Source organism: Ruegeria sp. BG11, assembly GCF_056538565.1.
The window spans coordinates 114,964-230,306 of the sequence record NZ_JBQFTH010000004.1 but is presented as its reverse complement, the minus strand read 5'-3'; the positions used below and the strand labels follow the sequence as shown (position 1 = coordinate 230,306).

The 115,343-nt window shown below is 58.6% G+C and carries 97 protein-coding genes (1 of these 97 running past the window's edge); 57 read left to right on the top strand and 40 right to left on the bottom strand.

Annotated elements, in window-relative coordinates:
- From choW to ACR0JF_RS08710, 3 genes are all read left to right on the top strand, one after another.
- Positions 1 to 666 carry the 3' portion of a choline ABC transporter permease subunit gene (gene choW, locus ACR0JF_RS08720; RefSeq protein ID WP_170378502.1) on the top strand. Its footprint begins 165 nt before the window's first position, so 666 of the gene's 831 nt are visible here — the last part of the coding sequence; its start codon lies off the left edge, out of view; it ends in the stop codon at positions 664 to 666.
- 3 nt (positions 667 to 669) lie between these two features.
- Entirely contained in the window at positions 670 to 1,695 is a 1,026-nt protein-coding gene (choV, locus tag ACR0JF_RS08715) for a choline ABC transporter ATP-binding protein (protein WP_170659033.1), read from the top strand.
- A 127-nt stretch (positions 1,696 to 1,822) separates the two neighbouring features.
- Positions 1,823 to 3,178, top strand: a complete 1,356-nt coding sequence (locus ACR0JF_RS08710) for an MmgE/PrpD family protein (protein ID WP_170659034.1) — start codon at positions 1,823 to 1,825, stop codon at positions 3,176 to 3,178.
- Positions 3,179 to 3,182: 4 nt separating this feature from the next.
- Here the strand turns inward: ACR0JF_RS08710 and ACR0JF_RS08705 are convergent, their stop codons facing one another.
- The 9 genes from ACR0JF_RS08705 to ACR0JF_RS08665 form a co-directional block, all read right to left on the bottom strand.
- Positions 3,183 to 3,920: an aspartate racemase/maleate isomerase family protein gene (locus tag ACR0JF_RS08705; protein ID WP_170659035.1), complete on the bottom strand. Its 738-nt coding sequence runs from the start codon at positions 3,918 to 3,920 to the stop codon at positions 3,183 to 3,185.
- Positions 3,917 to 4,984, bottom strand: a complete 1,068-nt coding sequence (locus ACR0JF_RS08700) for an aminotransferase class I/II-fold pyridoxal phosphate-dependent enzyme (RefSeq protein ID WP_170659036.1) — start codon at positions 4,982 to 4,984, stop codon at positions 3,917 to 3,919. The genes ACR0JF_RS08705 and ACR0JF_RS08700 overlap by 4 nt, the downstream gene beginning before the upstream one ends.
- Complete coding sequence (locus ACR0JF_RS08695; RefSeq protein ID WP_170659037.1) at positions 4,981 to 6,621, bottom strand: hydantoinase B/oxoprolinase family protein; 1,641 nt, start codon at positions 6,619 to 6,621, stop codon at positions 4,981 to 4,983. The genes ACR0JF_RS08700 and ACR0JF_RS08695 overlap by 4 nt, the downstream gene beginning before the upstream one ends.
- Entirely contained in the window at positions 6,618 to 8,714 is a 2,097-nt protein-coding gene (locus tag ACR0JF_RS08690) for a hydantoinase/oxoprolinase family protein (RefSeq protein ID WP_170659422.1), read from the bottom strand. The genes ACR0JF_RS08695 and ACR0JF_RS08690 overlap by 4 nt, the downstream gene beginning before the upstream one ends.
- Before the next feature lie 221 nt (positions 8,715 to 8,935).
- On the bottom strand, positions 8,936 to 9,340 hold the full coding sequence (locus ACR0JF_RS08685; protein WP_170659038.1) for a hypothetical protein: 405 nt from the start codon (positions 9,338 to 9,340) through the stop codon (positions 8,936 to 8,938).
- A gap of 11 nt (positions 9,341 to 9,351) precedes the next feature.
- Positions 9,352 to 10,053 carry a hypothetical protein gene (locus ACR0JF_RS08680; protein WP_170659039.1) on the bottom strand — a complete coding sequence of 234 codons (702 nt, stop codon included), beginning with the start codon at positions 10,051 to 10,053 and terminating at the stop codon, positions 9,352 to 9,354.
- Entirely contained in the window at positions 10,023 to 11,576 is a 1,554-nt protein-coding gene (locus ACR0JF_RS08675) for a caspase family protein (protein ID WP_170659040.1), read from the bottom strand. Before ACR0JF_RS08675 ends, ACR0JF_RS08680 begins: the two co-directional genes overlap by 31 nt.
- Before the next feature lie 50 nt (positions 11,577 to 11,626).
- Entirely contained in the window at positions 11,627 to 12,139 is a 513-nt protein-coding gene (locus ACR0JF_RS08670; RefSeq protein ID WP_170659041.1) for an RES family NAD+ phosphorylase, read from the bottom strand.
- Positions 12,139 to 12,489, bottom strand: a complete 351-nt coding sequence (locus ACR0JF_RS08665; protein ID WP_170378480.1) for an MbcA/ParS/Xre antitoxin family protein — start codon at positions 12,487 to 12,489, stop codon at positions 12,139 to 12,141. The genes ACR0JF_RS08670 and ACR0JF_RS08665 overlap by 1 nt, the downstream gene beginning before the upstream one ends.
- A gap of 231 nt (positions 12,490 to 12,720) precedes the next feature.
- On the opposite strand from ACR0JF_RS08665, the gene ACR0JF_RS08660 reads away from it, so the two are divergent.
- From ACR0JF_RS08660 to ACR0JF_RS08640, 5 genes are read left to right on the top strand one after another with little or no spacing between them, the layout of a single operon-like run.
- Positions 12,721 to 13,155 carry a hypothetical protein gene (locus tag ACR0JF_RS08660; RefSeq protein WP_170659042.1) on the top strand — a complete coding sequence of 145 codons (435 nt, stop codon included), beginning with the start codon at positions 12,721 to 12,723 and terminating at the stop codon, positions 13,153 to 13,155.
- Positions 13,152 to 13,820: a MotA/TolQ/ExbB proton channel family protein gene (locus ACR0JF_RS08655; protein WP_170747459.1), complete on the top strand. Its 669-nt coding sequence runs from the start codon at positions 13,152 to 13,154 to the stop codon at positions 13,818 to 13,820. The genes ACR0JF_RS08660 and ACR0JF_RS08655 overlap by 4 nt, the downstream gene beginning before the upstream one ends.
- A 31-nt stretch (positions 13,821 to 13,851) precedes the next feature.
- A complete protein-coding gene (locus ACR0JF_RS08650; RefSeq protein WP_170659044.1) occupies positions 13,852 to 14,178 on the top strand; it encodes a biopolymer transporter ExbD in 327 nt (108 codons plus the stop codon).
- Between the two features lie 4 nt (positions 14,179 to 14,182).
- Complete coding sequence (locus ACR0JF_RS08645) at positions 14,183 to 14,560, top strand: ExbD/TolR family protein (protein ID WP_170659045.1); 378 nt, start codon at positions 14,183 to 14,185, stop codon at positions 14,558 to 14,560.
- On the top strand, positions 14,557 to 15,669 hold the full coding sequence (locus ACR0JF_RS08640) for a TonB family protein (RefSeq protein WP_170659046.1): 1,113 nt from the start codon (positions 14,557 to 14,559) through the stop codon (positions 15,667 to 15,669). The genes ACR0JF_RS08645 and ACR0JF_RS08640 overlap by 4 nt, the downstream gene beginning before the upstream one ends.
- 2 nt (positions 15,670 to 15,671) lie before the next feature.
- Here ACR0JF_RS08640 and ACR0JF_RS08635 read toward each other — a convergent pair whose 3' ends face one another.
- A complete protein-coding gene (locus ACR0JF_RS08635; RefSeq protein WP_170659047.1) occupies positions 15,672 to 17,855 on the bottom strand; it encodes a Tex family protein in 2,184 nt (727 codons plus the stop codon).
- A 155-nt stretch (positions 17,856 to 18,010) separates the two neighbouring features.
- Entirely contained in the window at positions 18,011 to 19,147 is a 1,137-nt protein-coding gene (locus tag ACR0JF_RS08630; RefSeq protein ID WP_170659048.1) for a metal ABC transporter solute-binding protein, Zn/Mn family, read from the bottom strand.
- A gap of 57 nt (positions 19,148 to 19,204) precedes the next feature.
- Here ACR0JF_RS08630 and ACR0JF_RS08625 point away from each other — a divergent pair, with 57 nt between their 5' ends.
- The 3 genes from ACR0JF_RS08625 to ACR0JF_RS08615 are packed head-to-tail and all read left to right on the top strand — an operon-like array spanning position 19,205 to position 21,254.
- Positions 19,205 to 19,717 carry a transcriptional repressor gene (locus ACR0JF_RS08625; RefSeq protein ID WP_170639726.1) on the top strand — a complete coding sequence of 171 codons (513 nt, stop codon included), beginning with the start codon at positions 19,205 to 19,207 and terminating at the stop codon, positions 19,715 to 19,717.
- Between the two features lie 2 nt (positions 19,718 to 19,719).
- Complete coding sequence (locus ACR0JF_RS08620) at positions 19,720 to 20,460, top strand: metal ABC transporter ATP-binding protein (protein WP_170526947.1); 741 nt, start codon at positions 19,720 to 19,722, stop codon at positions 20,458 to 20,460.
- Complete coding sequence (locus tag ACR0JF_RS08615; RefSeq protein WP_170643304.1) at positions 20,460 to 21,254, top strand: iron chelate uptake ABC transporter family permease subunit; 795 nt, start codon at positions 20,460 to 20,462, stop codon at positions 21,252 to 21,254. The genes ACR0JF_RS08620 and ACR0JF_RS08615 overlap by 1 nt, the downstream gene beginning before the upstream one ends.
- 6 nt (positions 21,255 to 21,260) lie before the next feature.
- On the opposite strand, the gene ACR0JF_RS08610 is transcribed toward ACR0JF_RS08615, so the two are convergent.
- Positions 21,261 to 21,911, bottom strand: coding sequence for a beta-barrel domain-containing protein (locus tag ACR0JF_RS08610; protein WP_170659049.1), 651 nt, complete (start codon positions 21,909 to 21,911; stop codon positions 21,261 to 21,263).
- 92 nt (positions 21,912 to 22,003) lie between these two features.
- Between ACR0JF_RS08610 and ACR0JF_RS08605 the strand changes: the two genes are divergently transcribed.
- Positions 22,004 to 23,149, top strand: a complete 1,146-nt coding sequence (locus ACR0JF_RS08605; protein ID WP_170659050.1) for a PA14 domain-containing protein — start codon at positions 22,004 to 22,006, stop codon at positions 23,147 to 23,149.
- A gap of 606 nt (positions 23,150 to 23,755) precedes the next feature.
- Here the strand turns inward: ACR0JF_RS08605 and ACR0JF_RS08600 are convergent.
- The 5 genes from ACR0JF_RS08600 to ACR0JF_RS08580 are packed head-to-tail and all read right to left on the bottom strand — an operon-like array spanning position 23,756 to position 26,991.
- Positions 23,756 to 25,108: a DUF4384 domain-containing protein gene (locus tag ACR0JF_RS08600; protein WP_170659051.1), complete on the bottom strand. Its 1,353-nt coding sequence runs from the start codon at positions 25,106 to 25,108 to the stop codon at positions 23,756 to 23,758.
- Positions 25,105 to 25,515, bottom strand: a complete 411-nt coding sequence (locus ACR0JF_RS08595; RefSeq protein WP_170659052.1) for an ExbD/TolR family protein — start codon at positions 25,513 to 25,515, stop codon at positions 25,105 to 25,107. Before ACR0JF_RS08595 ends, ACR0JF_RS08600 begins: the two co-directional genes overlap by 4 nt.
- Positions 25,512 to 25,940 (bottom strand): ExbD/TolR family protein, encoded by a 429-nt coding sequence (locus ACR0JF_RS08590; protein ID WP_170378449.1) that lies wholly within the window; start codon positions 25,938 to 25,940, stop codon positions 25,512 to 25,514. Before ACR0JF_RS08590 ends, ACR0JF_RS08595 begins: the two co-directional genes overlap by 4 nt.
- Positions 25,941 to 25,950: 10 nt before the next feature.
- Positions 25,951 to 26,571 (bottom strand): MotA/TolQ/ExbB proton channel family protein, encoded by a 621-nt coding sequence (locus ACR0JF_RS08585; RefSeq protein WP_170659053.1) that lies wholly within the window; start codon positions 26,569 to 26,571, stop codon positions 25,951 to 25,953.
- Between the two features lie 3 nt (positions 26,572 to 26,574).
- Complete coding sequence (locus ACR0JF_RS08580) at positions 26,575 to 26,991, bottom strand: hypothetical protein (protein WP_170659054.1); 417 nt, start codon at positions 26,989 to 26,991, stop codon at positions 26,575 to 26,577.
- 368 nt (positions 26,992 to 27,359) lie between these two features.
- Between ACR0JF_RS08580 and tssA the strand changes: the two genes are divergently transcribed.
- The 22 genes from tssA (at position 27,360) to ACR0JF_RS08470 (ending at position 58,726) form a co-directional block, all read left to right on the top strand.
- Positions 27,360 to 28,406 carry a type VI secretion system protein TssA gene (tssA, locus tag ACR0JF_RS08575; protein ID WP_170659055.1) on the top strand — a complete coding sequence of 349 codons (1,047 nt, stop codon included), beginning with the start codon at positions 27,360 to 27,362 and terminating at the stop codon, positions 28,404 to 28,406.
- A 67-nt stretch (positions 28,407 to 28,473) separates the two neighbouring features.
- Positions 28,474 to 28,989, top strand: coding sequence for a type VI secretion system contractile sheath small subunit (gene tssB, locus ACR0JF_RS08570; RefSeq protein ID WP_170747460.1), 516 nt, complete (start codon positions 28,474 to 28,476; stop codon positions 28,987 to 28,989).
- 3 nt (positions 28,990 to 28,992) lie between these two features.
- Positions 28,993 to 30,489 (top strand): type VI secretion system contractile sheath large subunit, encoded by a 1,497-nt coding sequence (gene tssC, locus ACR0JF_RS08565; protein ID WP_170378432.1) that lies wholly within the window; start codon positions 28,993 to 28,995, stop codon positions 30,487 to 30,489.
- Between the two features lie 96 nt (positions 30,490 to 30,585).
- Positions 30,586 to 31,080: an Hcp family type VI secretion system effector gene (locus tag ACR0JF_RS08560; RefSeq protein ID WP_170378430.1), complete on the top strand. Its 495-nt coding sequence runs from the start codon at positions 30,586 to 30,588 to the stop codon at positions 31,078 to 31,080.
- 81 nt (positions 31,081 to 31,161) lie between these two features.
- A complete protein-coding gene (locus ACR0JF_RS08555; RefSeq protein WP_170659057.1) occupies positions 31,162 to 31,983 on the top strand; it encodes a type VI secretion system accessory protein TagJ in 822 nt (273 codons plus the stop codon).
- Positions 31,976 to 32,470 carry a type VI secretion system baseplate subunit TssE gene (gene tssE / locus ACR0JF_RS08550; protein WP_170659058.1) on the top strand — a complete coding sequence of 165 codons (495 nt, stop codon included), beginning with the start codon at positions 31,976 to 31,978 and terminating at the stop codon, positions 32,468 to 32,470. The genes ACR0JF_RS08555 and tssE overlap by 8 nt, the downstream gene beginning before the upstream one ends.
- Before the next feature lie 5 nt (positions 32,471 to 32,475).
- On the top strand, positions 32,476 to 34,353 hold the full coding sequence (tssF, locus tag ACR0JF_RS08545; RefSeq protein ID WP_170659059.1) for a type VI secretion system baseplate subunit TssF: 1,878 nt from the start codon (positions 32,476 to 32,478) through the stop codon (positions 34,351 to 34,353).
- A complete protein-coding gene (tssG, locus tag ACR0JF_RS08540; RefSeq protein ID WP_170659060.1) occupies positions 34,317 to 35,387 on the top strand; it encodes a type VI secretion system baseplate subunit TssG in 1,071 nt (356 codons plus the stop codon). The genes tssF and tssG overlap by 37 nt, the downstream gene beginning before the upstream one ends.
- 2 nt (positions 35,388 to 35,389) lie before the next feature.
- A complete protein-coding gene (gene tssH, locus ACR0JF_RS08535) occupies positions 35,390 to 38,107 on the top strand; it encodes a type VI secretion system ATPase TssH (RefSeq protein ID WP_170659061.1) in 2,718 nt (905 codons plus the stop codon).
- Positions 38,108 to 38,148: 41 nt separating this feature from the next.
- Positions 38,149 to 39,705 (top strand): hypothetical protein, encoded by a 1,557-nt coding sequence (locus ACR0JF_RS08530; RefSeq protein ID WP_170378418.1) that lies wholly within the window; start codon positions 38,149 to 38,151, stop codon positions 39,703 to 39,705.
- Positions 39,706 to 39,789: 84 nt separating this feature from the next.
- Complete coding sequence (locus tag ACR0JF_RS08525; protein WP_170549437.1) at positions 39,790 to 41,007, top strand: hypothetical protein; 1,218 nt, start codon at positions 39,790 to 39,792, stop codon at positions 41,005 to 41,007.
- 57 nt (positions 41,008 to 41,064) lie between these two features.
- Entirely contained in the window at positions 41,065 to 41,922 is an 858-nt protein-coding gene (locus ACR0JF_RS08520; protein WP_170639832.1) for an ion transporter, read from the top strand.
- Positions 41,915 to 46,330 (top strand): type VI secretion system contractile sheath small subunit, encoded by a 4,416-nt coding sequence (gene tssB / locus ACR0JF_RS08515; protein WP_170659062.1) that lies wholly within the window; start codon positions 41,915 to 41,917, stop codon positions 46,328 to 46,330. Before ACR0JF_RS08520 ends, tssB (ACR0JF_RS08515) begins: the two co-directional genes overlap by 8 nt.
- 34 nt (positions 46,331 to 46,364) lie before the next feature.
- Positions 46,365 to 48,467: a type VI secretion system tip protein TssI/VgrG gene (locus tag ACR0JF_RS08510; RefSeq protein WP_170659063.1), complete on the top strand. Its 2,103-nt coding sequence runs from the start codon at positions 46,365 to 46,367 to the stop codon at positions 48,465 to 48,467.
- A 12-nt stretch (positions 48,468 to 48,479) separates the two neighbouring features.
- A complete protein-coding gene (locus ACR0JF_RS08505; protein WP_170659064.1) occupies positions 48,480 to 49,091 on the top strand; it encodes a DUF6931 family protein in 612 nt (203 codons plus the stop codon).
- Positions 49,092 to 49,093: 2 nt separating this feature from the next.
- On the top strand, positions 49,094 to 49,399 hold the full coding sequence (locus tag ACR0JF_RS08500; RefSeq protein WP_170467447.1) for a PAAR domain-containing protein: 306 nt from the start codon (positions 49,094 to 49,096) through the stop codon (positions 49,397 to 49,399).
- Between the two features lie 10 nt (positions 49,400 to 49,409).
- Positions 49,410 to 50,837 carry a type VI secretion system-associated FHA domain protein TagH gene (gene tagH, locus ACR0JF_RS08495; RefSeq protein ID WP_170659065.1) on the top strand — a complete coding sequence of 476 codons (1,428 nt, stop codon included), beginning with the start codon at positions 49,410 to 49,412 and terminating at the stop codon, positions 50,835 to 50,837.
- 39 nt (positions 50,838 to 50,876) lie between these two features.
- Entirely contained in the window at positions 50,877 to 52,217 is a 1,341-nt protein-coding gene (tssK, locus tag ACR0JF_RS08490; RefSeq protein WP_170378397.1) for a type VI secretion system baseplate subunit TssK, read from the top strand.
- A 98-nt stretch (positions 52,218 to 52,315) separates the two neighbouring features.
- Positions 52,316 to 53,752, top strand: a complete 1,437-nt coding sequence (icmH, locus tag ACR0JF_RS08485; RefSeq protein WP_170659066.1) for a type IVB secretion system protein IcmH/DotU — start codon at positions 52,316 to 52,318, stop codon at positions 53,750 to 53,752.
- Complete coding sequence (tssM, locus tag ACR0JF_RS08480) at positions 53,752 to 57,321, top strand: type VI secretion system membrane subunit TssM (RefSeq protein ID WP_170659067.1); 3,570 nt, start codon at positions 53,752 to 53,754, stop codon at positions 57,319 to 57,321. The genes icmH and tssM overlap by 1 nt, the downstream gene beginning before the upstream one ends.
- Positions 57,321 to 58,007: a type VI secretion system-associated protein TagF gene (gene tagF / locus ACR0JF_RS08475; protein WP_170659068.1), complete on the top strand. Its 687-nt coding sequence runs from the start codon at positions 57,321 to 57,323 to the stop codon at positions 58,005 to 58,007. The genes tssM and tagF overlap by 1 nt, the downstream gene beginning before the upstream one ends.
- A complete protein-coding gene (locus ACR0JF_RS08470; RefSeq protein WP_170659069.1) occupies positions 58,004 to 58,726 on the top strand; it encodes a protein phosphatase 2C domain-containing protein in 723 nt (240 codons plus the stop codon). Before tagF ends, ACR0JF_RS08470 begins: the two co-directional genes overlap by 4 nt.
- A gap of 33 nt (positions 58,727 to 58,759) precedes the next feature.
- Here ACR0JF_RS08470 and ACR0JF_RS08465 read toward each other — a convergent pair whose 3' ends face one another.
- Positions 58,760 to 60,952: a serine/threonine-protein kinase gene (locus ACR0JF_RS08465; protein WP_170659070.1), complete on the bottom strand. Its 2,193-nt coding sequence runs from the start codon at positions 60,950 to 60,952 to the stop codon at positions 58,760 to 58,762.
- Positions 60,953 to 60,985: 33 nt separating this feature from the next.
- The gene (locus tag ACR0JF_RS08460; RefSeq protein WP_170659071.1) at positions 60,986 to 61,558 is read right to left on the bottom strand and encodes an OmpA family protein; all 573 of its coding nucleotides are present in this window, start codon (positions 61,556 to 61,558) and stop codon (positions 60,986 to 60,988) included.
- A gap of 168 nt (positions 61,559 to 61,726) precedes the next feature.
- Between ACR0JF_RS08460 and ACR0JF_RS08455 the strand changes: the two genes are divergently transcribed.
- From ACR0JF_RS08455 to ACR0JF_RS08440, 4 genes are all read left to right on the top strand, one after another.
- Positions 61,727 to 62,566: a M15 family metallopeptidase gene (locus tag ACR0JF_RS08455; RefSeq protein WP_170659072.1), complete on the top strand. Its 840-nt coding sequence runs from the start codon at positions 61,727 to 61,729 to the stop codon at positions 62,564 to 62,566.
- A 191-nt stretch (positions 62,567 to 62,757) separates the two neighbouring features.
- A complete protein-coding gene (locus tag ACR0JF_RS08450; RefSeq protein ID WP_170659073.1) occupies positions 62,758 to 64,473 on the top strand; it encodes a ShlB/FhaC/HecB family hemolysin secretion/activation protein in 1,716 nt (571 codons plus the stop codon).
- Positions 64,418 to 68,059 (top strand): two-partner secretion domain-containing protein, encoded by a 3,642-nt coding sequence (locus ACR0JF_RS08445; RefSeq protein WP_170659074.1) that lies wholly within the window; start codon positions 64,418 to 64,420, stop codon positions 68,057 to 68,059. The genes ACR0JF_RS08450 and ACR0JF_RS08445 overlap by 56 nt, the downstream gene beginning before the upstream one ends.
- Positions 68,060 to 68,080: 21 nt before the next feature.
- The gene (locus ACR0JF_RS08440; RefSeq protein WP_170659075.1) at positions 68,081 to 70,012 is read left to right on the top strand and encodes a caspase family protein; all 1,932 of its coding nucleotides are present in this window, start codon (positions 68,081 to 68,083) and stop codon (positions 70,010 to 70,012) included.
- A 2-nt stretch (positions 70,013 to 70,014) separates the two neighbouring features.
- On the opposite strand, the gene ACR0JF_RS08435 is transcribed toward ACR0JF_RS08440, so the two are convergent.
- A complete protein-coding gene (locus tag ACR0JF_RS08435) occupies positions 70,015 to 71,070 on the bottom strand; it encodes an OmpA family protein (protein WP_170659076.1) in 1,056 nt (351 codons plus the stop codon).
- A 121-nt stretch (positions 71,071 to 71,191) separates the two neighbouring features.
- Between ACR0JF_RS08435 and ACR0JF_RS08430 the strand changes: the two genes are divergently transcribed.
- On the top strand, positions 71,192 to 72,697 hold the full coding sequence (locus ACR0JF_RS08430) for a caspase family protein (RefSeq protein ID WP_170659077.1): 1,506 nt from the start codon (positions 71,192 to 71,194) through the stop codon (positions 72,695 to 72,697).
- A gap of 139 nt (positions 72,698 to 72,836) precedes the next feature.
- The gene (locus ACR0JF_RS08425; RefSeq protein ID WP_170659078.1) at positions 72,837 to 73,916 is read left to right on the top strand and encodes a helix-turn-helix domain-containing protein; all 1,080 of its coding nucleotides are present in this window, start codon (positions 72,837 to 72,839) and stop codon (positions 73,914 to 73,916) included.
- Here the strand turns inward: ACR0JF_RS08425 and ACR0JF_RS08420 are convergent.
- A complete protein-coding gene (locus ACR0JF_RS08420) occupies positions 73,889 to 74,779 on the bottom strand; it encodes a LysR family transcriptional regulator (RefSeq protein ID WP_170747461.1) in 891 nt (296 codons plus the stop codon). The genes ACR0JF_RS08425 and ACR0JF_RS08420 overlap by 28 nt on opposite strands.
- Before the next feature lie 103 nt (positions 74,780 to 74,882).
- Between ACR0JF_RS08420 and ACR0JF_RS08415 the strand changes: the two genes are divergently transcribed.
- Complete coding sequence (locus ACR0JF_RS08415; RefSeq protein WP_170659080.1) at positions 74,883 to 75,743, top strand: phytanoyl-CoA dioxygenase family protein; 861 nt, start codon at positions 74,883 to 74,885, stop codon at positions 75,741 to 75,743.
- Positions 75,744 to 75,752: 9 nt separating this feature from the next.
- Here ACR0JF_RS08415 and ACR0JF_RS08410 read toward each other — a convergent pair whose 3' ends face one another.
- Entirely contained in the window at positions 75,753 to 77,057 is a 1,305-nt protein-coding gene (locus tag ACR0JF_RS08410) for a UDP-glucose dehydrogenase family protein (protein ID WP_170659423.1), read from the bottom strand.
- 158 nt (positions 77,058 to 77,215) lie between these two features.
- On the opposite strand from ACR0JF_RS08410, the gene gmd reads away from it, so the two are divergent.
- Together gmd and fcl are read left to right on the top strand one after the other, a co-directional pair.
- On the top strand, positions 77,216 to 78,340 hold the full coding sequence (gene gmd, locus ACR0JF_RS08405; RefSeq protein WP_170659081.1) for a GDP-mannose 4,6-dehydratase: 1,125 nt from the start codon (positions 77,216 to 77,218) through the stop codon (positions 78,338 to 78,340).
- Between the two features lie 10 nt (positions 78,341 to 78,350).
- Positions 78,351 to 79,328, top strand: a complete 978-nt coding sequence (gene fcl, locus ACR0JF_RS08400; RefSeq protein ID WP_170659082.1) for a GDP-L-fucose synthase — start codon at positions 78,351 to 78,353, stop codon at positions 79,326 to 79,328.
- Between the two features lie 35 nt (positions 79,329 to 79,363).
- Here fcl and ACR0JF_RS08395 read toward each other — a convergent pair whose 3' ends face one another.
- The 4 genes from ACR0JF_RS08395 to ACR0JF_RS08380 all read right to left on the bottom strand — a co-directional run bounded on the left by ACR0JF_RS08395 (position 79,364) and on the right by ACR0JF_RS08380 (position 84,590).
- Entirely contained in the window at positions 79,364 to 80,434 is a 1,071-nt protein-coding gene (locus ACR0JF_RS08395) for a DUF2793 domain-containing protein (protein ID WP_170659083.1), read from the bottom strand.
- A gap of 150 nt (positions 80,435 to 80,584) precedes the next feature.
- Positions 80,585 to 82,015, bottom strand: a complete 1,431-nt coding sequence (locus ACR0JF_RS08390; RefSeq protein WP_170659084.1) for a mannose-1-phosphate guanylyltransferase/mannose-6-phosphate isomerase — start codon at positions 82,013 to 82,015, stop codon at positions 80,585 to 80,587.
- A gap of 40 nt (positions 82,016 to 82,055) precedes the next feature.
- Complete coding sequence (galU, locus tag ACR0JF_RS08385) at positions 82,056 to 82,949, bottom strand: UTP--glucose-1-phosphate uridylyltransferase GalU (protein ID WP_170659085.1); 894 nt, start codon at positions 82,947 to 82,949, stop codon at positions 82,056 to 82,058.
- 405 nt (positions 82,950 to 83,354) lie between these two features.
- Positions 83,355 to 84,590, bottom strand: a complete 1,236-nt coding sequence (locus tag ACR0JF_RS08380) for a lytic murein transglycosylase (RefSeq protein WP_170659086.1) — start codon at positions 84,588 to 84,590, stop codon at positions 83,355 to 83,357.
- A 153-nt stretch (positions 84,591 to 84,743) separates the two neighbouring features.
- Here ACR0JF_RS08380 and ACR0JF_RS08375 point away from each other — a divergent pair, with 153 nt between their 5' ends.
- From ACR0JF_RS08375 to ACR0JF_RS08360, 4 genes are read left to right on the top strand one after another with little or no spacing between them, the layout of a single operon-like run.
- A complete protein-coding gene (locus tag ACR0JF_RS08375; protein WP_170659087.1) occupies positions 84,744 to 85,706 on the top strand; it encodes a cytochrome ubiquinol oxidase subunit II family protein in 963 nt (320 codons plus the stop codon).
- The gene (locus ACR0JF_RS08370) at positions 85,703 to 87,790 is read left to right on the top strand and encodes a cbb3-type cytochrome c oxidase subunit I (RefSeq protein WP_170659088.1); all 2,088 of its coding nucleotides are present in this window, start codon (positions 85,703 to 85,705) and stop codon (positions 87,788 to 87,790) included. Before ACR0JF_RS08375 ends, ACR0JF_RS08370 begins: the two co-directional genes overlap by 4 nt.
- Positions 87,787 to 88,419, top strand: a complete 633-nt coding sequence (locus tag ACR0JF_RS08365) for a cytochrome c oxidase subunit 3 (RefSeq protein ID WP_170659089.1) — start codon at positions 87,787 to 87,789, stop codon at positions 88,417 to 88,419. The genes ACR0JF_RS08370 and ACR0JF_RS08365 overlap by 4 nt, the downstream gene beginning before the upstream one ends.
- Positions 88,412 to 88,738, top strand: a complete 327-nt coding sequence (locus tag ACR0JF_RS08360) for a cytochrome o ubiquinol oxidase subunit IV (RefSeq protein ID WP_419741360.1) — start codon at positions 88,412 to 88,414, stop codon at positions 88,736 to 88,738. Before ACR0JF_RS08365 ends, ACR0JF_RS08360 begins: the two co-directional genes overlap by 8 nt.
- 8 nt (positions 88,739 to 88,746) lie before the next feature.
- Here the strand turns inward: ACR0JF_RS08360 and crcB are convergent, their stop codons facing one another.
- Positions 88,747 to 89,109, bottom strand: a complete 363-nt coding sequence (crcB, locus tag ACR0JF_RS08355) for a fluoride efflux transporter CrcB (RefSeq protein WP_170659090.1) — start codon at positions 89,107 to 89,109, stop codon at positions 88,747 to 88,749.
- A complete protein-coding gene (locus tag ACR0JF_RS08350) occupies positions 89,106 to 89,474 on the bottom strand; it encodes a FluC/FEX family fluoride channel (RefSeq protein ID WP_170659091.1) in 369 nt (122 codons plus the stop codon). The genes crcB and ACR0JF_RS08350 overlap by 4 nt, the downstream gene beginning before the upstream one ends.
- A 265-nt stretch (positions 89,475 to 89,739) precedes the next feature.
- Between ACR0JF_RS08350 and ACR0JF_RS08345 the strand changes: the two genes are divergently transcribed.
- Entirely contained in the window at positions 89,740 to 91,320 is a 1,581-nt protein-coding gene (locus ACR0JF_RS08345; RefSeq protein ID WP_170659092.1) for an FMN-binding glutamate synthase family protein, read from the top strand.
- Between the two features lie 3 nt (positions 91,321 to 91,323).
- Here the strand turns inward: ACR0JF_RS08345 and ACR0JF_RS08340 are convergent, their stop codons facing one another.
- Genes ACR0JF_RS08340 through ACR0JF_RS08325 form a run of 4 tightly spaced genes read right to left on the bottom strand, consistent with a single transcriptional unit; the run spans position 91,324 to position 95,239 of the window.
- Positions 91,324 to 91,980, bottom strand: coding sequence for an ABC-type transport auxiliary lipoprotein family protein (locus ACR0JF_RS08340; protein ID WP_170378328.1), 657 nt, complete (start codon positions 91,978 to 91,980; stop codon positions 91,324 to 91,326).
- Entirely contained in the window at positions 91,977 to 93,293 is a 1,317-nt protein-coding gene (locus ACR0JF_RS08335; protein WP_170378326.1) for an MlaD family protein, read from the bottom strand. The genes ACR0JF_RS08340 and ACR0JF_RS08335 overlap by 4 nt, the downstream gene beginning before the upstream one ends.
- 13 nt (positions 93,294 to 93,306) lie before the next feature.
- The gene (locus ACR0JF_RS08330) at positions 93,307 to 94,113 is read right to left on the bottom strand and encodes an ABC transporter ATP-binding protein (RefSeq protein WP_170659093.1); all 807 of its coding nucleotides are present in this window, start codon (positions 94,111 to 94,113) and stop codon (positions 93,307 to 93,309) included.
- A gap of 1 nt (position 94,114) precedes the next feature.
- Positions 94,115 to 95,239 (bottom strand): ABC transporter permease, encoded by a 1,125-nt coding sequence (locus ACR0JF_RS08325; protein ID WP_170659094.1) that lies wholly within the window; start codon positions 95,237 to 95,239, stop codon positions 94,115 to 94,117.
- A 252-nt stretch (positions 95,240 to 95,491) separates the two neighbouring features.
- Between ACR0JF_RS08325 and ACR0JF_RS08320 the strand changes: the two genes are divergently transcribed.
- The 3 genes from ACR0JF_RS08320 to ACR0JF_RS08310 all read left to right on the top strand — a co-directional run bounded on the left by ACR0JF_RS08320 (position 95,492) and on the right by ACR0JF_RS08310 (position 100,006).
- A complete protein-coding gene (locus ACR0JF_RS08320) occupies positions 95,492 to 97,357 on the top strand; it encodes a PAS-domain containing protein (protein WP_170659424.1) in 1,866 nt (621 codons plus the stop codon).
- Positions 97,357 to 98,058 (top strand): response regulator transcription factor, encoded by a 702-nt coding sequence (locus tag ACR0JF_RS08315; RefSeq protein ID WP_170659095.1) that lies wholly within the window; start codon positions 97,357 to 97,359, stop codon positions 98,056 to 98,058. Before ACR0JF_RS08320 ends, ACR0JF_RS08315 begins: the two co-directional genes overlap by 1 nt.
- 181 nt (positions 98,059 to 98,239) lie before the next feature.
- Entirely contained in the window at positions 98,240 to 100,006 is a 1,767-nt protein-coding gene (locus ACR0JF_RS08310) for an ABC transporter ATP-binding protein (RefSeq protein WP_170659425.1), read from the top strand.
- 60 nt (positions 100,007 to 100,066) lie between these two features.
- Here the strand turns inward: ACR0JF_RS08310 and ACR0JF_RS08305 are convergent, their stop codons facing one another.
- The 3 genes from ACR0JF_RS08305 to ACR0JF_RS08295 are packed head-to-tail and all read right to left on the bottom strand — an operon-like array spanning position 100,067 to position 102,269.
- Entirely contained in the window at positions 100,067 to 100,846 is a 780-nt protein-coding gene (locus ACR0JF_RS08305) for an HlyD family type I secretion periplasmic adaptor subunit (RefSeq protein WP_480669134.1), read from the bottom strand.
- A complete protein-coding gene (locus ACR0JF_RS08300) occupies positions 100,847 to 101,377 on the bottom strand; it encodes a hypothetical protein (RefSeq protein ID WP_480669132.1) in 531 nt (176 codons plus the stop codon). It abuts the gene before it with no gap.
- Positions 101,361 to 102,269 (bottom strand): ATP-binding cassette domain-containing protein, encoded by a 909-nt coding sequence (locus tag ACR0JF_RS08295; protein WP_170659096.1) that lies wholly within the window; start codon positions 102,267 to 102,269, stop codon positions 101,361 to 101,363. The genes ACR0JF_RS08300 and ACR0JF_RS08295 overlap by 17 nt, the downstream gene beginning before the upstream one ends.
- A gap of 47 nt (positions 102,270 to 102,316) precedes the next feature.
- Here ACR0JF_RS08295 and ACR0JF_RS08290 point away from each other — a divergent pair, with 47 nt between their 5' ends.
- The 6 genes from ACR0JF_RS08290 (at position 102,317) to ACR0JF_RS08265 (ending at position 107,076) form a co-directional block, all read left to right on the top strand.
- Entirely contained in the window at positions 102,317 to 103,261 is a 945-nt protein-coding gene (locus ACR0JF_RS08290) for a M10 family metallopeptidase C-terminal domain-containing protein (RefSeq protein ID WP_170659097.1), read from the top strand.
- Positions 103,262 to 103,501: 240 nt separating this feature from the next.
- On the top strand, positions 103,502 to 104,092 hold the full coding sequence (locus ACR0JF_RS08285; protein WP_480669130.1) for a TetR/AcrR family transcriptional regulator: 591 nt from the start codon (positions 103,502 to 103,504) through the stop codon (positions 104,090 to 104,092).
- Positions 104,089 to 104,352, top strand: coding sequence for a hypothetical protein (locus tag ACR0JF_RS08280; protein WP_170659099.1), 264 nt, complete (start codon positions 104,089 to 104,091; stop codon positions 104,350 to 104,352). Before ACR0JF_RS08285 ends, ACR0JF_RS08280 begins: the two co-directional genes overlap by 4 nt.
- 9 nt (positions 104,353 to 104,361) lie before the next feature.
- Positions 104,362 to 105,513 carry an SRPBCC family protein gene (locus tag ACR0JF_RS08275; RefSeq protein WP_170659100.1) on the top strand — a complete coding sequence of 384 codons (1,152 nt, stop codon included), beginning with the start codon at positions 104,362 to 104,364 and terminating at the stop codon, positions 105,511 to 105,513.
- 18 nt (positions 105,514 to 105,531) lie between these two features.
- Entirely contained in the window at positions 105,532 to 106,005 is a 474-nt protein-coding gene (locus tag ACR0JF_RS08270; RefSeq protein ID WP_170659101.1) for a hypothetical protein, read from the top strand.
- Positions 106,006 to 106,017: 12 nt separating this feature from the next.
- Positions 106,018 to 107,076 carry a ferredoxin--NADP reductase gene (locus ACR0JF_RS08265; protein ID WP_170659102.1) on the top strand — a complete coding sequence of 353 codons (1,059 nt, stop codon included), beginning with the start codon at positions 106,018 to 106,020 and terminating at the stop codon, positions 107,074 to 107,076.
- A 396-nt stretch (positions 107,077 to 107,472) separates the two neighbouring features.
- On the opposite strand, the gene guaD is transcribed toward ACR0JF_RS08265, so the two are convergent.
- The 5 genes from guaD to xdhA form a co-directional block, all read right to left on the bottom strand.
- Positions 107,473 to 108,801: a guanine deaminase gene (guaD, locus tag ACR0JF_RS08260; RefSeq protein ID WP_170659103.1), complete on the bottom strand. Its 1,329-nt coding sequence runs from the start codon at positions 108,799 to 108,801 to the stop codon at positions 107,473 to 107,475.
- Positions 108,802 to 108,864: 63 nt separating this feature from the next.
- Positions 108,865 to 110,466 carry a permease family protein gene (locus ACR0JF_RS08255; protein WP_170659104.1) on the bottom strand — a complete coding sequence of 534 codons (1,602 nt, stop codon included), beginning with the start codon at positions 110,464 to 110,466 and terminating at the stop codon, positions 108,865 to 108,867.
- A 43-nt stretch (positions 110,467 to 110,509) separates the two neighbouring features.
- Positions 110,510 to 111,388 (bottom strand): xanthine dehydrogenase accessory protein XdhC, encoded by an 879-nt coding sequence (gene xdhC / locus ACR0JF_RS08250; RefSeq protein WP_170659105.1) that lies wholly within the window; start codon positions 111,386 to 111,388, stop codon positions 110,510 to 110,512.
- A gap of 3 nt (positions 111,389 to 111,391) precedes the next feature.
- Entirely contained in the window at positions 111,392 to 113,710 is a 2,319-nt protein-coding gene (gene xdhB, locus ACR0JF_RS08245; RefSeq protein ID WP_170659106.1) for a xanthine dehydrogenase molybdopterin binding subunit, read from the bottom strand.
- 15 nt (positions 113,711 to 113,725) lie between these two features.
- A complete protein-coding gene (gene xdhA, locus ACR0JF_RS08240; RefSeq protein ID WP_170659107.1) occupies positions 113,726 to 115,189 on the bottom strand; it encodes a xanthine dehydrogenase small subunit in 1,464 nt (487 codons plus the stop codon).
- Positions 115,190 to 115,343 lie beyond the last annotated feature (154 nt).

Sequence of the window (115,343 nt, the reverse complement as noted above, 5' to 3'; positions counted from 1 at the left end):
GTTGTGGGCGTCTTCGTAGGCATCACGTGGCTGTTGCAGCGGAATTGGAAAGTTTGCCTGTTTGTGGCGCTGGGGTTCCTGTTCATTCTCAATCAGGGATATTGGGAAGAAACGACGGAAAGCCTGACTCTGGTTCTATCCTCCTGTCTGGTCTGTATGGCGATTGGCGTGCCTATTGGCATCGCGGCGGCGCATAGGCCCAAGCTTTACGTGGCGATGCGGCCGGTGCTGGACCTGATGCAAACCCTGCCGACCTTCGTCTACCTGATCCCCGCGATCGTATTCTTTGGTATCGGCATGGTGCCGGGCCTGATCGCTACCGTGATCTTCGTGTTGCCCGCTCCGATCCGCCTGACCCATCTGGGTGTGTCCTCGACGCCGACCCCGCTGCTTGAGGCGGCAGAGGCCTTTGGCGCGACCAAATCCCAAACTCTGTGGAAGGTCGAGCTGCCTTACGCGCTGCCGCAGATTATGACCGGCCTGAACCAGACCATCATGCTGTCGCTGTCGATGGTTGTGATCGCCGCTCTGGTCGGTGCTGATGGCTTGGGTGTTCCAGTCGTACGGGCGCTCAATCAGGTTAACACAGCCCTTGGTTTCGAATCCGGCTTTGTCATCGTTGTTGTGGCGATCATCCTCGATCGCGTCCTTAGAGTGGAGCATTGATCCATGACCGCAGTTGAATTTGACAATGTTTCAATCGCGTTCGGCAACGACCCCAAAAGTGCGTTGCCCTTCATGGACGAAGGCAAAGACCGCGCAACCGTGAAAGAGGCCTGTGGTCAGGTGCTGGGCGTCCACAATTGCTCGCTGACCGTGCATGAGGGCGAAACGCTGGTTCTGATGGGGCTGTCCGGTTCGGGCAAATCCACTTTGTTGCGGGCGGTGAACGGGCTGAACCCGGTGATCCGCGGCGCGGTGCGGGTTTCGGACGGATCGGAGATGGTGGATGTCACCAACGCCGACGCCCGCACCCTGCGCCGAATGCGTCAGAACCATATTGCGATGGTGTTCCAGCAATTCGGACTGCTGCCGTGGCGCACGGTTCGTGAAAACGTTTGGCTAGGGCTGGAGCTGTCGGGCATGTCCCGCATTGAGAGGTTGCAGCGCACCGATGAGCAGCTTGCTCTGGTCGGTCTGTCCGACTGGGCGGATCGTAAGGTCGGAGAGCTTTCGGGCGGTATGCAACAACGCGTCGGTCTGGCCCGCGCCTTTTCCACTCAAGCACCGATCTTGCTGATGGACGAGCCGTTCTCGGCCCTCGATCCGCTGATCCGGACCAAGCTGCAGGATGAGCTGCTCCGCCTGCAGGAAAAGCTCAAACGCACGATCATCTTCGTGTCCCATGACCTTGATGAGGCCTTCAAGATCGGCAACCGTATCGCCATCATGGAGGGCGGTCGCATCGTACAATGTGGCACCCCGTCCGAGATCTACTCGAAACCCGAGGACGAATACGTGGCCGATTTCGTTGCGCATATGAACCCTCTGGGCGTTTTGCGCGCGCGGGACGTGATGGAGCCTGCAACCGGCACGCCGGATCGCTCTATAGATGCGGACACTGATATTCGCGACGTTATCCAGGGCTTCGACCAGAACAACGCACCGGTTGGCGTGACCGAGAACGGGGCGATCATCGGTCAGGTCACAAAAGACCGCGTGTTGAACAAGCTGGTTGATCCGATGGGGCAGTAACCCTCGGACCTTAAACATGGGGCGGTCCGGCACTAGAACGCCGGACCGTTTGTTCTCAATTGTTTTCGTGCCATCCCATTCGAAACCTCCTAACCTGCCTCGAGAGGTGTTGAGCTAGGAGCAGGCCGTGACAGATACCTTCCAAAGAGTTGCTGATTTCGCCCTTGGTTTAACACCCGAGGATATCCCTGATGCAACACTGAACGCCGCCGCGTTGATGCTGCTGGACACGCTGGGCATTACGATAGCGTCGGGTCCTATGGCGGCGGGGTCAATCGCCCGAGAAACGGCTTTTGCGCTCTATGGGGCAGGTGATCCGGCGCTCAGCGCGCGGATGTTGTTTGATGGCCGCCGGGTCAGTGCCGCCGGTTGCGCCTATGCCGCTGCTACGCAGACTGACAATCTGGATGGGCATGACGGCTACAACCCGACCAAAGGGCATATCGGTGTCGCGGTCGTGCCGGCGCTTTGCGCGCTGGCTGAAACGGTTCGGGATCTCTCTGGCCTCGAAGCTCTGACTGCTGTCACCATCGGATATGAGGTCGCAGGACGCGCCGGGATTTCTCTGCATGATACGGTCAGCGACTATCACACGTCAGGGGCATGGAACGCTTTGGGCGTCGTCGCCGTCGCGGCTCGGATGCGTGGGTTGGGAGTGGACCAATTGCGGCAGGCCATGGGCATTGCCGAATATCACGGCCCCCGCAGCCAGATGATGCGCGAGATCGCCAATCCCACCATGCTACATGATGGCTCGGGTTGGGGGGCTTTGGTCGGTGTGTCTTCGGCCGTTTTGGCTGAGAATGGCTTTACCGGCGCGCCCGCAATCACAATTGAAGCCGAAAAGGTCTCGAGCCACTGGCAGGACCTTGGCCAGTTTTGGCAGATGCAGTATCAATATGTGAAACCCTACCCGATCTGCCGTTGGGCGCACGCCGCGATCGACGCTGTCCGGCAGCTCATGCGTGAACATGATCTGAGCCATGAAGACATCGCCTCGGTCCAGGTCAATACGTTCCGCGAGAGCGCTTGTTTGTTTCAGGGCATGCCAGACGACACCTCAAAGGCACAGTATTCGCTGCCATTTGCGGTGGCAGTGATGATGGCCTATGGGCGGATCGGGGTCGAGCATATCTCGGGTGCGGGTCTGTCTGAGCCTTTGGTGGCGTCTTTGTTGGAACGTATTTCCGTTGCCGAAGACGAGCGCCATTCGGCTCGGTTCCCCGAGTGCCGCATCGCCGATGTTTCGATCCGCTTGCACAACGGGCGGGTGCTGGAAACTGGCGACGTCCATGCGCGCGGCGGCCCCGAGGCCCCGATGGATCAAGCCGAAGTGGTCGCGAAATTCATGGAGTTCGCAACGCCTTCGCTCGGCGAAACAAGGGCCTCCGCCATACGAGACGCCGTCCTGGGATTGAGAGATTCGGTATCGGCTTTCTCGGATCTTGGCGCGTTGATCTATGACGCTCCGTCCGAGTCCTAGCCCCTTAAACGCAGTCGAACAGCCGCCCCGGTAACCCCTTATGCGGTGGTAGCCCGAGTTCGCGCAGCAAGCAGAACATCATCGCCTGGTTGGACGTGACAACGGGTTTGCCCAGCGCGGCTTCAATCTGTTCGATGGCCTCAACGGACCGCATATCGGTGCAACTCAGAACAATCGCCTCGGCCTGTTGGTGGTCGGCCTGGCAGGCGAGGTCGAAGACTTCGTTCGGGGTCAATTCTCCCTGACCGTAGTTTCCCAGTTCCCGGCCCACATCGGCGCATTTGACCGTTTCGATCTCATTTTGGGCCATGAACGCGATGGCCTGCGTATTGATCTCGCCCAGATAGGGCGACGAAAAGCCGACTTTGCGGACTCCCAACGCCTGAATGCCCGCAACCAACGCGCTGGCGGCCGTGACTGACTTGGCATTGGCACCGGATTTGATCTGCTCGGCCAGCTTGGCGTCAAAAGACGGTCCATGGGTCAGCGTTGCCGAGGTGCAGCCGTAAAGAACGATGTCGGGCCGCACGCCTGAGATCATCCGCAAATCATGGCTGATATCCGACGCGCCCAAACCGGCCATCTGATCTGAGCCGGGGATTTCGTCCACGTCATACCCGCCCATGCGCTGGAAATGCAGTGTGGTGTTGGGCGGGCGCATCAACGCCAGATCCGGCTCCAGATTTGTGTTGGTGAAAGGCACCAGAACGCCGATCTTGGCTGCAGTTCGGGTCTCGGTCATGACAGCACTCCTTCCAACACGTCGCGGGCGCGTTTCATGACGCCCGGCGCGCAAATCGTGGCGCGCAAGCAATCGCCAAGGCCATAGCCGCCCATCCCGCGCATCAGCAAGTTTTCTGCGCGCAAAGCGGCATCGGCCCGCTGCGCTTGATCAACTGAGGCAAAACGCAGCAAGACGAAGTTTGTGTGGCTTTGCGGGACGGTTAACCCCAGAGCGCGGCCGTTTTCGGTGAACGCGTCGCGGATGTTGGCAGTTTTTGCCACAACCTCTCGCATATGCGTCTGATCACGCATTGCAGCGGCAGCTGCAGCCTGCGAGGGGATCGAGACATTGTTTGGGTTTAACAGCTTGCGCAATTCTGCTCCGATCTCGGGTGGAGCATAGGCCCACCCGACCCGCGCGCCTGCCAGCCCATAGGCTTTGGAAAACGTCCGGGTGATGACCGTATCGCCGCGCTGAATCATAGCGAATACCTCCGCCGGATCATGTTCGGCATCCGAGAATTCGGCGTAGGCTTGATCGACGACCAGCAGAACTTTCTTGGGAAGGCTGGTCCGCAGGCGCACGATCTCAGCGTTTGGGATCACCGTTCCAGTCGGGTTGCCCGGATTGCAGACGAAGACTATGCGGGTTTTTGGGGTGACTGCGCTCAGAATGTCATCCACCGAAATAGTTAGGTCGACCTCGCGCGCTTTGACATAATCCGCCTGCACCTGCGCGGCCGCCGAGGCGACAAAGGCGTAGCCGTACTCGGTACCCAGCACACGGTCTCCATGCTCAGCGTAAGCGTGGATCAGGCAACCGATCAGCTCCATCGATCCCGCGCCACAAAGGATGTTGCTCGGGTCCAGCCCATGCACCTCGGCTATCGCTGCGCGGAGGTCCGGCCATTCCGGATCAGGATAGAGCGGCATATCTGCCATCGCGGCCTGTCCGGCGGCAATGGCGGCAGGGCTGGCGGGAAAGGCGCTTTCGTTCTGGGCCAGTGAAATCGTCTGAGGACCGCCAAGATCGGCCAGCGCATAGGCGGCTATAGCGCCAACATGAGGGATAGGCCGGATCATGTGGCACCTCCGAAGGATTTAGCACCCTCGGCGCTGATCAAACCGCGTTTGAGGTCCAGCGCAAGTGCGTCAGGGTCGCGATCCACGGGATCGCCGAAGCCTCCTCCTCCGGGGGTTTCAAAGATCAGGTAGTCGCCGTCTTCGACCCGCAGCTTGCCCTTGCCGGGGATGTCAGCGTCGCTGTCGCGGAACCGAATACGCCCGGGTGCTCCGGGTTGGCCACCCATCCGACCAAGCGCGGGGAATTTCAGCCGCTCGACCGAGAGGAAGACGATGAAGGGCGCGCCGTTGGCCGAGGTCATCTCGATCCGTTGCCCCAACCCGCCGCGGTACTTGCCCGCACCGCCCGAGTCCGGCCGAAGCTCGCGCCGCCAGATCGTGACGGGGGCGACGCTTTCGGTGATCTCCACCTGGCTGCCGAACACGCCTGAAGGGTAGGCCGTTGCCGACAACCCGTCCGCATGAGGCCGCGCGCCTGTGCCGCCGTTATGCACAGGCTCCACCGCGAATTCGCGCCCTCCGTCACGGGCGACCTCGGGCGCGTGACGCATGGGCAGATCGAACATGCAGGATGCGCCCTCGGCCGGGACCTGATCGGGCAGGGCCTGATGCAGGCAGCCCAGAACCAAATCAGGGGTGACCTGACCCAGCGTGTGACGCATCGCTACGGGTACAGGGCGCTGCGCATTCAGGATACAGCCTTTGGGGCCATCGACAGTGAACGGATCCAGTGAGCCTGCATTGTTGGGAATGTCCGACCCGACAATGCAGCGCAGGGCAAAAACGGTATAGGCAGTGGCATAATTCAGTGGCACGTTGATACCTTTGCGCGAACAGCCGGAGGTCCCGGTGAAATCCACATGCATCCCGTCGGCGCTGACGGTCAGGGTGGCGTGCAGTTCCAGTTCACTCTCATAACCGTCCATCTTCAGGACATTCTTATAGACGCCAGCAGGCACCTCGGCGATGGCGGCCAGAGTGCCCCGGCGCGAGGTGTCGATGATATAGGCACCCAGCGCGTCCAGATCGTCGATGTCGAATTCCTCCATCATCGACACCAATCGGTTCACCCCCGCCTCGCAGCAGGCGATCAGGGCATAGATGTCGCCCTCATTGGCCACGGGTTCGCGGCTGTTGGCGCGGATGATGTCGATTAGAAGGGCGTTCAGCGTGCCTTCCTCGACCAGTTTGCAGGGCGGGATCAGTAGGCCCTCGTCGTATATGTCCGAACCCTCAGGCCCCATGCCCAGCCCGCCCAGGTCAACCAGGTGCGAGGTGCAGGAGGTGAAGCCGACCACCTTGTCATCCTTGAACGCAGGCATCATCAGCAGGAAGTCGTTCAAGTGACCCGAGGCGAGCCATGGATCGTTCGTCATATAGATGTCGCCGGGTTTCATCGTCTGAACCGGGAAGGCGGCGCGCAGATGCTGAACGGCTTCGGCCATGGTGTTGATATGGCCCGGCGTGCCAGTGACGGCTTGCGCCAGCATCCGGCCGTTCACGTCGAAAATCCCGGCAGAAATGTCGCCGCATTCTCGTACAATCGGGCTAAATGCGGCGCGGATCAGGGTTTGACCCTGTTCTTCGACAACTGCCAGCAGCCGGTTCCACATTACTTGTAGTCGGGCAGGGGTCATTGCTCGCTTCCTTTCTGGTCGCGGATCAAGACGAGGTTTCCGATGGCGTCCACATGGGCCGAAAAATCGGCTGAGACGAGTGTCGTCGTCTGTCGTTCATGGATCAGCGCAGGGCCGCAGACGCGGTCGCCGGGGTTGAGATTGGCGCGAGCCACAAAACCAGCCTGTTTCCTCTGCCCGTCTACGTCACAAATGATGGGTCGGGTTTCTGAAGGCGTCATCGTGGTCACCGCCGGACTGGCAAGCAGTTCGGGAACGACAGCGTCCGGAGTCGCGACTTGCACGGCCCAGTTCAGTATCTCGATCTGCATGCCCGGAACGGGGCGCGAGAATTGTTTGCGGTACTCGGTTTCAAACGCCTCGGTAAGCGGGGCGAGGTCTTCGGGGGTAAGTGTGCGGTCGGGCAGCGAAATCTCAATCTCATGCCCCTGACCGCTGTAGCGCATGAAGGCTGTGCGTCGGATTTCGGTTTGGGCATCTCCGGCACCTTGGGCAACGACGGCGCTGGCCTCGGCAATCATATCGTCAAAAAGGCCGTTGATCGCCGTGAAATCCAACGTACCCAGTAGAGAATAGTACGAGCGCACGATCTCAAACGAAACGGGCGCGAATAGAAAGCCCACGGCTGAGCCAACACCGGGATTTGGAGGCACCACGATGCGGTTAACGCCCGCAGATCGAGCCACGCGGCTGGCATGTAGCGGGCCGTTGCCGCCAAAAGCGATCATGGTACGCGGCCCGAGGTCTTTGCCAGACTCCACTGCGTGCATCCGCCCTGCACTGGCCATGCTTTCATCCACGATGCGGCTGACCCCATCAGCGGCCCCTGTCGCGTCGGTTTCAAGCGCCTTGCCGATCACGCGTTGCATCGCGCCGTTTGACGCCTCAGGGTCAATCTTGATGAACCCTTCGGCAAATGTGTCGGGCACGATGTAGCCCAGAGTGATATCGCTGTCGGTCACAGTCGGCTCGGTTCCGCCGCGCCCAAAAGCCACCGGGCCGGGCTCCGAGCCTGCCGATTTTGGCCCAACGGTCAGACGGCCCAACCGGTCCACCCCGGCGATGGAGCCTCCGCCCGCGCCAATTTCGATCATCTCGATCACAGGGATACGCACCGGCATGCCCGAGCCTTTGATGAACCGTGCCGCCCGCGCGATCTCGAATTGGCGCGAGGTTTGGGGTCGGGCATAGTCGATCAGGCAGAGCTTGGCGGTCGTGCCACCCATGTCAAACGACAAAACCTGATCCAACCCGGCCCGAGCAGCGATACGCGCGGCTAGAATTGCCCCTCCGGCAGGGCCGCTTTCGACCAGCCGGATCGGGAAACACATGGCCGTTTGGACGGTACTCATCCCGCCACCAGCGGTCATCATCAGGATCGGACATGTGACCCCTTCGGCTTCGAACTTTTCGACGAAGCGGGTCAGATAGGTCTCCATCAACGGTTGGACATAAGCGTTGGCAACCGTGGTGCAGAGCCGGTCAAACTCGCGCGCCTCGGGACTGACATCGGATGAGATCGACACGGTCAGTTCGGGGCGTCGTTCGGCAAGAGCATCGCGCAACCGGCGTTCGTGCATGGGGTTCGCGTAGGAATGCATGAGGCAGATCGCAACCGCATCCGCCCCGCTGGCGTCGATTTCAGCCAGAAGCGCGTCAATAGCGCCTTCTTCCAGTTCGATCAGAACTTCACCGGTCGCGGACATTCGCTCTCGAACGGTCAGCGAGCGTTCACGCGGGACGAGAAGGTCGGGTTTTTCCAGGTTGATATCGTACTGCGCATAGCGCCGTTCGTAGGCGATTTCGAGGATATCGCGGAAGCCTTCGGTCGCGACAGTTGCCACGGTGGCCCCGCGCCTCTCGATCAGAGCGTTGGTGGCCAGTGTGGTGCCGTGGATGAAGCCGGTCACCTCAGCCAGGGACCGTCCCGCGCTTTTCATGACGCGTAGCGCCCCTTCCATTGCGCCTTCGGCCGGATTTTGGTGCGTGGTCAGGGTTTTGGTCGAGGCCAATATCGTCTCATTGCCTGAAACAAGGACGGTATCGGTAAACGTGCCGCCAATATCTATGGCAAGGCGCAGAGCAGTTGTCATGGAGGGGTCCGTTGTCGTCAGTAACAGTTTGGGCATGGCGCCCGTTCGGCCTGTTACCGACGCGGTGCCACCAAGTTGCAGCCGGTGGCCCGGCGATCCATACGAGTTGGGATGCACTGACAAGTCATGAGGAATTGTCGGGCGGTTTTTACGTCACTGCTAGCGCATTTGCGACATCGCGGCATTCCAACGACGTAAAAACCTGAACTTCGCTGCAGGGCTTATCCCGACAGCCGCGCCAAATCCGCACTTAGCGCGCGGGCCTCAGAAATGCTGCGCTGCAAGGCCTGCAATTGCGCTTCGGCAGTGGTGCCTTGGGGCTTTGCGTTAAGCACCCTGTCGATTCTGGCGGCTGTGGCGGGGTCTCCGCCGCCGATGGCATCGCGCTGTTGCAGGATTTTCAATTTCAGTTGCGCCAGTTCCGATTCCGAGGATCTGATCTGCGCGGCCAACGCGTCGTTGCGGGCCTGAGCTGTCGCCACATCGCCCTCGGCGGCCTCGATCCGGTCATCATAGGCCCCGGTCGCAATGCCGGATACTCCGGCGAAGAACCCTCCTTCCGCCGGGTCTGTCGTGGTTTGGCAGGCGGCCAAAAGCAAGCAAGGCAGAGCAATGCGTGTGATCATGTTTTGCCCTGTCACAGCGACGACGCCAAATCGCTGGCGATCCCGCGCATCTGCGAAATCTGGTTGGACAGAGCCTGCAGATCACCGTCAATGGGCGAAGTGGTTTGGCGGCGCTTGATCGTCAGGCTGCGCGCCTCAGCAAATTCGGCCTGCCGTCTGGTTGCCCCGTCGATGGCCAGTTCCATCTGTTTCAGATTGCCATTGGCCTCGGTCAGTTCGCGTTGCAACTCGGCCTGATCCACGGTTCCCGCTGCGGCGCGGGCGTTCAGTGCGTCCAACTCAGCCTTTTGAGCCACCAGAACTTCGTTCATCACGTTCAACGTGGTCTGCATTTCGGCGGCGTTGCGGTCCAGATCGGATTTGATCTGACGCAACCGTCTTTCGCGCCCGGCATAGCTGCGCTGCACATAGGCCACATAGGTGCCTGCCAGAGCGCCAGCACCCAATCCGAGGGCGACGCCTGTGCCTACGTCGTCAGAACCGCCCAGCCCAAAGCCGATCGCGCCCCCCGCTACACCACCTGCAATCGCCCCTTGCAGGATCGTCTTTTGCAATGCTGCGGCTTGTTTCGCCAGATCGGCCTCGGCCTGGCTTGATCCAGCGCCTACGGATCTCAGCGTTTCCGGCTCGCTGCCGCCACCGCAAGCGGATAGGGCCAAAGATGCCCCTAACACGGCGGCGATCAGCCGGGTGGAATAAGATCTGCCAGCCATTGATAACTCCCTTTTTTACTATCTTCTGCCTGCGCCACATGGCGCAGAAACAATGCGGCATCCTCGCTCAGGCGCGCGTGGGCTTGCCCGAGGTTACGCGAAGTTGCCGCAGCGTCAAAGAAATCTGCACCTGGCTCGGATGGAAAGAACACCACGGCGCGGGTCAAAAGTTCATCGTAGTAACTGCGGCTTTGATCCAGCCGCCTTAGAATGACACCGCGTGAGCGATAGATGTCGTAGATATCATTGCGGGCCTGTTGTAGCACCGGCAGCGCGGCAGGATCCGAACGGGCGATCTCTTCGATCTGGCCCAAGGCGTTTTCAGCAACAGCCAGAGTGCGTTCGACACTGCGCAGTGCAACGATATCTGTGCGCAGGCTCTGCAATGTCGTGGCGGCCAGAAAGACCGAGACTTCGGCGGCGTCTTCAAACAGACGCTCTGGCGTTGCGGTTTCCTGCAGCGGCAAGCGACGGCGATACTGATCGAGGGCCGGTTCCAGGTTCCGGCTTGGCCCATCTGGCATCAGCCCAAGGGTGGAAAGGGCTGCGGCCAGCTTATCGGGTTCCGCAGCAGCCAGCGTTGCACTGATCGGCGCGGCTGGGGCGGTTGCGGTGTTCCCCAGCAGCTCAATCCGGTCACGCGCGAAAGCGGCGAACAGGCCGTCGGGATAGGTTTGCAGATAGTCCTTGAAGTCAGATTGATCGCTGCTTGCGGAAATGCTTCGCCAAAGGGCCATATCGGCCTCAAAAGCGTCCGTGGGACTGGCCGAGGACAAACCCGGCGCAAAACTATGTTCATCCAGAACGGATTCTTCGACCCATGGGATCTGGCGGCCTTCGGTATCCAGAACCACTTGCTGACGCACCCGACCGAGCATCAGCCGTACATCCAGATCGGGCGTTGCAATATGATCCAGCAGGCTCGAGGTGAAGACACTGTTGTCGCCCAGCCCGTCATATGCCACGTTGCCGGGGTCAGTGGCATAGGCGATCAGCAAACCTGCACCGCCCCGGATGCGGACGAGGCCCTGTTCGACGATCCCTTTGTCCGAGAACGGGTTATTGCGACAAGCGTCGAGCAGAAGGATGCCGACATCCGGCCCAGCCTTGGCAAGCACATCGCGCACGCGGTCGATGGTGATCGAACTTCGGCTGAGGGCGGTTAGGTCATTCCCCGAAAACTCGGTGCCGATCAGGTGGTTCTGACCGCCGATCTGAACCCCGTGACCAGCATAGAAGAAGACAGCCATTTCAGCGCCCTGCGCCGCCTGCCCAAAGGCGTGGACCGCACGATCCATCGAAGCTGCGTTCTGATCGGTGGCCTCGGTCACGGCAAAGCCAAGCTCGCGTAGCGCTGCGCCTAAGGCCTCAACATCGTTGACTGGGTTGCGCAAGGCCATATCCGGGGCGCGGTAGTCGGAATTGCCGATAAGCAAGGCCACACGATCAGCAGCCCGGGCCGAGCCTGTCGCCAGAATCAGACAGGACACTATGCAAACCAGCAAAAATCGGAACCGAGTCATACCCGTCACCTTAGCGCATGGGTTTTGGACTGCACAGACAGATTGGAGCTCTATAGCCTGCCCAGTCGATCCTCATCGTCCACAACGGTCAGCCGCGTATCCGGCCCGCTCCACCGCCAAAGGACGAGGTTGAGGTTTGCCGGTGTCGTTCCCGGCGCGAAGCTGCGCACCAGCAAACCGAAAAAACCGTCCTTGATCAATTGCGCGGCCAGGTCTTGCGTCGGAACTGTGCGACGGTCCAGCATGGCCGATCGCCAACCGGGATCGGCCATTGCGGGCGCGGTCATTCCGTATTGGGCCAAGGCGGCCTCGTCTCGGGTGTCGAAGATCGGGCCTAAATCAGCGTGGTAAGACACCAGTATCGTCGGCTGCAAATCCCCGACCTGATTGGCCTCACGCAGGGCCGTGGCCGGGTCCAGCGCCGTATAGAGTGCTGGTGTTCCCTTCGTGTTGAACCGACCGCTATACTTCTCAGCCCCGCGACCCGAGAGGGGTTCGCGCGCGTAGACCGGGTTTAATGCGCGAAAAAGCGGCCCGCGATACCAGCCCTCGTCAAGCGGCATCAGGCATAGACACCGGCATCGACGGCATCAATGTACTCCAACACCTGCTGCGCCTTGCCCTCCTGCACCAGCTGCATGGCGGTACGCCCGTCAAAGCCGGGCAGGGGTTCCGAGCGATACCAGGCATAGGCGATCAGATCCGAGCCAAAACGCGGTTGCACCTTGTTGAGAACCTCGACCAGTTCTCGCAGGCGACGTTGGGTCTTGTCGGATTGAATGCGCGTGCGGCGTTGCAGGGCATCCTTGCCCAACCCCACTGTCAAGGCCACCTCTTCGGCGGATGTACGCAGAGCCGCCGCGATTTTCCGAGGCTCAAACAGCCCGCCTTCGGCGAATTGAGCGATCTGCATGCTACCCTCCAATCCTGTCACTTTGACGGTATATAGCGTCACTATTGCTGATTTTCAAGGGTTCATGCCGTGTTGCTGTGTTTTAAACCTCACCAAACCCCTTGGCAGACGACATGATCCTCACCAACTTGGGACCACCCGTTGATTGACGACAGCCCGAGCGGCCCTTTTACCTGTTCGCAGCCTCGGGTATGAGGTCTCAAATGGCAAGAAAACAGCAGGAGCCCGTCCATGTCGTATCATCGCACCGCTTTTGCGGCATTGTTCGCGGCCGTGTTGCCAGCCGTCAGTTGGGCGCAATCAGAAAGCGCACCGTCTGAGGCGCTGTCCGTCGAATTGAACACAGCGCAGAATGTGGGCAATGCCTGCCGTCTGACGTTTGTGGTGCAGAACGGAACAGGGGTCTCAATCGACAAGGCCGTGTTCGAGACTGTGATTTTCGACACGGAAGGCGGCGTGGTCAGCCTGTCTCTGTTCGATTTCCGAGATCTTCCGGCGGATCGCCCGCGCGTACGGCAGTTTGATCTGCCGGGAAGGGATTGCGCGCAGGTGGGCCGAGCCTTGATCAACGGTGCAAACACCTGCGTGGTCGACGGTGCGGATAGCACTATCTGTCGCGATACGCTCAGCCTCAGCAGCCGGGTCAAAGTGGAGCTTTTGGGATGAACTTCTTGGGCACTTTGCGTGAAATTCTGGCGCTCGGCGGGCCGGTGGTTGGAATCTTGATTGTGATGTCGGTTCTGACGCTTTCGGTCACGCTGTATAAACTGTGGCAGTTCGCGGCTTGTGGCGTTGGTCGCCACAAGGTTCTGTCCGAAGCTCTGGCCGCATGGGACGCAGGGGATCGCGCCGCGGCGCGCACGCGGTTGAACGACAGCAGCAGCTACCTTGCGCCCATCGTAGGGGCCGCGATGGATGGGGTGGACGTCCCCGGCGTGGATGACCGTCTCGATGCCGAGGCCGGTCTTGCCCTTGCCGGGTTGGAGCGCGGCTTTCGACTGCTGGACACGGTGGCGCAGCTTGCCCCGCTGCTTGGCTTGTTTGGAACAGTGCTTGGCATGATCAACGCGTTCCAGAGCCTGCAAACCGCCGGTTCCTCGGTGGACCCGTCGCTGCTGGCCGGTGGTATCTGGGTCGCCCTTGTGACAACGGCTGTAGGACTTGCGGTGGCGATGCCGACCTCGATGGTTCTGTCCTGGTTGGAAAGCCGCACATCGCGTGAGCGGGTCTTTGCGGACAAAGCGCTTCGGACGATTCTGGTGCCCGGTCACGCGCTGCAAACAGTGTCCGGGGCACGGACCCAGAGCGCCGCCGCCCCCGAACATGCGTAACACGGCGCCCTTTGTCAGACGCCCTTTGTCGATGACGCCGTTAATCGACGTCATCTTTCTGTTGCTGCTGTTCTTCATGCTCTCATCCACATTCTCGCGATTTGCTGAGATCGAATTGACGCAGGCCGCCGCAGGTAGTGGCGCGGGCTCGGTACCGGCGGACAGAGTGTTCCTGCAGCTTGGCCCGGATCGGTTGGTGCTGAACGGGGCCTCGATCAATCTGGATGATCTGCTGACGCAAGTTGAAACCGGGCAGGTTCTGATCAGCCTCGACGCTGATACCTCGGCGCAGCGTCTTGTCGATTTATTGGTCCCTCTGCGAGGCCGCGACGGGTTGACCGTCACGGTGTTGGAGTAGGCCGATGATCCGCCAGACACCACAGCGCCGCAGACGCGACTCCACAATCCCGCTGATCAATGTGGTGTTTTTGATGCTGGTCTTCTTCCTGATCGCCGGCACGGTGGCTCCCCCTTTGGACCCCGATCTTGAGCTTGTGGACACTGCAGAGTTGGAGGGGCGTGAGCCGCCGGACGCGCTGGTCCTGCATGCGGACGGATCGCTCAGCTTTCGCGGGCAGGCCACTGATGCGGAAACATACATGGCGGATCATGAAGGCGAAGAGGTCCGCATCGTGCCGGACCGCGCGGCCTCGGGGCAGCGTCTGATAGAGGTGACGGGAACGCTGCGGCGGGCAGGGGCGAAGTCGGTCTTTCTGGTCACCCAGCAGGCGATCGAATGATCCGAACTTCGGCCATCATCGCCGCAGTGGCCGTTCTGGTTTCGCTCTTGGTGCATATTCTGGGGCTGAGCATGACCACTGCCAGCTTGACCCATTCGCCGAGCATTGCGGGCGATGACGAAGATGCGGTGACTCTCGGCACGGCCTTTGAGGATTTGGCCGAACGGGTACCCGAGCCGATCGAGCCAGAAGAAGCGGAGGTGCCCGAACCTCCGGTCGAAACCTCGCCTGAGCCTGAAGAAGCGGAGATTCCGACAAGCGAAGCTCTGGTTGCTTCGCCCGATCCGCAAGAGCAGACTTTCGCGCCCGACACCGGCGCCTCCAATGGCGGTCAGGCCGAGGTGCCAGAGCCGGAGGTGACCGAATCCGTTGACCAGTCGGAGACGCAAACGGCAGCAAGTGATGAGGTCGACGCAACGCCCTTGGCCGAGCCATCTGATGTCGTCGAAATCCCGCCAGCCAGTGCCGCAGAGCCGGTTGAGCCGGTCGAAACGCCAAAGGCTGAGCAACTGGCCGCGTTGCCGCCCGTCGAGGTTGCGCCTGTGCCGCTGGAACAAGAGGCTGTTGAGCCAGAAATCGCGGTGGAGCCTTTACCGGAAGAAGCCGAACCTGTGGAGGACAGCGAAGGCACCGAGCAGGCGGTGGCAACTTCCATTCGACCGCGTTTGCCCAATCGGACGCCCCCGGACGAGGTTCAACCTGCGCTGCCCGGCACGCGGAATTTCGATAACCTGAAATTCCCAGAACAAACCATTGAATCCCCACTGGCGGCCTATCAGCGCGAAGGGGTTGACGCGTTCACCCGCAATGACCGGGGCAACCAGTCCGGCGGGCGAGGGCCGGGCAATTCCACCACGACCAACTATGCCGGACAAGTTCTGGTGCATCTGAACCGCGCGCCTCAGGTCTACGCGCCGGTTCGCGGCTATGCGCAGGTGTTCTTTCAGATCGACCCGGATGGCTCATTGGCCTGGGTCGAGGTCATCACTAGCTCGGGCTCGGACCAGGTGGATCGGGCTGCGAAGGAGCAGGTCAGGGGGGCCGCACCTTTCCCGCCGCCGCCCGGTGGCGTCAGCCGCAAACTGTCCTTTTACTACCAGAACGGCTGAGCCTAGCGCGGTCCGCGCCGTTGCTGCGCACCGCCATCTTTGCGCATGGTCAGGCCAATCCGTTTGCGGGGGACGTCAACCTCGACAACGCGTACCTTCACGACCTGACCGGTTTTGACAACCTCATGCGGGTCCTTGACGAACCGATCCGCCAATTGACTGACATGGACCAACCCGTCCTGATGAACGCCGATATCCACGAAGGCCCCGAAAGCGGCTACATTGGTTACCGTTCCCTCCAGCAGCATGCCAGGTTTGAGGTCGGTGATCTCTTCTATGCCGTCCCGGAACGAGGCGGTGACGAAGCTGGGGCGCGGGTCACGGCCCGGTTTTTCAAGCTCGGCAAAGATATCGCGCACGGTGGGCAGGCCGAAGGTCTCATCGGCGAATTGTTCAGCCCGCAAGCCCTTCAGCGCCCCGTCATGCCCCATGATCTGACGGATATCCCGACCGCGGGCAGCGACCACGCGGCGGGCGACGTCATAGGCTTCGGGGTGGACTGAGGACGCATCCAGCGGTTCCACTCCATCGCGGATGCGCAGAAAACCTGCGCATTGCTCAAAGGCACGTGGGCCAAGGCGGTCGACCTTCAGCAAGTCTTTGCGGGACTGGAATGCACCATTGTGATCTCGGTGCTGCACGATGGCCTCGGCCAAACCGGGACCAAGGCCCGACACATGCGACAGCAGTGGGGCCGAGGCGGTGTTCAGGTCGACACCAACCGCGTTCACCACATCCTCAACGACCGAGGCCAGCGACTGGGACAGGCGATGCTGGTCCACGTCATGCTGGTATTGCCCGACGCCGATGGATTTCGGTTCGATCTTCACCAACTCGGCCAACGGGTCTTGCAAACGGCGCGCGATTGAGACCGCGCCGCGCAGGGATACGTCCAGATCCGGGAACTCTCGCGCGGCCAGTTCCGACGCGGAATAGACCGAGGCTCCGGACTCGGACACGACCGTTTTAGTGGGGGCTTTGACCGATTTGGGCAGCAGGCTGAGCGTGTCTGCGACCATCCTTTCGGTTTCACGGCTGGCGGTGCCGTTGCCGATGGCGATCAGTTCGATCTGATGGGCCGAGATCAGGTTGAGGATCGCCGCCTGCGCCCCCCGCAGATCGTTTTTCGGCTGAAACGGATAGAGCGTATCCGTTGCCACAACCTTGCCTGTCGCATCCACCACGGCGGCCTTGACGCCGGTTCGAATGCCCGGATCCAGACCCAGCGTGGGCCGCGCGCCCGCCGGGGCCGCAAACAGAACATCCTTGAGGTTGCGCGAGAACACCTGAATCGCCTCATCCTGCGCCCGGCTGCGCAGGTCGGCCATCAGCTCAACCATCATGGAAAGCGACAGCTTGACCCGCCAGGTCCATCCTGCAACCTTGCGCAGCCATTTGTCGCCGGGGCCGTCGCCGCGGGTCTGCAAGTGCGAGGCAACAATCGCCTCAGCCCGCGCCGCGCCCGCCTCGGGCTCAGGGGCGATATCCAGCGTGACGATCCCCTCTTTCGAGGCTCGCAACATCGCCAGCGCCCGGTGCGAGGGGGCGGTCGCCCAAAGCTCAGCATGGTCAAAGTAGTCGCTGAACTTAGCGCCCTCTTTTTCTTTTCCCTCAACGAGTTTTGACGACAAAAGCGCCTCTTGCTGCATGAAATTGCGTAGCTCACCCAGCAGAAGGGCGTTTTCCGTCAGCCGCTCGGTCACGATGTCACGGGCGCCGTTCAGTGCGTCCTTGGTCGTTTCGACAGCCTCGGACAGATAGCCCTGAGCAAGGGCTTCCGGGTCGGCATTGCGGTCGGTCAGAATAGCGTCGGCCAGCGGCTCCAGCCCGTTTTCGCGGGCGATCATCGCCTTGGTGCGCCGCTTGGGTTTGTAGGGCAGGTAGATATCTTCCAGCTGCGCCTTGGTCTCGGCCCCGGCGATGGATTTCGCCAGATCGTCCGACAGTTTTCCCTGATCCTTAATCGACGTCAGGATCGTCTGCCGCCGCGCCTCTAGCTCTCGCAGATAGGTCAGCCGGTCCGAGAGGGTTCGTAGCTGCGTATCGTCCAGCCCGCCTGTCGCCTCTTTGCGATAGCGGGCCACGAAGGGCACAGTCGCGCCTTCGTCCAGCAACCGAACGGCGGCTGAGACCTGATCCGCGCGCGCGTTGATTTCGGTGGCGATTGTGCGGGCGATACGGTCCAAGGGGGCCTCCTGATACTGGGTCGGAAGGACTTCTTAGACAGCGTTTTGGCAGAGGGGAAGAGGGTCAGTGCATTGGGGCAAGATTTCCTGAAACGGTCTGCCCCTTCGCCTGCGTGCGAGGCCCGGCCGCTGATCCGGCCGGGCGTTGGTGTGCCTTAGAGGCACTCAGCCAATGTGTTTGCCATATTGCGCAGAAGTTGAGGATAGAGCGCCGTGCCGGGTTCAAGTTCGGCGCCAAGTGGGTCGATCACGGCGGTGTTGGCCTCGGACCCTTCCATGACTGTTGCGATCAGGCCGGGGTTGAACTGCGGCTCGGACAGAACGCAATCAATCCCTTCCTCTTTGATGCGTCCCTGAATTTCCGCAATGCGTGCAGGGCTTGGATCGGATGCATCGCCGATCGAGATCGCTCCCGAGGCCGAAAAGTCGAACGCGTTTTCAAAATACTGGTAGGCGTCGTGGAACACAATGAAGTTGCCGCCTTTGACGGGGGCCAGCGTTTCTGCGATTTCGGCTGAAAGCGCCTCCATCTCTGCTCGCGCAGCGGCTGCGTTTTCAAAGTACTTACCAGCGTTTTCAGGGTCAGCAGCCGAGAGTTGAGCGGCAATCACGTTCAGCCATGTTCCGGCGTTTGCAGGCGACAACCAGGCATGCGGATCGTGTTCGCCATGCGCGTGACCTTCGTGGTCGTCATGATCATCATGGTCTGCATGCTCTTCATGGCCATGGTCGTCATGCGCGTGGTCATCTTCCTTGTCATGGTCGTGATCATCGTGACCATGTTCATCCTTGTGATCGTCGTGATCGTCATGCGCGTGTTCATCTTTGTGATCGTCATGATCATCATGCACATGTTCGTCTTTGTGATCATCGCCACGATCTTCATGACCTTGATCGTCATGATCCTCGTCATCGCCGTGATCATGCGCTTCGAACAGCGCGTCCTCGCGGAAGTCCAGTAGAGTGGTTCCGTCCGCGTCCAACAGCGTTGTTACAGCCGCGCCGCCAGCGAGCGTTTCCACGGCGTTTTCCATCCACGGTGTCAGATCTTCGCCGATCCAGAAGACCAGATCCGCCTCTTGCAGAGCTGCCGCCTCGGACGGGCGCAGGTTGTATTCATGGGGCGAGGCACCCGGCTGAACAATCAGGCTGGGTTCGCCCACGCCGTCCATCACACGGGCCACAAGCGAATGCACCGGGGCAATGTCAACGGCCACATTCGGGACGTCAGCCATGGCGGTTCCACCCAGCAATGTAGCGGTGATCGAAATGGAAAGGAGGTTTCTGGACATTGGACCCTCTGTGTGATTTTATAACATTTAATCGCGGCATATATGATATAAGATAACATGACAAGTCAGAGGCAACAGAACTTGACCAGCGAAGCTGCGCCCGTGGGGTTCCATGATCATGACCACGTGTCCTGCGTGGAAACCGGCCTTGCCATGGCCGAGGCAAAGTGCAGCGCCGAGGGGCTGCGCCTGACACCAGTGCGCCACAAGGTGCTGGAAATGCTGTTGCAGGAACACAGGGCACTTGGCGCCTACGCCATCCTTGATCGCTTGCGGGACGAGGGGTTCGGCTCGCAGCCGCCCGTGGCCTATCGCGCCTTGGATTTTCTGGTCGAAAACGGGTTTGTCCATAAGATCGAACGCCTGAACGCGTTTGTGGCCTGCGCCCATCCGGGGGCGACGCATTCACCTGTCTTCATGATCTGCCGTGGCTGTGATGCGGTGGCCGAGGCATCCTCGGCCGTCGATAGCGGGGCCCTAGGCGATGCCGCCCGCGCCGTGGGTTTTGAAATCGAACGTACTGTAGTAGAAGCCGAAGGTCTCTGCTCTGACTGCACCGAAAAGGCCTAGCAATGTCCCTTGTCACCGTTGAAGACCTGAGCGTGAGCTACGGGGCCAATACCGTGCTGCGCCATGTCCATATGATCATCGAACCCGGTGAGATCGTGACAATTGTCGGGCCGAACGGGTCCGGCAAAACAAGTTTGTTGCGCGCAATTATCGGGGCCATCAAACCTGCAAAGGGGCGCATTACACGTAAACAGGGCCTGCGGATCGGTTACGTTCCGCAGAAGCTGCATATCGATCCGACCCTTCCCATTTCAGTCGAGCGCTTTATGCGCCTGACCAATCACGTCAGCCGCGCCCGCTGTGCAGAGGCGCTTGAGGAAGCAGGCGTTCCCGATCTGTTGAAGCAGCAGATGACTCAATTGTCCGGCGGGCAGTTTCAGCGCGTGCTGCTGGCGCGTGCCTTGATCAACCACCCGGACATCCTTTTGCTGGACGAAGCGACACAGGGTTTGGATCAACCGGGTTCAGCGGCCTTTTACCGGCAGATTGAAACCGTGCGCCGCGAGACCGGCTGCGCCATTTTGATGATCAGCCACGAATTGCACGTGGTCATGAGCGCCTCGGACCGGGTGATCTGCCTGAACGGTCATGTCTGCTGCGAAGGCTCGCCGGCTGTTGTGGCCTCAGCCCCTGAATATCGCGCCTTGTTTGGGACAGGGACCGGAGGAGCGCTGGCGCTGTACCGACATGACCACGATCATCATCACGACCACGATCATAGCTCTCAGGACGCTGCAGAATAATGCTGGATGACTTTATGACCCGCGCGACACTGGCCGGGATTGGTGTGGCTTTTGCGGCGGCTCCGCTGGGATGTTTCGTGGTCTGGCGCCGAATGGCCTATTTCGGCGACGCAACCGCGCATGCGGCCATTCTGGGCGTTGCGCTGTCGCTGACCTTCCAGATGTCTATTTTCGCGGGCGCATTGGCCGTAGCTCTGCTGATGGCGTTGACGGTTACGTTGCTGTCCGGGCGGGGATACGCGATGGACACACTATTGGGCGTTCTAGCTCACTCTGCACTGGCCTTTGGCTTGGTTGCCGTGTCATTCTTATCGGGAGTCCGCATTGACCTGATGGCTTATCTTTTCGGCGATATTCTGGCCGTTTCGCGCACGGATCTCGCCGTGATCTGGGGCGGGGCGGCACTGGTCGTTGCCTTGATCGGCTGGCGCTGGTCGCAGCTATTGACCGCGACCCTGAACGAAGAGCTGGCCTATGCCAGCGGCTATGATCCAAAGCGCGAGCAATTGATCCTGACCTTGTCTCTGGCGGTAACCGTTGCGGTGGCAATCAAGGTCGTGGGCGTTCTTCTGATCGCAGCTTTGCTGATCATTCCGGCGGCCGCTGCGCGCAGCCTTGCCCGATCGCCCGAGTCCATGGCCTTGATCGCCGCGGCCATCGGAGCGGTTTCCGCCGTAGCCGGTTTGCGGGCGGCTTACGTGTTCGACACACCTGCAGGGCCGTCAATTGTGTGCGTCGCGGCAATCCTGTTTGCCTGTTTCAGCCTGTTGGGATGGAAAGGTCACAAGCGCTAGAGCGCCTTACCTTTCATTGAAGGCCCGCTCCAAAGTCAGTTGGACCGGTTTCAACAGATAGCCGAGAAGCGTCTGCTCACCCGTTGTCATTTCAGCCACCACGGTCATACCCGCCTGCAGCGGACGGTTGAACGCGCCGGTGCCGATTGTTGAGCCAGCCAGGACGAAGGAGGCTCGAAAATAGGTCTCGCCCGTTTGTTCGTCTGTCATGGGCAGGGGATGAACCGATTGCAACCGCGCCTCGACCTTACCAAAGCGGCGGACATCGAATGTATCTATGCTGATCGCCACCGAGTGTTCCAGGGCCACATGCCCAACCTCGGAATTGGGAATGCACGCCTCGACCATCAGGGTCTGCCGGGTCGGAAGCAGTTCATTTAGGGTTTCACCGGGGGCAATCACCTCACCGGAATTGGGCGAGGCCACCGACTGAATCACGCCACGCACCGGAGCGATCAAGCGCAGGTCGGCAAGCCTGGCCTCTACGAGTTTCTGTGAGGTCTGCAACTGGTGGCGTTCGTGTTCCAGCGCGTTGATGCGGGTCAGCACGTCCTCTCTCAGCGTCAGCGCCTCTTCTGCGAGGGCCGCCTTTGCAAGGGTCAAAGTGTTTCGTGCCTCGGCGGCGCGGACACGGGCGTCCTCGGCAGCGGCGCGCATGGCGTCGACTTCGTCTTCTTCTTCCAGAAAATCATTGAGAGATTTCAGTCCCTGTGTCTGCAGCTTCGCGTAGCGATCCAGACAGGCCCGACATGTCGATCAGCACCGGGTTTCACGCCAAGTACTTCGAAGCCGACCACAGCTTGACGCGACTTGAGGATGCGAATTGGGACGCCCCCGCCACGCATCAGGAGGGCACAACGGAGATTAACTACGAAGTCACCCACGGATCCTTTTGGAAAGATGGTTCGCTAAATACGTTCGGCGTTGAGATAACCGTGACGGTACAGGTTTCGGAGGGCGGGACGTTCTCCTTCCATCTCGGTGCGGACGAAGGTGCGGTACTTTTTGTTGATGGTGTGCCGGTCATCAATGATAAAGATTCTCATGGATATCAAACGCGGTCGGGCCAGATTGACCTTGAACCCGGAGCGCACACTATCGAGGTTCGCTACTTTAAGAATTCGGGCCAAGCAGGCCTGAAACTGGAATGGGACGGTCCCGGCCTTGACGATCGGCAGCTTGTTTCGGCCCCGGATGTCGCGCAGGCGCAGGTTGTGGTCGGGACTCCGCTGGCTTTCGATATCGACACAGCAGCTTTGGAACTTGGCCATGATAGCCTGTTTTCCCTGAACGGATTGCCACCGGGAACGCAGGTTGAAGTAGATCGTCAGACCCATGTTGCCGGTGCAGGCGGCAACTTGGAAATGGAAGGTTGGCAGGGGGACTTGCTGATAGTACAGCCTGCATTCGATTTCTTGGGCCCTATTGATGTGGCGGTACGTTCCTCCACACCAACCGAATTCGGTGGTAGCCAGAACGCTGTCCAGACAGTGTCATTCGAGGTTCATCCGCCGCAGGTTTTTGCCCCGACTGCGCAAGTGAATGGAGGATTTCAGGCCAGTTACTTCGACGTGGAAAGTAGGTTGTTGAAATTGGACGACATTGATTGGAGTGCCGACCCGACACATCAGGAAATCGTCTCTGAAATTCACTACAAAAACAGTGCCGACTCGTTCTGGGAAGGCGGGTCGAAAGACACATTTGGCGCCCGCTTGGAGGGGCGCGTTTCGGTCGAAGAAGGCGGCACCAACACTTTCTTTGCCGGACGGGATGATGGCGTCGTATTGTTCGTCAACGGTGTCGAGGCGATCGAGAATGATGACTTGCACGCTTATAGGACCCGAGCCGGTCAGATCGAACTCGACCCCGGCACCCATGATATTGAGGTCAGGTAATTCGAAAACTACGGGCATGCTGCGCTAAAACTGGAATGGGATGGCCCTGATACCGAGGGTCGCGCCTTGGTCCGGGCGGACCCTGGGCTGACGATTGAAGAAAACGGGACCTTGGCGCTTGGCATTGACCTGACCGATGCCAGCGATCAGGCGGCTGCGGCAATTGAGGGGTTGCCCGCCAACAGCCTGATTGTCGGCGCCGAGGCGGCGGTGATGTCGGATGGTGGGCCGGTTGATGTGAGCGGTTGGGATATCGGTTATCTTGAAATCTCGCCGCCCCCGGGGTTTGAGGGCGCAATTGATGGCCAGATCGTGATCTCGGATACCGGCTTTAACGGCGCGCCGGTGACATCGACAACCGCATTTTCGATGGATGTTGGTGATGTTGATGCGCTTACGAAACTCGATGCGCCGGATGAATTCGCGTTTTTTGCGAATGCCTCGGGCAACGGGGACGTAGCATCTTGGGATGCTGATTCATCCGATGCTTCGCAAGACGACACAGACGATGTTCTGAATGAGGTCGTAATCTTGCCCTCACACGCCGAGATCACGAGCGTCGAGACGGAGGCCTATGAAAGGGTCGATTGGTGGTACGTGGCTGGGTTATTCAGACGTGGTTATGAAAAAATAGACCCATTCGCCTTTGAATTCCGGGTCCTTGGCGCGGGCGTCGGCGACACGATCTTTGAGGAATTCAAGGTAAGGTCCCGCCGGTTCGATCAGGGGTCTTTCCTCGTCAAAGAGGGGCCTCGACGCCGCAAAGGCCACCGCGATCTCTTGTCCGTATGGAGGGCCGATGGTGATGAAAAGGCCGGGGTCGCCTTGTTTTTCAGCGCCAACTTTAAATGCAGACTTGGCGGGTGTTCTGGCAAGCGGGACCGATGCGTTTGGACTTAGGTGTATGACCTGACCGTCGGCGTCGAAATAGTCGACATAAACATAGGCGTCGTAGTCGGCCCCGGTCAGATCAAGGACCAGTTGCTGACCTGAAGCGTAGCGAAACTCTCGCGTATGTATATCATCGCCCACCAGCAGGGGGTTGGTGATCTGGTCGGTCGATTGTGGCAAGCCCACATCCACGATCCCGCTAAGCGCGCCGCATTGGGGTCGGGGAAGGATCAGCAGATTGTCGGTGACCTGAATATTGGCCCCCATCTGCGCCTGAAGCGCCGACATGACAGGCCCGCGAAGGCCGTTTTCTGGGATATGACCGATCAGTTCGAGGGTATTTGTTTCTGGGCGGAACTGCACCTGAAGGCGTGAGCACGGTACCTGGGCCAGCAGGCCGTCTATACCATCACGCAGGTCTTCAGCCGCCTGGCCCGCATCTTCGGGGCGCGTGAAACTTTGAAAGGCGGCGAGGCTTGCGGGATCAATCGGGGAATCGCCGGTTGCTGAAAACACATCGGCCGCCTTGGCCTTTGGGACGTCCGGTTGGGTTTGGGTCAAAGCGACGGGCCGCGCCTGTACGGCCTGAGCGGCATCGAAGGAAGGTTGTGTCAACGCCACCGTATCCGTTGGCGCGCGGTTGGATGACAGCGTGGTCGTCGGCAACTCGGCCGAGGCCAGAGTTACCGGAACCGCCTGTTTGGCAACGACAGACTGCGGCTTGTCCGGAACGGCCGCCAGAGCCTGTGTTTGGCTGGCCACCTGGTCGCTGGCCGCGAGGCTTAGGGCATTCGCGGCAATCTCTGGGGCCGAGGATTGAGGAATAGCGCCCTGCGCCAATTGCGCGCCGCTTGTTTCTTCGGTTGAGGTCGCCTTTGCATCCGGTTGCGCTTGCGCGGCGGTGCTTTGTTTCACCTGATGGGCCGAAAGCTGCATCCGTGTCTCCGGTACGGGCTGCTCGATCACGGGTTCAGGCTCAGTGGCCCAAAGCAGAACGACCGCAGCCACGGCGTGAATTGTGACCGAGCAGAACAGCGCGACGCCCCATATCAGCGGAGTGCGCGTCACCGGACCGGACCCGGAGGTGTAACGACCAGCACCACATCCCGTGCGCCCATCGCCTCGAACGTGGCGATTAAGGGCAAGACCTCGCGCAGGGCGGCATCCTGATGGGCGTTGATGCGGAGCAGCAGGTCGGGCTGTTCGGACAGCGCCTCCTCGACCGATAGCGCGATCTGATCCGCGGAAAGTTCTGTTCCGTCCAGGGCCAATTGGCCATCAGCGCTGACCGACAGGGTCAATCCACCAGCTGGCATATCCGCTCCGGATTGCGACACCGGCAGGGTCACGTCGAATGGCGCGGTGGCGTCCATGCGTCCGATCAGCATGAAGAAGACCAGTAGGAAAAAGACGACATCTATCAGGGCGATGATGGTTTCGGGGTGATGGCGCGGGGCGGGACGAGTGATCCTCATGGGCGCGCCTCGAGCCGGACCACGCGCATATTGGTCACGCCTGCGCGGGTGACTACGTCCATGACGGTGACCAGCGCCTGCATGCGGGCGCTGCCGGTTGGTAGAACGATCACCGGAGTTGCCGGGGCCTGGGCTATTCTATCGGACAACAGTGCCTCAAGGTCTTCAGAGGTCAGCGCCTGCCCGCGGAAATAGGGCGCGCCGTCGCCTCCGATCCGGATCACTACGGCGCTGGCGGGTTCACCTGAGGTGCCGGAAGGTGCAGGGCGATCCGATTGAGCCAATGCCGGGATCATGTCGAGGTTCAGATAGGTCGAGGTCACCATGAAGAACACCAGCAGGATCAGCATCACGTCGATCATCGGCACCAGCGAGATCAGGGGCCGTGTCGGTCTGCGTCTGTTCAGGCTAAGCTCGGCGGACATGTGTTATCCCCTATTGCGTGCCGCGTTCCTCTATCACCATCAGCTGCCCGACCGCGTTCTCAATCGCCTGAGCGCCCGCTTCTGCGCGGCCCGATAGCAGCGATGCGCCGACAGCGGCGGGGATGGCGACCAACAGACCGGCGGCGGTGGTCAGCAAGGCCTGCCAGATCCCGCCCGCAAGGACCGAGGCATTGGCCGCGCCTTGCGCCAGCTCCAGCTCCTGAAACGACTGGATCATACCGGTTACAGTCCCCAACAGACCAAGCAGGGGTGAGATCATCGCGATCAGCTCCAGCACGCGAATCCATGTGGTCATGGCAGCGAATTCCTGATTGCCGCGACGTGTGAGTTCGGCCATCAAGGCGGGCCCCTTGAACCCATCGTTCAGCGCTTGCATAGCATAGGCGCAGACGCGATCAGCCGGAGACTTCCCCGCAGCGACGGCGGCCTGTGCCGCCTGCTTGTCGCCCTTGGACCATTGTACCAGCGCCGTGTCTCTCGCGCCTCCGCCGGACCGAACCGGGGCCAGTTGCATCGCTTTGATGACAATCAAAGTGACCGAGAGCAGCGACAACGCGCCAAGAATTGCGATGATTGGGCCTCCTGCGCCCAGTGTCTCAAGCCCGAACATGATCTATTGCGCCAGATTGGCTGAGGTCTTGCTGCCCAGCGCCAGCAGCGGGAAGCAATCCAGAGGCTCGGCGTTCTGGGGCTTGCAGGCCGGCAGGTCATGCAGCAGCACCTCCGAGATATTGGAGCATTCAATCTCGGGGATTTCGAACAGTTTCAGTACGGTGCGTTGAACGGGCAGGGGGGCCGCGTCGATGGACAGCAGCCGGTCGATCACACCATTGCTGTCGAGGATGGCCAGCGACATCTCGAAGTCTTCGAAACTGTTGTCCGTCTGGTTGCGGAACAGGAAGAACGCGCGGCATCCTCCGCCATCGGCGGGTTCGAATTTGTTCAGCTCGATGCCAAGGCGGCCCTCATCGGCCTGCGCGGTTGCGGCCATCAGTGTTAATGCAACTGCGCCGAAAAGCGATTTTTTCATCTTCCTACCTCTGCTGCCGGTCGTTGAACCCAGATGCAATGTCTCTTGCCCGTGGGTCTTTGCCCTGAACATTGCAACAACGGGGGGCATGCGGGAAGATAATTTTTTGTTAGGTGGCATTCGCAGTGGAAAATTGGGCTTGCACCAACGTAAACAAACGGTACGACCGTTCGGGAATATGTGTATATTGGGCGCGACCTGGTCTGCGCATTGCGACCGATTAACCACACAAACCGCAGAGGAAACTGGAAGTGTTTGCGAGTTTCGCCATCATGTGAACTAATTCATACACAAGATTGCAGGCGCTGCTGTAAGCGATTCAACAAGAACAACAAGCTGCGATCGAACAGGACGGTATTGGGAATAAAATGGACCTTTCATCTTATCTGGAGCCCAGAGACGACGAACCCCCCAGCGGAGAAAATCTGGAATACGATCCGGCCTTTACGGACCTTGAGATCGCGGCTCAGCCGGGCGAAGAGCGTCAGATGGGCGATGAGGTCGTCGCGGCCGAAGAACAGGACTGGCGCGATGTCGAGGAGAAAGCCCTGGCCGTCATGGATAAAAGCCATGACATTCGCGCCGCGATCTATCTGGCCGAGGCTGTTTTGCACACCAAGGGTCTGCCCGCCTTTGCCTCGGCCGTGGGCTATGTGAAAGCCCTGCTGGAAGACAATTGGGATACCTGCCACCCCGAGCTGGACGAAGACGACGGTGATGCCACCATGCGCATCAATGCGGTGCGCGGTTTGGCATCGTCTGATCGGATGGTGCGCGCCTTGCGTCGGACCGCTTTGACAGACAGCCGCATGTTCGGTCGGATGACCCTGCGCCATCTGGATGTTGCAGAGGGTCGCATCAATATGCCCGCAGATCTGGACGACGCGCCGGATGAAACCGGGGTTGCCGCAGCGTTCAAGGACACGGATGACGAGGTGTTGGAGGCAAATGCCGATGCGGCGTCTACGGCTCTGGACGATGTCGAGGCAATTGATGCTGTTTTCGGCGACAAGACCCCCGGTGAAGGTCCGGATCTGACGCCTTTGTCTGATGCGCTGAAAAGCATCAAGCAGGCGTTGGCCAGCTATGCCGATGTGGGTGAGGCTGAAGAAGACGATTCCGGCGACGATGACAGCCCAAGCAGCCCGTCAGTTGCCTCTGCTGCGCCGATGGCGTCGGGCGGCGGTGGCGGTGGGGCGATCAACACGCCCGAGGATGTCACCCGGATGCTGGAACGCATCATGGACTACTATGCCCGGTGCGAGCCCTCCAGCCCGCTGCCTATTCTGCTGGAACGCGCCAAGCGCCTTGTGAATGCCGATTTTCTGACGATTATCGAAGACATGGCAAAAGAGGGTCTGGACGAGGTGCGCCAGATCGGCGGCATAAAAGAAGACGACGATGACGATTATTGATCCGTTTGGGCGCAAGCCGAAAACCGGATTTAAAAGAAACACTGATGGATGAATCGAGGAGCATCAGATGGCTGACAGTTCACAAAAATTTATAGCCCGGAACAGGGCTCCGAGGGTTCAGATCGAATATGATGTTGAACTCTATGGTGCCGAAAAGAAGGTCCAGCTGCCCTTTGTCATGGGCGTCATGAGCGACCTTGCCGGGAAATCCGAGGTCGAGCAGCCCGCCGTGGCCGACCGCAAGTTCCTGGAAATTGACGTCGATAATTTCGACGACCGGATGAAGTCGATGGCGCCGCGCGCGGCCTTTACCGTGCCGAACACCCTGACGGGTGAGGGCAATCTGGCTGTCGATATCACATTTGAAAGCATGGATGATTTCAGCCCCGCCGCGATTGCAGCGAAGGTTGAACCGCTCAAAGAGCTGCTGGATGCGCGCACTCAGCTGTCCAACCTGATGACATATATGGATGGTAAAACCGGGGCCGAGGATCTGATTACGAAGATCATGCAGGACCCGTCGCTGCTGAAGACATTGGCAGCCCAGCCCAAGCCGGGCGGTGATGCCGCCGAGGAGGAGTAAAAGATGGCCGAAGAAGAAGCCAAGGTAGAAGCCGCCGAAGGCGCAACAGCATTTGGGTCCTCGGAATTCGAGGCGCTGTTGACCAAAGAATTTCGCCCCAAGTCGGATCAGGCGAAAACCGCTGTTGAAAGCGCGGTCAAGACGCTGGCCGAACAGGCGCTGGCCAATACTGGCCTGATCTCGGACGACGCTTTGCGGTCGATCGAAGGTATCATCGCCGAGATCGACAAGAAACTGACCGAACAGGTCAACCTGATCCTGCATCACGAAGATTTCCAGCAGATGGAAAGCGCGTGGCGTGGTCTGCATTATCTGGTGAACAACACCGAAACCGACGAGATGTTGAAAATCCGCGTGATGAACATCTCGAAGAAGGACATGCACAAGACCCTGCGCAAGTTCAAAGGAACTGCATGGGATCAGTCGCCCATTTTCAAAAAGCTCTATGAAGAAGAGTTCGGCCAGTTTGGTGGTGAACCCTATGGCTCGCTGGTAGCGGATTATCACTTCGACCACAGCCCGCAGGATATCGAGCTACTCGGCGAGATGTCCAAGATCGCCGCAGCCGCGCATGCGCCGTTGATCACCGGGGCCAAGCCCAGCCTGTTCCAGATGGACAGCTGGTCGGAACTGGCCAACCCGCGTGATCTGACCAAGATCTTCCAGACACCGGAATATGCCGCATGGCGGTCGCTGCGCGACAGTGAAGATGCGAAATATGTCGGTCTGGCAATGCCGCGCTTCCTCGGTCGTCTGCCTTATGGCTCGAAAACCGAACCGGTTGAGGAATTCGCGTTCGAAGAAGACACCAGCGGTGCAACCAGTGACAAATATAACTGGGTCAACGCGGCCTATGGTATGGCGGTGAACATCAACCGGTCCTTCAAGGAATACGGGTGGTGTTCGCGCATTCGCGGCGTGGAAAGCGGTGGCACGGTCGAGGGCCTGCCCGCGCATACATTCCCGACCGACGATGGCGGCGTGGACATGAAATGCCCGACCGAGATCGCGATCTCGGATCGTCGCGAGGCGGAACTGGCCAAGAACGGCATGATGCCTCTGATCCACCGCAAGAATAGCGATTCGGCGACCTTCATTGGCGCGCAATCGCTGCACAAGCCGGCGGAATATGATGATGCGGATGCAACCGCGAACGCCAATCTGGCCGCGCGCTTGCCCTATCTGTTCGCGACCTGCCGATTCGCGCATTACCTGAAATGCATGGTGCGTGACAAAGTTGGCTCGTTCAAAAGCCGTCAGGATATGGAGTCTTGGCTGCAGGGCTGGATCAACCAATACGTGGACTTCAACGCCGATATCTCGGCCGAAGCGGAAAAAGCACGTAAGCCTTTGGCCTCGGCCGAGGTGGTTGTGGAAGATGTCGAAGGCAATCCAGGCTACTACACGTCCAAATTCTTCCTGCGCCCGCACTATCAGCTGGAAGGCCTGTCGGTCTCTCTGCGTCTCGTATCGAAACTTCCGTCCGAAAAAGCTGGATAAAGGTCAAAAAAATTGGCGGCATGTGATGTGTTTCACTGCCGCCGTCACGACCCTCCGGTAAACCGGGTTTAGAAACTAGAAAAGAGGAAGGCTAAAATGGAAAACGTATTTGTACAGATGGACTTCCCGGGCGAAGCACGGGAAAAGCAGCACAAAGATTGGATCGCGGTTAAGTCGATCTCGTGGGAGGTTGAGCGGACGCTGGACATGTCCGACATGGGTACCACACAGCGCGGCTATGCCAACGCGAATTTCGGCAAAGTGACCCTGAACACCGAGCTCAGCAAAGCGTCCGCCAAGATCATGACCTATGTCGCGTCGGGCAAGTCGAACTCGGAAATGCTGATCCATATGTGCCGGTCTGGCGATGACGAAAAGAAAGGCATGGAGCCTTATCTGATCATCAAGCTGCGTGACGCGATCGTGGACAGCTACTCGGTAGATGGCGGCGAAGATTCGATCCCGTCGGAAACCTGGACCGTCGCGTATCGTGGCATCTCGGTTAAGTACAAGATCGCCGACTTCAAAACCGGAAAGCTCAGCGACTGCAACGAGTTCCTGTGGAACCTGGAAACCGGCGACGTCAGCTAACGTTTCAAACGACTACAGGTCCCGGTGGCATTGGCCGCCGGGGCTTTTGCACTTTTTCCATACTGACTGCGCGAGGGTTACATGACGCCGGAAGAGCATCTTAAATCAGGCGATCTGGCGGCCACATTGGCCACTCTGCAAGATAAAGTCCGTGCCAATCCCGCAGACGCCAAGCTGCGGATTTTTCTGTTTCAGCTGCTCTGTGTAATGGGCGACTGGAAACGCGCCATCACCCAGTTAAAACTGAGCGCGGAGATGGATGAAGCGGCCACGATGATGGCCAAAACCTACCGCGAGGCCATAATTTGCGAGGTTTATCGCGAAAAGGTTTTCGCGGGTGAAAAGACCCCGATGATTTTTGGTGAGCCGGAAGAGTGGCTGGCCCATCTGATCGAGGCACAGAAACTGACAGCTGGCGGGCATTTCGACCAGGCCGCCGAGCTGCGCGCAAAAGCATTTGACGCTGCGCCCGCGACATCCGGTACGGTTAATGGCGAAGCGTTCGAATGGATCGCGGATGCCGATATGCGGCTGGGGCCGGTCCTCGAAGTGATTGTGAACGGCCGCTATTTCTGGCTGCCGTTTTCCCAGATCGTACGGATCGACATCGAGCCGCCCAGCGACCTGCGTGACGCGGTCTGGACAGCCTGCACGCTGACGGTTGCCAGCGGAGGGGAACTCGCTGCCCTGATCCCAACACGCTATGCCGGGTCGACCGAGCAGGGCGATGATGCTGCCCGTCTGGCACGGGCGACCACTTGGGTCGATGCCGGCGGTGAAACCTTTGTCGGGCTGGGCCAACGTTTGCTGACAACAGACGAGTCCGACATCGCGCTTCTGGATATTCGCGAACTGGTTCTGGACGTGGCGGCCGGTGCCGGGGAAACGGCGGGAGATGGCTGAGAAGACCCTTGCCGAACGCCTGCAACCCTCGCTTCTGGATCGTTTGACGGATGACGCGCCGGATCAGTTGAAAGAGGGGCGGGATACCCGCGTGATCGACGTCGGGCGCCTGCGCGAGATCATACAGCGCGATCTGTCCATGCTGTTGAACACTACCGATCAATCCGATCTGATTGATGAGGATGTCTATCCTTATGCCTCCAAGTCGGTCCTGAACTACGGCATCCGCCAGACTTCGGGCTCTTTCTCGACCCTGCGACAAGCCCAGCGCATTCAGAAGTCCATTGCCGATTCTATCGAAGTGTTTGAACCTCGGATCGTGAAAGGCTCGGTCGCGGTCGAATTGCGCTCGGAAAAGCAATCGGGCGAGATGCATGTGGACTATGACATCCGTGCGGTGATGTGGGCACAACCCATGCCTCTGGAATTGTATCTGCGCAGCCGGGTCGATGTGACCACCGGCGAAGTCTCGATCGAGCGGAGCTAGGCGCGATGGATACACGGCTTCTGAAACACTACGAAACCGAACTGGCTTTCCTGCGCGAAATGGGGGCCGAGTTTGCAAATGCCTATCCCAAGATCGCCTCTCGTCTGGGGATGGAAGGGATCGAGGTTGTCGACCCTTATGTCGAACGTCTGCTGGAAGGCAGCGCGTTTCTGGCAGCTCGGGTTCAGCTGGAACTGGACATGCAGTTCCCAACTTTCACCTCGAACCTGCTCGAGATTGTCTATCCGCATTACCTGGCCCCGACACCGTCGATGATGGTAGCGCAGATGGAGCCCGACATCGGGAATGCCGCCCTGAAAGAAGGCTACCCGATCCCGCGCGGCACCACTTTGCGCGCGCGCCTGGCCGAGGGCGAACAAACTGCGTGTGAGTTCACCACCTCTTCTGACCTAACCCTCTGGCCGATTGAAATCACCGAAGCCGAGTACATTGACGGCCGGGGAGAGCTGGTGGCTGCCGGGGTGGCGCGCGACACTGACGCGCGCGCTGGTATTCGCCTGCGTTTGAATCGCACCGACGGTGAGCCGATGGCCGAACTGGGAATGGACAGCCTTGTGCTGCATCTGGACACCCAGAGCGGCAAGGCTTGGGCCCTGCATGAGTTGCTGGCCACCCAATGTGTTGGGCTGACGGGGCGTTCGACTGACCGCCGCGCGGACTGGACCACCCGGCTGACGACTGCGGAAGTCGTGCCCAAAGGGTTTGACGCGGATGAGGCCCTGTTGCCAACCCCGCGCCAGTCCTTCGACGGTTATCGCCTACTGCAGGAATATTTTGCGATGCCGGAACGGTTCCTCTTTGTGGAACTGACCGGCCTGCGACCCGCGCTCGAAAAATCGGCGGGCACGGATGTGGATATCTACATCCTGTTGCAGGACGGGATGCGCGATGTCGCCCCCGCCGTGACCCCTGCGGCCTTTGCCCTGAACGCGGTGCCTGCGGTGAACCTGTTCCACCGCCGCTGCGACCGGGTGCATATCACCCAAATGGACACGCAGCATCATGTCGTTCCGAACCGCACTGCGGGTCTCGACTATGAAATATTTGGGATTGAACGCGTCACCGGTATTCAATCGGATGAAGAGGGGGATATTCCTTTCCGCCCTTTCTATAGCGACACTGACCTGACGGCTGCGGGCGACAATCACTCGGCTTATTACACGATCAAACGCCGGATGCGGCAGCGTAATGAAAAGGAACGACTGCGGGGCGTGCGGACCTCGTATCTGGGGTCTGAGGTTTACCTGACTTTGGTTGACCGGGCGCAGGCGCCTTATCCCGGATCGTTGGAGCAATTGGCGGTTGAGGCGCTATGTTCCAACCGTGATTTGCCCCTCTTGCTAGCCGCAGGCGGCGATGACGTCTTTCACCTGCCGGATGGTGGTCCGGTAAAGACAATCCGGACGCCGGTGACACCCACGCGCCCGCATGCGACCTTGGCTCAGGGTGATGCTGCGTGGAAACTGATCAGCCATCTCAGCCTCAATTACCTGTCCATTGCCGGCGACGGGAAAGAAGGTGGGGCGGGCGCTTTGCGCGAATTGCTTGGTATTTATGCCCCGCTCGGCAACCGCGTGACCGAGAAACAGCTTGAGGGCGTAGTCTCGGTCACCAGCCGGCCCATCGTGCGCCGGATGAGCGACGAGGTCCTCAGCACGGCAGTGCGCGGGTTGGAGATCACGCTGGGATTTGACGAAAGTTTCTACGAAGGCACCAGCGTCTATGTGCTGGGCGCGGTGCTCGAGCGGTTCTTCCGCAAATACACCACGATCAACAGCTTCACGGAAACCGTGCTGAAAACTGAACGACGAGGAGAGATTGCCAGATGGCGACCAGCGGCCGGACTGGGCAGGATCATCTGAGCCTGCTGGCCGCGCTGGCGGCTGATCCTGAAAGGCATCACGTCTTTCAGGCGTTACGGGTGATCGAAGCGCATTATGCGGATGCGCCGCGCCTGGGTGAATCGCGTCGCCCGCGCGAGGATCGCGTGCGTTTGGGGCAGGATGTCTCACTGGCCTTTCCGCCCAACACGCTGACGCGGTTTGAACCGGCGACCGACGGCGCGCCGGGCAAGCTCAACAATCTGTTCTTTGGCTTTTTTGGTCCGCAAGGCCCTCTGCCTCTTCACCTGACTGAGTTCGCCCGCGACCGCCAGCGCAACCACCGTGACCCGACCTTTGTGGCCTTTGCCGATATGCTGACTCACCGGATGATGAGCCTGCTCTATCGCGCCTGGGCCGCGGCAGAGCCTGCCCCCAGTTTTGACCGGGGCGATGATCCGTTTGAACAGCGCGTGGCGGCGCTGGCTGGATTCAAGGGTGCGGACTATAGCGACCGCGATGCGATGCCAGACATGCTGCGCCGTTTCTTTGCGGGGCATCTCGGGTCAGGGACGAAAACAGTCGAAGGCCTGATCGCGATCCTGTCAGACTATTTCGGGGTCGAATCTCATGTGCAGCAATTCGTCGGCTCGTGGTTGGAGTTGGAGCCGGACGACACTTGGCAGCTCGGCTCTCCAGCGCGATTGGGGCAATCCACTAGCATCGGCAACCGCGTCTGGTCGCGCGCGGCCAAGTTCCGCATTCGCATCGGGCCTCTGTCGCTTGAAGACTATAAACGCCTGTTGCCCGGCGGTGTTTCTCAGGAACGGATGGAGGCGATCATCCGCACCTATGCCGGTGACACGTTGGATTGGGAGGTCAATCTGGTGCTGGCCGGTGATGAGGTGCCGCGCGCCTCGCTGGGTGGAACGACGCAGCTGGGTCATACCAGCTGGATAAGAACCCGCGATGATCCTGAACAGAACCGCCCGGATGCGGACGATCTGATCCTGTATCCCGGATATGTATCACAAGAATTCGAGGCCGAAGAACTGGCCCATAACGAGAGGTATTGAAGATGACGGAAATCAGCCGCGTATCGCTGTTCGGCAAGCTGAACAAGCTGGGCTATCAGGCCATTGAAGGGGCCACCGTATTCTGCAAGATGCGGGGCAATCCGTATGTCGAAATCCAGCATTGGCTGCATCAGATTCTGAACGGCCAGGATAGCGACGTTCACCGCATCATCCAGCATTACGATCTGGATCCGGGCAAGATTGCATCGGAGCTGACGCGCAGCCTGGATATGTTACCGCGCGGGGCGTCCTCGATCTCGGACCTCAGCGATCATTTGATGGACGCGATGGAGCGCGGCTGGGTTTGGGGCTCGCTTTTGTATTCGGACAGCAAAGTGCGGACCGGGTATCTGATCCTCGGCATGCTCAAGACGCCTGCTCTGCGCAACATTCTGGCCAGCATGTCGCCGGAACTGGCAAAGATTGGTGCCGATGATCTGGCCGAAAGCTTTGGAGAGGCCACGGATGGCTCGCCCGAGGATACGTTGGGCGCGCAGGATGGCTCGAACGTGGGCGGTGGCGCCGAGCCCGGTGAGGCCAGCGGCGCAATGGCCCCCGGCGCGATGGGCAAGGGTGAGGCGTTGGAGCAGTTCTGCACAGACCTGACCGAACAGGCCCGCAATGGTGAGATTGACCCGATTGTGGGTCGGGACGAGGAAATCCGCCAAATCGTCGACGTGCTGATGCGTCGCCGTCAGAACAACCCGATCCTGACCGGTGAGGCGGGCGTTGGTAAGACCGCCGTGGTCGAAGGGTTTGCTCTGCGCATTGCGCGCGGCGACGTGCCGCCGGCGCTGAAAGATGTGCGCCTGTTGGTTCTGGATGTGGGTCTGCTGCAAGCGGGCGCGTCAATGAAGGGTGAGTTTGAAAACCGCCTGCGTCAGGTGATTGATGAGGTTCAGGCCAGCCCGACTCCAATTGTGATGTTTGTCGATGAGACTCATACGTTGGTCGGGGCTGGGGGCGCTGCCGGAACGGGCGACGCGGCCAACCTGCTGAAACCGGCGCTGGCGCGTGGCACGCTGCGCACCATCGGCGCGACCACTTGGGCCGAGTACAAGAAATACATCGAAAAAGACCCGGCTCTGACCCGCCGTTTCCAAGTGGTGCATGTCGAAGAACCCGATATTCCAAAAGCGGTTCTGATGATGCGCGGCATCGCCTCGATGCTGGAAAAACACCACCGCGTTCAGGTTCTGGACGAAGGGATCGAAGCGGCTGTGACGCTGTCCGCGCGCTACATCCCGGCGCGGCAACTGCCGGACAAATCGGTCAGCCTGTTAGATACGGCCTGCGCGCGGGTCGCGGTATCTCAGCACGCGGTTCCGGCCGAGGTGGACGACAGTCAGCGCCGGATTGAGGCGCTGACCACCGAGTTGGAGATCATCGAACGCGATGAGACCGCAGGCTATGACGTGGCTGACCGGCGCGAGGCCGTGAATACCGCGAAAGAGGCGGAAGAGGCGCGGTTGGCCGAACTCAACGGGCGTTGGGAGGCTGAAAAGAAAGTGGTCGAAGAAATCCTCGACCTACGCGCCAAGCTCCGCGCTGGCGGGCAAGAGGTCGAAGGCACCGGCACTGCCGAAGGCGAAGCCGCGACCGAAGAGGCTCCAGACGCACAGCCCATCGACCGTGATGCTCTGCTTGCCGAGTTGAAAGCCAAGAACGCCGAGTTGGAAGAAGTGCAGGGCGATAGCCCATTGATCCTACCCATCGTCGATCATCAGGCGGTGGCGAGCGTTGTTGGCGACTGGACGGGTATCCCCGTGGGCCGCATGGTCAAGGATGAGATCGAGACGATCCTGAACCTCGAAAACCGTCTGGCTCAGCGTGTGATTGGTCAGGATCATGCGATGAAAATGATCGCCAAGCGGGTTCAGACCAGCCGCGCGGGGTTGGACAATCCGAACAAGCCTATCGGTGTCTTCATGCTGGCAGGCACCAGCGGCGTTGGTAAGACTGAAACCGCTCTGGCACTCGCCGAGGTGCTGTATGGCGGCGAACAGAACGTCATCACAATCAACATGTCCGAATACCAAGAGGCGCATACCGTAAGCAGCCTGAAGGGCGCCCCTCCGGGCTATGTCGGCTATGGCGAAGGTGGCGTGCTGACCGAAGCGGTGCGGCGCAAACCCTACTCCGTCGTGCTGCTGGATGAGGTCGAAAAGGCCCACCCCGACGTGCATGAGATCTTTTTCCAGGTCTTCGACAAGGGCGTCATGGAGGATGGCGAGGGCCGCGTGATCGACTTCAAGAACACGCTGATCCTGCTGACTTCGAATGTCGGTACCGAGATGATCATGGACATGTGCGCCGATCCGGACTTGATGCCTGATCCGGAAGGCATGGCCAAGGCACTGCGCGATCCGCTGCTGAAGGTGTTCCCACCAGCGCTGTTGGGTCGTTTGGTGACGATTCCCTATTATCCGCTCAGCCCCGAGATGCTGGGCGAGATTACAAAGCTACAACTTGGCCGAATCAAGAAGCGCGTCGAATCTGCTCATGGTGTACCATTCGAATACACCGACGCCGTGGTGGACGAGATCGTCAATCGTTGTCAGGAGCTGGACAGCGGTGGTCGTATGATCGACGCGATCGTGACCAATACAATGCTGCCGGATATATCGGCAGAATTCCTAAAAAGAATGATGGAGGGCGAAGAAGTTTCCAAAGTCGTGATCGACGTCACAGACGGGGACTTCACTTACGGGTTTGATTGAGCGCAACGCATGATGCGTCTGACCGAGAAAGGGGACACTTTATGAAGGCGACTATGACACCGGAACTGGATCAGAAATGGTGGTCCAAGAACAAACCGAAGCTGATGAAGAAAACCGGCCTGGGCGATGCTTTGAAAGCATACCAGGTCGCCGAAGATCAGATGGATTGGGACAAGACTTTGAAAGCCTTGTCCAACGTCAAGCGCAAGGTGGCCGAGGCTGTGAAGCTCGCAGGCAGCAAGCACTCGGATACTGTGACGGTCCTGAAAAAGTACCCCAAGATCATCGACAAGAAAGAAAAGGAACTCGAGGAAAAGAAAAAGGACGCAGCGGCTCGGGCCAAGTCGGCCTCGACCGATGCGCCCAAGCAGAAACTGGGTAAGTCGGTTGTCATCTGGAAGAAGGATCTGGGCACCGAGATTACCAAGAAATACAAGCCCGACTGGCTGAAAGAGCTGAAGGGCTATGCGTTCCAGTTGAAGCTGAACGATGATCTTCTGGATGTTCTGGAAGACGAAGGCGACTATGTCACGCCGCAGCAGATGGTGGATGACGCCAATGCTGTGACCGACAAGTTGGTCGCCTTGATCGCCAAAGAGCTGATGGCGACGGATGCGGCGATCAAGAAAGCCAGCGACGCAAAGAAACGCGCGGCGTTGATCAAGGGGTTCGACGACAAGCTGGCGACCATCATGAACGGCGCCAAAAAGCACTATGAGTCGATTCCCGCCAAGCGCTGGCAGGCCTTTGTGAAGCGCAAGCAGCAGTACAAGGACTATAAGGTCAAAACCGGCTTTGACATCACGCTTGGCGTGTTGGGTGTCGTCGGCGGGGCCGCGGGCGTGGCCGGTGCGGCCGCAACAGGCGGCGCGTCGCTGGCCTTGGGGATCGTCTCGCTGGTGCGGGGCGTTGCGCAACTGGCCGATAAGATCAAGGACGCCGCGCAAGAGGCCGAGAAGGTCGAAAAGAACCTCAAAAGCGATCTGGACACGCTCCTCAAGCGGTATCGCACCGCGGAAGGCGAGGCCAAAAAGCAGGTTCAGGGCGGTGCCGAGGTTGGTGCCTCAGTCCTAAAGGGTATTTTGGGCACCGATACGCCGTTTCTGGCCACTCTGCCGAAATGCGACAAGAACTATGGTCTGTGGCAAAACAAAGTCGCCGGGCTTGAAGTTGGCGGGCGCAAACTGTCTCAGGCGATCATGAAGGGCCTGCAGGAATGCGACAAGCTTGAGAAAGCCATGAAACAGGCTGACGCGAAGAAGGCCGGTAAGTATCTGGACAAGCTCAAGAAAGCCCGTGCCTCGTTGCAGAAGGGTTTGGATGGGTGTTCGGATATGATGAAGCGGGTCTCGGACGCGGATAAGAACGCGCCGAACCTCAAGAAGATGCTGGATGCGCTGAATTCGAGCAATCCGAAATACGCGCAGATCTTCGACAAGGTATTCCCGGTTGTCGTCAACCTGACGCTGGCGGGTGCAAATGCTGGGGTTGGCTTTAAGGAAGCATCGAGCACGCTCGACACGGTCAACACGGCGCTTGGGCTGTTCAACGACATTGCCTCGGAAGGCAAGGATCAGCTGGAAGAAGCGATCGGCTAAGCGGCGGGGCGGCGCCCGTGGCCCAAAGCCACGTGGCGCCGACCTCATCCGGCAGGAACGAAACGGAATATAGGCGCGAAAAAAATGGCAAAGCAGACAGTTACACCTCACAAGTTTTACGTGGTCGATCTCATCCGGTCGAAGCCCAAGCTTCAGTATATTGAGATCCCCAGCTACCGCGTTGACGTCAAATTCGAAGTCACGGCCAAAGGTCCGGTGCCGTCGACCACGCTGAAACGTCTTGAAGCAGCCGGTATGAAAGAGCTGGAGCGCTATGAGACGGTGATCAGTCAGGAGGCGGTCAAGCTCGACAAGAAAGTCGCCGAGCTGATGAAGACGCCGGGTCAGAAATCTCAGGCTGAAGCTGAGAAGATGATCCAGGCCACCAACCAGATGATCAAGAACGCCTTGCGGTCGGCCGAAGGAGCCGCTCAGGTTGCGATCGAAAAGCAGATCAAGGTTGAGGCAAATAAGGACAAGCTGCTGAAAGAGGCGCGGGTCAAGACTACGCTGAAGGTCACCGCCGGTGTGATTAAGATCGGAACAGCTGTCACGCGGCTTGTGGCGACCTCGGGCGCGGATGTCATGGCCTACAAGACCATTGTAAAACAGGTCTACGATCTGGGCAAAGAAGTTCAGCAGCAGTTGAAGGGTGAAGAAAAACTGCGCAAGGATTTGGAAGGCGCCATCCAGAAATACATCAAGCTCCGCGGCACCTCGATCATGCAGGCGGCAGAGCGGCAGGGGATTACGGATACTTCCGGTATCTCAGTCAAGAAGCCGATGGAAGCAATCAAGAAACTGACTGCCAAGGCCCTCGCCATGGGGGATGAGGTCACCAAGGGCCGGGACGCCAAGAAGATCGCCAAGGAAATCGCGGATTTCGCGATCAAGGGCTATCAGGTCTATCAAAAGGACTCGAACAAGAAACGCGCGCTCTATCGTGAGCATACGACGAAAACGCGCCACAAGGTCGATGATCTGGGCAAGGCCGCTGACAAGCTAATGAAGGCTGCGAAGTCGCAGAAAACCTTGAAAGAGGGCGTCAAGCTCGGGGCCGAATGTATGGCCGTCAAGCGTGAGGCCAGCGCCATGGCTGCCAAGCTCGAAGAACGTCAGAAGTTCCTGGCCGAGATGGAGGCTCTGATGGAAGGCAACGGTCTGAAAGTGGATGACACCACGATTATGGACAAGCTGAAGAAGCTGGACAAGATGACGGTTCTGAAAGAGACCAAGACCATGTTTACCTCGGTCAAAGGGGTCTACAAACTGGTGGACGGAATCAGCGACGTCGTTGGTTAAACACGTAAATCTTCGGGTGTGGGTTGCCGCGCCCGACACCCAAAGCAACAGGAGGTGTTGGTGGAACCCGGTATCGAGAAGAGCGAAACGCTCCGCGACACCGTGCGCGAGTTTGTCGAGCGTAAGGCTGTGACCAACACCATTCTTGGTGTGATCATTTTCAACGCGATCACGCTGGGGCTATCAACCTCTCCTTCGGTTCAGTCTAGTATCGGCCCGACTCTGGTTGTGATCGACAAGATCGTGCTGGGCATTTTCGTGGCCGAGCTGTTGATGAAATTCTATGCTTACCGGTTCAGCTTCTTCAACAACGCCTGGAACATCTTTGACCTTGTTGTTGTTACGCTGGGTTTGCTGCCCAACCGCGACGGGCTGTCCGCGCTGCGTGGGTTGCGGGTCATCCGGGCGATGCGTTTGCTATCGGTCATCCCGCAGATGCGGGCGGTGGTCCAGGCCTTGCTGGACGCGCTACCAGGTATGGGCGCGGTGATCATCATGATCTCAATCGTGTTCTACGTTTTTGCCGTCATGGCGACGCTGATGTACGGCCCGGATTTCCCGGAATGGTTCGGATCCTTGGGTAAATCGCTCTATTCGCTGTTCCAGATCATGACGCTGGAAAGCTGGTCGATGGGCATCGTCCGCCCAGTGATGGAGGTTCATCCCACCGCCTGGATCTTCTTCGTGCCCTTCATCGTTATCACTGCCTTCTCGGTTCTGAACCTGTTCATCGGTCTGCTGGTCAACACCATGCAATCCGCAGTGGAGGACGAGTCGGTTGAAGAGTTCTCGCACCTGCGCGAACTGGTGCGAAGCGAGACTGATATCGTAGACGATCGCGTCAAGGAACTGTTGGTCGAGGTTCGCGCCCTGCGGAGTGAAGTGGCCGAGTTGAAAGGTCAGGCCGATGGCTGACAGCTCTCAGAAATTCATCGCCCGCAATCGGGCTCCGCGCGTTCAGATTGAATATGATGTGGAACTCTACGGGGCCGAGAAAAAGGTTCAACTGCCCTTTGTCATGGGCGTGATGAGCGATCTCTCCGGCAAGTCCACGGTCGAAACGCCCGCAGTCTCGGATCGCAAATTCCTTGAGATTGATGTCGACAATTTCGACGACCGCATGAAGGCCATGGCCCCGCGTGTCGAATTTGCCGTGCCCAATACACTGACAGGTGAGGGCAATCTGGCCGTCGATCTGACTTTCGAGAAAATGGCCGATTTCACCCCGGCCCAGATCGCGTCAAAAATCGAGCCTCTGCGTAAACTGCTTGAGGCCCGCACGCAATTGTCGACCTTGATGGCCTATATGGATGGGAAGACCGGGGCCGAGACACTGATCGAAAAAGTGCTGGCCGATCCGGCCCTTCTGGGTGCCCTTGCGGGCAGTGCGCTCCCCGAGCAGGACAATGAGGCCACGTTGGACGCCTTGCGGGATATGATGCCCGAAGATGCCGCAGCCGACAATTCGGTGGAGGATGCGCTTGCGTCTTTGCCCGAGGTTGAGGCTGCCGAGGAGCAAGATCAATCGGATGACATCTTGTCCGATCTGGCGGCTGACGCTCCGGAGGATGCGCCTGAAGATACAGCCGTTGCGGATGCCTTGTCCTCTTTGCCCAGCTCGGTTGAACCGGAGGCGCCTGTAGATGACAGCGCGGATGTTTTGTCCAATTTAGCGGCCTCCGCACCCGAGGAAACGGCTCAGGATACCTCTCTCACGGACGCTTTGTCTTCGCTGCCTGAAACCGAGGTTACTGAGGTAGCCGACACGTCAGGCGATATTCTCGCGGAGTTGGCCGACGCCGCACCTGCGGATGAGGTTGAATACACCGCCGCAGATGACATCCTGTCCAGCCTGCCAGATGTCGAGCCTATGGCGGAAGAGGACGCATCGGATGATATCTTGACCGATCTGGCCAGCGCTGAACCTGACGATGAACCAGAGGATACGTCGGTCGCGGATGCTCTATCTTCTGTTCCAGAGGTTGAGCTGCCCGACGTTTCGGATGCCTCGGCGGATGTTCTTGCCGACCTAGCCGATGCCGCGCCCGACATGGCCGAGGGTGAGGATGTGACCTCCGATATTCTATCTGACCTCAGCGATCTGGACACGGAAGAGGTCGAAGACAGCTCTGCGTCCGATGCCCTGGCGTCTCTGCCCGAAACTGATGTCGCGGATGAGATTGATGGGTCCGATGACATCCTGTCGGACCTTGCAGATGCCGCGCTGGACATTGAGATCGAAGAGGACACGCTCGGCGATGTTCTCGCCTCAGTGCCCGAGGTTGAAGCCGCATCCGAGACGGATCAGAGCGATGATATCCTCTCTGAACTGGCCGATCTGGAGCTGGAGGAGACGGAAGAGGACGGCGCACTGGATGCGGCGTTTTCATCGCTTCCGGATGCCGATGAAGAGGTTGCAGAAGATCATTCAGACATTTTGTCCGACCTCGCCGACACTGCCCCAGATGAGGTGACGGACGACGTGGACCTGGACGGTCTGCTGGATGATCTGGCGGAGAAGGCTCCCGATGAAGCTGATGAGCCTGCTGCGGATGACATTCTCGCCTCGGTGCCCGAACTGGACAGCACGGATGAGGCAGATCCGTTGGAGGACATCCTTGGTGACCTGGCCAGCGAGGATCAACCTGATCCAGAGGCAGATGCGTCCGACCTAGATGATTTGCTTTCCGATCTGGCGGATTCTGTTGACGAGGCACAGCCGGAGGAGGATGTTCTGGATGACATCCTCGGGGATTTGGTAGAACCCGAAGCTGATGAGGTTGACGAAGCCGACATAGAAGATGTTCTTGCAGATTTAGCGGAAGAGCCTGACGGCGATTTGGATGATCGTTTGAATGACCTTGGTTCGGATGAGGATGCATCCGCATCAGGTGATGAAGCGAGCGATGATCTAGACGATCTGCTTGGTACTCTCGAAGAGACCTCAGAAGATGCTTCGGACAATCTGGATGCGCTTCTAGGTGATTTGGAATCTGACCAGGAAAGCAACGCTAGTTCAGACGATTTGGACTCCTTGCTGAGTGATCTTGAAGGCGATGATGAGGCTGAGGACGCGGATAACGATGATCTCGATGCGCTTCTGGCGGACCTTGGCGATGATGTTGAGGATGAAGATTCCGGCGCGGACGATCTTGACGCCTTGCTGGGTGATCTTGAAGGCGGTGATGAGACCGAAGACGTGGATACAGATGATCTGGACTCGCTGCTGGCAGACCTTGGCGACGACGTTGAGGATGAGGATGCTGGCGGGGATGATCTGGACGCCTTGTTGAACGACCTGGGGTCGGACGAGGACAGCCCGTCAGAGGAGAGTTCAGCAGATGATCTGGACGCTCTGTTGGCGGATCTTGGCGACGACGAGAGCGGTTCAGACGACCTTGATGATCTGTTGAACGATTTGGGCGCAGATGAGGATAACGGGGAATCCTCTGACGAAACGACAGATGACTTGGATGCCTTGCTGGGCGATCTAGACCTGGACGACGAGGGCGGATCTGATGATCTGGACGCTCTGCTGGGTGAACTTGATGCCGATGACGCGTCAGAAGCAACAGCGGAACTGGACGACGAGCCGCAATTGGCCTTTGGCCGCATGAGTGCGGACCGACCTGACCCGGAACGGCTAAAACGCACCCGGTTCCGGATTGCGATCTTTGGCGATTTCTCGGGCCGCGCGGCGCGCGGGCAAATTGAGGTCGGCGACGCCCTAGCCGCACGCAAACCTATCATTCTGGATCCCGATACGGTCGAAGAGGTGATCGAGGGCTTCGCAACCGATCTTGTGCTGCCGATTGGCAAGGACGGGGCCGGGATCGAAGTGAAGCTGAAAGAGCTGGACGATCTGCATCCCGACGATCTTTTTGAAAAGGTTGAACTGTTCGATGGCCTCTCGGGTCTGAAAAGCCAGCTGAGCGCGGGTGGGACTGCAGATCACGCCGCCAAACAGTTGATTGGTTGGGGGGAAGAGTTCGGGCAGGCGGTTGTGCCGCCGCGCAAGACTTCGGGCGGGAACACGGTTCGTGCTGACCTGAAGCTCAGCGATTTCCAGAAGCTGATCGGCGATACGTCGGGAGAGCTGGCGCAGGCCTCACCCGTTGATGACCTTCTGAAACGCGTGGTCGGCCCGCATATCCGCAAACTGCCCAGCCCCGATGTGCAGGCGATGCAAAAGGCCGTGGATGAGGCGCTGAGCGCAGCCATGCGCATGGTCCTGCATCACCCGGAGTTCCAATCCGTCGAAGCGCAATGGCGTAGCCTTGATCTGATTGCACGCAGTGTCGAAGATGACGATACGCTCGACGTGGTTTTGTATGATGTCTCGGCCGAAGAGATCGCAGCGGATCTGGCCGCTGAGGAAGATTTGGCGAAAACCGGTCTGGTTCGGTTGCTGACTGAAGAACCACTGGACGAAGAAAACGGGCGCGGCGGGTATTCGGCGCTGATCGGGCTTTATACCTTTGAAGAAACCCCGCCGCATGCGGAACTGTTGGGCCGTATTGGCCGTGTTGCGGCCCATGTGGATGCGCCGTTCATCAGTGCAATCACCCCGGCCTATCTGGATGTGAAGCCCGAGGATCGCCACCCGCTGGTGGTCGAAGCCTGGGACACCCTGCGCGCGATGCCCGAAGCCGGGCATGTCGGCCTGGCGTCGCCCCGGTTCTTGCTGCGGCGGCCTTACGGCGCCAAGTCCGAGCCGATCTATGAGTTCGATTTTGAGGAATTCACCGAGACTGAGGGTCTGCGCGGTATGCTTTGGGCCAATCCGGCGGTTCTGGTGACGATCCTGTTGGCGCGCTCCTTCAAACAAAATGGCAAGGCGATGAATTTGGGCTCGGTCATGAGCTTGGGTGGCATACCTTACCATTTCGTAAATGACCGCTATGGCGATCAGGTGGCGCTGCCCTGTACGGAACGCAATATCACGTTGGCCAAGCACGAACACTCGGTCCAGCGCGGCTATATGCCGGTGCTTTCGGTCAAAGGCCGCGATGAAATCCGGCTGGGCTCGTACAACTCGGTCGCCGGGCAGGAGATTCTGGGCCCGTGGTCCGGTATGCCCGCGCCTGCGCCGTCGCCGGATGTGCCAGCTGCGCCCGAGGCCGATGAGGATGACGATCTGGATTTGGATCTGGATCTCGATACAGGCGACGACGATGATTTCGACCTCGATCTGGACCTTGGAGATGATGACAGCGGCGATCTTGACGATCTGCTGGCGTCATTCGGCGACGATGATGACGGTGACGATAGTGATGATGAAGATATGGACCCCGAACTTGCTGCACTGCTGAACGATTTGTGACGGCGCGGTGAACGAGAATTGGAAGGAACGGTAAATGGCTGAGAGTCTGCAAAGTAAAGAGTGGCCGCTTCGGATAACGGGGTCGTATAGCTATGGTGAGGATGATCTTGTCATCAGGCGGGCCGTCGTCTCGGAAGAACTGGGAAAACTGACCGAAATTCAGGTCGAATTCCTGTCGGAAAAGACGACGATTGCGTTGGACAAGCTACTGGGCAAGGTGATGACCATCCATCTGGCTGCTGACGGGGCCGAGCGTAAATTCACTGGCACGATCGTGAGGGTGGAGCGGCTGGCGCTGCGCGATGGCTATGTGCAGTTTCTGGCCGAATTGCGCCCTTGGTTCTGGCTGCTGACGCAGACCACCGACAGTCGCATCTTTCAGGAAATGACCACCGTGCAGATCATCGAAAAGATTTTCGGTGAATACGGGCTTACGGATTTCAGAAAAAGCCTCCGCGCCACTTACCAGCAGCGCGAATATTGCGTGCAATATCGCGAAACAGATTTCGACTTTATCTCGCGCCTGATGCAGGAAGAGGGCATTTACTACTATTTCGATTACACGAATGCCAAAGACAAGAATGAGACGCTGGTCATGTGCGACGGACCAAACGCGCATACGCCGATTGCCGGGGACGCAAAGGTCGAATTCCGGGGCGGGGATGATTACAGCCAACGTCTTGGTGACTCGGTCACCGAATGGGCCGCGTCCGAGACGATACGGCCTGGGGTAGTTTCGCTCGGCGATTTTGATTTCGAAAAGCCCAAAGCGTCACTGGATGCGCGGGCTAAAACGCCGACCGGCGCAAAGCACGGATTCAAGGACAAGCTGGAGCTTTACGATATCCCTGGTCACTACAAGGAAACCGGGCCGGGCAATACGCTGGCCAAGGTGAGGATGACGGCCGAGGACGCTCTGTTCGACCGGCGGCGTGGGCGGGCATCGGTCCGGGCGCTGGAAACCGGGCGCAAATTCACGCTGAAAGATCATCCCGACAAGGCAGAGAATGCGGAATACCTGATCACCAAGGCGCGGTATTTTCTTCAGACCACCGAAGGTTATGGATTTGCCAAGAACGACAAGGATCTGGACACCGGCGCGCTGGAGTTTCCCGAGGACAGCAATGAGATGTTCATGGTCGAGTTTGAGGCCCAGCCCGGCAAAACCGAATTCAAATCGCTGCGCACGATCCCGTGGCCCGAGATCTCGGGTCTGCATACGGCCATCGTGACCGGCAAGGCTGGTGAGGAAATCTGGACCGACAAATACGGTCGCATCAAGGTTCAGTTCCATTGGGACCGCGAAGGCAAGAAAGACGAAAAGACCACCTGCTGGGTGCGGGTTGTCACCCCTTGGTCGGGTAAGAACTGGGGCATGGTCAGTATCCCTCGGATCGGGCAGGAGGTTGTCATCCAGTTCGAAGAGGGTGATCCGGATCGGCCGATCTGCACGGGTATGCTCTATAATGCCGACACCATGCCGCCCTATGCCTTGCCTGCAAACCAAACGCAAAGCGGGATCAAGACGCGGTCCTCGAAACAGGGCAGCGCCGAGACGTTCAACGAACTGATGTTCGAGGACAAGAAAGACGCCGAACTGGTGCGCTTTCAAGCGCAGAAGGATCACGAGAAGCTGGTCAAGAATATGTCCACGATTACCATTGGCTATGACAAGCTGGACAAGGGTGGCAATGGCGGTGACGGCTGCCTCAGCCAAGTGGTCAAGAAGAACGTGGATGAGACGATCAAGGAAGGTGACCATACTTTCACCATCGAGAAGGGTAACCAGACGGTCAGCATCAAGACTGACCAGACCGAGACTATCGAGGGCAAGTCCACCCGCACCGTCACAGGCAATCACGCCGAGACGATCAAGGAAGGCGACAAATCCACGACGGTCAAGATGGGTGACATTCAGGTCGATGCCAAAATGGGCAAGATCACAATGACCGCAATGAAGTCGATCGAATTGAAGGTTGGTGGCTCATCGATCAAACTGGACCCGACAAGCATTACGATCAAGAGCACGATGATCAAAGTCCAGGCCAATGCCAAGTTGGATGCAAAAAGTCCGATGACGACGGTCAACGGTGACGCCATGCTGACCCTCAAGGGCGGCCTGACAATGATCAACTAAGGGGGCGACGCGATGACAGACCGTTTTTCCGGAATGACCAAAACGCCCCAGATGCCCGCTGCGCGCATGCTGGCCGATGCCAATGCTCGTCTGAGCGTCAAGCTTGAGGCCCCGGCCAGTGCGCCCTTGGATGTGGTGTTGACTGAATTGGAAGAGAAAGGCGCAGTGATCGACATCCTGCGCCTTCTGGGGGTGGCCTTGCCTGCCCGAGAGCGCGTGTGGTGGTCTTGTCTGGCCGCGCGTGACTATATCGGTGAGGCCCCGGACAATAACACACCCGCGCTGGCGGCGTCCGAGGAATGGGTGTTTCGTCCTACGCCAGAAAACCGCGACAAGGCGGGCGCGACGATTGATCTCGCCGAACCAGATGATGAGACGGTAAACTGCGCCATGGGCGTGTTATACTCAGACGGGACCTTGGGTACGGGTGATCTGGCGAACGTTCCGGCCCCTCTCGGCGCGGCCGAAGTTGTGGCCTTTGCGATGAATGTTGTTGCAATGGACAAACATGAAGAGGATTTTGACTCCTACGTGCAGTTGCTGATTGACCGTGGGGTCGATATTGCTCGGGGTGGAAATGGTAAGCTGGACCGCGAGAACGCCAGCGCTGAGACAGAGGAGTAAGCATGGGATTCCCGCAAGCACGAATCTTGGATTTGCATGCGTGTACGCTGCCTGCTCCTCCGCCAGCCCCGCCACCGCCAGCTCCGGTGCCGATGCCGATCATGCCACCATGCTGTACGACGGTTCTAGTCGGGAAACTGCCCGCAGCGCGTCTTTCAGATATGGCGACGCCGGCATTTCCGCACCCGATCATCAAGGGCTCGGCCACCGTTCTGATCGGCAAGCTGCCTGCCGCCCGTGTGACGGATACCTGCGCTTGTGGTGGTCCGATCATCAAGGGCGAGTTTACCGTACTGGTCGGAGGATGAAGACAAACGAATGACGGTCACTTTGAAATTCCAATCCACCGGCGTGGTGCCGGGCGACGGGCGCCCGGTCTCGATGCAGGGGGGCTCTTTGACCGTGGGGCGTGGGCCGGCCAATGATCTGGTTCTGCCTGACCCTGAAAAGACGCTGAGCAAAAGCCACTTCGTCATTGAAGATCACAATGGAAACGTCGTGATTGTTGATCTGTCGACGAACGGAACTTTTCTGAACTACTCGAAAATCCCACTAGGTCGGACACCGACGCCGCTCAACAATGGCGACGTGCTGGTCGCGGGTGGGTATGAGATGGTTGTCGAAATCGGGGCGGACCTGCCCAGTTTCGAAGAATCGATCCCCCAGCCTGCGCAACAGGCGGGGGTGTCTCCGGGTCTGTCCCAGAACGCGCCGGATCCGATGGCGTTGCTGGACGATGCCGCTCCAGGCGGGGATTTTCTGGATGATCTTTTGGGCGGTGAAGCCAAAGGGCCTGGGCAGATTTCCACGCCCGACCCGATGGATGAACTGCTGCCGCCCTTGGAGGATGACGATCCGTTCTTTGCAAAGCCCAAGGACGTGCATGCGGATATGGGCGCAAGCGATGCGATGCATAACCCCTCGGCCAGCGACGCGTTTACCGCACCCTCCGCAGGCGGAGCGAACCTGATCCCTGATGACTGGGACGATGATCTGCTTTCGCCCTCGGGCGGCTCTGCCTCGGATCCATTTGCCGCGCCTGAACCGGCGCGTCCGGAACCCACCGCGCCGCCTCCGATCAAGCCAAAGCCGGGTGGGCAGGCTGATGTTGCTCCGCCCCCCGAACCGGTTGAGGCAGAGAAACCCGTTCCGACCGGTGGTGGCGATCAATCCGCTGCCCGTGCCTTGCTGGAGGCGTTGGAGGTCGACGATCTGCGCATTGACGACGCCGATCTGCCTGCCACGATGGGCCGCATGGGTCGTGTGTTGCGGGTGATGATCACCGGCTTGCGGGAAATCCTGATGACCCGCACCTCGATCAAGTCCGAGTTCCGTATCGAACAGACCATGATCAATGCTGGCGGCAACAACCCGTTGAAGTTCTCGATCAGCCCCGAACAGGCGATTGAGGCGTTGGTCAAGCCACGTGTCAAAGGCTACCTAGCCTCGGAAGAGGCGACCGAACAGGCGCTGAACGATATCAAGGCGCATGAGGTCGCGATGGTCACGGGCATGGAGGCCGCTCTCAAGGGCGTTCTGGCTCGGCTTGACCCCGAGGTGCTGGCGGGAAAAATTGAAGGTTCCGGCAAACTTGGGTCACTTTTTAAAGGTAAAAAGGCCCAATACTGGGAAGTGTACGAGAAGATGTATGCCGATATCTCGGATCAGGCAGAGAACGACTTTCACGATCTCTTCAGCCGGGAATTCGCGCGCGCGTATAAAGAACAGCTGGAAAAGCTGAAGTAACGCCCCTTCGCGGGCGGCAAGAACAAGGGAGGGCAGCCATTGTCCTGGGACAGCAAGGTGCTTTGGACCGAAGGGTTGTTTCTGCAGCCCCATCACTTCCAGCAGGCGGATCGGTATACCGAAGCGCTGGTGGCTGGTCTCGCACGCCGGGTCACGCCTTATGCCTGGGGTGTCAGTGCGTTAGAGATAGATGATGAAGTGCTTAAGGTCGGTCAGTTTGCCTTGAAATCCTGCTCGGGGCTGACGCCTGACGGGCAAGTATTTCGCGTACCGCAGGCCGAAGATCACCCTCCTGCGCTGGAAGTGCCCGAGACGATCAAGGATTGCGTTGTTTACCTGACGGTTCCTCAACGGCGGCAGGGTGCCTCAGAGGTGGATCTGAGCGGGGCCGAACAATCGGTCAGCCGACTGCGTCCGGCCGAGCAGGAAATCACGGATGTGATGAGCCAGCAAAAGAAACCTGTCACATTGGGCGTGGGTAAACTCCGCTTGCAGTTCGCGTTGGAAGTGGATGATTTGGCGGATAAATTGGCGATCCCGATTGCCAAGATCATCGAAGTGCGTCCGGACAAAGAGATCATCCTGGATCGCGGCTTTATCCCATCGGTGTTGGACGTGCGAGCCGCCGCCGCGCTGGCCGGTTTCATGAATGAGCTTGAGGGGATGCTGTCGCACCGCATGCAGGCCTTGGCAGGGCGTCTTTCGGATGGCGGACCGGCAAAGGGGGCTGCCGAGATTTCGGATTTCCTGCTGTTGATGACCATCAACCGCAACCTGCCCTTGGTGCGCCATTTCGCCAATATAGAAAACGTGCATCCCGAACATGTCTACCGTGTCTGCGCCGCGCTCGCCGGTGAGCTGGCGACCTTCATGAGCACCGAGAAAGAGGCCGTGCAATTCCCGGCCTACCAGCATGACGACCTGACCGCTTCGTTCGCGCCGGTCATTCGGACTCTGCGGCAGTACTTGAGTTCCGTATTGGAGCAGACGGCGGTTTCAATCCCGCTAGAGGCGCGGAAATACGGTATCAGCGTGGGCGTGATTGCCGACCGCAAGCTGATCGGCAACGCCGGTTTCGTTCTGGCCGTAAATGCGGATATCCCGGCTGAGGACGTGCGCCGTCATTTCGCCGGGCAGGCCAAAACCGGTCCGGTTGAGGAAATCCGTCAACTGGTAAACTCGGCGCTTCCCGGTATCACGCTCCGTCCGTTGCCCGTTGCCCCGCGGCAGATTCCATATCACTCGGGTGTAGTCTATTTCGAACTGGATGCCGCCAGCCCATACTGGGGCAAGATGACCACCTCGGGTGGGATCGCGGTTCATGTTTCGGGACAATATCCGGGTCTTGAGATGGAGCTGTGGGCGATCCGCAACCAATAAGAGTGAACGTGATCACTGGCGGCGCCAAAACAATTTGATAGGGCTTGATATGTGGGTCACACTCGTGACGCGGAAGCCTTAGGGGAACAGGTCAAAGAATGTCCGACAAAGATCCATTTGCCGAACCGGACGACACCGACAAGACGGTCATTCGCCCCAATCCCGGTGGGCGACGTCAGGCGGGTGGAATGCCGCAACAGCCGACTCCGCAGCAACCGGCCGGATATACCGATCCGATGCAGGCGCCACACGCCGAGCCCATGGCGCAACCTGCGCCGGGCGGCGCTGGATACGGGGTGCCTCAATCCCAGACACCCCAATCCCGGCCTGCGTCGGGCGGGGAAGAGGTCGCGACCACCGGTATGAACCGGCTGAATGCCTGCGCCGCGTCGCTGTTCTCGTTGATCAGCCGCATTCGCAATCGCGCGCAGCATATGGATCCGGACAAGCTGCGCCAAAGCGTTGTGGCCGAGGTGCGCGCGTTTGAAAATGCCGCTTTGCAGGCGGGCATAGTGGCGCAGACCGTCAAGATCGCACGATATGCACTGTGCGCGACTTTGGACGATGTTGTTTTGAATACACCGTGGGGTGGCCAATCCAGTTGGGCGACCCAGTCGCTGGTGGGCACCTTCCACCGAGAGACCGTCGGCGGTGATCGCTTCTATGACCTGCTGGCACGTCTCGAACAGGACCCGGCCAACAATATTGAGCTGCTGGAATTCGTCTACATGTGCCTCTCGCTTGGGTTTGAGGGGCGCTTGCGCGTCGAACAGGGCGGCGCTGACAAGCATATGCAGATCCGTCAGGGCCTGGCGCGGATCATTCGCGCTCAACGAGGTGACGTGGAACGGGACCTCGCCCCGCATTGGGAAGGGGTGGATAAACCCTACCGCGCCCTCAGCCTGTGGAAGCCGGTCTGGATCGCTGTTGGCGTGACCGCGCTGCTGCTGCTGGTCGAATTTGGCGGGTTGTCTTATCTGCTGTCCAACAAGACGGAAAACCTTGTGGGACAAATGTCGGTGATTGATGCTGGCCGGGTGACAGAGCTGCAGCGCCGCGCGCCGCCGCCTCCTCCGCCACCGCCGCAAGCCCAACCGCAGGTCGAAAAGGTCGTTGCTTTCCTCCAGCCCGAGATCGACGAAGGGCTGGTTGAGGTCTTTGAGAAGGGCAACACGCTGATTATCCGGATCAAGGGATCGGGCATGTTCGGGTCGGGTTCGGATCACCTGCAGGATAAATTCAAGGAGCCGGTGCGCCGCGTGGCCGTTGCGTTGGACGGCGAACCCGGAGGGGTCATCGTGACTGGGCACTCAGACAATGTGCCGATCCGCTCATCGCGCTTTCCGTCCAACCTCGCTCTGTCTCTGGCACGGGCCAAATCGGTGATGAACCAGATGGCGGGTGAGATTTCCGATCCCGACCGCCTAAGCGCCGAAGGCCGCGCCGATAGCGAACCGATTGCCGACAACTCGACCCGCGAAGGGCGGGCCACGAACCGCCGGATCGAAGTCCTGCTGGTTCAGGAGGAGAACTGATGATCCGCCGCGTTCTAAGATATGTTTTCATGTCGATCTACACCGTGCTGTTCTTCACGGCGACGGTTCTGGCCGGGTGTCTGTACTATTTCGGCCCGTGGATAGGCTCGGATGAGTGGCGGCCGCTGGACGGGGTCGGAACCCGCCTGATCTGGTGCGGGGTAATCTATCTGGTCTTCTTCCTGATAGGTCTGACCATTTTCCTGCTGCGCCGACGTCGCGAAAAGAAACTGACCGAAGAGATCACTGAATCCGTCGCCGATGGCGGCGACATGATCGACAGCGAGATTTCCGAGCTTCGCGGCAAACTAAAAACCGCGATGGCGGCTTTGCGCAAATCAAAGAACGGTCGGCGCCATCTGAATGAGCTGCCGTGGTACGTCATGATCGGCCCTCCGGGTGCTGGCAAAACGACAGCGATTGTGAACTCGGGCCTGAACTTCCCGCTGGCTGATGAGCTAGGCAAGACTGCGATTGGTGGCGTCGGAGGTACGCGGAACTGTGACTGGTGGTTTACCGAGAACGCCGTTCTGATCGACACGGCCGGGCGTTACACGACGCAGGAAAGCGATGCCGAGGTCGACAATGCGGCTTGGATCGGGTTCCTAAACCTGCTCAAGAAATACCGTAAGCGGCAGCCGATCAATGGCGCGATGATTGCGATTTCGCTGTCTGACCTGTCCTTGCAGGACGAGGTCACGCAAAAGGAACACGCAAAGGCCGTCCGTCGCAGGCTGGAAGAGTTGCGCGAAAAATTGGGCGTGCGATTCCCGGTTTATATTCTGTTCACCAAGGCTGACCTGATCGCAGGTTTTGCCGAATTCCACGACAATCTGGGCAAAGAAGACCGCGAGCAAGTCTGGGGCTTTACTCTGCCATTGGACAAGTCGCGTAGCGAGCAATCTCCGGTCGCGGCTTTTGATGAGGAATTTGCCCTGCTTCTGGGCCGTCTGAACTCGCAGTCGTTGGAGCGGATGCAGACCGAGACAGACCCGCAGCGCCGGGCTCTGATTGCCGGGTTCCCGATGCAGGTCGCCTCGGTGCGCAAGGTGGCGCATGAGTTTCTGACCGAGGTGTTTCAGGACAGCCGCTATCAGCATCGCCACATGCTGCGCGGGGTCTATTTCACGTCTGGCACGCAAGAAGGCACGCCGATTGACCGTCTGATGCTGGGCATGGCGCGGACCTTTGGGATTGGCCGTCAGGCCATCGGCTCGGGGCAGGGATCTGGTCGCTCCTATTTTCTGACGCGCCTGTTCGATCAGGTGATCTTCCGCGAAGCCGGGCTGGTCAGCGCCGATGACAAGGTCGAAAAGCGCTACAAGATCACCAAATGGGCCTCGATTGCCGCGACTGTCATTGCCGCCGTCACGGTCGGGGCTTTGCTGGTGCGCAGCTTCATGGGCAATACCGACCTGATCGCCGAGGCGCAGGAGGGTGTCTCGACCTATCAGGCCGCCGCCGCCACCTTGCCGCCCAGCCCCGTTGGCGACACCGATCTGGTTCCGGTTGTGCAAGCTCTGAACACGTTGCGCGACCTGCCAGCAAACCCGACTCTATCGGATCCTGAGCCTGAAACACGTTTGACCTACGGCCTCTATCAGGGCGACGTGATCGGCACACAGGCGGCGCAAACCTACCGTGCTGCGTTGAACCAGCGCCTGTTGCCGCGCCTTCTGCTGCGTCTGGAAGAGCAGATGAGCGCCAACATCAACAACCCTGATGTGCTCTATGAGGCGCTGAAGGTCTATCTGATGCTGGGTCTGCAGGGGCCGATGAACCAGGATTTGGTCAAGGAATGGATGAACATTGACTGGAGCGTGTCCTTCCCCGGCCCATCGCGTGAGGAATTCCGTGCGGATCTGAACGATCACCTCGACGCCATGCTGAGCCAACCGATGCAAGAGATCGCCCTGAATGGTCCAATGGTCGATCAGATTCAGGGTATTCTGTCGGAACTCCCGCTGGCGCAGCGTGTCTATAACGGCATCGTTTCCAGCCCCGCGGCCACAGCGCTGCCGGAGTGGCGGATCACCGAAGTGGGTGGCCCCGCTGTTGGTCGCGTTCTGGTGCGGTCCTCTGGGAAACCTTTGAACGACGGGATTGAGGGCATTTTTACCTATAATGGCTTCAATAACGTCTTCCTTGGAGAGGCGATCGGTGTCGCCAAACGCGTGCAGAAGGAAAGCTGGGTTCTGGGACCCCGAGGTGAGGCTGAACAGACCGAGCAGGCTCTTGCCGCCCTCAGCCGTGATGTTCTGGACCTCTACTACAACGACTACATCGCGCGCTATGACGCCATGCTGGGCGATATCGACATCGTACCGATGGAAAGCCTCAGCCACGCAGTTGAGGTCACTAATGTGCTGTCAGGCCCGACCTCGCCTATCGTGAATGTCCTGAATTCGATCTCGGATGAGACGAAACTGACCGAAAACCGGTCAATTCTCTCGGGCAACGATGCGATCAGCGAAGGCGTTTCCGGTGCCGCCGCGATTGAGCTGCAATCCGCGACCTCAGCGCAGACACAGATCCTGTTGGAAGCCTTGGCCAAAACCAGCGGCGTCAATGCCGGTGAGCCTGTGCAGGCACCGGGGCAATATGTCGAGGATCGCTTCGATTGGCTGCATCAGCTGGTTGAACGGCAAGAGGGGCAGCCTTCTCAGTTGGACATGCTGATGGGGTCGCTTACGAGCGTGTATCAGGAGCTGAACAAAATGTCGTTCAGCGGAGTCTCGGGTGGCGAAACCGGGCAGGCTCTGCAGCAGTTCCAGCAAGAGGCCGCCCGTATTCCCGGCCCGATGGAACGCTGGGCCCTGCAGATCATCGATGGCTCGTCCGGGATTACTTCGGATAGTACCCGTTCGTCCATCAACGCGCGGTGGCAATCGACTGTTCTGCCGTTCTGCGAGCAGGTTGTCGGGGATCGCTATCCGTTCAACCGCCGCTCGGGCGCGGATGTCGCGATGGGTGACTTTGGCAAGTTGTTCGGCCCGCAAGGTCTGATCGACTCGTTCTTCAACGAAAACCTCGCCAAACATGTGGATATGCGCACGCGGCCATGGTCGTGGAAGTCCGGGGTCAATGCGACCGATCTGGGCATCAGTCAGGCGGTTCTGACCCAGTTTCAAAATGCCGCCGAGATCAAGGAGGCGTTCTTTGCGGCGGGCCCGCAGCCGCAAATACAATTCCAGATCATGCCCGAGGCACTGGACCCAAAGGCCAAAGGCGTCAAGCTTGAGATTGATGGCCAAGTGCTGGAGTTCAAACATCGCGGTGGGCTGCCCTCACCCCTCGCTGTGACATGGCCGGGCTCGGTTGGGCTGGCGCGCGTCAGCTTTGAGCCGGAAAAGCGCAATATCGAAAGCGTTCTGTCCAAGGACGGCCCCTGGGCCTGGTTCCGCCTGCTCGACGCGGCCGAGGTAAGGCGCACCAATGTGTCTGACCGCAAGAAGGTGATCTTCAATGTCGGTGGTCGCATCGCAATCTTCCAGTTGCAGTCAGGGTCGGTCATCAACCCCTTCGCCCTGCCAGCGCTGCAGAAATTCAGCTGCCCCAAGTCGTTCTGATGCAAACAGGCGGGTTTGGTGCATTCGGCAAGATACCCTCGGTCGGAGATTTCTTCCGCCTCGGGGTGTCACAGGCGTTTGTGCAGCCGTGGGATGAGTGGATACAGCGCAGCATGTTGGCCGCGTCGGAAACCTTGGCTGAGGCGTGGGATTCTCACTACATGTCTGCTCCGATCTGGCGGTTTTGCCTGTCGCCGGGGCTGGCCGGGCCGCAGAAAATGCTGGGGGTTCTTATGCCTTCGGTGGATCGGGTCGGACGGCGGTTTCCTTTGACCTTGATTGCCGAGGTCTCGAACGAAGGGTCTGCTGCGTTGGCGCATTTCCGGGCGGCTGAGGTCTACCGGCAGCTTGAAGATCTGGCGCTTGCCGCGCTCGAAGATGACATGACGCGCGACAAGCTGGCCGAAGGTCTGGCCGCTTTGCCAGCTCCAACGCAGCAACCGACGGCGCCTGTGCGCGCCCATGGGAACACGATGGTTTTGACCCGCGGGGAAGTCTCCGACAGCCTTTTACCCGATCTGGCGGCGGGGTTGATGTCGCAAAGATATCGCACCCCAAGCGTTTGGAGCACCGAAATCGGCGGCGTCCCCCGAATGATGATCTGCGAAGGTTTACCGGATGGGGCAAACATGCAAGGCTTGTTCAACCTACACGCCGCATTGTGGACCGAGGCACGACCAATATGAATTCAAGTCACCGCGTTCGGTACAGCGCACGCAGCCATGTAGGCCTCAGGCGTAAGGTCAACGAAGACGCGGTGTTGGCGCTGCCCGAAGAAAGCCTCTGGCTGGTGGCTGACGGTATGGGCGGGCATGACGCGGGTGACTATGCCAGCCGATTGGTCGCGGATATGGTTGCCGCAATCCCGCCCGGTTTGGCCCCAGCAGATAGGTTGACCGCATTGCGGGACGCAATCCAGCGCGCGCATGCCGTGATCCGACAAGAGGCAGATGCCCGAGGTGGCGGCACGATTGGTACGACGGTTGCGTGCATGATGCTGGCCAATGGGCACTTTGTCGGGCTTTGGGCTGGGGACAGCCGTATTTATCTGCTGCGTGAGGGCAAGATCCAGATGCTTAGTACCGATCACTCGGTCGTGGCGGATCTGGTTCTGGCCGGTCAGATGAGCTGGGATGAGGCAGAGCAGCACCCTCAGTCCAACGCGATCACACGGGCCGTGGGCGTTGGGGATGTTCTTGAACTGGACAAGGTCCGTGGCGAAGTTCAGCCCGGCGATCGTTTTCTGATCTGCTCAGACGGCCTTAGTAAATACGCGACCTTCCCGATGCTGGAAAAAGCACTGTCGGATATGCCGATTGAGACCGTCTCGGATCAGTTGATACAGGTCGCGCTGGATGGAGGCGGGGCCGACAACATTACCGTGATTGTCGTCGACATCCTTTAACTTCACATTTTGACGCAGGAACGCCGCCGGAGCCTATTGCTCCAGCGTTGTCAGAATGCGGCTGTCCAGAGATAGAATTTGCGTTTCAACATTGCGGTCCTGCTCGCGCAAGGCCTCGGCATAACCTGCAGCGGATTCTGCCGTTGGGCGTATGGTGCTGAACAGTTGATTGTCGGTATGCAGAACGATCACCTTGCTTTTCCCCAGCGCGGTGTCATCGACCTGAAAGGCGATGCCGCCGTTGTCTTGGCTTTCATCAATCGAATAGGCCACACGGACGGAAATCGGCCCGGACTCTCCGTCGCGCAGAGAGGCGATATCGTTGTCTTGGCGGGTGACGTTGGGCAGCAGGTGGAACACATTGCCGGACACATCCAAGACCGAGACGGACAGATACCCATCCTGAACATCGTCGGGCAGGTCGACATCAATGACCGGGTTTTGCCCGACAATGAAGTCTCCGGTCGGATTCGGCGCGTTGCCTTGCTCTCCGTTGAAGAACGCAATCGAGATATCGCTGGTGGGTGCCGAGGGAAGGAAGTTCTCGATCAGACACAGCGTCGGGTTCAGCAGCGTGACTTGCTCAAGATCGATAGGGCGGGAACCAGCGAGGGCTGTCAGCGCGGTGTCCAACCCGACCAAACTGTCCCTTGAGGCCAGCGTTCCGCCAACCTTGATCGGTGTTTCGGGGCCGTAGCCCGTGCTGGGTGCGTCGATCAGTTTCAACGCGCCGCAATCGGCGAGACCGGACAGGATGGGTCGGACCTCATCTGCGGACAGGAACAGTGATTCCAGCTCGATATCTGCAGTGCCTTGCAATCCGGCGGGCAGACCGGCGGAGTAGAGCTGCTCAAGCTCGGCATGTAGTGCCTGATCGGTGGTTTGTCCGGTCAGCCGAGCCTCATTGCCTTCGACCACGAAACGCCACTCGTCCAGATCCATGGCGGCGTCGATGACGCCGGTCACCGCTGTCCCCCAAGTGTCGGAAATGTCACCTGAGGCCAATGTAAGATCAACATCGCCCCCTTCGGATGTGATCTCGCCGGTCATGGCGTCCCGCACGGTCTCGGACGGAACAAAGCCTACGGCACGAGGGGCCTGACCGGGTCGTTTATCAGCCACCAGAGTATAGGGCGATACGGTCGGGTATTGCGGTGCAAGGAAACTGTCGAACAGTCCGCCGAAATAGCCGCCTGCGCCAATGCCAACGACCGCAAGCACGCCGACTGCAGCCACCACGCCTCCACGCGAGGATTTGGCAGGCTCAGCTTTGGCAGGAGTTGCCTTGGGTTTCGGGTCCGGCTGCGTAACCGGGGCGACAGATGGCGTGGCAGCAGGGGCCGCGCGCGGGGCGACTACGGTCGCATCGTCTAGATCGTCTTGAGGGGCAGCCGATCCGTTCCGGGCAGCCGCCAGGGCGCGAAGGACATCGCCAGCGCTTTGGTACCGATCATCCGGGTTCGGAGCCGTCATTTTGTCGAGGATCGACTTCAGCGGTTCCGGTACGTCCTTAGTGTTCAGCGGCTCTTTCTTGTTTTCGACGACTTCAAGCAGGTTGCGCCCGGCATCGGCTTTTTGCCCCCGGAAATTGGCCAGCAGCAAGGCGCCCAGAGAATAGATGTCGGTGCGCTGGTCGGTTTTTCCGGAAAGCTGCTCGGGCGCGGCATAGGCGTATTTCCCGGCGAACTCACCGCCCACAATGGTTTCGGCCCCGGGGTTGGTGTCCTTTGCGATGCCGAAATCAATGATCACGGCCTGTGCCGGGTCGCCATCGCGCAGAATGATATTGTCGGGGCTTAGATCGCGGTGGACGATGTTGCGGGCATGGGCGGCCTCAAGCCCCTCGCACACCCGTTTACAAACGGTCAGCACATCGCCTGCCGACATGGGGCCGGTTTTAAGCTTCTGGTCGAGGCCCGGTCCATCGACATAGTCCATCACCAGATAGACATGCCCGTCTGCGGTTCGGTTGTTTTCTGAATAACGGACAACCGCGTCGTGGCGGATGTCACGGATTTCTTCCTCGCGGGTCAGCAGGACCAGATAGTCATCATTGCTGGAAAACTCCGCTTTCAGAACCTTCAAAGCGGCAAGCCGCCCCGAAATCTCGGAGCGGGCTCGATAGACGTCAGAAGTACCGCCCCGCCCAAGTATCGCTTCGATCCGATAGGTATTGTTCACCAGATCGCCCGGCTGAAACAGGTCGCCTGCGCGGGAGTCCGTCATGCTGTCCTCGGTTTAGTTAGAGTGGTGGTGTAATCAGCCGAGGGCCTGGAATTCAACGCGACGGTTTTCGTCGGCGCGCGGATTGTCCTTGTTCAGAGGTTCAGCTTCGCCCACGCCCAGTACCTCAAGCCGCTGCTCTGAGATACCACAATCGCCGACTAGAAAGCGCTTGACCTCTTTGGCGCGCAGCAGCGACAGGTTCTGGTTGTATTCGGCGGAGCCTGCACTGTCGGTATGGCCGATGATCTGGAAAACGTTCACATCCACGTTCTTCATGGCCTGACACAGCGACGAAAGCTTTGGCTTTTCATCCTCACGCAGCGCGGCAGAGGCGAAATCGAAACGGATCTGGATATTGACTTGATCCTCGCTTGCGACCGGCTGGTATTCCGTCGGTGCGGCGGCGACGGTGGTTTCAGCTTCGGTCTCAGCCGTTTCGCCGGAATTCGACGGCACGATGACTAGACCACGCGTCTTTTGCTTGTTGAACGCGTCGGTGATTTCGTCTGCCGTCAACTCGCCTGACTGTGCCAGAGCAAACTGAGCGGTACACAGGACGGCAAATGCCGAGGCCCCGATGAACTTCCATGATGCAAATGCGGACATAACCCTAACCTTTCCGTGTTTGAGGGGAAGATTAGCCCCCCACCAGACGACCGACAATGAAGAATGTCACACAAGCGCTGGACATTTTTAGGTCAATAGCGTGACATCATGCGCCCAGCCTTTTAAGTTCATCTTATAAGGTGGCAGAATACAGGAAACATCAGGCAAATGCGCATCGTTCCGGCGATCATTCTGGGAGTGGCCATCATATTGGCTCCGATCATCTGGTACGTCTTTCCTTTGGTCGTTCCACTTGACGAGAATTTCGAAGGTCCCGCCATCGACTCGGGGGCCCGGATCGAGATTGAGATGCTCAGCCAGCAGCTCGACGATATGCGCGAACAGGTTGAACGCCTTTCGCTTGAGGTGTCGCGCACCCAGAATGGTGCCGGGGTCGTCCCGCAAGACAATTCGGCGGCGGATGACTATGGGTTTGACCGCTCGTCGCCCAATGAGATCATTGACGCTTATGCGCAGGTCGTCCTGATCGCCAATCGCAACAAGGTGAACCGGGAGCTGGACTTGGCCGGGTCGTCTTTCTTGCGCGAAACATTCGGCCTACCGCGCGAGGATTTGACGGATGAATGCCAGTCGATGACCAACCCGCGGCTTGAGGAGCTTCTGGTGTTGGAAGAGGTCGGGCCGGTTCGGGTGCGGATGTTGAAACCTGCGGTTGATTCACTGCGGGCTGTATTTGAGAACATTCAACGCACCGACCCCGACCTTTATGCGCGTATCAATACGGCCGGGTCGTTGTGTGTGCGCCGTATTCGCGGGGCGACGTCTTCGGCTTCGGCCCATGCTTACGGTCTCGCGGTTGACCTAAATATCGACGGTGTTCTGGATACACTCGGCGACGGAAAAACTCAGTTGGGTCTGACGATCCTTGCCGATTTCTTCCGCGAGGAAGGCTGGGTCTGGGGTGCTGCCTGGGGCCGTGAGGACTCGATGCATTTCGAGGTTAGTCGCAACAAGATCGAAGAGTGGCTCGAGGCCGGGATGCTCTGACCGCGCCTTTCTTGCGCTTTGTGAAGTCCGTCACAGACGCAATAGGGTGCAAAGTAAATAAAGTGTTATCTATTCCAAAGGGGGCTACGGAATGTTGAGAACGACCTTGCCACGGTCCCATCGATGGGATTTCCTTGATACGTTGCTGGCCCATTGGTTCGGGCCGGTACGCGTGGAGGGTGTTTTCTGATATGACGCGGATCTGTCGTTTCCTGGTTTTGGCTTACTGCGTAGTGATCGCGTCGATTGTGTTCTCCGTGGCGGCGCTGGCGCAAAGCGCGTCGAACCTTGCCCCGTCCACCTTTCAGCCTCAGAACCAGCGCAGTACTGGCTCGGTAACCGTAGCGCGCGATCCGGGCGCGCCGGTGCCCGAAGGCGCAGACAGGCTGTTTGTGACCGTTGGTCAGGTGCGGATCGAAGATGGTCTGCCTCAGATGGAGGCGGCAAATGCGGCTTTCATTGAGCGACTGACCGGCAAGCGCGTAGCCGTGTCCGAGATTTTTGCCGCTACCAACCGATTGGAAAGCGCCTATACCAACGCTGGTTTTGTGCTTAGCCGAGTGGTCCTACCTCAGCAGACCCTGCGAGATGGGGGCACGTTACGCATCGTCGTGATCGATGGGTTCATCGAACGCATTGATGCCGAGAAAGTGCCTCAGCAGGCGCGTGAGCGGGTGGTGATGATCACCAAACCTCTGATCGGCAAACGGGGCATCAAACTGCAACAGATCGAACGTGCGCTATTGCTGGCTGGGGATACGTTTGGCGTGCGACTGGCCTCGACCCTGTCGGCGGGCGATGCGCGGGGCGGTACCATTCTGACGCTGGATGGTGAGTTCAAAGAGATCACCGGCTCTTACGGCTTTGACAATACACTGTCGGATGAGCTTGGCCCGGGCAACCTGAACCTCGGCCTTGAGGTCAACGGCGCGCTGGAGATGGGAGAGACCTTCTATTTCCGCGTCGGCGGTTCGCCCAAACGGTTCTTCTCAAGCGAGGCGCAATACCGGATTGCGGCGGCAGGGACGGTTTTTCCGATCGGTTACGATGGGATGACGTTCAACGCCGAATACACGCTGAGTGAGGCGCAACCGGATGCCGAGCTGGTACCAAATACAAGTAAATTCGAACGCTTTTCCCTGCGTCTCTACTATCCTTGGGTGCGCACACGGCGTCACAATCTGTCGTCGCAACTGATCCTGGACCGGATCAGCGACTCGCAGGATCTGATTGCCACCTCAGGGTCGCTGCCGGTTTATGACGATGACCTCAGCGTCTTGCGGGCAACGCTGGATGCAAGCTGGACCTATGACAACGGCTCGTTTCTTTCTGCCGGGGCTGTTCTGTCGCGCGGGCTGGATGCATTCGGTGCCAGCACCTCTGTCGGGGCGGGGGATACGCCCTTGTCGCGGCAAGGCGCCAGTGCGCAATTCACCAAGCTTGTGCTGTCGGCGCAGTACCAGCGCCCGTTGAACGCCAATTGGTCCGTGAGCTTGAATGGCCGAATTCAAACTAGCTTTGGCGATCCGTTGGTCACGTCGGAACAGTTCAGTGTTGCCAGCTCCAGCGAGCTATCGACCTTCGACGCGGGCGACCTGCGCGGAGATGACGGCTGGGTCGCCCGGGCCGAGCTTGGCCGGTCGCAACAGACACAACTGGCCGGCTTTCCAATCCTTTTCAAACCCTATGTTTTTGGGGCTTACGGCGTGTTAGGTTTAGAACAACCCACTGTTCTGGAACAAGGCACAACCCGGGCATATGCCTACGGTCTGGGCTTTGATGTGTTTACGATTGAGGACTCGACCTATCGGTCCGGGTCAGTACGAGTGGAATATGGGAGGGGGGAACGTGATGACCTTGGGGAAGATGGAAACCGGTTTAGCATCACTGCCAGCCGCCGCTTCTGATGGTAGCGCAGCCATGACAGTCTCACGCCGCATTCTTCTGTCGGCCTCGGCCGTGCTATGGGGCACGACCGCGCTGGCGCAATCCCTCCCGACCGGAGGGACAGTGGCTGCGGGTGATGTCGCAATCAGCCAACCTAGCGGCACTCAGTTGAACATCACGCAAGGGTCGAATGCGGCCATCGTGAATTGGAACGGGTTTTCGATTGGCTCCGGCTCGACCGTGAATATCAATCAGCCGGGTGCGCAAAGCGTGATCCTGAACCGGGTCACCGGGAATACGACCAGTCAGATTCACGGCCAACTGAACGCCAACGGGCAGGTGCATCTCGTCAACCCGAACGGCATTTTCATCGGCCCGAACGGCCATGTGAACACCGGCGGGTTTGTGGCCTCGACCCTGAACATCTCGGACGATGACTTTCTGAACGGCCGTTATCGCTACAACGGCAACGGGGCCTCGGCCGGGGTCGAGAACGTGGGTACGATTCAGGTTGTTCCCGGCGGTTACGCAGCCTTGATCGGCGGCAAAGTGTCGAACTCGGGTGTGATCCGGGTGCCGATGGGCAAGGTGGGACTTGGCGCGGGTGAGCAAGTGACGCTCGACGTGTCCGGTGATGGGTTTCTACAGGTTGCGGTTCCTTCAAACAGTGATGACGCCGCGATGGAGGCTTTGGTCACGAATTCGGGCCGCATCGAGGCGGATGGCGGTGTCGTTCACCTCAAGGCCGCGAGCGCCCGTGATGCGGCGCGCCGGGTCGTGAATATGTCTGGAGTGATTGAGGCGCGCTCGGTCGGTGGAGTGTCCGGAGCAGTTGTTCTGGGCGGTAGTGGCGGGGCCGTGCAGGTGTCGGGCCGCATTGATACCTCGGCGCGGGTGACACTGGTCGAGACCTCTCCGCGCCCGGTGGCCCGCGACCAGAACGGTGGGTCGATCACGATTACCGGTGAAGCCATCGAATTGGCCGGAGCGGCCCTGAGCGCAGACGGTGCAGGCACCGGAAATGGCGGAGAGATCCGCGTTGGTGGTGACCTGCAAGGCGGCGGCGATCTGCAACGGGCCAGCGCCACGCTGGTCGACGGCGCAACGGTAATCAGCGCCGATGGCGGAGATCAGGGCGATGGCGGTCTGATCATCGTCTGGTCGGATGACTACACATCTTTCTCGGGCTTCAACTCGGCCCGTGGGGGCAACTTGGCCGGAGATGGTGGTTTTGTTGAAGTGTCGGGCAAGCTGGCTCTGAATTACGATGGCCTGACCGATACGCGGGCACCGTTCGGTGCATATGGCACGTTGTTGCTGGACCCTACGAATATTACGGTGTCTGACACGGCAACGGGTCCGGGTTCGGTCACGCCCGATACGATTGAAACAAACCTTGGTTTCGGCAACGTCACTCTGACGACCGCGGGAAGTGGCACTCTGCAGCCGGATGGAGACCCTATCGACCTTGGTGGTGATGACTCACAGGTTGGCACGATCACCGTCGACGATCCGATCACGTGGGGCAACGGCTCTCGGTTGACGCTGCTTGCCAATGATTCGATCACGATCAACGCAGCGATCACCGCGGCCAGCGGCGAGTTGGAGCTGAACGCCGCCACAACGATTGGTACCGGCGCAGGTGGTACAATCAACGTCGATACCTTTACGCTTACGAATGGCGCCTGGTCACAGGTAAGTTCCACGCTCCCGAGTTTCTTAGCGGGAACGCTTGATATTGCGTCCGGCGCAACATTCACCCGTGCGCTCGGTGGCACGGGTGCTGCCGGGTCGCCATTTCTGCTGACGGATGTGTTTGGCCTTCAAGGCATCACGGACGGCAACAACTACGCCCTGGCCAATCCTATCAGTGCCGCGCCACTCAGTTCTTTCGATCCAATCGACTTTGCGGGTGGCACACTCGAAGGCAACGGCTTTTCGATAAACGGCCTCACCATTTCGACCAGTTCGTTTGGCGGATTGTTCAACAATCTTGACGGCAACGTTCAAAACCTGCGCATCAACGGGGCCAGCGTTTCCTCTGGAGGAGGCGGTATTTTGGCAGGAACAAACGGCGGCACAATTTCCGGCGTTTCGGTATCCGGAAGCTTTTCCAGCAGTGACGAACAGGCTGGAGGTCTTGTTGGTTTCAACGATGGCACAATCATTGACAGTTTCTCGACAGCCAGTGTGACTGTCGCCACGACCGAGGCCAACTTGGTTGTCGCGGGCGGTTTAGTCGGTGAAAACAACGGAACCATCACTCGGTCTCACGCTACAGGAACCGTCAGTGGTTCTACGGCGGGTGATTTTTCCGTTGGTGGCCTGGTGGGTGACAACAACGGCCTTGTTCAGGATTCCTATGCAACCGGAAGTGTTTCAGGCACCAACCAGAGTTCGGCGCCCGGAGACTCGGCGACGCTCGGAGGCCTCGTAGGCTTCAACAATGGCGGCACAGTTGCCCGAAGCTATTCAACGGGCGGTGCCAGTTTTTCAGGCCCGAATACACCCACACTTGGTGGGTTAGTCGGTTCAAACTCTGGATCTGTTTCAGGTTCCTTCTGGAACACCGATACCTCCGGTCTGGCCACCAGCGCCGGGGGCACAGCACTCACCACAGCGCAGCTTCAGGATACCGTTGGGTTCTTTAACCTTGCGTCCGCTCAAGGGTGGGACTTTACCAACACGTGGGCGCCGGGGACGAGCGAGTCAGAAGGGGGGTCAAACCCACTGCACTACACGACCTCACCGGTGCTGTTTGTGGTACCTGACACGCTTCTCATCCCGGAAGGTGAGGCTGAAACGACGACAGGCACTGGTACAATTTCTGGTGGCCCTTCTGTCTATCGGTTCGGGCCGTCGGGTGACTCTCTGGACACGTCCCCGATCTTTGAGACTTTGACTTTTGCCAGCACCGAGAACGGGACCACGACCTACACCGTGGATACAAGCTCACTCCTGAGTATCTCGGAGGTGTTCTATACCGTTTCTGCGCTGCCTGGCACGGCCATCATCGGGAACACGGTCATTCCGACCCCACCGACCCCAACTATTGAAATCACCCCGACCGTGGATACGACCATCACTGGCGGCGGAGGTGGCGGCGGTGGTACTACGACCACGACGACAACCGAAGCAGAAGCTGCGCTTGGTACGGTCGAGAATGCGTCGCAGGATTTTGACGAGGTCATCTCTTCCTGTGCGGAACAGGGCAACAATGTCAGCGCCTATCTGGCCTGTATTGCCGATGCGATGGACGAATACGCCTCGGACCTCGATTCGATCGTACAAGGTTTGCCGCCTGGTCTGGAATCAGTTGGTGATATCATCCGCGGCGCGAGTGCGGGCATTCGTGCGGCGGGCGAGGATGCCAACCGTCGTCTGGCACTTGCCACCACCGCTGAGGAGCGGGAGACGATCCGCCGCGAGGCCGTGCAGGAAGCGCGCCGTCAGATCCGTCAGGCGCAGCGCGAAATCCGCAAGGCGATCACATTGATACGAGCAACCGACCCCGAGCTTGTCAGCATCCAGAACCAGCAGGTAGATACAATCGTGGCGGCTGTTGGTCAGGCCGAGATTGGCCTGTCGCGCGCCATCGGTCTGTAACCCTACGGAGGCTCTGCGCCCATGTTCCTGATCCGTCTTTGCGCGGCCATGCTTTTGACCCTGTTCAGCGCCGTTGCGGCGCTGGCAGACAAACGTGTGGCGCTGATCATCGGGAACTCGGATTACCAGACCGTCGGGGCGCTCGACAATCCGATCAACGATGCCTCGGATCTGGCCATCGCGCTTGAGGGGCTTGGGTTCGACGTTTTTCTCGGCACCGATCTGACTCGGGATGAGATGCTGTCTCTGGCTGAATCCTATGGTGCGACGGCTGCGGATTCCGATGTCTCGTTGCTGTTTTACGCAGGTCACGGGTTTCAGGTGGACGGGCGCAACTATCTGGTTCCGGTCGATGCCAATCTTACCAGTGCCGCGGATATTCCTGAGCAGACCGTGGCGATGGAGGAGTTCGTCTCACGGATGGAACGGTCCGACGGCATCCGGCTGGTGTTTCTGGACGCCTGCCGTGACAACCCGTTCGAAGATGGTGTGCTGAGCGTTGACGAAGGGCTGGCCCGTGTCGGCAGCGCCGCCGATTTCCTTTTCGCCTACGCCACACAGCCCGACAACGTGGCCTTCGACGGCACCGGGCGGAACAGTTTTTTCACCGAAGCGTTGCTAAGCCATATTTACACGCCGGGACAGGATATCTCGGACCTGCTGATCTCGGTCCGTAAGGATGTGCTGGCTGCGACTGGGGGGCGGCAGATCCCGTGGGACAATTCCTCGCTGACGCGGCAATTCCGGTTTGACAACAGCCCGGTGACAGCATCCGAAGAGACATTGTTGTGGCAGGTGGCGGCCAATGCGCAGGATGCCTCTCTGATGCAGCTCTACATCGACCGCTACCCACAGGGCGCGCATGCCACTGAGGTTTTTGCGTTTCTGGATGAGGCCGGGCAGGGCGGCACCCAGACCCGCGCGCTGAGCGTCGAAGACCAGGACGAACAGGCCGAGCGTCTTTGGAAACTGGCTCAACGCAGCCGGATGCGGCCTCTGCTGGAATTTTACCTTGAGCAATACCCCGATGGCAGCCACGCCGCGAAGGCGCAGCGGCTGATCGCCTCGATCCCGCGGCCCGAGGACAGCACGCCGGGCGGCATTTGTGAGCGGCTCGCGACCCATCCCCGCGACCGCACGGCCAGTATCACGGGCGTTCCATTTAGCCGATTGCAGGAAAACGCGATGACGGCCATTCAGGCGTGCAGCGCGGCGGCGGCCCAGTCGCCAGAGCTGTCGCACTATGTGGCGCTGCTGGCACGGGCGACGATTGCGGCGGGGGATGTCGAACGTGCCGTGACCCTCTACAAACAGGCCGCTGCCGAAGGGGATTTGCGGGCGATGGTGTCTTTGGCGCAACTGCATGAAAGCGGCACCGGCGTCCCTCAGGACATGGGCACAGCGCTGGACTTGTATGAGCGCGCGGCGGCGGGGGGCAGCGCCGATGCCATGATCAACCTCGCCGTCACCCTGTTTGAAGGCCAGATCGTTCCTAAAGACGACGCGCGCGCCGTCGCGCTTTTGCAGCAAGCCGCTGACGGTGGGTCGGCCAAGGCGACCTTCAATCTTGGGGTGCTGGCGCAAGATGGTGCTGCCGGCGAACCCGAGCAGGCATTGGGCTACTTCCAGAAGGCAGCGCGCGATGGTGAATATCAGGGCTATCTGGCAGCAGCGATCCTTCTGGACGAAGGGCGCGGCGTGCCTCGTGACCCGCTCGAGGCCGCGCGGATGCTTCTGCGCGGAGCTGCCGAGGACAACGGAGCGATCCTCGATCAGCTATCCCTCGCCTCAGACCAATGGTCGCGCGACACCCTGATGGAGGTTCAACGGCTGTTGCAAAAGGCAGGCTATTACAACAGCACGATCGATGGCGTGCCAGGGCCGAATTTCATTTCGGCCCTGCGGCAATGGCGCAGTGGTGGGTTCGACCCGATCATTCTGGCTGAGAACTGAGCCTAGTTGACCGGCACAAACTCAATCCGCCGATTGCGGCGCTTGCCGTCTGCGGTGTCATTCGACACAACCGGGCGGCTTTCACCATAACCAACCGTCAATAGACGTTCGGGCGCGATCCCCTGATCGACCAGATAGGTGTTGACCGCCTGCGCACGACGTTCGCTGAGAACACGGTTGGCCTCATCCGAGCCATCGCTGTCCGTGTGCCCGCCGATCTCGATCTTCAGGTCCGGGCAACGGTCGACAATATCGTGCAGATTGCTCAGCAGCGGGATCGAGTCATTGGTCAGCCGCGCACTGCCCGAGTTGAAGTAGATATTGCCGGTGCGCGACAGGATCTCCATCCGCCCCTCACAGGCCTCACGATCCAGATCACCCTTGGTTTCCAGCGCAGCAGCCCCCGGCGTGGCCGAGGCGACCTCAAGCTGAGGCGGCGTGCCGGGTTGAGCGCGGTCGAACACGAACCCGAAGCTGACGAAGCCGAAGGGCAGAATATCAACACCGGCTGCTTCTTCGAGCTTGCCGCGTCCTTCCTCAAGGTTGAAGTCGGGCAGAGCAATCGCAATCGGCGTCGTATTGGCCACAGCCACCCGGTCATTGTCGACCAGAGTGATGGCCACCTGCGCCACGCTGTCCTTTTTCACCCCATGCAGGGACAGGCTATACGGCAGGTCGATGATCTTGTGCCGGGTCTGGTGCAGATCGACCAGTTGTTCGGGCGGCAATTGGGCGGTGATCACAGCCTCGGGGAAGTTGAAGGTTTCAAAAAACAGGAACCGCATGCGCACGTTGCGCAGGTCAATCTTGGTATCAACGCTGTCCATCTGAACCCGGATATCGGCGCCACCTTCGGGGCTGATCACGCCCGTCAGGGTTGCAAAGCCGCTGTTTTCCGCAATCGCGTTCTTCTTGACCGACAGAAACTGCAGCTCCGAGGCTTCGGAGTCCAATTTCCAGCCATGCTCAAAAGGATCGGCGCTTTGACCCCACGCCGTGTTTGCAAATACCAGTGCAGTCATCGCAAAAGCATTTCGCACCAAGTTTAAACGCGGCATGTGTGAACCTCTTCCTAGTCTTGATACTATAATTGGGATATTTCAGGCCACGGCCATAAGAAAGCCAAAAAACAATATCAGAGTACTTCCGGGCTGAGTGGTGCCCAAGGGGTCACGGACCATGAGACCAGAAAAAGGCAAAGAACCAAAGGTGCAACGCGTACTTAGAACCCTGTTTGCGATGATCGCTATGCTCTGGACCGGTTCGGCTTGGGCCGAGCCGCGAATCGCGCTGGTGGTTGGAAACTCCGACTACGGTTCGGTCTCGGCCCTAGACAATCCAATCAACGATGCGCGGCTGATGGCGGAGAAGCTGACCGCGCTCGGGTTCGAGGTGCGGCATCTGTCCGACAGCACTCAGATCGAAATGAAGCGCGCCATTGCCCAGTTCGGGCGTGACCTGCGCAAGGGCGGCGAAACCGCCGTTGGCCTGTTTTACTATGCGGGTCACGGGGTGCAGTCTTTCGGTTCGAACTACTTGCTGCCCGTAGACGTTTCGCTGTCCGATCCGGCCGATCTGGATCTGATGGCGGTTGAGGCGCGTTCGGTCCTGCATCAAATGGCCTCGGCCAACAACAAAACGAATATTGTCATTCTGGATGCCTGCCGGAACAACCCGTTCGAGGATCTGGCAGATATGGATGACAACGGTCTGGCCGAGATGAAAGCCCCGACCGGCACTTTTCTCGCCTATGCCACCGATCCCGGCGGCGTTGCGTTGGATGGCGAAACCGGCAACAGCCCGTTCACGCTGAGCCTTGCGCAACATATCGACACGCCCGGCATGGCGATCGAGCAATTGTTCAAGAAAGTGCGCGTTGATGTTCTCAGTGAAACGCGGGGGCTGCAAACGCCTTGGGATACCTCGTCCCTGACGCAAGATTTCGCCTTTGCACGCGCGAATGAAACATTGATCGCGAAACCGGAGCAAACCGAAGAAGAACAGTGGCAGGAAGCTGTGAACAGCCGTGATCCGGTGAAGATCATGCTGTTTCAGCGGGCCTATCCAGACAGTATTCATGCATCGCAGGCCAATGATCTGCTGCAGACGATTTTGGCCGAGTCCTTTGGAACTCTGCCGACGCCAACGCCATCGCAAGAGGCCCCGGAAGCGACCGAGACGGACCGTCTGATGTACGAATTGGCGCAGGTGGACGATTCGATCCATTCCTACGAAGTCTATCTGCACAGCTTTCCCAGCGGCGCATTTGCCGATCAGGCGGTCGAACGTCTGGCGGCCCTGCAGTTGGAAAGCGAGACCGTGACTCGCAAAGCAGAACCGAATGTCGAAGCGCCCGAGGCGCAGAATTCGGGCAGCATCGACGCCGGCGCAGCGGTCACCATGAAATCCATCCTGACTTTTGGCAACACCCATGTCCGGGGCAAGTCGATCGAGGAACTGGTCGCGGGTTCACCTCAGTTCCCGCCTATTGATGGGTTGCCGGATGAGTTGTGGAAAGATCAGAACTGTTCGAGTTGCCACCAGTGGACGCATGAGGCCCTGTGCGATCAGGCTCAGACCTATGTCAAACGTCCAGCGGCAGGCAATGTGGCCAAGCAGCACCCGTTCGGCGGTGGTTTGAAGGTCAACCTGCGCCGGTGGGCGATGGGCGGCTGTCAGGGATAAGTCTACCCTAAAGTCTAGATCAGCGACCAGGCGTGTTAGCGCGGCCTTTTGGTCGAATTTTCCAATGTAAGTCGGGAAAGCTAGTCATCCAAATGGAAAACCCCTTGTGAGCGGTCGGAAATAGCCGAAGAATGCGGGTATGAAGCCCAAACCTGTCACATCCGAACCTGATGATGAGGCCGAAGATCTCGGGCCGCGCAGCATCTATGATGGTGACCCTGAGGATGAGGACGATCTGTGGTTTCTCCCGCCAGAGGAAGACGCGCCACAGGATGATTTCCTGACCCCTGGCCCTCGGGCCGATCAACGGCAATTGTTCGATCCCAGAGAGTGGCAAGCTGCGCAATCCGGGCTGTCGTCTGAGCTAGCCGATTTGGCGGTAACCTTTGGCGCTTTGGACGAGCGATTGCGGGCGGGACCGGAAGGGTGGACCCACCGTCTGGCCTTGATGGATGTATCCGATCTGGGCTGGTGGACGGGTGACCGGATCAGTGTCGAGCGTTTGGCGCTTTGGACAAGTCTGCGGATCGGCGCAACTGGTGATGATGTGCAGTCCCTGTATCGGGCTGGGTGGGCGGTTCGCCGCCTGTCATCAGGCGCGGCCCCTTCCCATGACGGATGGGAGGCTGGTCTGACCGTCTTTCTGGACCGGATGGCGCAAGGGATAGAAGAGGTGCCGGAGGCGATTGCGGACCTGTCGGACGTGATGCGCAGCGTCGAGGCGCTGCACCCCGTCACGCAAGCCGCGATTGCCTTTCATGCGTGGCGGGCTGTCTCTCAAGGCCCCGGTCAGGATACGGAGGCGGCTGTCATTGCGGCACGGCATGCGGCTTCGATGGGGCGGGGCGGGGCGCTTTTCATGCCGCTGGCCCTGTCTGGGCCGGGCGCGCTGCGTGGTGTTGGGTCGCCGGAGGAAAAACTGTCCGCGTGGATTCGCGGGGCAGGGCAGGCGGCCCTCGCAGCCTTGTTGCATCTGGACCGGATCAACGCGTGGGAGGCGCGGGCGAAGGAGGCAACAGCCGACCTCAGCGGTCGTACGCCGCCTTTGCTGATCGACGCTTTGCGAGCCTGGCCCATGGTTTCAGCCCCTCTTGCCGAGGAACTGACCCAAGCCTCGCGCGCTGCAGTACAGCGCAACATCGACCGCTTCACCCGCCGCGGTTTGGTCCGCGAAGTCACCGGTCAGGGGCGTTACCGCGTTTGGACGGCAGCGCTGTAGTCCAGCAGCCAATCGCGAAACAGGCGGGCCGGCCGGCGCAAATCTGTACGAGAGGGATAGATCAGGTGATAGGCCTCTTGCCCGCTGACCTGCAGGTCGGGTAGGCAAGGCACCAGTCCTGAGCCCTCCATGATACGGTCGGATGCGGGCGCGCGGGCCAGTGCGATCCCAAGCCCGCTGGCGGCCAGCTCGGCCGCCATGATCGAGTTGTCGGCATAGAAGAACCGGGCCTGCCCCGTCGGCAGACGCAGCGCTTCGAACCAGTAGAGCCAGCTGGCACGGTGGGTCGATACTTCGATCAGGGTGAATTGCAGCAGGTCCTGCGGAGTTTGGATCTGGGTGGCAATCTCGGGCGGGGCGACGGGAAACAGAGCCTCACGCAACAGTTCATCTCCTTCGGTGCCAAACAGCGCAGGGTTGCCAAACACGATCTGTAGATCGCTGAACTGATTGGTGAAATCCGAATTCGCATTGCCGGTGGTCAGCGAAAGATTGATCTGAGGTTGCGTGGCCTGAAACGCGGGAAGGCCTTTGGCCAAGAAACCATGGGCAAATAACAGCACCGACTGAACGTATAGCCTCTGTTCCCGCGTCTCACCGAACAACCCGGTGGTGGCCGTTTCCAGCATCAGCAGGGATTGCTGAACTGAGGGCAGATAGGCTCGCCCCGCTTCCGTCAACGTTACAGCATGGGCATGGCGATGAAACAGCGGCGTGCCCAGCCGGGTCTCAAGCGCCTTGACCTGTTGACTGACGGCGGCTGGCGACATGTTCAGCTGCGATGCGGCGCGGGAAAAGCTCTCCGTGCGGGCGGCTGCTTCGAACACGCGTAGCCAGTTGAGGGATGGGATGCGGGGCAACATGTAGCGCAGGCTAAGCTAAACTTATCCTGACGGGCAAGAGGTTTGGTTTTGACGTGTTCTCACTCGCGGATACCCTTTGCGCATACAGCGAGTAGGTGACCCCATGGCGACGACGTTAACGCAACAACAATCCGACCGGTATTGGGAGGATGGCTATCTCTTTCCCCTCTCCGTCTTTTCCGAAGCCGAAGCCGCCGGTTTCCGGACCGAGCTGGAACAGATTGAGAGCGACTGGCTGGATGCGGACCTGCCCTTGCCTTTGAACACCTACAAAAGGGTCAATGCGCATCTGGTCATGCCATTGGCGACGCGCATCGCTCAGGATCCTCGCGTTCTGGATGTGGTCGAGGGCGTTCTGGGCCCTGATATCATGATTTGGTCGGCCGAGTTTTTCATCAAGGAGGCCAACACCGTGCAAACGGTTGGTATGCATCAGGACCTCACCTATTGGGGCATGGGGGAAACGCCGGATCAGGTCACGGCCTGGATCGCTCTGTCCCCGGCGACGGTAAGTAGCGGGTGTATGGATTTCGTGCGCGCCAGCCACAAAAACCCGATCTTGCCGCATACCGATACATATTCGGAAACGAACCTGTTGTCCCGCGGGCAAGAGGTGGCTGTCGAGGTTGCCGAGACCGACAAGACCCACATCGAGCTCGCGCCCGGTCAGATGTCGCTGCATCACGGGCTGACGATCCACGGTTCAGGGCCGAACCAGTCCGAGGACCGGCGGATCGGACTGGCCATCCGCTATCTCAGCCCGGGCGCGCAACAATTGGTGGCGGACCGAGACTATGCATTGCTGGCGAGAGGGTCGGACAAACACAGCAGTTTCGTGCCAGTTCAAGCACCTACGGAACTATTCTCATCCGATGCATTAGCAACGTATGAACAAGTCCGGCGGGATCAGAGCAAAGCGCTGGCCGAAGGGGCAGACGCGTCGGTTCCGCTCTATGCGAGCTGAGACGAGCGGTTAGCGCCCGACCCCCACATAGGTTTCAAAACCCGCTTTTTCGACACTGTCCTGAGAGTAGACGTTGCGCAGATCCACCATGCGCGGCGTCTTCATCGCTCCGCCAAGTTCGCTTAGGTTCAAGGCACGGAACTCGTTCCATTCGGTCAGAAGAACAACGACGTTGGCATCCTTGGCTGCCGCGTATGGGTCGTCACACCAATCCACGCCGGGCAGCAGCGCCTCGCCCTCAGCACGGCCTTGCGGGTCAACCACGCGCACTTTGGCTCCTCCGCCGATCAGGGCCGGAATGATGGTCAGGGACGGGGCATCGCGCATATCGTCAGTGTTGGGTTTGAACGTCACCCCCAGCACCGTCACGGTCTTGCGGTTGAAACTATCGTCGCAAGCGTCGCGGATCTTGTCGACCATTCGCTTTTTCACGGCGTCATTAACGCGGATCACGGCCTCGGTGATCTGCATCGGATGTGCGTGTTCCTGTCCGATCCGGGCCAGAGCGGCGGTATCTTTCGGAAAACACGATCCGCCATAGCCGGGCCCCGCATGCAGGAATTTATTGCCGATCCGACCATCCAGCCCGATTCCGCGCGACACCTCTTTGACGTCGGCGCCCACCTTCTCGCACAGGCCAGCGATCTCGTTGATGAAGGTGATCTTGGTCGCGAGGAAGGCGTTGGCGGCGTATTTGATCATCTCGGCGCTTTCCAGATCGGTGGTCAGGATCGGGAAGTCGCGCAGATAAAGCGGGCGGTAGATTTCGGCCATCACCTCAGCAGCGCGATCGTTTTCCACACCCACAACAACCCGGTCAGGGCGCATGAAATCGTCGATCGCAGCTCCTTCGCGCAGGAATTCCGGGTTCGAGGCCACATCGAACTGCGCGTTCGGATTTGCGGCAGTGACGACCTGCTGCACCTTGCGGTTGGTGCCGACGGGTACGGTGGATTTTGTCACGATCACCGCATAGTCGGTCAATGCATTAGCGATTTCTTCGGCTGCAGCCATCACATAGGTCAGATCCGCGTGATTGTCCCCGCGTCGCGTCGGTGTGCCGACGGCGATGAAAACCGCGTCCGCACCGTCTACAGCGTCTTGCAGGTTGGTTGTAAAACTCAGCCGCCCTGCGGCCACATTCTTGTCCAAGAGGGTATCCAGCCCCGGCTCGTAAATCGGAACCTTACCGGCTTGCAGCATCTGAATTTTCTGCTTGGACTTGTCGACGCAGATCACATCATGGCCGAAATCCGAAAAACACACACCTGACACCAAACCCACATAGCCGGTGCCGATCATCGCAATACGCAAGCTCAAATCCCTCTTTTTGTCTCGGCCAAAATGCGCCTGTACAGTTAAAGAAAACCAGGTCAGGTGCAATGCCAGACCGTATCCTTGGGTTGCATTCCATACAGTCTTGCTGTTTTTGAGGCTTCAAAAGGGCGCATTTGTGGAAACGAGGCACAGTTATGACCAAAACGGCATTGATCACCGGTATTACCGGTCAAGACGGATCGTATCTGGCCGAGTTCCTGTTGGAAAAAGGCTATGAGGTGCATGGAATCAAGCGGCGTGCCTCGTCGTTCAACACGCAGCGGATCGACCATATCTATCAGGATCCACACGAACCGAATCCCAAGCTGCATCTGCACTATGGCGATCTGAGCGACACGTCCAACTTGACGCGGATTATCCAGCAGGTCCAGCCTGATGAGGTCTACAACCTCGGGGCCCAATCGCATGTGGCAGTCAGCTTCGAATCCCCCGAGTACACGGCGGATGTCGATGCGATTGGTACTTTGCGCTTGCTCGAAGCGATCCGGTTCCTTGGGTTGGAAGAGAAGTGCCGTTTCTATCAGGCCTCTACGTCCGAGCTTTATGGCCTGGTGCAGGAAACGCCTCAGCGTGAGACCACACCGTTTCACCCGCGCTCGCCCTATGCCGTGGCCAAGCTCTATTCCTACTGGATCACGGTGAACTATCGTGAGGCCTACGGGATGTATGCCTGCAACGGCATCCTGTTCAACCACGAAAGCCCGCGCCGGGGTGAGACCTTCGTGACCCGTAAGATCACGCGCGGTCTGGCGAACATCGCTCAGGGCCTCGAAGATTGCTTGCATATGGGCAATATCGACAGCCTTCGGGACTGGGGACATGCCAAGGATTATGTCCGCATGCAGTGGCTGATGCTGCAACAGGACGCGCCCGAGGACTTCGTGATTGCGACTGGGCTGCAATACTCCGTGCGCCAGTTCATCGAATGGTCCGCTGCCGAGTTAGGCGTGACGTTGGAATTCACTGGCGAAGGCGTTGATGAGGTTGCGACGGTCAAGGCAGTAGAGGGCGACAACGCTCCGGTGCTGAAACCCGGCGATGTGGTGATGCGGATCAACCCCCGCTACTTCCGTCCGGCCGAGGTGGAGACCCTGTTGGGTGATCCCTCCAAAGCCAAGCAGAAACTGGGTTGGGTGCCGGAGTTGACCGTACAAGACATGTGCGCCGAGATGGTGCGCGAGGACCTGAAGACAGCGCAGCGCCATGCATTGCTGAAGCAACACGGCTACGAGATGCCCGTGAGCTTGGAAAATGGCTGAGGACCCAACCATGCGTAAAATCTACGTAGCAGGGCATAGCGGTATGGTTGGCGGCGGTATTCTGCGCAAATTGCAGGACCGGCAGGCGGCTGGAGAAGCCCTGAACCTGATTACCCGCACGCATTCCGAACTGGACTTGACCGATCAAGCTGCGGTGCGCGTCTTCATGCAGGCCGAGAAGCCCGATATGGTTGTACTGGCTGCGGCCAAGGTCGGTGGCATCAATGCCAACAATACCTACCCTGCTGATTTCATTTACAAAAACCTGATGATCGAATGCAACGTGATCCATCAGGCGTTTGAGGCCGGAGTCAAACACCTGCTCCAGCTTGGCAGCTCGTGTATCTACCCGCGCGCGGCGCAACAACCGATGCGTGAAGACGCCCTGCTGACGGGTATTCTGGAGCCCACCAACGAACCCTACGCGGTGGCCAAGATCGCCGGGATTAAGCTGTGCGAAAGCTACAACCGACAGCATGGGGTGGACTATCGCTCGGTCATGCCGACCAATCTCTATGGGCCGGGCGACAATTTCCACCCCGAAAACAGCCATGTGCTGCCCGCCCTGATCCGCCGTTTCCACGAAGCGCAGAGGGACGGTGTAGATGAGGTTGTGATCTGGGGTACCGGCAAACCCCGCCGTGAATTCCTGCACGTGGATGACATGGCCGAGGCGTCTTTGTTCGTGCTGGGCCTACCGCGTGACGTTTACGAAGCGAACACGCAGCCGATGCTCAGCCATATCAACGTCGGGTGCGGGTCTGACATCTCCATTGCCGAGCTTGCGGCGCTGGTGGCGCAGGTCACGGGCTACAAAGGGCGGATCACGCAGGATACCTCAAAACCCGATGGGACCCTGCGCAAGTTGATGGATGTGTCACGTCTGGCGGATATGGGATGGACGGCCTCGATCGGGCTTGAGGACGGTATTCGCGAAACTTACGCTTGGTTTCTTGAACAGTCTCAGGGCGATCTTCGCGCGAAATAGAAGCCCGAACTCCAAGGCCCGGGCCACATTTTGCCTCAGAACCAACGTCCAATCGCGGCAAGAGACGGCGCTAGGATTGTTGCGTCTGATGTGGTGGAAAGCACCTTGAAAACGGCCTGGCTGGTCGAGGGTTCGTCGGCCCCGATGAACCGCCCCGCACTGCCACCGCTGCCGCTGACAGACGGGGTCGCCGCGAAAACGACCGGGAAGGTCCACGTCTCCGTGTTGCTAGCGAAAAGCGCGCCTTCAGCAATGGTACAACCTGTGGCGGTCAGGGTTGCGGTACAAATCTGAGTGCCATCGGCGAAACGGACATAGTCGCCCGTTGCGGTGCTGCCGCGTTCGATCACTGCACCCGTCGGAGCGCCCGCGTTTTCCGACACCGACCCCAGCAGATTGCCGGGCCCGTACCCATAGTCAGCCCGCATCAAGCGTCCGGCCGTTGTATCCGTGGGGCTGTTTTGAACGGCGGCGCCGCTGGCGATACCCGTGGCGGGATCAAGGCGCAGGGCGTCTGTCCAACTGCCGCCGTCCGGTGACACCTTGATCGAAAACCCGGTGCTGCCGGAAAGGCCCATCTCGGCGTGACCCGTCCAGTTGGATTGAAACAGCAGCGACGCGGTTTCGCCAGAGGCGGACTTGTTGATCTTCAGCTGATGGCCTCCGCCCTCATGGCTCAGCAAAGTTGCAGGGCCACGAACGGATAGGCGGTTGGTGCTGTCATAGCCGGTGGCAACGCCTATACCGGGCAAGTTCGTGGTCTCGACCGGAGGGGTGATCCACGCGCTACCGTCCCACAGTTTCACCTGCCCATCCGCCTGATCCCAAGCGCGCCAGCCCGTCTGTGGGGCTAGGAAGTGCCAGGCGGCATCAATCCAGGCGGCCAATTCCCCTGCGTGACCGTCCCAATCTCCGGTCGGGTTCGCGCTCAGCCCATGAACCTCACCCTGTTCCGGGGCGACGGGTGGATTTGTGCTGCTGGTCGACACAACGCTCAGCTGCACCACGAGGTCCAACTGGCGCAGGGCCTCGTTATGTGTGACGTGCTTCTGCGCCTGAGACGGCTGCAAAAACGGCAGGTTCAATCGGGGTGAGGTCTGAGACACGGGCGTCCTCCTTAGGCTGTCGGTCCGACATTTCGTTGCGTGCTACCCTGCCGCAGGGCGCATGAAATCTATCTGACCGCAGCGAACGCCCGGAGGTTTTTCCGTTTACCTTTTTGTCTGAATCTCGTGCAAGAACCTGAATTAAACAGTTTAACCGCGTGAATAGATATCCTCGTAGCGGATGATGTCATCCTCACCCAGATACGTGCCTGTCTGGACCTCGATCAGAACCATGGGCACTTTGCCGGGGTTTTCCATCCGATGGACCGCACCCAGAGGAATGTAGACAGACTGGTTTTCAGAAACCAGACGCTCTTCCTCGTCGATTGTGACCTTGGCGGTGCCTTCCACCACGATCCAGTGTTCGGACCGATGGTGATGCGATTGTAGGCTGAGCGCCGCGCCGGGATGGACGTGGATGCGCTTGACCTGAAACCGGTCGCCGATCACCAGGCTTTCGAACCAGCCCCAAGGGCGGTGGTCCACTGGCAGGGATTCGGCCTGCTTCGCGCCTTTGGTCTTCAGCGCAGTCACGGCCTTTTTGACGTCCTGCGCCTTGTCCATGCTGGCGACCAGAACTGCGTCGGGCATGGCGACGGCGATCACGTCTTGCAAACCCAGCGCCACAACTTCCTGCGCCGAAGATTCCGAGCGGACTAGCACGTTTTGACAGTCAATCGCCGTGACTTCACCCGAGGTCGCGACGCCATCTGCGTCGGGATGGGTCAACTCTTGCACCGCAGACCAACTGCCAACATCCGACCACCCGGCCGCATAGGGCACCACGCTCAGGTTGTCCGCTTTCTCCATCACGGCATAGTCGATCGAGATATCTTCGACCTCAGACCACGCCTCGGCATCCAGCCTGAGGAAGCCAAGGTCACTCTTGGCGTTTTCGACAGCGTTTTTGACAGGGCTCATCAGGGCAGGGGCGTGTTGTTCGAATGCGGCGATGATGTCGCGAACGGCAAACAGAAAGATGCCCGAGTTCCACAGATAGCTGCCATCGGCCAGCATGGATTGGGCGGTTTCAAGATCGGGCTTTTCAACGAACCGATCCAGAGGGACCGCGCGGATCTCGGGCGTTTGGCTCAGTTTCAGGTAGCCATAGCCGGTTTCCGGCCGATCCGGAGTGATACCGAAGGTCAGCAGATCACCGCGCTCGGCAATCGCGCGCAAACCCTCAGAGACCGCGTCGTGAAAGGCGCTGGAATCGGGGACGACGTGGTCAGAGGGGGCCACCAACATAACCGCATCCGGGTCGATTTCATTCAGGAACAAGGCTGCGGCCAGAACGGCGGGCGCGGTGTTGCGTCCTTCGGGTTCAATCAGAACTGGGCCGGGGTCTATGCCAATCTCGGTCAATTGCTCCGGCACGACGAACCGAAACGCCTCATTCGTGAGGACCACAGGTTTGGCATAAGGCGCAGCTTCAGGCCCACGCATTCTGAGGGCGCAATCCTGCAGCAGGCTGTTTTCGCCGAGCAAGGGCACAAACTGCTTAGGATAGCTTTTCCGGGAGAGTGGCCACAAACGGGTTCCTGACCCCCCGCATAGAATTACTGGGTATACGGTTGTCATGATCGCGCAGCGTCTTTCATTTCTGTGTCTTACCGCCCGCTTATTGGGCAGCTTTCTCTGCCGAGACAAGGTCGTGCAGATACGCGCTCAGGTCATCGCGCAGATCGTCACGGGCCAAGGCAAATGCGACCGTTGCTTGCAGAAACCCAGCTTTCGATCCGCAATCGAAGCGTTGACCATCAAATTTGTAGCCAAAGACTGGAACACCGTTGCGGATGTCTTCGGCGATGGCGTCGGTCAGCTGGATTTCTCCACCGCTGCCCTTCTTCTTCTGGTTCAAATTATAGAGAACTGACGGCCCAAGCACATATCGTCCGATTACGGCGAGATTCGAGGGCGCGTCCTCGGGCTTGGGCTTTTCGACCATGCCGCGTGTGCGCACGACCGTGCCCACATTGTCGCCCACATCCAACACCCCGTAAGAGCTGGTCTGTTCTGGCGGAACCTCCATCGCGGCAACCATATTGCCGCCGGTTTCTTCATAAGCTTCGATCATCTGCTGTAAACAGGGCTTGTCGGCGGCGATGACGTCATCGGGCAGCATGACGGCGAAAGACTCATCCCCGATCAGGCGGCGCGCGCACCAGACAGCGTGGCCAAGCCCAAGCGCCTTGTGCTGGCGAATATATGCAATGGCGCCGCTTTCCATGTTTGTCGCATTGAGCGTATCCAGCAGCTTGTCCTTGCCTTTGGCTTTCAGCTCTTGTTCCAGAACGAGGTTGTGGTCGAAATAATCCTCAAGCGCGGATTTTCCGCGGGACGTGACAAATATGAACTCGGTGATCCCAGCAGCGCGAGCTTCGTCGATGGCGTACTGGACCAGAGGGCGGTCAACCAGCGTCATGATTTCTTTCGGGACGGATTTCGTCGCGGGCAAAAAGCGTGTTCCAAGTCCTGCTACGGGGAAAATCGCCTTGGTGACCTTGCGTGTCATAGTGCCTCTCAATCTAGTTGCCCCTCATGGTCGAAACCGGTCGGGTTATTCCTCTTAGGCTTTGGGGTCAGATCATTCAATATTCCCCGAAAGGGCCTGTGCTTAAATCGGTCAGATCGTGCCATGGCGTGAACAGCAAGTCAAAAGACAGTTATGTTGCAAGTTTCTGGGTTCTGTGGCTTGCATCCCAAGCCGGGAGGTCGTTTCGGCGAGGCGATCCGATGTCACGATCTGGGCGATCTATCCATAACTGGTTGATTCTAAACAGCCGTGCCAAGCCTGCGCTCCATGTCCTGTCAATGGAAAGGCCGTGCATCAAGCCAATTTGAGCAAGACTGCCAATTGGCCCAAAATGAGCAACGATCGGCGGGGTAGATAAACACTGTTAACTTTGGTTGGGGCTGGTTACTGCCCAAGTTCAGAGACAAGCGCACGGTCAGGGAAACACGTCTCGGCCCGGCCTTGCGTTTTCTGCCAGCGCCCGATTGAGCGTCGCGTTTTGAAACCTGGCAGCCCATCTACGCCGCCGACATCATGGTCAAGGCGTTCCAAACCTCTTTGCATCGCTGCAATTTCTGATCGGTAAAACGGGTCAACCCGACCCCAGCGCGCCGTGAAGTCTCCGACGCCGAATGCAATCCGATCCCCGACATGACCTACGAACAGGGCGTATAGATCGCTCTTGTTGTATTCTTTCAGGACATAGAAATTCTGGGTCACCAAAAACGCAGGCCCGGTTCGACCTGCGGGCATCATTAGGAACCCTTGGGCGGGCAGTTCATGCGCTGGAAACGGACGGCCCGATGTTCGCATGATCCCCATCAAGGCCCATTCCTCGATCTTGCGACCCTGATCAGGACCCTCCAGAGCGCAGCTGACTGTATCAGGCACGACAACCTCAAAACCCCAATCACGGCCCGAAATCCAGCCATGCTTCGACAAGTAGTTGGCGATCGAGGCGATCGTGTCCTCTTCGGATTGCCAGATATCTGCGCTTGCATCGCCGTCTCCGTCCACGGCGTAAGTCAGAAAGCTCGAGGGCATGAACTGCGGCTGCCCCAGCGCTCCGGCCCAACTGCTTTTCATCTCACGGCCGTTCAAATGCCCTGCTTGCGCGATTTGCAAAGCGGCCAGCAACTCGGCTGTGAAATATTGCGAGCGGGTGCTCATAAAGCCTCTTGTCGCGAGGACCTGAAACGCGTTGTGGGGGATCGCCACTTGGCCATAGCCGCTTTCACGACCCCAGATGGCGAGAATAATGCGGGCTGGAACGCCGGTTTCTGCCTCGACACGGGTAAGCACCGCGGCGTGCTGTTTGGCCATTTTACGCCCTTGAGCAGTCGCGTCCTGCAAAGAACCGGCTTTGAAATAGCGCGCCGGTGCTCCGAATTCGGCCTGGGATTGTGGCTTTGATGACTGCGGATGGCCGCCCGGCGGCACCAGATCGGGAAGATCCCATTTCAATGTCACGCCGGACAGCGCTCGTGTCATGGTCTGACGCGAAACGCCTTTGGCACGGGCTTGCGGCCACACCGTTTCCTGCAACCAGTTTTGAAACTGACGCTCAACCTTGGCGCGATCTTGCGCGTTAGCCGCCAGGGGCTGGATGGCAAGGCAAAAAATCAAAATGAGAATACGCATCGTAGCCAAGCTGTGTCCTGACGATGCCTGCAAGTCAACCGAAACCAGAGCAACATTGGTGTCAGCTTGAAGGCTGCGATCAAAAGCCTTGAGAAATCTCTTGCCTTTGTCGATAGTTGCACTGAAACGGGATGCGAAAGAGGACAGTCGCCTATGACCAAGGTCAGAACGGCCCTCATATCGGCGGCAATGCTGATGGCCCTTGTGGTGGTGGTGTCATCGGCCCGGACCGCAGGCGCCAGTGACAGCTTCATGGACCCTCAGGGGCCGATCGCGGCGGTGCAGAAGGCACATCTTTTGCGGGCAACGTGGTTGATTTTGATCGCTGTTGTGCCTGTTCTTGTTCTGGTTCCACTTATTGCGCTGCGATATCGCCGTCGGAAGGGCGGTACAGCTGCTTATAGGCCAGATTGGGACTTCTCGCCCCGGCTCGAGATGGTGATGTGGGGCGTTCCGGTGGTGATCGTCACGATTTTGTCGGTCTACTTGTGGAAAGCGACCCATCGTCTGGACCCTTACGCGGCTCCCTTTGGGGATGAACCTGCAGTACAGGTTCAGGTCGTGGGCCTCGATTGGAAATGGTTGTTCATCTATCCCGATCTCGGGATCGCGACCGTGGGTGAGATGGGCATTCCCGTCAAACAACAGATCGCTCTGACCCTGACAACGGACACCGTCATGCAGTCCTTTATGATCCCTGCCTTGGCCGGGCAGATTTACGCGATGCCGGGCATGACCACTCAGCTGCATTTAGTCGCAGATCAACCCGAACAGATGCAGGGCGAGAATACGCAATACAACGGGCGCGGTTTCACGAAACAGAAGTTCGAAACGCTTGCCCTGTCGGCAGAGGATTTTGACACATGGGTCGAAACTGTGCGCCGGAACGGCATCGTGTTGGATGACGCGACGTATAAGACTGTCGCCATGCGCTCGGACCGGGATGAGGTGCAACAGGCCCTCGGAACCTCAGATATGCCTGAAAACGCCTTGTATTTCCGCTTGTATGACGGCGATTTGTTTCAGTCGATTTTGCATCGCTATCACTCTGGCCAAGCCCTGCCGCACGATCAGCAACCGGGCACGACATCATATGGGCAGGGGGTCGGCCAATGAATTCAGACACCGGTTTCTTCGGCCGCCTCAGTTGGGACGCGTTTCCCATTGCCGGACTGATCCAGAACCCCAACGCAAATGAGATCGTCGCCAATGCCGCCGCCGCCGTAGTCATAGTCGGAGCGGCTGCCGTTGTCTTTCTGCTGTCCTGGTTTCAGCTGTGGGGGCCGCTGTGGCGCGACTGGCTGACCAGTGCCGATCACAAGAAAATCGGCATCATGTACATCGTCTTTGCCATCGTCATGCTGGCCCGCGGTGTGCTGGAAGGCGTTGTCATGCGCGCCCAGCAGGCGGCCGGGCCGGGCGACGGTTTCCTTGAGGCCGAGCATTTTGCCGAACTCTTCAGCACGCACGGCACGATCATGATTTTCTTTGTCGCTGTGCCCTTTGTCTTTGGCATCGCGAACTACGTCATCCCGCTGATGATCGGCGCGCGGGACGTCGCCTTTCCAGTGATGAACCAGATCAGCCTTGGGCTGACCGTTTCGGCGGGCATGATGCTGATGGTTTCTCTGGTGGTCGGAGAGTTCTCGACCGGGGGGTGGACCGCCTATCCGCCCTATACCGGGGCCGCGTTCAACCCTGGTGTGGGGCCCGATTACTGGATCTGGGCCATCGTCGTGTCTGGGATCGGAACGACTCTGACCGGCATTAATTTTGCCGTCACGATCTACAAGCTGCGCGCGCCGGGTATGACGTTCATGCGACTGCCGATGTATTGCTGGACGATCATCTGTAGCTCGATCTTGATCGTCTTTGCGATGCCGCCGCTCGGGGTCGCGGCCTTGTTGCTGGCCGCTGATCGCTATCTGGATTTTCATTTCTTCACCAACGACCTCGGCGGCAATATGATGAACTATGCCAACCTGTTCTGGCTGTTCGGCCACCCCGAGGTCTACCTGCTCGTACTGCCCGCCTATGGCATCTATTCCGAGGTCTTTGCGACCTTCTCGGCAAAGCGTATTTATGGTTATACCTCGCTGGTGATTGCCACCATGTCGATTGCGGTCCTGTCCTTCACCGTCTGGCTACACCATTTCTTCACAATGGGCCAAAGCGCGCTGATCAATGCCGTGTTCGGCATAGCGACTATGCTGATTGCCATTCCCACCGGCGTGAAAGTCTATGACTGGATGGCAACGCTCTGGCGGGGTCGTATCCGGTTTTCGGTCCCAATGCTCTATGGGCTGGCTTTTCTAATGCTGTTTGTCATTGGCGGCCTCAGCGGAGTGATCCTGGCCAACCCAACTGTTGACTATCAGGTCCACAACACCCTGTTTCTGGTGGCGCATTTCCACAATGTTCTGCTGCCCGGCGTGCTGTTTGGATTGCTTGCGGCCTATAACTACTGGTTTCCAAAAGCGTTCGGATTTCGCTTGCACGAAGGGTGGGGCAGGGTGACGGTTGCGCTCTGGACTGTTGGGTTCATGCTGACCTTCCTACCGCTTTACTTTGTCGGCCTGATGGGCATGCCACGCCGGTCGTTCAGTTGGGAGGACCCGAGCTTTCACCCCTATATGATTGTCGCGGTAGTCGGAGCGTTGGTCATCACAGCAGCGCTGCTGTCGGTTTTGGTCCAGCTTTGGATCAGCATTCGCGGCCGCGAAAAAACCCGCGTTCCTGTGGGCGACCCTTGGGATGGCCGCTCGTTGGAGTGGTCGATCCCTTCACCGCCACCGCCCTACAACTTTGCCATCATCCCGCAAGTAACCGCGCGGGATGACTTCGCCACCGCCAAAGAACGCGGCGCGGCCTATCCCACCCCTGACGCCTATGAGGATATCGATATGCCGCGCAATACCGGGATCGGGTTCATCCTCTGCGTGACCAGCGGTATCTGGATGTTTGCGCTGGTCTGGTGGATCTGGTGGCTGGCAGCGCTGATGACGGTTGCGATGATCCTTGCCTTCATCATCTGGACCTTCGATACCAGCACCGAAATCACCATCCCCGCCGAGGAGGTCCGCAAAGACCACGAAGCCTGGCTCGCACTGGTTCACAGCGAAACCGCCGTGGATCGCGACCACGAGACGGCGACGGAAAACCGTGGCCTTGCCCGACCCGATATGGAGGCGGTGACATGAAACGCGCCCCGACCCATAGCTATCCTGGCATCAACCTCGGTGAACGCCACGCCAGTGCCCACAAAGCGTCCGAAGTCGTCACCTTCGGCTTCTGGGTCTTCCTGATGAGCGATCTGGTCTATTTCGGCCTGATGTTCGCGATCTACATCACGATGATCGACGCGCAGGCGGGTGGTCCCGGCCCGCACGAGCTGTTCGACCTCAAAAGCATCTTCGCGCAGACCATGATCCTGTTGACCAGCAGTCTAACCGTCGGGTTGGCCATGCTGGCTCTGAAATACAACTTGCCCCGGTCAAAGATCATTCTGTGGTTCGGGGTAACGCTGTTCTTGGGCCTCAGCTTCCTTGTGCTGGAGATCCGAGACTTTATGGCAATGGTCGAGAAGGGCGGTATTCCGCAACGCAGTGGCTTCCTTTCTGCCTTCTACGGGCTAGTGCCGTTGCATGGCCTGCACGTGGCGGCAGGCTGTGTTTGGTTAATTGTTTTAGGTATTCAACTGCGGGTCATGGGCATGACCGATCTAGTCATCTCACGCGTCGTGCGGCTTGCATTGTTCTGGCACTTTCTCGACCTGATCTGGATCGGCATCATCACAATCGTCTATTTCGGAGGTCTGACCTATGGATAAACGCTCCGAGATGCACCGGCGCGAGCGGCGGCGCTATGTCATTGGCTACGGAGGCTCGCTGCTTTTGACGCTTGCGATGTTTGGCGTTGCACAGGTGTTCGGCATTGAAACGACCGGAGTGTATCTGACTATCGGTCTGTTGGGTCTGGCGCAGTTGATCTTTCAACTGGTCTATTTCCTGCACATAGATCGTCGTCGCAGCAGCCGCGAGGATCTGGATCTGATCCTATTCTCGACCCTTGTTCTGTTGATTATCATTCTCGGAACGGTCTGGATCTTGGGCAACCTTGCGGTCCGAATGCATATGCACGCAATGTAGCCGGTACGTCAGCGTGTTATGACGAGACCCAACCACAACGCGCCCCAACACATCACAAGGCTGACGACGATATTGCCTGCGGCCAGAACCAGAGTTTGCTTGCGTCGCAGCTCTAGCGATTGATAGGCGAAGCTGGAAAAAGTGGTAAACCCGCCGCAAAAGCCGAATACCAATCGCTTTTCCTCCTCGCCCATGTCGACGGGGCCTCCCAGATAGCCCAGCCACAGCCCAAGCAACAGGCTGCCAAGCACGTTCACTATCAAGGTTGAGAGAGGGAGGTCATGCGTGATCCGCAACGCCACCCAATGACGAAGAACAGCACCCAAACCACCGCCTAGGCCAAACAGAGCATGCAGGTACAGATCCGTCATACGGACCCCCGACCTGCATGAAAACGCCGCCCAAGGGCCTCACCGGCGATTGCGGCACCCAGGCCAACTGCAATCTCCAACCCGGCCGCCGCCACTGCCGCCCCAAGCGTGTTTGCAGCCAACCGTTCAAGCTCGGCCACGAATGAAGAGAACGTAGAGAGGCCACCACAAAACCCGACAGCTCCGAGGTGTAAAACATGCGCGTGGACCCGATGGCGAATGGAATACAGCCAGCCAAGGACGAAACAGGCGAAAACGTTGATCCCGAACGTTGCAGTCAGGACCGAAGCGCCCGGGATTTCTACTGAAAAAAACTCCCGCACTAGAGACCCCAGTGCGCCGCCGACAAAAACGGCAAGAAACATCAAGACGCGGCCTTGTGTACCTGATTGAGAGTTCTGCGTGTTCACTCTGCCTGCCCTTAATGCCAGCCTGTCAGGCGTCGCGCCTTAAAACATTAGATCGATCAAACTCGTAACGCGATTTCACAAACGCGTCTCCTTTGATTGCAAACTGTCTGAGGGCTTGCAATCAAAAGCCAAGCTGTTTCACTTTGATTTATCATTTTCGGTTTTGATCTGAATGGATTTTACGCCGCACTCCAAAACGACCCACCCAAGGAGATCAGGAATGGTTGTACGCAGGCTTTATTACTTTCTCAGCTTCGTCTGTTTGCCTCTGGTTCTGCTTTTGGGCTTTGTCTGGCACCCAGTGCATTGGCTCCTGATCATTCTGATCCCCTATGCGGTTATCGGAATGTACGATATTCTGACTACCAAGCATAACGTGCTAAACAACTATCCTGTGCTGGGCCATTTCCGGTACATGTTGGAGTTCGTCAGTCCCGAGATCCGTCAGTATTTCGTGGAAACCAACGAAAGCGGTCGTCCCTACAACCGGATCGTACGCAGCCTGATTTACTCCCGCGCCAAAGGTCAGGTCGATACTCAGGCCTTTGGTACACAATACGATATCACGACCGTAGGCTATCACCGCGCCAATCATTCGCTGGCCCCTAAACACGTGGATGAAAGCGAAGAACGTATAATGTTGGGCGGGCCGCAATGTGAAAAACCGTACAGCGCGTCGCGCCTGAACGTTTCGGCTATGAGTTTCGGGGCGCTGAGCGCCAACGCCATTCGGGCTTTGAATGGTGGGGCAAAAGATGGCGGTTTCGCCCATAACACCGGTGAGGGCGGGTTGTCTCCACATCATTTGGCCGAAGGCGGCGACATTTTCTGGCAGATTGGCACCGGCTATTTCGGGTGTCGGACGCCCGACGGAGGGTTTGACAAAGACAAGTTCGCAGAAAAGGCCACTAAGGACGTGGTCAAAGCGATCGAGATCAAGCTGTCTCAGGGGGCTAAACCCTCGCATGGTGGGGTACTGCCCGCGGCCAAGGTCGACAAAGAAATTGCTGAGATTCGGGGCGTGCCAGAGCATCAGGACGTCATTTCCCCGCCGGTTCATTCGGCTTTTGACGGCCCGACCGAGCTGCTCGAATTCGTCCAGCATCTGCGCGAGATGTCTGGCGGAAAACCGGTCGGCTTCAAGCTGTGCATCGGCAACCCGTCCGAATTCATGGCAATCTGCAAGGCAATGTTGGAGACCGGAATCCTGCCCGATTTCATCACCATTGACGGCTCCGAAGGGGGCACGGGGGCTGCTCCGGTCGAGTTCACGAACCGCCTTGGCATGCCACTGAACGAGGCGTTGATTTTCGTGAACAACTGCCTGAAGGGTGTGGGCCTGCGCGACAAAATCCGCATCATCTGTTCAGGCAAAGTGGCCACGGGCTATGATCTGGTCGAAAAATTTGCTCTGGGGGCCGATATCTGCAACGCCGCGCGTGCCATGATGTTTGCGGTCGGTTGCATTCAGGCGCTGCATTGCAACACCAACCGCTGCCCATCCGGCGTGGCGACCCAAGACCCGGTTAGGGGAAGGGCGGTAAACGTGCCGCAAAAGCGCAAGCGAGTACATCGCTACCACGATGCCACCTTGGAGAGCTTTCGCGAGTTGTTAGGCGCGATGGGGAAATCAACGGTGGCCGAGCTTCACCCACGTGACATCCTGCGCCGGACCGCCGACGAGCGGGAGCATTCCTACGCGCAAATGCACACAATCCTTGAAGAAGGCGCACTGCTGTCGGACGCTATTCCCGCCGAATTTGCCGACGATTGGAACCGTGCGTCAGCCCAGCATTTCTAGGGTCTATTGCAACGACGGTCGGGGATTGTTGGCCGCATGCGAGTGGATTTTACGCACGCTCCACTCCACGGCATCGCGCATGGTCTTGCCGAGCGCGATGTCGAAAGCCTCTACCAGATCAGGGGTTTGATCGCTGGCCGAGACGACATATTCGCGGAATGAGCTTGAGGCGATGATTTTGTCTTCGAACTCGTCGATGATCTTGATGTTCATCCGCACCTCGACCCTTACAGACGTGGAATCCTCAGTTTCCGATACGACAAGACCCTGAAATTCACGCAAGTCCGGTTGAATAACATAGTCCGCGCGCAGTCCGACCGTAGATCGACCCACCGCAGCAACCTTGCCTGAGTTCTCAAAGCTCTCGACCATCAGCGCCTGCACGATCAGCGGCGCGCGATCGACCCAGCGCGCTTGCGGCAGGTATTGCACTTGAAGCGCAGTGGGCTGAATGGCGATCTGGTCGGTGTTGACAGCGGCCGTCGCCGTCGGCTCTTGCACAACGATCTGCTTTTGGACCCGGGGCAGCGAAGAAGAAAACGTGCTTTTGGGCGTAAGCAGATAAAGGTTGTTTGGTTTTGAGGCCTGTCGCAGCGTACCAAGACCGGCGCAGGCCCCCAGCAACGTCAAAGACAGGGTCAGAAACAGGGTCCTAATCATTGACGGAACTCCGATGCTTGGGTGCCCAGCAGGAACCGTGCCGGGTCGCGTTCTATTCTGTCAGCCAAGCGGTCGAGGGAAATGACCAGCCGCTGCGCCTCTTCGACAAAACGGACGAATTGAGGCAGGCCAACGCGTAGGAAGTTCGACACTTGCCGGCTGTTGTCTTGTACGATCTTGTCGACCGTTCCCAGCAGCTCCTTCGCTGAGTTCGAGGCGCTGAGGACATCGTCCGAGATCTCGTCGATTTTATTGGTGATGTTTGAGACGGTCTCGGTCACCTGATTGGCTGCTTTGCGGATGTCTTCAGCCACAGGAGCCACGTCTTCGTCTATCACCCGGTTTGCTGTGTCAAAGGCACGCTCGGCCGAGGCCAATACGCCCTTGGTCGAGTCCATCGCGGTGGTGATTGACGCCAGCGTGGTGTTGGCATTCGCCACAGTTTCGGTGATCACTCCTAGCGAGACACTGGCCTCATTCGACAACCGCGTCAGGTTCTCGGCCAGTTCCGAGCCGCGCTGAATAAAGGGCTTGATGTCTTCGGCCATGACGCTGTTTGCCGTTGTCAGGGTTGTTTTGGCTTCATCCAACGCGCCTGTCGCCGAGTCCGCTGCTGTTTTGACCGATTGCAGCGTCTCGTTTCCGGTCTGAAGCGTGGTTTCAGCCGCAGCGATCAGCGGGTCGAGACGTTTGGTGAACTCACCGATATCCTTGGCCGCATCGCCGATATTGCCGGAAACGGTTTCAAAATCCGACATGGTCTTGTCCAAACGCCCGGTGGCGGAGGCTAGGTTTTCGAGAATATCCGAGACGGCCTTGCGGTTCTTTTCATCGACGACCGAGTTCAGCTCCTGCAACAAAGTGATCGCTTCATCGAGCACCTTCGGCGCGCCTTCGAACAGAGATTGAATCGTACTGCGTTTGCTTTTGATCACGCTGTTTTGTGGCAGGCGGGCGGCGGTGGTCGATCCTCCTGTCAGTTCGACATAGCCGACGCCGGTAACGCCAAGCGACTGCAATTGGGCGATCGTGTCTTCTGTGACGGGGATATCTGCATCGACCTCGATCCTCACCCGCACTTTCGAGGGGTCGTCATCATCCAGATTTAAAGAGATCACCTGACCCACAGGAAGGCCGTTGAAACTGACCCCGCCAGCGGCCGACAGGCCAGAAACGTTGTCGAACAACACGTCATAGTAGGCGTATTGGCGGGTCACCTCGAACTTGGCGAGCCATAGGAAAAAGCCAAAAGCCCCCAATAGTGCTGCAAGGGTAAATGCGCCGATTAGAATATAGTTCGCTCGGGTTTCCATCGCCGTACCTGCCTTACCCCTTCTGCTGTGCCGCGCGGGCGCGGGGGCCTGTGAAGTATTCCTGAACCCAAGGATGGTCGACCTTGGTCATCTCTTCTATCGGACCTTCAACCAGTACGCGTTTTTCTGCAAGCACCGCGATGCGGTCGCAGATCGCATACAGACTGTCCAAATCATGGGTGACCATGAAAACCGTCAGGCCCAATGCCTGCTGCAACTCTCGGATCAACTCATCATAGGCGGCGGCACCGATTGGGTCCAAACCAGCGGTGGGCTCATCTAGAAACACGATCTCGGGGTCCATGGCCAAGGCGCGAGCCAGCGCGGCCCGTTTGCGCATCCCGCCCGAAAGTTCGGATGGAAACTTGCCGCAACTCAGCTGTGGCAGACCCACTAGGCTGATCTTCAATGCGCCCAGAGATTCCATCAGTTTTTCGCTCAGGCCAGTATGTTCGCGCAGCGGGGCCATGACGTTCTGCAAAACGGTGAGCGAGGAAAACAGCGCACCATCCTGAAACGCCACGCCCCAGTGGCGTTCTATACGGCGGCGATCTTCCTCGGGTCCATTCAGGACATCTACGCCTAGTACCTCGATGCTGCCTGCCGCTGGCGTGTTCAGCCCCACAATCGTGCGCAGTAGTACCGATTTACCGGTGCCCGAGCCGCCAACGATGCCCAAGACCTCACCCCGCCAGACATCGAGATCCAGATTGTCATGGACAACCTGCGGCCCGAACTGATTGCTCAGCCCGCGCACGCGGATCACCGCCTCGCGTTGCGCATCTGCCTGAGTGGTCTGATGTTGCACCGTGCCGTCCATGTCAGATCCCAATCTCAGAGAAGAAGATCGAAAACAGGGCGTCGATGGCGATCACCATGAAGATCGACTGCACGACCGAGGCCGTGGTGCGCTGACCTACGCTCTGGGCCGAACCTTTGACTTGCATGGCCTGCCAGCAGGCGATCACGCCGATGACCAGCGCGAAGAAGGGCGCTTTGATCAGCCCAACCGCCAATTGCCAGACATCGGTGCTTTCGTTCAAACGGGTAACGAACATGCCGGGGCTGATGCCGAGGTCGATCCAGCTCATCAATCCGCCGCCGAAAAGGCCCGCCAGATCGGCGACAAAACCGAGGATCGGGAGCATGATCAACAGGGCCAGAACACGCGGCACCACCAGCACCTCGATTGGGTCCAGACCCAGCGTGCGCATGGCGTCTATTTCCTCCTGCACCTTCATCGATCCGATTGACGCGGTAAAGGCCGACCCCGATCGACCGGCAACAATGATAGCTGTCAGAAGGATCCCAAGCTCTCGCAGTACCGAGATCGAGATCAGCTCGACCACAAAAATCTCGGCACCGAACTGTTTCAGCTGCGTGGCCCCCTGAAAGGCCAAAACAACGCCGATCAAAAATCCCATCAACGCCACGATGGGCAGGGCTTTGAACCCGGTTTCCTCCATATGCGTAAACAGGGCAGCTCGGCGCAGACGCCAGGGCATGACTAGTGTGCGCCCAAGCCGATGCAGCGTTAGACCCAGGAACCCCAGGATCGAGAGTGTGTCCGTCCACGCGCCAACTGTTTTTTGACCCACGCTGGCGACCCAATCCACGGCATTGCGAGGCGGGGCCAGTTTTCCTGGATGGTCTGGGATGTTCTGCGAAACGGTCTCGATCAGTGCGGCATGGGCCGGTTGAACACCTCGGAATTCCAGTTGCGCGCCAGCCGTCGTGAACCGCTTGGCAAGATCCGCAACCAGCCACGCGCCGCTTGTATCCAATGCTTCCACGTCCGACAGATCCAGCGTAACATGCCCGTCCTCTGGCTGAACGCCTGCAAAAGGTCCCTCGACCGGAGCAAGCAATTGCGTCAGCATTTCGCCTGCAATACGGATCTGAGTGCCATCGCTTTCGCGTTTGGTAGAAATGGTTGGGCTGCTCATATTTGTATGTGATGCAAAAAAGCCTGAATCTGCAATGGTTGTATGCCTTTGTTGCCGGATTTACAAATCTGGGATTGCGAGGCTGCGACACTTGCAGCTTGCACGCCACGGTTGTTTGGCGCGGACCTGCTTGCCGATTATGGGACAAAATAACCGGCTAGGCGTTCGCCTCTACACCAAGTCCAAATCTGATGCTACGGATAGGCCGCAGGGAGGGCGATCTTGACCGTTAGCGAAAAGCGCATCAAAGCGATGACGACTGCCGGGCTGAATTTGATCGGTCAGGCGCTGTCGATCTACGATAACAAACTGCGTCTTGTTCTCAGCAATCGACGCTTTCAAGAGATGTTCGGCCTTCCCGACGACCTCGTGCAACCCGGCGCGTTGTTTCGTGACACGATCCATTTCCTGGTCACTCGCGGAGAATACGGGCTCGAGGGCGATGTTGATGAAATGGTGCAGCAGCGCGTCGAACAAGCCATGGCGTTTGAGCCGCATTACATGGAGCGCGTCCGCCCGAACGGGCAGGTTGTCGCTGTTGAGGGATCGCCTCTGCCGCAGGGTGGTTGGGTTGCTGTGTACACCGATATCACAGGCACCAAACGCGCTGAAAACCTGCTGCGCGCCCGATCCGAAGAGCTTTCGGACCAGCTGCTCAGCCACACTGAGGAGCTTTCGGCCACCAACCGCAAGCTTGCTGCCACCATTGCTGCGTTGGAAGAGGCCAAGCGCGAACTGACCGAGATCGAAGCCCGCACGCGCATGACGACCGAGATGATGCCCGCCCATATCGCGCATCTCGATGTCGATGGGCGCTACGACTACTCAAACCGTCGGCTCAGCTCGGTGCTGCCGGGACGCCCATCTGATATTCTAGGGCTGCATATCTCCGACGCCCTTGGCTTACACGCTTTTTCACGAGTCGAGCCGCATCTGTCAAAAGCCTATGGCGGCGAAACGTCCGTTTTCGAGTTCACGGAAGAACAGGATTCCCGCCGCATTCGCGTGTCCTTTACCCCCGATGGGGAAGGTGGCGTCTACATCATGTCCGTGGACATCACCGAGGAAACCCAAACCCGAGTCGCGTTGCAACAAACCCGCCGCCGCGAGATGGCCGCGCAGATGACCAGCGGGCTGGCGCATGATTTTTCGAACTTGTTGACCATCATTCTGGGGATGCAGGGGCGGCTGGACAAAATGAACCTGCCCGATGAAGCGCATGAGCTGATTGCGGCGACCCGTCAAACCGCGCAGCGCGGCGGGCAGCTTTTGAACCGGATCGCGGATATGACGGGGAACCGGACGCCGCAGCCCAAAGCAACAGATATGTTGCAATTGCTTGAGGATCTGCGCATTCTCGCCTCACCTTCTCTGCCGCGCGGGGTGGGGCTGTCGGTGGTCAACACTCTGCCGGACCAGGCCCTGATGCTGGACCCGGGCATGGTGCAGGATGCCTTGCTGAATTTGGTCCTGAATGCGCGCGACGCTTGCGGCAACAACGGTCAGATCACCATCAGCGCCCATGCGATTGGCGCGATTTGGGTTGAGATTACGGTCTCTGATACCGGGCCGGGGTTCTCGCCCGAGGCGTTGGAGAAAGCACTTAATCCGTTTTTCACTACCAAGGGCAGCGACGGGTCCGGCCTTGGTTTGCCAATGGTCTATGATACGGTGAAACTGGCCGGAGGCGACCTGAGCCTGAAGAACACGCCTTCGGGTGCGTCGGTGGTATTGCGGCTTCCGTACCGTCCTGCGCCCCCCATGCGCGGAGGATTGGTTCTGCTGGTCGAAGACAATCAGGACTTGCGCCTCCAGTTTCGCGACATGCTGATCGACTTTGGGTTTTCGGTTATTGAGGCAACCTCGGTTGACGAAGCATTGACGCTGGTGAGCGAACTGGAAGACATTGTTCTGGTCCTGTCCGATATCCGGTTGGAAGGGGAGGCAACCGGGCTGGACCTGATGGAGCGTCTCAAACCCCGGCTGCCATGTATCTTGATGACGTCGTTGCCATCGACTGATCCTGTGTTGAAGCGGGCGATCGGTCGGGTGCCCGTCTTGCACAAACCGTTCACTCCCAAACAACTTTCGGCTTTGATCCGAACCGAGGCTGCGTGATGACTCAACCGTTGGTGACCATTCTCGATGATGAACCCGAGATTCGCCATATTCTGACGGAGACCCTGCAAGACGCAGGTTTTCGAACCCAGAGCTTTTCACGTGCCCGAGAATTCGAGGCCGCTTTGAACCGTGTTACGCCCGATGTATGTCTGGTTGATCTGTCCCTGCCGGATACGGATGGATTGGCGCTAGTGCATCGCCTTGCCTTGGAACAGGGCGCTGCCGTCATCATCATTTCAGGCCGCGCGCAGGTGCAGGATCGGGTCACTGGGCTAGAGCTCGGGGCCGACGACTATATAACCAAACCTTTCGACCCCGCCGAGGTCGTTGCGCGCGTGCGGGCGCGTTTGCGGGCGCCGAAGGGGCAGGTGGCGCATTCGGAGACGGCCAGTTTCAACGGTTGGGTCGCGCATTTTGACCGCTATGTTCTTGAGGATCAAAACGGCGCAGAAACCGCTTTCAGCCATGCAGAAGGTGAAGTGCTGCGTCTGTTTCTCGAAAGCCCCAAACGTCTGATTAGCCGCGCCCAGATGCAGGAGACATTGGGGGGCGCGGCTGGCGAGAGCTTTGACCGTGCGATGGATGTGCGTATTTCCCGCCTCAGAACTAAGTTGGGTGAAGATCCCAAAAACCCACGATTGATCAAGACGATCTATGGCGCAGGCTATATTTTCTTGGGTGATGTGGTCTGGCACTGAAGGTCCCGGTGCGCGCATTTGACCCTGCTTCAACGGTATCTGCACGGGTGGGCTGGAATCTCGGGCTTGTCCTGATTAACTAAAGCGACCTCGACGACCGAGGGGCAGAGGTATACGACACCGCTGTTTAACTGTGCGGTTGCCCGATAAGGGCGGCTACACCGACGATCTGGAGTGTGAAATGATCGGCAAGGCCTGGGCAAAATGGCGATCGGGCTATATCGGTCGGCTTGTCTTGGAGAGCCTGCGCAAGCAAGGCTGGATGTACGGAGTCGCGATGATTGCGATGGTGATCGTTGCCGCCACGACCGCCGGCACGGCTTGGATGATGGAAAACATCGTCGATGCCATGACCACACCGGAAATGAGGTCACAAGCGCATTGGATCGCGCTTGTCGTCGTCGGGCTGTTCGGCGCCAAGGCATTCGCTTCCTATATTCAGTCGATTTTTCTGGCGCGCGCGGGGAACCGAATTATCGCGGTCCAGCAGGAGCGGCTGTACAATCGACTATTGCAACGCGGTATCGGGTATTTTGCCGAGATTGAATCTTCGAATCTGTTGATGAGGGTCACCGCAGGGGCAAGTGCTGCCCGGAGGCTTGTCGATGTCATCGTGACCAGTTTCGTTCGCGACGCGCTAACGCTTGTGGGTTTGGTTTTCGTTATGATCTATCAGCAACCGCTGCTGTCCGTGCTATTTTTCGTGGTTGGTCCGGTTGCTTTGATCAGTGTGCGCTACCTTTTGAAGAACGTACGGCGAATTATGCAGGCCGAGTTGAAATACCTCTCTGAGATCATCCAGGTCCTTCAGGAAACTTCGAACGGGATCAAAGTTATCAAGGTCTTCAGCCTTGAAAGCCGCATGACAGATCGGATGAACACTGCGATCAAACGCGTCGAGAAACGTTCGAACGACATCGCCTCTTTGCAGGCCATCGCCAGTCCGCTGATGGAATTTCTGGCCGGTCTTGCTGTTGCCGGCATTCTGGTTATCAGTACTTTGGGGATCGGAGGGTCTGAACCTCCGACGGCGGGTCAGCTGATGTCGTTTATCACAGCCCTGCTGATGGCCTATGAGCCCGCCAAACGTTTGTCGAAAATGCGAGTCTCGATCGAGACCTGCATGGTGCCGATTGGTCTGATGTTCGAGCTTCTGGACGAACAGGATTCGATGCAAGAGCATTCAGAACCCAAAGAGATGGTCAAAGGTCCGGGCGAAATTCGCTTGCGTGATGTGACTTTCGGGTATCAGGGGGCACTGCCCGTTATCAGAGATATGGATGTTACTTTCGAAGCAGGAAAAACCACGGCTCTCGTTGGCCAATCTGGCGGAGGAAAATCCACGATTTTTGGCCTGATCATGCGGTTCTACGACCCCAATCAGGGCTATGTAGAGATTGACGGCCAAGACCTGACCGAAGTTAGCTTTGCATCGCTGCGCCGGAAAATATCCTATGTCGGGCAGGACACGTTCCTGTTCTCCACCACTATTATGGACAATTTGCGCTATGTAGCGCCCGACGCGACGGATGAAGAAATTGTTGCAGCTGCACGCGCCGCGCATGCCCATGACTTCATCTCTCACTTGCCGGAGGGCTATGACACTCAGGTTGGGGAAAACGGAGCTTTCCTGTCCGGAGGTCAGAAACAGAGGATCGCAATTGCCCGGGCAATTTTGCGCAAAGCGGAAATCCTTCTGCTGGATGAGGCCACAAGTGCGCTGGATGCTGAATCCGAAACTTTGGTCAAAGAGGCATTGGACAGGCTGACGGAAGGGGTCACGACAATCGTAATCGCCCACCGGCTATCGACCGTTCTGGAAGCAGACAACATCATGGTCGTTCAGGATGGTCAAATCGTTGAGCAAGGGACCTTGAATGTGTTGTTGGAGGAAAACGGCGCGTTCCGTCGACTTTTTGACCAGCAATTCAAAAAGCCAAACTCCTGATCACAAATGGTTTTCCTGCCAGTTGAAAGGGTCGAGTGTGATGCAGTGGCCAAGCCTATATTACTCCCGCAGCGCTTGGTCCTTAATATTCACGACTGGTTGGATCAAATAGTCCAGAACGGTTTTACGCCCAGCCAGAATATCGACCTCGGCAATTATGCCGGGAATGATTTCAACGGCGACACCGGAGGTGTCGGGCATCGTGCCATTCGTCCGGATCTCGATGACAAAGACCTCTTCGTCGTTGCGTTCGGACCGGGTGATTGTATCTGCGCCAATTCGAACAATTTCCCCGTCCAGCCCGCCGTAGCGGACGAAATCATAGGCGGTGATTTTGAATTTGACAGGCTGTCCGGCATATAGAAATGCGATATCTTGCGGGCGCACATAGGCTTCGACCAGTAAACTGTCATCCAAAGGGACAATCTCGACTAACTCCTCTCCGGTTCGTGCAAGGCCACCAAGAGTGGTGCGATGGATACGGTTTACGATGCCGCGCGTCGGGGATTTAACCTTTGCGCGGGAAGCTCGATCCCGAAAAGCAGGCAGCATCGGTTCTAGGGAGGACAGCTCCGCGGTTGCGAGGGCGAGGTCGGTCAGAGCATTGCTCCGAAATCTACTGCGCGCCGCTCGAATCCGGTCATCAATCTCTTCCAGACCGGTTTTTAGTCGACTGGTCGCGGCTACGGCTCTGACCCGGCGACCTTTCCATTCTGCCGCACTGCGCCTAAGCGCCAAAAGCGTGGTCGCGGGCTCCATTTTGCTAGCAACCAGGGGAGCCATCATTGCCCTTTCCTCTTCCAGAACACTCAGCGTTTCTTCTGCCTTAACTTGATCCACCTATCCTTCTTCGTATTCCCGGTGGCGTTGTTGTTGCTGTCGCAGCAATATATCAATTTCCGCCTGCAGTTCGGCTTGTCTGCCTTGGTACAAAGCCGTTTCAGATTGAACGACATCCGGGGCACCTGCTACTAGCGTTGCGTCAAATTGAAGGTCCCGCCCCTCGATCTCGGAGTGTAGCCGCTGGATCCGAGCCATCAGGCCAAAAGCACGTTGTTGTTCCTGATTCAACTGACTGTCGATTTGCGTCGTGTCGAATTCCATCAACAAGGTGCCGGCTTGAACCACTTGGCCTTCCCGCACGTGCAATGCCTTCAAAACGCCTGGCTCTGTTGCTTCGATGATCTGGATATCTGCAGATGGCACGATCCGGCCATCTACGCGGGTTACGTCGTCCAACTCGGTCAGATACGCCCAAACCCCGGCTGTGAGGAGGCATGCTAGAATTGCCACAAGCAGAAGAGAGTTTCGCAAAGGCGAGGCCCCGCGCGTCGCGCGTGCCAATGAGGCAAGATCATAATGCTGCGACATTCAGGTGCCTCCTGTTTTGGCATACATGTTGTGACAGAAGGCTTTTGGGCCCGTCTTTCGCGATTTGGCCGTCGTCAATGACAATAACGCGGTCTACTAGCTCCAAGAGGCTAGGACAGTGCGTGACGATCACCATCGTCGTGTCTGGGGTCGCCTGCTTGAGGCGGGTCAGAACGCGCGCTTCGGTTTGAACATCCATGGCGCTTGTCGGCTCATCCAGGAGCAGAACCGACGGTTTGCCAATCAAGGCTCGTGCCAGGGCAATCGCTTGTCTTTGTCCACCAGAAAGCCCTTCGCCCCTTTCCGCAAGCAGTCGGTCATAACCTGATGGATGACGCGCCACAAAATCCTCAACTCCGGCAATTTGCCCGGCTTCAATCACTTCTTCGTCGCTCGGTCTGATGGTGCCACTGGCGATGTTTTCGCGGATCGAGCCGGAAAACAGCCAAGCATCCTGTAGAACAGAGCCGACACCTCGTCGTAGATCGCCTGGGTCAATTTGCCGAATGTCCAACCCATCCAGCATGACCGACCCGACCCGAGGCGCATAGAGGCCCAGCAACAGTCGCGCGATTGTGCTTTTGCCCGAGCCAATTTGGCCAAGAATTGCGACTTTCTCACCCGGGTTGATGGTGAACGAAACACCTTTCAACGTGTCTTCGGATTGATCCGGGTATGTGAAATGGACGTTGCTAAACGAGATCGCGCCCTTGAAGCGTGAACGACCGATCCAGGTTCTGCCTGCAGGCCGCTCACTGTCTGCCTGCATAATCTGGTTGAGGTTTTGAAAAGCGCTGCGCGCCTGATTGTACCGCGTCAAAGTTTGCGCCAATTGCCCCAGGGGAGCCAAGGCGCGACCGGTCAACATGACAGCAGCGATCAGGGCACCCATACTGGCTTGCCCTTCCGTGACCAGAAAGTTGCGGGCCGGTTGTGGGCATGGCGCAGGACGACATGCTCAGCGCTGGGGTGCTGGATGCCCAACTCTCCGGCGGGGACGGAGATGACATCCTCATCGCTGGGAGTGGTGAGACGACGCTGACAGGCGGGGCAGGGGCCGATATTTTCGTCATGCGATATGGCAGCGACCCCACGACGATCACGGATTTCGAAGCCGGCACCGATCGGTTGGACATGTTCGACTATCTTCTGCTGCGCAACCCCGATCAATTGACCTTTACCGCTACATCTCAAGGGGCCGACATCCAGTATCTGAATGAGGTCGTCCACGTAATATCCTCGACCGGTGCGCCATTGACGAAAGAAGAGGTTTTTGGCTCCGGGTTCGGTGGACCAGACCACATTCCGGTGGATTTCGGAACATTTGGCGGGTTGGAGCCTGCAAGCTCGGACGGCATTCAGGGCCGCGTGAGCTTCGATTCCGAGACCGTCAATCCGGCTCTTGCAGATGCCGAGATCAAGTTCACTCCGACCGGAGGCGGCACCGTCACAGCAACCACGGATGAGACCGGATTCTTTGATCTGAATGTTCGGAATGGGACGTTGACCGGAGAGCTGGAGGTCGTCAAAAACTATTCAACAGCGAGCGGACGAATTAACGCTCTGGATGAGTTGCAGGTTCTGCGCATCTCGGTTGGTCTGGATCCGACATGGGGCCCGGCGGCCCCAGAAAACCTGATTGCCACTGATATCACCCAGAACGGGGCCGTCAACGCACTGGACGCGCTCTCCATCTTGCAGGCGGCGGTTGGACAAACCTCGCCAATTCCCGCGAAATGGGTTTTTCTGGACGCGGATACCGACCTCTCTGGGATAACGCGAAATGCGGTGAACTATGACACTCAGATGGATGTTACTTTCCAAGACGGGTCATTTGCGGTGGATATGACCTCTATTCTTTTGGGAAACATCGAGTCGTTGTGACGGCGTTCTGCGATCCATTTACCTCGGCTGAACTTGCTTTCCCGAACCGGTTTGTGGTCATGTTGAAAAAGCTGAGGGGCGGGCTGTCGCACAAGCGACCGCAGAGGATGATGGCTGGCCATTCGCTATAGCCCCCCGAAAAGCAGTTTCTTTTCACCCGCTGATCTCAAAGTAAATTGTCATAGTTGACAAAAAATTCCCAATCATTATTTGTCATCAATGACAATCTACGGGGCCGCAATGCCAAGACCATCTCTGAAAGACCAACGATCTCAGGAAATCCTGGATGCGTATCTCACATGCGTGGCGCGGTTCGGCCTTGACGGCGCGACCCAGGAACGGATCGCAGAGGAAGCTGGCGTCAAGCGCCCCATGCTGCGCCACTATCTTGGCAACAAGGACGAAATGATTGCCGCACTTGCCGAGTACACGCTTGAAGGCTTTGCGATGTCACTGGACGGCCTGCGGCACGCCCTGCCAGACAGAGCAACGCCAACCGATCTTGTGGACGCTCTTTTTGCCGAAAACAGCGGAACTGATCCGCGGTTGATGTTGGCGTATCAGGCGCTGGTGACTGTTGTTCCGGATCGCCCCGAATTTCGGCAGGATCTTTTGGACAGCCTAAGTGCCTTCTTTGACGTGGTTGAGGATGTCCTGAGGCGCGCTGCCCCTGACGCACCGGATACAAGCATTCGTGCCGTGACTCAGGGTATTTCCGCAATCTTTGTCAGCATGGATGCCCTGTCGCCACTCGAGCCGCCCAAAGTTTGGCGCGCGGAATTGAAACTGGCGGCGTCTTTGCTGGCCTCTACGCTGGAGGCCGAGCGATGAGCCACACCAGAACCGCGAACTATATAGCTCTGCCTGTCCTGTTGGCTGCTGCTGTCCTGGGTTACTACTGGGTCTGGGGGCTGCTCTTCCTGTGGTGGACCATTCCGACCATCCTGAATGGTCAGGCCTTTCTGGTGTTCGAGATCAACCGAAACGACGATCCAGTTCTTTTCTGGGCCATAGTCTGCCTTTGGGCTTTGTCGGGACTGATGATGCTCGCCGCCAGCCTTTTCCCGCAATACGCCTATCTGATGACCTGAGGGATAAAGATGACCAAAATGTATCATCACCTGCCAGTCGAAGCCTATACCTCGCAGTATTGGTTCGACCGAGAACAACAACAGATCTTCTCACGCACCTGGCGTTTTGCAGGATTGGTTGAGGATATCGAAGGCCCCGGGCACTATCTGTCGGTGCAGGCAGGTTTGAACAACCTGTTTGTCGTCATGGGGCGCGATCACCGGCTGCGGGCCTTTCACAATATCTGCCGTCATCGCGGTACGCAGCTGATCCGCGCGGTTGGCAAGACGCAAAAAGCGCTTACATGTCCCTACCACGATTGGACCTATGGTCTGGAAGGCAATCTGATCTCCGTTCCCGATGAGGCGTCGGAATTTCCCGGTGGTATCGATAAATCCTGCCTTGGCCTCAAACCGGCGAGCGTAGACGTCTGGCGCGGTATGTTGTTCGTCCATCCTGATCCGAACGCGCCCACGCTTGCGGAGTGGTTTGGCGAGGTCGATCCATTCCTTGGCCCGCACAAGCCCGAGGAACTGGTAGAGTACGCTGAAGGCCGGAACACCTATGAGATCAAGGCAAATTGGAAGATCGTTGTCGAGAATTATATCGACGTCTATCACCTGAGCCACCTGCATTCCAACACCCTGCACATGTATGACCATGCCAAGGCAGAATACGGGTGGAAGGGGCCGCACTATTACTTTTGGGAGCCTCCGTCCGCGGAGTACGCCAAGGACCACGAGGCGAACCTGCCGCTGCCGCGCGCGATCCCAAAACCGCATGTCGGCGCCTGGGTTCCAATGCTCTTTCCCGGCATAGGTATTGGGGCCAGTGAGGAAAGCTGGAACCTTTTTGTCATCACGCCACTGGCGCCCGACATGACGCGCATCGAAAATCGCACGAAACTGGCCAACGCATCAGACTGGACGTTTCAGAAACAGCAGTGGAAAAGCTGGGGTTTTTGGAAGGACTTTGGCGGTGCGAAGTACCAAGGGGACGATGCCGCCGGCGAAGACGATCCGATGGCATCCGGAGACTTCACGACCGAGGATATCTATGCCTGCGAACAACAGCAGAAGTCCCTGAAAAGCCCTTACTTGGAAATCGGCCCGGCCGGGATTGGCGAAAGTCCGATTGCTCGCCACCAGAAAGCCGTGTTGGAGTTCATGAAGGATGATTGAACAATGCGGAGATCACTAATGACGCCTGTTCAAGCTACCCTGACAGGCGTGGTCATCGCGTCGGCTTTGGTGCTGACAGCGCAAGCAGACACGCCTGAAGAGATCTCTGCCCGTGTCCTGGCGGCTCAAGACGAAGATGGCCTTCTGGCTACGTGGGACAGTTGGCATCCCGAAGCCACACACCGGATCGTCCTCAAATACGGTACCGAGCAGGAAGATGATGTCTTCACTTACCGTGTGGGAGATGGGGCGGCCGCTACCGATGCTGAACTCCCCAAGGATCTGGAGGACTACAAGGAAACTGAGCGATCCAAGCCTAAAATGACCACCCGCTTCGAAGATGAGATCCACCACGTAACCGCGGTTACGGATGTTGAATATGATTGGCAGGGATATGCGGGCAAAATGCGTCAAACAGATGAGTTTGTCTTTGAACCTTACCTTGGCGGGATGGTGATCCGGTCATTGACCACAACCTATGACTACCGGTGATAGGGTGATCTAATGCAACGCAACTTCTATCCATTGACCATATCTGACATCCGCACAGAGATCGGCGGTGTAGCCACAAGTGTCACTTTAGATGTCCCTGCCAGACTGGCTGATCTGTTTAAATGGATAGCAGGGCAACATCTGACGGTCAGATTTCTGACCGAAGGACAGGAGCATAGGCGCAGCTACACCATCTCAAACCCACCTGGATCAGCACTGCGCATCACTGTGAAACGTGTGAAAGACGGGATCGTTTCGAACCATATCGGTGATGCTCTGTCGGTAGGGGATATCATCGAAGTCATGCCCCCCTTTGGACAGTTCACCTTAACGCCCGGACCCCTTAAACGCCGCACGCACTATTTCTTTGGCTCGGGCAGCGGCATCACGCCCCTATACGCGATGATCAATGCCGTTTTGACGGCAGAGCCGCATTCCGTCGCGCATTTGGTTTTCGGCAACACCAACGCGGACAGCATCATTTTTCGGGACGAGTTGGAGCATTTTCAAGCTCGATACCCGAAACGCTTTTCTGTGCGACATGTTCTGTCCCACCCTTCCTTGTTCAGTTGGTTCAGCCCTTGGCGCACAGGTCGGTTGGACGCAAACGCAGTTCAGGCCGCTATTGCCGAGACCCCACCGGTGGCACAGGACACGCAATACTGGATCTGCGGTCCGGGCAGCATGAACACTGACCTGCGGGCGGCGCTCAAGAATTTGGACGTGCCTGACGCTCGCATTTACACGGAAAGCTTTGGTGGCGATGTCAAACCCGATCTCAGCACGTCAGGAGTCGCGGCGACAGCCCGCATAAATCTGCATGGTGCATGGCATGATGTACCTTTGGCTGCGGGTCAAACCATACTGGAAGCTGCTCAAGCGAAAGGCTTGAACCCACCATACAGTTGCCAGTCCGGTGTTTGTGGTGCCTGTGTTGCCCGCCTGACCGAAGGGGCCGTCCATATGCGGAACCGCGTTGCACTCGAAGGCGGAGATATCTCGAAAGGGCTCATCCTCTGCTGTCAATGCGTTGCGACGCAAAAAAGCATCGCCTTGAAGTTTGAGGGGTAGATTCGGGATCACGAAAAACGCAGGCAGAAGCCAAGCAAACAAATCGAAACTCCACACCGCAAGTTGAAGGATTGGAAGTGGTGGCTGCGAGAAGATCAAATCTCCTTGCAGACCCGCGTTTTAACCTAAAACACTGGTACTCGCAGCCAAGTCAGAGGATTTTGCCGTCACCTGCCTTGTTACTCGAAGTGCGTAAGGACGGATTACAGACCGATTTGTAATCGAACCCGAAGTATCTTTTGGAGACCAGAAGCATCCTGCGCTCTTTGCCTTGCGCGGCAACGGGCTTGGACGTGTCGTTTTGAAGGGTCTAGCCCGGATCGAGCATGTCGACTGATCCGGGCTTTCAAGCAAAGACCGTCGCGGGCTGGAAATGGGCCCGCGTTACAGGTGCTGCTAGGCAGGGACTTTGGCTCGTTCAGGTTGCGGCCCTGCAACCTTGCTGGGTGTCCCCGACACATAGACTTCCTCGATCGCGCGGTCGTCTCCCATCATCTGCAGGACGAACAGTTCTAGTGACAGGCTGTCCACCCGGTCCATTCGAAGGGCCATGGCCGGGGTACTGCGTGCGTTCAGAACGACGACATCCGCTTCACTTCCCGGGGCGAGCGTGCCGATTTTGTCTTCGAGACCCAGAACGCAGGCATTGCCACGTGTTGCCCAATGGAACGCTTGCAAAGGGTGCAGGGCTGTCCCTTGCAATTGCAGGACTTTGTAACCTTCGTTCAGGGTTTGCAGCATCGAATAGCTTGTGCCTGCGCCAATATCCGTTGCGATCCCATTTGCGATCCCACGCGCGCTCAGCCTGGCATGATCAAACAGGCCACTGCCCAGAAACAGGTTCGACGTCGGGCAGAACACAGGATGCGCGCCGGTTTCAGCAAGCGCGCCGATCTCGCGCGGTTCAAGATGGATGGAGTGTCCGAGCAGGGTTTTCCGTCCCAGAAGACCGTAGGACTGATAGACATCGAGATAGTCGCGGGCCTGAGGATAGAGTTTTTTGGTAAAGGCGATCTCGTCCTTGTTTTCCGATAGGTGTGTCTGGGTGTGGCAGTCGGGATGCTCTTGCGCCAGCGCCTGGGCCATGGCCATCTGGTCCGGGGTTGAGGTGATTGCAAACCGGGGCGTGATGACATAGCCGTTGCGTCCCTTGCCATGCCAGTCGGTGATTAGAGCTTTGGTGTCGTCATATCCGGATTGGGGCGTATCCTGCAGCGCCTCGGGCGCGTTGCGGTCCATCAGGACCTTTCCGCCAAGCATGCGCATGTTGCGTCTGGTCGCCTCGGTAAAGAACGCGTCAGCCGAGGTTTTGTGGACCGAGCAATAGGCAACCGCCGTCGTGGTGCCATGCGCAATCAGCTGATCATAGAACGCCCGCGCCATGGTCGCGCTGTGCCCGTCCGAGGCAAAGCGGGTTTCTTCGGGGAATGTGTAGGTGTTGAGCCAGTCCAAGAGCTGTACGCCCCACGAGGCGATCACCTGCACTTGAGGGAAGTGGATATGGGTGTCGATAAACCCCGCCATCATCAGATGAGGGCGATGGTCCGTCACAGGCACGTCTTCGGCCTTTGCGCTGATCGTCGAGAATGGGCCGGTGTCCTGAATGATCCCGTCCCGGATCAGCAGCGCGCCGTCCTCAAGATAGGTATAGGCGCCGGTATCTTCGCCGTTCTGGGGCTCACGATGAAAGGTCAGCAGACGACCGCGCAGCAATCTCTGTGTCATGGAATGTCTCGTATGTCGTGGGAAGACGGGTAGGGGGCAGCCCTGAGGCTGCCCCATCATGGATCAGGCCTGTTGTGCAGGTGTATCGTCGTCGATCAGATCGGGCTCATCTGGAACGATCACGCGATGCTCAAGATCCTCTTTAGGGGCGAGCATCGGGTAGAGATACAGGAACCCGCCGACGATCAGATAGCCGATGGTAATCCCGTCGAACTGTGGCATCTGCAGCGTGTAAGAGTGGATGATCCCTACCGCCGACATAAGCCCGCCAGCGACGGCAAACGCCCCTGCCATGCGGAACCGGCCGTCAATCACGTCGGCCACAATGGCGCCCCAGATCAGACCTGTGATGATTGCACCTTGGCTCAGCGCCAGATGCCCTTCGTAGTGGGCTCCCTCCATCAACAGAGCGGCGGTCAGGCCTTCGTCACCCAGCGCAGGCAGGCCCTCGACACCGCTACTGCGCAGCGCGTTCATCAGCGACCCCCATTTGACCATCAGGAAGGCCGAGATATGTGGCAGGATCGCGAAGGAGACCGCAGCCATGTGCATCGGCTTCACCGCCCAGGCCGTGTTGGTGATCAGGCTGACCGAGACAAAGACCAGAACAGGCGCCGCAGCCGCAATCGGGATAAGACCCGCGAGGAAGGACAAGAAGCCAAGGAAAGCGGCAGCCGCGATCACGACGGCCACACCCACGATGTAGCCCGCATGTGCATCAAGCCGCTTGTAAGCGGGATGACCGATATAGACTGTCGTCGGGAATGGAGAGCCAAACAGCGCGCCCAACATCGTACCCGCGCCATCCGTTACCTGGCACAGCCCTACGGGGTAATGATCTCCCGCGGCCTCGGCGGACTCCACGTTGTTCATGGTTTCGATGAAGTTGTAGATCTGGACCGGGATCAGCACCAGAAACAGCTCAGGGTTGGCGAACAGGTACTGCACACCGGCGATGAGGTCGCCGAAATAGGGGATTGGCGGGTAGAAGCCGATGCCGCTTGTGTCGATTTTCGATTCACCAAGGATGATGGCAATCACCGTGCCCGCCGCAATCGCGACCAGACCGGCAGGCACGTTGCCAGGCAGGCGGAACCGCCCGATTAGACCCCAAAGGATGAACAGCAGTGAGGTAAAACCGATAATCGGGTTCTCAAACACCTCGGCCAGCGGGACTGAGCCGATAAAGACTAGCGCAATGCCGCACAGCGTGCCGAGCATCCCGGCGCGCGGAGTAATTCGCTTGAGGTAAGGACCCACAAGCGCGCCAAGGGCTGCGACGATCCCGCCCATGAAGCCCGCGCCGATACCGACCTGCCAGGCCAGCATCGGGTCGTTGGTGGCCCAGTAAATGGGTCCAATTACGCCGAAAAGATAGACGAACATGACCGGGGTCGAGATGCCGTAGGGCAGGGCGGTGACGTCTTCGCCCTTCCGGGTGGCCGCCCATTTGGCGAGAAACGTGTACACTCCGACACCGGCCAGGATTGCAATGGCGGCACCGGGTACGATGCGGCCAAAGACGATCTCGGCTGGCATCTGGAACACGAACTGACAGACCCCGGACAGGATCAGCAGGTTTACTAGGTTATCCGTAAAAAGCGCCCAGAAAGCGCTGAAGTCGCTGCGGGTAAACAGCTTGTATTCGTAGGTCCTCCCGTCCATGACGGTCTCCTCCTCTGATAGGACCGGAATTGCCTGGTGGATGTCAGGCGGATCTCCCTCTCCGGTCGTGATGTTGGCCCGCATGGGGCGCCTTGGTTGCCCCGGTTGGGGCGGTCGCGGCAGTTTCAGAGGTCAGTTCAGCCATCAACTCAGCCACCACGAAGGCGGCGATGACGCTGGGCCGCTTGTCGCGGCTACCGCTTGCCCCGATGGGGCATCTCAAATGTTCGATGGATTGTCCGTCACACTGTTTAAGTGCCCAATTCCTCAGCTTGATCCGCTTGGTCGCGGATCCGATCATGCCAACATAGGCCGCGTCCTGACGTTCAAGCGCGGCGGTGGTCAGCAGGAAGTCAAGCCCGTGATCATGGGTCAGGACGACAAAGGCGCTGCCTTTGGGCGCACTTAGGATTTCGGCTTCGGGAATTGCACTCAGCCGGGTTTCGACATTCGCAGTGCAGAGGTCGATTTCCTCGGCCCGTGTGTCAACGAGGATGCAGCGCACAGGCAAGTGCTGAAAAAGATCCGCAAGTGCGCGACCCACATGACCAGCTCCCATCACGTAGACATGTGGCAAGGCATCTTCGCGCCGCGCCGCCCTGTATGTTGCAGCCTCCTTGTCTGAGGACCGCATGCGGATCAGTTGCAATTCGACCCGTCCCCCGCAGCATTGGCCAATTTCTGGCCCGAGCGGCACATCCATATCCCGGTTTAGCGACCCGTCCCGCAGCATGTCCCGCGCAGCGTTGATGGCCATGAATTCCAATTGCCCACCGCCGATCGTCCCCCACAGCGCGCTTGGCGCTACGAACATCTCAGTCCCTTCGTTGCGCGGCGAAGACCCGCGCACACGCGTTAGCGCGATGCGGATCACGCTGCTTTGTTCGGCCAGAAACGTCTTCAGGGACTGCGCGGCAGGCATCGTTTAGGCACCGTTTTGCAGGCGGGCAACGGCCATGAGGACACGCTCGGGCGTGGCTGGGGCGTCCAGTCGAGGACATTCCCGGTAGTCGGCGACGGATGCCACAGCCATCGACAGGGCCTCGAACACCGAAATTCCCAGCATGAAGGGCGGCTCACCTACGGCTTTGGAGCGCTTGATCGTCAACTCTCGGTTTTCCGACCAATCGGCGAGTTTCACATTGAAGATACGCGGGCGGTCCGAGGCCAACGGGATCTTGTATGTCGACGGAGCATGGGTGCGCAGGCGACCGGCATCATCCCACCAAAGCTCCTCGGTGGTCAGCCAGCCCATGCCCTGAACAAAGGCCCCCTCAACCTGACCCTTATCGAGAATGGGATTCAGTGAGCGTCCGACATCGTGCAGCACATCCGTGCGGTCGACCCGGTATTCTCCGGTCAGGGTATCTATGGTCACTTCCGAACAGGATGCCCCATAGGCGTAGTAGTAGAACGGGCGGCCTTGTCCCTTGTCCCGTTCCCAGTGGATCTTGGGGGTTTTGTAGAACCCGGCTGCCGACAGCTGTACACGCGCCAGATAAGCTTGCTTGATAAAAGCGTTAAAGGGCAGAACCTCTTCGCCGATGTGAACATGATTGGCGTGAAAGAGCACCTGCTCGGGGCTCACATCCCATGTTTCCGAAGCAAATTTCACCAGCCGTTCCTTGATCTGCTCGACCGCATGCAACGCGGCCATTCCGTTCAGGTCGGTACCGCTGGAAGCTGCAGTGGCGGATGTGTTAGGGACCTTCTCGGTCGTGGTCTTCGTGATCTTGATCCGGTTGAAATCAACCTGGAAGGCCTCGGCCACCACCTGCGCGACTTTGGTGTTGAGGCCTTGCCCCATTTCGGTGCCGCCGTGGTTCAGATGGATCGAACCGTCTTTGTAGACGTGCACGAGCGCGCCGGCCTGATTGTACCACGTTGCTGTGAACGAGATGCCGAATTTCACAGGCGTCAGAGCGATCCCCTTTTTCAGGATCGGTGAGGATTGGTTGAAAGCGATGATGTCCTGACGCCGCTGGCGGTAGTCTGAGGTCTGCTCCAGTTCTCCGACCAGCCGGTCCAGAATGGTGTCTTCGACCACTTGATGATAGGGTGTTACGTTCCGCTCTTCGGTGCCATAGAAATTGGCCTTGCGCACATCCAGAGGGTCCTGTCCCGTGGCATAGGCGATTTCCTCGATCATCCTTTCCGCCGCGATCACCCCCTGCGGCCCACCAAATCCGCGGAAGGCGGTGTTTGAGACAGTATTGGTTTTCATCGGATGGCTGTTAAGGCGCACATTCGGGTAAAAATAAGCGTTATCTGCATGAAACAGCGCTCGGTCGGTCACCGGCCCCGACAGATCTGCCGAGAACCCGCAGCGCGCGGCAAAGCTGCTTTCAACAGCTTGAATGCGACCGCCATCGTCAAAGGCCACGTCATAGTCGATCACAAAGTCATGGCGTTTGCCGGTCGCCGTCATATCCTGATCCCGGTCGGGCCTGATCTTGACGGCGCGGTTCCACTTCTTCGCGGCCATGGCGGCCACAACGCAGAACAGGTTCATCTGGCTTTCCTTGCCGCCAAAGCCACCACCCATGCGGCGGACATTGACCACAACCGCATTGGACGGCACCCCAAGAACATGGGCCACCATATGCTGCGCCTCAGATGGATGTTGGGTCGAACAATGCACGACCACATCGTCATCTTCGCCCGGAATGGCAAAGGCGATGTGACCTTCAAGGTACATGTGGTCCTGACCGCCAACGCGCATCCGGCCTTGGATCCGATTGGGGGCCGCAGCCTGAGCGGCGGCAACATCCCCTCGCTCCAGCTTAAGAGGGGCGGTGACATGCGGGTAGCCGGCGTTTTGGGCCTCAATGGGGTCAAGCGCATGGGGCAAGGTTTCGTATTTGATCTCTGCCAGCTCGGCGGCGCGGCGTGCGATGTCGCGAGTCTCGGCTATGACGGCAAACAGGGGTTGGCCGTGAAACTGAATGGCATCAGTTGGGAAAACCGGCTCGTCGTTCAGATGCGTCGGGCTGATGTCATTTATCCCTGGGACGTCATCTGCCGTCAGAACCCCAACTACGCCGGGTGTCGCTAGAACCTTGGCAAAGTCGATGCCCAACAGTTTGGCATGGGCCACGTCGGACACACCAAGATAGGCGTTCAGCGCGCCTTGGGGTAGGGCAATATCGTCGGTGTAGTCAGCCCCTCCGGTAACATGCTTGATCGCGCTGTCGTGGTTGACGTCGGTGTGGGCTGCCCCAACGATGGAAACGGTGTCTTTCATTGTGTCGTCTCCTTGTTACGCACAAGCCAGTTGAACGGGGGTGTCTGTCTGGGCGTCATGTTCGAGGAAGAACCGACGCAGCAGGTTCTGGGCCGTTAGCATCCGATAGTCGGACGAGGCTCGCCAATCGGTCAGGGGGGAGAAATCCTGAGACAGCGCAGTTGCCGCCGCTTCGAAACTTTCCCGCGACCAGGGCTGACCGTTCAGAGCAGCCTCGGCAGCAGACGCGCGCTTTGGCGTCGCGGCCATGCCACCCATGGCGATGCGGGCGTCGCAGATGATGCCATCTTCAACCGACATATGAATACCTGCCGCCACCGATGAGATATCCTCATCGCGGCGCTTCGAGATCTTGTAGGCGGCGTTCATTTCCTTTGGCTGGGGCAGAGGAACACGTATGCTTTCGACAAACTCGTCCGGTTGGCGATCTTGTTTGCCGTAGTCAATGAAGAATGCGTCCAGCGGCAAGGTCCGCACATCTGACCCTCGCCGCAGCGTGATTTCCGCTCCAAGCGCGATCAGCACAGGCGGCGTGTCCCCGATGGGAGAGCCGTTGGCGATGTTGCCGCCCACTGTGCCCATATTGCGCACCTGCCACCCGGCGATGCGATCCCAGTATGAGGTCAGGTGCGGTAGATGCTCGGAGAGCAAGTCTTGGCAATCGGTGTAGCTGGCACCTGCACCGATCAGCAGGTGTTGGTCCTGTTTTTCAACTGTTTTCAAGTCTTCGAGATGCCCGGTAAAGATCGCCGGTCCGATTTTGCGCAGGAATTTCGTGACCCAAATGCCCACATCCGTTGCGCCCGCGACGATAGTGGCCTCTGGGTAAGTCTGCAGGCACTCGGCCAGATCATCCACGCTGGAGGGAAGGATGCTCATATTGTCCTTCGGACCCGAGACGACGCGGCGACCGTCTTTCAGTGCTGCCAGACGACCTGTCATGGCCTCACGTTCGGTGTTCAGGTGGTCCGAGGCCGGGGTGCCGTAGCGGCTGACAGCAACAGCCGCCCGAATGATCGGTTCATACCCGGTGCAGCGGCACAAATTGCCCTGCAAGGCGGTTTCGACCTGCGCCTCTGTTGGTTCGGGCGTTTGCATCCACAGCGCATAGAGCGCCATGACGAAGCCCGGTGTGCAGAACCCGCACTGGCTGCCGTGATGATCAACCATGGCTTGCTGTACCGGATGAAGGCGACCGTCGGGGCCGGACAGATACTCAACCGTTACGACATGGCAGCCGTCCAAAGAAGCGAGGAACCGAATGCATGCATTCACTGGGGCATAGGAAAGACCTGTCCGTCCAAGTCGCCCGACAAGCACGGTACATGCACCGCAATCGCCTTCGGCGCAGCCTTCCTTGGTGCCGGTCAGTCGTCGTTCGAGACGTAGAAAATCCAGAAGAGTCTGGTCGGCTGATACGTCTGGAACAGATACATCCTTGCCATTCAGGACAAATCGGATGTCAGTGCGCGGCGTCATGCTAATCTCCCTCTACACCTGCCTTCGGGTGGGTCGCCGCAGGACCATAGAGTCAGAGATTGAGTCTTAAAATCGTCGGAAATGACAAATACTTTCAACAAAACGTTGAAAAAGAAATCCCATCGTCGCAGTCTTCCCGCAGTGGGAGGAATGA

What these genes read in the sequence shown, in the direction of transcription:
- crcB (WP_170659090.1), bottom strand. Translation starts at nt 89,109, where the DNA reads ATGACGGATCTGTACCTGCATGCTCTGTTTGGCCTAGGCGGTGGTTTG.
- ACR0JF_RS08555 (WP_170659057.1), top strand. Translation starts at nt 31,162, where the DNA reads ATGACGCCGGAAGAGCATCTTAAATCAGGCGATCTGGCGGCCACATTG.
- ACR0JF_RS08630 (WP_170659048.1), bottom strand. Translation starts at nt 19,147, where the DNA reads ATGTCCAGAAACCTCCTTTCCATTTCGATCACCGCTACATTGCTGGGT.
- tssC (WP_170378432.1), top strand. Translation starts at nt 28,993, where the DNA reads ATGGCCGAAGAAGAAGCCAAGGTAGAAGCCGCCGAAGGCGCAACAGCA.
- ACR0JF_RS08330 (WP_170659093.1), bottom strand. Translation starts at nt 94,113, where the DNA reads ATGGACGGCACGGTGCAACATCAGACCACTCAGGCAGATGCGCAACGC.
- ACR0JF_RS08645 (WP_170659045.1), top strand. Translation starts at nt 14,183, where the DNA reads ATGATCCGCCAGACACCACAGCGCCGCAGACGCGACTCCACAATCCCG.
- icmH (WP_170659066.1), top strand. Translation starts at nt 52,316, where the DNA reads ATGTCCGACAAAGATCCATTTGCCGAACCGGACGACACCGACAAGACG.
- fcl (WP_170659082.1), top strand. Translation starts at nt 78,351, where the DNA reads ATGCGTAAAATCTACGTAGCAGGGCATAGCGGTATGGTTGGCGGCGGT.
- ACR0JF_RS08375 (WP_170659087.1), top strand. Translation starts at nt 84,744, where the DNA reads ATGACCAAGGTCAGAACGGCCCTCATATCGGCGGCAATGCTGATGGCC.
- ACR0JF_RS08675 (WP_170659040.1), bottom strand. Translation starts at nt 11,576, where the DNA reads ATGACTCGGTTCCGATTTTTGCTGGTTTGCATAGTGTCCTGTCTGATT.
- galU (WP_170659085.1), bottom strand. Translation starts at nt 82,949, where the DNA reads ATGACACGCAAGGTCACCAAGGCGATTTTCCCCGTAGCAGGACTTGGA.
- ACR0JF_RS08365 (WP_170659089.1), top strand. Translation starts at nt 87,787, where the DNA reads ATGAAACGCGCCCCGACCCATAGCTATCCTGGCATCAACCTCGGTGAA.
- ACR0JF_RS08450 (WP_170659073.1), top strand. Translation starts at nt 62,758, where the DNA reads ATGACGCGGATCTGTCGTTTCCTGGTTTTGGCTTACTGCGTAGTGATC.
- ACR0JF_RS08585 (WP_170659053.1), bottom strand. Translation starts at nt 26,571, where the DNA reads ATGTTCGGGCTTGAGACACTGGGCGCAGGAGGCCCAATCATCGCAATT.
- ACR0JF_RS08695 (WP_170659037.1), bottom strand. Translation starts at nt 6,621, where the DNA reads ATGACCCCTGCCCGACTACAAGTAATGTGGAACCGGCTGCTGGCAGTT.
- tssF (WP_170659059.1), top strand. Translation starts at nt 32,476, where the DNA reads ATGGATACACGGCTTCTGAAACACTACGAAACCGAACTGGCTTTCCTG.
- ACR0JF_RS08665 (WP_170378480.1), bottom strand. Translation starts at nt 12,489, where the DNA reads ATGCAGATCGCTCAATTCGCCGAAGGCGGGCTGTTTGAGCCTCGGAAA.
- tssH (WP_170659061.1), top strand. Translation starts at nt 35,390, where the DNA reads ATGACGGAAATCAGCCGCGTATCGCTGTTCGGCAAGCTGAACAAGCTG.
- ACR0JF_RS08315 (WP_170659095.1), top strand. Translation starts at nt 97,357, where the DNA reads ATGACTCAACCGTTGGTGACCATTCTCGATGATGAACCCGAGATTCGC.
- tssE (WP_170659058.1), top strand. Translation starts at nt 31,976, where the DNA reads ATGGCTGAGAAGACCCTTGCCGAACGCCTGCAACCCTCGCTTCTGGAT.
- ACR0JF_RS08310 (WP_170659425.1), top strand. Translation starts at nt 98,240, where the DNA reads ATGATCGGCAAGGCCTGGGCAAAATGGCGATCGGGCTATATCGGTCGG.
- ACR0JF_RS08655 (WP_170747459.1), top strand. Translation starts at nt 13,152, where the DNA reads ATGAACTTCTTGGGCACTTTGCGTGAAATTCTGGCGCTCGGCGGGCCG.
- ACR0JF_RS08425 (WP_170659078.1), top strand. Translation starts at nt 72,837, where the DNA reads ATGAAGCCCAAACCTGTCACATCCGAACCTGATGATGAGGCCGAAGAT.
- ACR0JF_RS08435 (WP_170659076.1), bottom strand. Translation starts at nt 71,070, where the DNA reads ATGCCGCGTTTAAACTTGGTGCGAAATGCTTTTGCGATGACTGCACTG.
- ACR0JF_RS08610 (WP_170659049.1), bottom strand. Translation starts at nt 21,911, where the DNA reads ATGCGCGCCGCTGCCGAGGACGCCCGTGTCCGCGCCGCCGAGGCACGA.
- ACR0JF_RS08390 (WP_170659084.1), bottom strand. Translation starts at nt 82,015, where the DNA reads ATGACAACCGTATACCCAGTAATTCTATGCGGGGGGTCAGGAACCCGT.
- guaD (WP_170659103.1), bottom strand. Translation starts at nt 108,801, where the DNA reads ATGACACAGAGATTGCTGCGCGGTCGTCTGCTGACCTTTCATCGTGAG.
- ACR0JF_RS08430 (WP_170659077.1), top strand. Translation starts at nt 71,192, where the DNA reads ATGAGACCAGAAAAAGGCAAAGAACCAAAGGTGCAACGCGTACTTAGA.
- ACR0JF_RS08530 (WP_170378418.1), top strand. Translation starts at nt 38,149, where the DNA reads ATGAAGGCGACTATGACACCGGAACTGGATCAGAAATGGTGGTCCAAG.
- ACR0JF_RS08340 (WP_170378328.1), bottom strand. Translation starts at nt 91,980, where the DNA reads ATGATTAGGACCCTGTTTCTGACCCTGTCTTTGACGTTGCTGGGGGCC.
- ACR0JF_RS08640 (WP_170659046.1), top strand. Translation starts at nt 14,557, where the DNA reads ATGATCCGAACTTCGGCCATCATCGCCGCAGTGGCCGTTCTGGTTTCG.
- ACR0JF_RS08335 (WP_170378326.1), bottom strand. Translation starts at nt 93,293, where the DNA reads ATGGAAACCCGAGCGAACTATATTCTAATCGGCGCATTTACCCTTGCA.
- tssA (WP_170659055.1), top strand. Translation starts at nt 27,360, where the DNA reads ATGGACCTTTCATCTTATCTGGAGCCCAGAGACGACGAACCCCCCAGC.
- ACR0JF_RS08290 (WP_170659097.1), top strand. Translation starts at nt 102,317, where the DNA reads ATGGCGCAGGACGACATGCTCAGCGCTGGGGTGCTGGATGCCCAACTC.
- ACR0JF_RS08595 (WP_170659052.1), bottom strand. Translation starts at nt 25,515, where the DNA reads ATGAGGATCACTCGTCCCGCCCCGCGCCATCACCCCGAAACCATCATC.
- ACR0JF_RS08580 (WP_170659054.1), bottom strand. Translation starts at nt 26,991, where the DNA reads ATGAAAAAATCGCTTTTCGGCGCAGTTGCATTAACACTGATGGCCGCA.
- ACR0JF_RS08325 (WP_170659094.1), bottom strand. Translation starts at nt 95,239, where the DNA reads ATGAGCAGCCCAACCATTTCTACCAAACGCGAAAGCGATGGCACTCAG.
- ACR0JF_RS08660 (WP_170659042.1), top strand. Translation starts at nt 12,721, where the DNA reads ATGTCGTATCATCGCACCGCTTTTGCGGCATTGTTCGCGGCCGTGTTG.
- tagH (WP_170659065.1), top strand. Translation starts at nt 49,410, where the DNA reads ATGACGGTCACTTTGAAATTCCAATCCACCGGCGTGGTGCCGGGCGAC.
- ACR0JF_RS08705 (WP_170659035.1), bottom strand. Translation starts at nt 3,920, where the DNA reads ATGACCGAGACCCGAACTGCAGCCAAGATCGGCGTTCTGGTGCCTTTC.
- tssM (WP_170659067.1), top strand. Translation starts at nt 53,752, where the DNA reads ATGATCCGCCGCGTTCTAAGATATGTTTTCATGTCGATCTACACCGTG.
- ACR0JF_RS08700 (WP_170659036.1), bottom strand. Translation starts at nt 4,984, where the DNA reads ATGATCCGGCCTATCCCTCATGTTGGCGCTATAGCCGCCTATGCGCTG.
- ACR0JF_RS08350 (WP_170659091.1), bottom strand. Translation starts at nt 89,474, where the DNA reads ATGTTTCTTGCCGTTTTTGTCGGCGGCGCACTGGGGTCTCTAGTGCGG.
- ACR0JF_RS08255 (WP_170659104.1), bottom strand. Translation starts at nt 110,466, where the DNA reads ATGGACGGGAGGACCTACGAATACAAGCTGTTTACCCGCAGCGACTTC.
- ACR0JF_RS08500 (WP_170467447.1), top strand. Translation starts at nt 49,094, where the DNA reads ATGGGATTCCCGCAAGCACGAATCTTGGATTTGCATGCGTGTACGCTG.
- ACR0JF_RS08270 (WP_170659101.1), top strand. Translation starts at nt 105,532, where the DNA reads ATGACGCCTGTTCAAGCTACCCTGACAGGCGTGGTCATCGCGTCGGCT.
- tssB (WP_170747460.1), top strand. Translation starts at nt 28,474, where the DNA reads ATGGCTGACAGTTCACAAAAATTTATAGCCCGGAACAGGGCTCCGAGG.
- xdhC (WP_170659105.1), bottom strand. Translation starts at nt 111,388, where the DNA reads ATGCCTGCCGCGCAGTCCCTGAAGACGTTTCTGGCCGAACAAAGCAGC.
- choV (WP_170659033.1), top strand. Translation starts at nt 670, where the DNA reads ATGACCGCAGTTGAATTTGACAATGTTTCAATCGCGTTCGGCAACGAC.
- ACR0JF_RS08265 (WP_170659102.1), top strand. Translation starts at nt 106,018, where the DNA reads ATGCAACGCAACTTCTATCCATTGACCATATCTGACATCCGCACAGAG.
- ACR0JF_RS08625 (WP_170639726.1), top strand. Translation starts at nt 19,205, where the DNA reads ATGACAAGTCAGAGGCAACAGAACTTGACCAGCGAAGCTGCGCCCGTG.
- ACR0JF_RS08590 (WP_170378449.1), bottom strand. Translation starts at nt 25,940, where the DNA reads ATGTCCGCCGAGCTTAGCCTGAACAGACGCAGACCGACACGGCCCCTG.
- ACR0JF_RS08460 (WP_170659071.1), bottom strand. Translation starts at nt 61,558, where the DNA reads ATGTCCGCATTTGCATCATGGAAGTTCATCGGGGCCTCGGCATTTGCC.
- ACR0JF_RS08510 (WP_170659063.1), top strand. Translation starts at nt 46,365, where the DNA reads ATGGCTGAGAGTCTGCAAAGTAAAGAGTGGCCGCTTCGGATAACGGGG.
- ACR0JF_RS08465 (WP_170659070.1), bottom strand. Translation starts at nt 60,952, where the DNA reads ATGACGGACTCCCGCGCAGGCGACCTGTTTCAGCCGGGCGATCTGGTG.
- ACR0JF_RS08295 (WP_170659096.1), bottom strand. Translation starts at nt 102,269, where the DNA reads ATGGGTGCCCTGATCGCTGCTGTCATGTTGACCGGTCGCGCCTTGGCT.
- ACR0JF_RS08680 (WP_170659039.1), bottom strand. Translation starts at nt 10,053, where the DNA reads ATGGCTGGCAGATCTTATTCCACCCGGCTGATCGCCGCCGTGTTAGGG.
- ACR0JF_RS08605 (WP_170659050.1), top strand. Translation starts at nt 22,004, where the DNA reads ATGTCGATCAGCACCGGGTTTCACGCCAAGTACTTCGAAGCCGACCAC.
- xdhA (WP_170659107.1), bottom strand. Translation starts at nt 115,189, where the DNA reads ATGACGCCGCGCACTGACATCCGATTTGTCCTGAATGGCAAGGATGTA.
- gmd (WP_170659081.1), top strand. Translation starts at nt 77,216, where the DNA reads ATGACCAAAACGGCATTGATCACCGGTATTACCGGTCAAGACGGATCG.
- ACR0JF_RS08420 (WP_170747461.1), bottom strand. Translation starts at nt 74,779, where the DNA reads ATGTTGCCCCGCATCCCATCCCTCAACTGGCTACGCGTGTTCGAAGCA.
- ACR0JF_RS08690 (WP_170659422.1), bottom strand. Translation starts at nt 8,714, where the DNA reads ATGACAACTGCTCTGCGCCTTGCCATAGATATTGGCGGCACGTTTACC.
- tssG (WP_170659060.1), top strand. Translation starts at nt 34,317, where the DNA reads ATGGCGACCAGCGGCCGGACTGGGCAGGATCATCTGAGCCTGCTGGCC.
- ACR0JF_RS08440 (WP_170659075.1), top strand. Translation starts at nt 68,081, where the DNA reads ATGTTCCTGATCCGTCTTTGCGCGGCCATGCTTTTGACCCTGTTCAGC.
- ACR0JF_RS08615 (WP_170643304.1), top strand. Translation starts at nt 20,460, where the DNA reads ATGCTGGATGACTTTATGACCCGCGCGACACTGGCCGGGATTGGTGTG.
- tagF (WP_170659068.1), top strand. Translation starts at nt 57,321, where the DNA reads ATGCAAACAGGCGGGTTTGGTGCATTCGGCAAGATACCCTCGGTCGGA.
- ACR0JF_RS08685 (WP_170659038.1), bottom strand. Translation starts at nt 9,340, where the DNA reads ATGATCACACGCATTGCTCTGCCTTGCTTGCTTTTGGCCGCCTGCCAA.
- ACR0JF_RS08560 (WP_170378430.1), top strand. Translation starts at nt 30,586, where the DNA reads ATGGAAAACGTATTTGTACAGATGGACTTCCCGGGCGAAGCACGGGAA.
- ACR0JF_RS08280 (WP_170659099.1), top strand. Translation starts at nt 104,089, where the DNA reads ATGAGCCACACCAGAACCGCGAACTATATAGCTCTGCCTGTCCTGTTG.
- ACR0JF_RS08670 (WP_170659041.1), bottom strand. Translation starts at nt 12,139, where the DNA reads ATGCCGCTTGACGAGGGCTGGTATCGCGGGCCGCTTTTTCGCGCATTA.
- xdhB (WP_170659106.1), bottom strand. Translation starts at nt 113,710, where the DNA reads ATGAAAGACACCGTTTCCATCGTTGGGGCAGCCCACACCGACGTCAAC.
- ACR0JF_RS08320 (WP_170659424.1), top strand. Translation starts at nt 95,492, where the DNA reads ATGACGACTGCCGGGCTGAATTTGATCGGTCAGGCGCTGTCGATCTAC.
- ACR0JF_RS08505 (WP_170659064.1), top strand. Translation starts at nt 48,480, where the DNA reads ATGACAGACCGTTTTTCCGGAATGACCAAAACGCCCCAGATGCCCGCT.
- ACR0JF_RS08300 (WP_480669132.1), bottom strand. Translation starts at nt 101,377, where the DNA reads ATGTCGCAGCATTATGATCTTGCCTCATTGGCACGCGCGACGCGCGGG.
- ACR0JF_RS08620 (WP_170526947.1), top strand. Translation starts at nt 19,720, where the DNA reads ATGTCCCTTGTCACCGTTGAAGACCTGAGCGTGAGCTACGGGGCCAAT.
- ACR0JF_RS08285 (WP_480669130.1), top strand. Translation starts at nt 103,502, where the DNA reads ATGCCAAGACCATCTCTGAAAGACCAACGATCTCAGGAAATCCTGGAT.
- ACR0JF_RS08415 (WP_170659080.1), top strand. Translation starts at nt 74,883, where the DNA reads ATGGCGACGACGTTAACGCAACAACAATCCGACCGGTATTGGGAGGAT.
- ACR0JF_RS08345 (WP_170659092.1), top strand. Translation starts at nt 89,740, where the DNA reads ATGGTTGTACGCAGGCTTTATTACTTTCTCAGCTTCGTCTGTTTGCCT.
- ACR0JF_RS08380 (WP_170659086.1), bottom strand. Translation starts at nt 84,590, where the DNA reads ATGCGTATTCTCATTTTGATTTTTTGCCTTGCCATCCAGCCCCTGGCG.
- ACR0JF_RS08275 (WP_170659100.1), top strand. Translation starts at nt 104,362, where the DNA reads ATGACCAAAATGTATCATCACCTGCCAGTCGAAGCCTATACCTCGCAG.
- tssB (WP_170659062.1), top strand. Translation starts at nt 41,915, where the DNA reads ATGGCTGACAGCTCTCAGAAATTCATCGCCCGCAATCGGGCTCCGCGC.
- ACR0JF_RS08360 (WP_419741360.1), top strand. Translation starts at nt 88,412, where the DNA reads ATGGATAAACGCTCCGAGATGCACCGGCGCGAGCGGCGGCGCTATGTC.
- ACR0JF_RS08445 (WP_170659074.1), top strand. Translation starts at nt 64,418, where the DNA reads ATGACCTTGGGGAAGATGGAAACCGGTTTAGCATCACTGCCAGCCGCC.
- ACR0JF_RS08525 (WP_170549437.1), top strand. Translation starts at nt 39,790, where the DNA reads ATGGCAAAGCAGACAGTTACACCTCACAAGTTTTACGTGGTCGATCTC.
- ACR0JF_RS08470 (WP_170659069.1), top strand. Translation starts at nt 58,004, where the DNA reads ATGAATTCAAGTCACCGCGTTCGGTACAGCGCACGCAGCCATGTAGGC.
- ACR0JF_RS08370 (WP_170659088.1), top strand. Translation starts at nt 85,703, where the DNA reads ATGAATTCAGACACCGGTTTCTTCGGCCGCCTCAGTTGGGACGCGTTT.
- ACR0JF_RS08650 (WP_170659044.1), top strand. Translation starts at nt 13,852, where the DNA reads ATGACGCCGTTAATCGACGTCATCTTTCTGTTGCTGCTGTTCTTCATG.
- ACR0JF_RS08455 (WP_170659072.1), top strand. Translation starts at nt 61,727, where the DNA reads ATGCGCATCGTTCCGGCGATCATTCTGGGAGTGGCCATCATATTGGCT.